107 protein-coding genes (2 of these 107 cut by a window edge) are annotated in these 115,343 nt (G+C 60.6%); 62 read left to right on the forward strand and 45 right to left on the reverse strand.

Annotation, left to right across the window (positions count from 1 at the left end):
* From miaB to lnt, 5 genes are all read left to right on the forward strand, one after another.
* Positions 1–276, forward strand: the 3' end of a protein-coding gene (gene miaB, locus GV819_RS13155) for a tRNA (N6-isopentenyl adenosine(37)-C2)-methylthiotransferase MiaB (RefSeq protein ID WP_178125994.1). It extends 1,053 nt beyond the left edge of the window; the window shows 276 of its 1,329 coding nt (coding positions 1,054–1,329); its start codon lies off the left edge, out of view; the stop codon is at positions 274–276.
* Between the two features lie 184 nt (positions 277–460).
* Positions 461–1,480, forward strand: coding sequence for a PhoH family protein (locus GV819_RS13160; protein WP_161756518.1), 1,020 nt, complete (start codon positions 461–463; stop codon positions 1,478–1,480).
* Positions 1,473–1,931: an rRNA maturation RNase YbeY gene (gene ybeY / locus GV819_RS13165; RefSeq protein ID WP_161756519.1), complete on the forward strand. Its 459-nt coding sequence runs from the start codon at positions 1,473–1,475 to the stop codon at positions 1,929–1,931. Before GV819_RS13160 ends, ybeY begins: the two co-directional genes overlap by 8 nt.
* A gap of 42 nt (positions 1,932–1,973) precedes the next feature.
* A complete protein-coding gene (locus tag GV819_RS13170) occupies positions 1,974–2,813 on the forward strand; it encodes an HlyC/CorC family transporter (RefSeq protein ID WP_161756520.1) in 840 nt (279 codons plus the stop codon).
* A 190-nt stretch (positions 2,814–3,003) separates the two neighbouring features.
* Positions 3,004–4,527: an apolipoprotein N-acyltransferase gene (gene lnt / locus GV819_RS13175; RefSeq protein WP_161756641.1), complete on the forward strand. Its 1,524-nt coding sequence runs from the start codon at positions 3,004–3,006 to the stop codon at positions 4,525–4,527.
* A gap of 48 nt (positions 4,528–4,575) precedes the next feature.
* Here the strand turns inward: lnt and GV819_RS13180 are convergent, their stop codons facing one another.
* Entirely contained in the window at positions 4,576–5,337 is a 762-nt protein-coding gene (locus tag GV819_RS13180; RefSeq protein ID WP_161756521.1) for a YdcF family protein, read from the reverse strand.
* Positions 5,338–5,461: 124 nt separating this feature from the next.
* Complete coding sequence (locus GV819_RS13185) at positions 5,462–5,782, reverse strand: hypothetical protein (RefSeq protein ID WP_161756522.1); 321 nt, start codon at positions 5,780–5,782, stop codon at positions 5,462–5,464.
* A gap of 259 nt (positions 5,783–6,041) precedes the next feature.
* On the opposite strand from GV819_RS13185, the gene leuS reads away from it, so the two are divergent.
* The 5 genes from leuS (at position 6,042) to GV819_RS13210 (ending at position 12,080) form a co-directional block, all read left to right on the forward strand.
* Complete coding sequence (leuS, locus tag GV819_RS13190) at positions 6,042–8,648, forward strand: leucine--tRNA ligase (protein ID WP_161756523.1); 2,607 nt, start codon at positions 6,042–6,044, stop codon at positions 8,646–8,648.
* An 89-nt stretch (positions 8,649–8,737) separates the two neighbouring features.
* Complete coding sequence (lptE, locus tag GV819_RS13195; protein WP_161756524.1) at positions 8,738–9,343, forward strand: LPS assembly lipoprotein LptE; 606 nt, start codon at positions 8,738–8,740, stop codon at positions 9,341–9,343.
* Positions 9,344–9,382: 39 nt separating this feature from the next.
* A complete protein-coding gene (holA, locus tag GV819_RS13200; protein WP_161756525.1) occupies positions 9,383–10,420 on the forward strand; it encodes a DNA polymerase III subunit delta in 1,038 nt (345 codons plus the stop codon).
* 112 nt (positions 10,421–10,532) lie between these two features.
* Complete coding sequence (gene arfA / locus GV819_RS13205; protein WP_161756526.1) at positions 10,533–10,694, forward strand: alternative ribosome rescue factor ArfA; 162 nt, start codon at positions 10,533–10,535, stop codon at positions 10,692–10,694.
* Between the two features lie 63 nt (positions 10,695–10,757).
* Positions 10,758–12,080, forward strand: a complete 1,323-nt coding sequence (locus GV819_RS13210; protein ID WP_161756527.1) for a lytic murein transglycosylase — start codon at positions 10,758–10,760, stop codon at positions 12,078–12,080.
* Positions 12,081–12,121: 41 nt separating this feature from the next.
* Here GV819_RS13210 and GV819_RS13215 read toward each other — a convergent pair whose 3' ends face one another.
* The 13 genes from GV819_RS13215 to GV819_RS13275 all read right to left on the reverse strand — a co-directional run bounded on the left by GV819_RS13215 (position 12,122) and on the right by GV819_RS13275 (position 24,635).
* Positions 12,122–13,069 (reverse strand): S66 peptidase family protein, encoded by a 948-nt coding sequence (locus GV819_RS13215; RefSeq protein WP_161756528.1) that lies wholly within the window; start codon positions 13,067–13,069, stop codon positions 12,122–12,124.
* 163 nt (positions 13,070–13,232) lie between these two features.
* Positions 13,233–14,255: a lipoyl synthase gene (gene lipA / locus GV819_RS13220; RefSeq protein WP_161756529.1), complete on the reverse strand. Its 1,023-nt coding sequence runs from the start codon at positions 14,253–14,255 to the stop codon at positions 13,233–13,235.
* Position 14,256: 1 nt separating this feature from the next.
* Complete coding sequence (lipB, locus tag GV819_RS13225) at positions 14,257–14,904, reverse strand: lipoyl(octanoyl) transferase LipB (RefSeq protein WP_161756530.1); 648 nt, start codon at positions 14,902–14,904, stop codon at positions 14,257–14,259.
* Positions 14,904–15,179 carry a DUF493 domain-containing protein gene (locus GV819_RS13230; protein WP_161756531.1) on the reverse strand — a complete coding sequence of 92 codons (276 nt, stop codon included), beginning with the start codon at positions 15,177–15,179 and terminating at the stop codon, positions 14,904–14,906. Before GV819_RS13230 ends, lipB begins: the two co-directional genes overlap by 1 nt.
* 81 nt (positions 15,180–15,260) lie before the next feature.
* Complete coding sequence (locus GV819_RS13235) at positions 15,261–16,418, reverse strand: D-alanyl-D-alanine carboxypeptidase family protein (protein ID WP_161756532.1); 1,158 nt, start codon at positions 16,416–16,418, stop codon at positions 15,261–15,263.
* 185 nt (positions 16,419–16,603) lie between these two features.
* Positions 16,604–17,614 (reverse strand): septal ring lytic transglycosylase RlpA family protein, encoded by a 1,011-nt coding sequence (locus tag GV819_RS13240; RefSeq protein ID WP_161756533.1) that lies wholly within the window; start codon positions 17,612–17,614, stop codon positions 16,604–16,606.
* A complete protein-coding gene (gene mltB, locus GV819_RS13245; RefSeq protein WP_161756534.1) occupies positions 17,614–18,624 on the reverse strand; it encodes a lytic murein transglycosylase B in 1,011 nt (336 codons plus the stop codon). Before mltB ends, GV819_RS13240 begins: the two co-directional genes overlap by 1 nt.
* Before the next feature lie 17 nt (positions 18,625–18,641).
* Positions 18,642–19,745 carry a rod shape-determining protein RodA gene (gene rodA / locus GV819_RS13250; RefSeq protein ID WP_178124873.1) on the reverse strand — a complete coding sequence of 368 codons (1,104 nt, stop codon included), beginning with the start codon at positions 19,743–19,745 and terminating at the stop codon, positions 18,642–18,644.
* Positions 19,746–19,776: 31 nt separating this feature from the next.
* Positions 19,777–21,672, reverse strand: coding sequence for a penicillin-binding protein 2 (mrdA, locus tag GV819_RS13255; RefSeq protein ID WP_161756536.1), 1,896 nt, complete (start codon positions 21,670–21,672; stop codon positions 19,777–19,779).
* Positions 21,673–21,683: 11 nt separating this feature from the next.
* The gene (rlmH, locus tag GV819_RS13260) at positions 21,684–22,151 is read right to left on the reverse strand and encodes a 23S rRNA (pseudouridine(1915)-N(3))-methyltransferase RlmH (RefSeq protein ID WP_111454206.1); all 468 of its coding nucleotides are present in this window, start codon (positions 22,149–22,151) and stop codon (positions 21,684–21,686) included.
* Positions 22,152–22,160: 9 nt separating this feature from the next.
* Positions 22,161–22,655 (reverse strand): ribosome silencing factor, encoded by a 495-nt coding sequence (rsfS, locus tag GV819_RS13265; protein ID WP_161756537.1) that lies wholly within the window; start codon positions 22,653–22,655, stop codon positions 22,161–22,163.
* Between the two features lie 70 nt (positions 22,656–22,725).
* Entirely contained in the window at positions 22,726–23,370 is a 645-nt protein-coding gene (gene nadD, locus GV819_RS13270; RefSeq protein WP_161756538.1) for a nicotinate-nucleotide adenylyltransferase, read from the reverse strand.
* A complete protein-coding gene (locus GV819_RS13275; protein WP_161756539.1) occupies positions 23,370–24,635 on the reverse strand; it encodes a glutamate-5-semialdehyde dehydrogenase in 1,266 nt (421 codons plus the stop codon). The genes nadD and GV819_RS13275 overlap by 1 nt, the downstream gene beginning before the upstream one ends.
* Before the next feature lie 176 nt (positions 24,636–24,811).
* Here GV819_RS13275 and GV819_RS13280 point away from each other — a divergent pair, with 176 nt between their 5' ends.
* Both GV819_RS13280 and GV819_RS13285 read left to right on the forward strand, forming a co-directional pair.
* Positions 24,812–25,498: a DNA-3-methyladenine glycosylase gene (locus GV819_RS13280; protein ID WP_161756642.1), complete on the forward strand. Its 687-nt coding sequence runs from the start codon at positions 24,812–24,814 to the stop codon at positions 25,496–25,498.
* 47 nt (positions 25,499–25,545) lie between these two features.
* Positions 25,546–26,862 (forward strand): bifunctional DedA family/phosphatase PAP2 family protein, encoded by a 1,317-nt coding sequence (locus tag GV819_RS13285; protein ID WP_161756540.1) that lies wholly within the window; start codon positions 25,546–25,548, stop codon positions 26,860–26,862.
* A gap of 30 nt (positions 26,863–26,892) precedes the next feature.
* On the opposite strand, the gene GV819_RS13290 is transcribed toward GV819_RS13285, so the two are convergent.
* From GV819_RS13290 to GV819_RS13300, 3 genes are read right to left on the reverse strand one after another with little or no spacing between them, the layout of a single operon-like run.
* Positions 26,893–27,483: an LON peptidase substrate-binding domain-containing protein gene (locus GV819_RS13290; protein WP_161756541.1), complete on the reverse strand. Its 591-nt coding sequence runs from the start codon at positions 27,481–27,483 to the stop codon at positions 26,893–26,895.
* Positions 27,484–27,493: 10 nt separating this feature from the next.
* Positions 27,494–28,210 carry an LrgB family protein gene (locus GV819_RS13295; protein WP_161756542.1) on the reverse strand — a complete coding sequence of 239 codons (717 nt, stop codon included), beginning with the start codon at positions 28,208–28,210 and terminating at the stop codon, positions 27,494–27,496.
* Positions 28,207–28,569: a CidA/LrgA family protein gene (locus tag GV819_RS13300; protein WP_161756543.1), complete on the reverse strand. Its 363-nt coding sequence runs from the start codon at positions 28,567–28,569 to the stop codon at positions 28,207–28,209. The genes GV819_RS13295 and GV819_RS13300 overlap by 4 nt, the downstream gene beginning before the upstream one ends.
* A gap of 177 nt (positions 28,570–28,746) precedes the next feature.
* Between GV819_RS13300 and GV819_RS13305 the strand changes: the two genes are divergently transcribed.
* The 3 genes from GV819_RS13305 to GV819_RS13315 all read left to right on the forward strand — a co-directional run bounded on the left by GV819_RS13305 (position 28,747) and on the right by GV819_RS13315 (position 31,693).
* Positions 28,747–29,202 carry a MaoC family dehydratase gene (locus GV819_RS13305; protein ID WP_161756544.1) on the forward strand — a complete coding sequence of 152 codons (456 nt, stop codon included), beginning with the start codon at positions 28,747–28,749 and terminating at the stop codon, positions 29,200–29,202.
* A gap of 102 nt (positions 29,203–29,304) precedes the next feature.
* Positions 29,305–31,023, forward strand: coding sequence for a C13 family peptidase (locus tag GV819_RS13310; RefSeq protein WP_161756545.1), 1,719 nt, complete (start codon positions 29,305–29,307; stop codon positions 31,021–31,023).
* A gap of 28 nt (positions 31,024–31,051) precedes the next feature.
* A complete protein-coding gene (locus GV819_RS13315) occupies positions 31,052–31,693 on the forward strand; it encodes an oxidoreductase (RefSeq protein ID WP_161756546.1) in 642 nt (213 codons plus the stop codon).
* Positions 31,694–31,750: 57 nt separating this feature from the next.
* Here the strand turns inward: GV819_RS13315 and GV819_RS13320 are convergent, their stop codons facing one another.
* The 4 genes from GV819_RS13320 to GV819_RS13335 all read right to left on the reverse strand — a co-directional run bounded on the left by GV819_RS13320 (position 31,751) and on the right by GV819_RS13335 (position 36,128).
* The gene (locus GV819_RS13320) at positions 31,751–32,038 is read right to left on the reverse strand and encodes a YceK/YidQ family lipoprotein (protein WP_161756547.1); all 288 of its coding nucleotides are present in this window, start codon (positions 32,036–32,038) and stop codon (positions 31,751–31,753) included.
* The gene (gene ubiX / locus GV819_RS13325; protein ID WP_161756548.1) at positions 32,031–32,663 is read right to left on the reverse strand and encodes a flavin prenyltransferase UbiX; all 633 of its coding nucleotides are present in this window, start codon (positions 32,661–32,663) and stop codon (positions 32,031–32,033) included. The genes GV819_RS13320 and ubiX overlap by 8 nt, the downstream gene beginning before the upstream one ends.
* Positions 32,660–34,009, reverse strand: a complete 1,350-nt coding sequence (gene mpl, locus GV819_RS13330) for a UDP-N-acetylmuramate:L-alanyl-gamma-D-glutamyl-meso-diaminopimelate ligase (protein WP_161756549.1) — start codon at positions 34,007–34,009, stop codon at positions 32,660–32,662. The genes ubiX and mpl overlap by 4 nt, the downstream gene beginning before the upstream one ends.
* Positions 34,010–34,208: 199 nt before the next feature.
* Positions 34,209–36,128: a sigma-54-dependent Fis family transcriptional regulator gene (locus GV819_RS13335; protein ID WP_161756550.1), complete on the reverse strand. Its 1,920-nt coding sequence runs from the start codon at positions 36,126–36,128 to the stop codon at positions 34,209–34,211.
* A gap of 435 nt (positions 36,129–36,563) precedes the next feature.
* On the opposite strand from GV819_RS13335, the gene exaC reads away from it, so the two are divergent.
* The 22 genes from exaC to GV819_RS13445 all read left to right on the forward strand — a co-directional run bounded on the left by exaC (position 36,564) and on the right by GV819_RS13445 (position 59,367).
* Entirely contained in the window at positions 36,564–38,084 is a 1,521-nt protein-coding gene (exaC, locus tag GV819_RS13340; protein WP_161756551.1) for an acetaldehyde dehydrogenase ExaC, read from the forward strand.
* Positions 38,085–38,271: 187 nt separating this feature from the next.
* Positions 38,272–39,552, forward strand: coding sequence for an ethanolamine utilization protein EutH (gene eutH / locus GV819_RS13345; protein WP_161756552.1), 1,281 nt, complete (start codon positions 38,272–38,274; stop codon positions 39,550–39,552).
* A gap of 25 nt (positions 39,553–39,577) precedes the next feature.
* A complete protein-coding gene (locus GV819_RS13350; RefSeq protein WP_161756553.1) occupies positions 39,578–41,014 on the forward strand; it encodes an ethanolamine ammonia-lyase reactivating factor EutA in 1,437 nt (478 codons plus the stop codon).
* A 28-nt stretch (positions 41,015–41,042) separates the two neighbouring features.
* Positions 41,043–43,238: an ethanolamine ammonia-lyase gene (locus GV819_RS13355; RefSeq protein ID WP_161756554.1), complete on the forward strand. Its 2,196-nt coding sequence runs from the start codon at positions 41,043–41,045 to the stop codon at positions 43,236–43,238.
* A 51-nt stretch (positions 43,239–43,289) separates the two neighbouring features.
* The gene (locus tag GV819_RS13360) at positions 43,290–44,684 is read left to right on the forward strand and encodes an ethanolamine ammonia-lyase subunit EutB (RefSeq protein WP_161756555.1); all 1,395 of its coding nucleotides are present in this window, start codon (positions 43,290–43,292) and stop codon (positions 44,682–44,684) included.
* Positions 44,685–44,695: 11 nt separating this feature from the next.
* Positions 44,696–45,520 carry an ethanolamine ammonia-lyase subunit EutC gene (gene eutC, locus GV819_RS13365; protein WP_161756556.1) on the forward strand — a complete coding sequence of 275 codons (825 nt, stop codon included), beginning with the start codon at positions 44,696–44,698 and terminating at the stop codon, positions 45,518–45,520.
* A 106-nt stretch (positions 45,521–45,626) separates the two neighbouring features.
* A complete protein-coding gene (locus GV819_RS13370; protein WP_161756557.1) occupies positions 45,627–46,085 on the forward strand; it encodes a GNAT family N-acetyltransferase in 459 nt (152 codons plus the stop codon).
* A gap of 244 nt (positions 46,086–46,329) precedes the next feature.
* A complete protein-coding gene (locus GV819_RS13375) occupies positions 46,330–46,986 on the forward strand; it encodes a DedA family protein (protein WP_161756558.1) in 657 nt (218 codons plus the stop codon).
* Positions 46,987–46,991: 5 nt separating this feature from the next.
* Entirely contained in the window at positions 46,992–47,804 is an 813-nt protein-coding gene (locus GV819_RS13380; protein ID WP_161756559.1) for a zinc-dependent peptidase, read from the forward strand.
* Positions 47,805–48,042: 238 nt separating this feature from the next.
* A complete protein-coding gene (gene ppa / locus GV819_RS13385; RefSeq protein ID WP_003219382.1) occupies positions 48,043–48,570 on the forward strand; it encodes an inorganic diphosphatase in 528 nt (175 codons plus the stop codon).
* 554 nt (positions 48,571–49,124) lie between these two features.
* Entirely contained in the window at positions 49,125–50,447 is a 1,323-nt protein-coding gene (locus GV819_RS13390; RefSeq protein WP_161756560.1) for a UDP-glucose dehydrogenase family protein, read from the forward strand.
* A gap of 106 nt (positions 50,448–50,553) precedes the next feature.
* Positions 50,554–51,894, forward strand: a complete 1,341-nt coding sequence (locus GV819_RS13395) for a flippase (protein WP_161756561.1) — start codon at positions 50,554–50,556, stop codon at positions 51,892–51,894.
* Entirely contained in the window at positions 51,895–52,545 is a 651-nt protein-coding gene (locus tag GV819_RS13400) for an FkbM family methyltransferase (protein WP_161756562.1), read from the forward strand. It begins immediately after the preceding gene.
* A 67-nt stretch (positions 52,546–52,612) separates the two neighbouring features.
* Positions 52,613–53,539 (forward strand): glycosyltransferase, encoded by a 927-nt coding sequence (locus GV819_RS13405; RefSeq protein ID WP_218579753.1) that lies wholly within the window; start codon positions 52,613–52,615, stop codon positions 53,537–53,539.
* Positions 53,536–54,342, forward strand: coding sequence for a methyltransferase, TIGR04325 family (locus GV819_RS13410; protein WP_161756563.1), 807 nt, complete (start codon positions 53,536–53,538; stop codon positions 54,340–54,342). The genes GV819_RS13405 and GV819_RS13410 overlap by 4 nt, the downstream gene beginning before the upstream one ends.
* A 95-nt stretch (positions 54,343–54,437) precedes the next feature.
* Positions 54,438–55,424: a glycosyl transferase gene (locus GV819_RS13415; protein WP_161756564.1), complete on the forward strand. Its 987-nt coding sequence runs from the start codon at positions 54,438–54,440 to the stop codon at positions 55,422–55,424.
* Positions 55,424–55,786 carry a sugar 3,4-ketoisomerase gene (locus tag GV819_RS13420; RefSeq protein WP_161756565.1) on the forward strand — a complete coding sequence of 121 codons (363 nt, stop codon included), beginning with the start codon at positions 55,424–55,426 and terminating at the stop codon, positions 55,784–55,786. Before GV819_RS13415 ends, GV819_RS13420 begins: the two co-directional genes overlap by 1 nt.
* Complete coding sequence (locus GV819_RS13425) at positions 55,783–56,880, forward strand: DegT/DnrJ/EryC1/StrS family aminotransferase (RefSeq protein ID WP_161756566.1); 1,098 nt, start codon at positions 55,783–55,785, stop codon at positions 56,878–56,880. The genes GV819_RS13420 and GV819_RS13425 overlap by 4 nt, the downstream gene beginning before the upstream one ends.
* Positions 56,881–56,928: 48 nt before the next feature.
* Positions 56,929–57,177: a diguanylate cyclase domain-containing protein gene (locus GV819_RS33185; protein WP_368668894.1), complete on the forward strand. Its 249-nt coding sequence runs from the start codon at positions 56,929–56,931 to the stop codon at positions 57,175–57,177.
* 172 nt (positions 57,178–57,349) lie between these two features.
* Positions 57,350–57,691 (forward strand): CHAP domain-containing protein, encoded by a 342-nt coding sequence (locus tag GV819_RS13435; protein ID WP_178125995.1) that lies wholly within the window; start codon positions 57,350–57,352, stop codon positions 57,689–57,691.
* Between the two features lie 10 nt (positions 57,692–57,701).
* Positions 57,702–58,151, forward strand: a complete 450-nt coding sequence (locus tag GV819_RS13440) for a DUF3828 domain-containing protein (RefSeq protein ID WP_161756567.1) — start codon at positions 57,702–57,704, stop codon at positions 58,149–58,151.
* A 136-nt stretch (positions 58,152–58,287) separates the two neighbouring features.
* On the forward strand, positions 58,288–59,367 hold the full coding sequence (locus GV819_RS13445) for a dienelactone hydrolase family protein (protein WP_161756568.1): 1,080 nt from the start codon (positions 58,288–58,290) through the stop codon (positions 59,365–59,367).
* 58 nt (positions 59,368–59,425) lie between these two features.
* Here the strand turns inward: GV819_RS13445 and nirK are convergent, their stop codons facing one another.
* From nirK to GV819_RS13480, 7 genes are all read right to left on the reverse strand, one after another.
* Complete coding sequence (gene nirK, locus GV819_RS13450; RefSeq protein ID WP_161756569.1) at positions 59,426–60,517, reverse strand: copper-containing nitrite reductase; 1,092 nt, start codon at positions 60,515–60,517, stop codon at positions 59,426–59,428.
* Positions 60,518–60,630: 113 nt separating this feature from the next.
* Positions 60,631–61,449 carry a YfaP family protein gene (locus GV819_RS13455; protein ID WP_161756570.1) on the reverse strand — a complete coding sequence of 273 codons (819 nt, stop codon included), beginning with the start codon at positions 61,447–61,449 and terminating at the stop codon, positions 60,631–60,633.
* A 3-nt stretch (positions 61,450–61,452) separates the two neighbouring features.
* Positions 61,453–63,096 (reverse strand): DUF2300 domain-containing protein, encoded by a 1,644-nt coding sequence (locus tag GV819_RS13460; RefSeq protein ID WP_161756571.1) that lies wholly within the window; start codon positions 63,094–63,096, stop codon positions 61,453–61,455.
* Between the two features lies 1 nt (position 63,097).
* A complete protein-coding gene (locus GV819_RS13465) occupies positions 63,098–67,678 on the reverse strand; it encodes an alpha-2-macroglobulin family protein (protein ID WP_161756572.1) in 4,581 nt (1,526 codons plus the stop codon).
* On the reverse strand, positions 67,675–68,334 hold the full coding sequence (locus GV819_RS13470) for a DUF1175 domain-containing protein (RefSeq protein WP_161756645.1): 660 nt from the start codon (positions 68,332–68,334) through the stop codon (positions 67,675–67,677). The genes GV819_RS13465 and GV819_RS13470 overlap by 4 nt, the downstream gene beginning before the upstream one ends.
* Positions 68,319–70,049 carry a DUF2138 domain-containing protein gene (locus tag GV819_RS13475; protein ID WP_161756573.1) on the reverse strand — a complete coding sequence of 577 codons (1,731 nt, stop codon included), beginning with the start codon at positions 70,047–70,049 and terminating at the stop codon, positions 68,319–68,321. The genes GV819_RS13470 and GV819_RS13475 overlap by 16 nt, the downstream gene beginning before the upstream one ends.
* A 37-nt stretch (positions 70,050–70,086) precedes the next feature.
* Positions 70,087–70,878: a YfaP family protein gene (locus tag GV819_RS13480; protein WP_161756574.1), complete on the reverse strand. Its 792-nt coding sequence runs from the start codon at positions 70,876–70,878 to the stop codon at positions 70,087–70,089.
* A 402-nt stretch (positions 70,879–71,280) separates the two neighbouring features.
* On the opposite strand from GV819_RS13480, the gene GV819_RS13485 reads away from it, so the two are divergent.
* From GV819_RS13485 to GV819_RS13500, 4 genes are all read left to right on the forward strand, one after another.
* Positions 71,281–71,523, forward strand: a complete 243-nt coding sequence (locus GV819_RS13485; protein ID WP_011063724.1) for an exodeoxyribonuclease VII small subunit — start codon at positions 71,281–71,283, stop codon at positions 71,521–71,523.
* On the forward strand, positions 71,520–72,407 hold the full coding sequence (gene ispA / locus GV819_RS13490; protein ID WP_161756575.1) for a (2E,6E)-farnesyl diphosphate synthase: 888 nt from the start codon (positions 71,520–71,522) through the stop codon (positions 72,405–72,407). The genes GV819_RS13485 and ispA overlap by 4 nt, the downstream gene beginning before the upstream one ends.
* Before the next feature lie 112 nt (positions 72,408–72,519).
* Positions 72,520–74,421 (forward strand): 1-deoxy-D-xylulose-5-phosphate synthase, encoded by a 1,902-nt coding sequence (dxs, locus tag GV819_RS13495; RefSeq protein WP_161756576.1) that lies wholly within the window; start codon positions 72,520–72,522, stop codon positions 74,419–74,421.
* A 129-nt stretch (positions 74,422–74,550) separates the two neighbouring features.
* Positions 74,551–76,434, forward strand: a complete 1,884-nt coding sequence (locus GV819_RS13500) for a TonB-dependent receptor domain-containing protein (protein WP_161756577.1) — start codon at positions 74,551–74,553, stop codon at positions 76,432–76,434.
* 63 nt (positions 76,435–76,497) lie between these two features.
* Here the strand turns inward: GV819_RS13500 and GV819_RS13505 are convergent, their stop codons facing one another.
* The 12 genes from GV819_RS13505 to nrdR form a co-directional block, all read right to left on the reverse strand.
* The gene (locus GV819_RS13505) at positions 76,498–77,295 is read right to left on the reverse strand and encodes a cobalamin-binding protein (protein ID WP_161756578.1); all 798 of its coding nucleotides are present in this window, start codon (positions 77,293–77,295) and stop codon (positions 76,498–76,500) included.
* Entirely contained in the window at positions 77,295–77,714 is a 420-nt protein-coding gene (locus GV819_RS13510) for an MFS transporter (RefSeq protein ID WP_161756579.1), read from the reverse strand. Before GV819_RS13510 ends, GV819_RS13505 begins: the two co-directional genes overlap by 1 nt.
* Positions 77,711–78,328: a GTP cyclohydrolase II gene (ribA, locus tag GV819_RS13515; protein ID WP_161756580.1), complete on the reverse strand. Its 618-nt coding sequence runs from the start codon at positions 78,326–78,328 to the stop codon at positions 77,711–77,713. Before ribA ends, GV819_RS13510 begins: the two co-directional genes overlap by 4 nt.
* Positions 78,329–78,441: 113 nt before the next feature.
* A complete protein-coding gene (locus GV819_RS13520; RefSeq protein WP_161756581.1) occupies positions 78,442–79,200 on the reverse strand; it encodes a substrate-binding periplasmic protein in 759 nt (252 codons plus the stop codon).
* Positions 79,201–79,211: 11 nt separating this feature from the next.
* The gene (locus tag GV819_RS13525) at positions 79,212–79,715 is read right to left on the reverse strand and encodes a phosphatidylglycerophosphatase A family protein (protein ID WP_161756582.1); all 504 of its coding nucleotides are present in this window, start codon (positions 79,713–79,715) and stop codon (positions 79,212–79,214) included.
* Entirely contained in the window at positions 79,712–80,677 is a 966-nt protein-coding gene (gene thiL / locus GV819_RS13530) for a thiamine-phosphate kinase (protein WP_161756583.1), read from the reverse strand. Before thiL ends, GV819_RS13525 begins: the two co-directional genes overlap by 4 nt.
* A gap of 18 nt (positions 80,678–80,695) precedes the next feature.
* On the reverse strand, positions 80,696–81,196 hold the full coding sequence (gene nusB / locus GV819_RS13535; protein ID WP_161756584.1) for a transcription antitermination factor NusB: 501 nt from the start codon (positions 81,194–81,196) through the stop codon (positions 80,696–80,698).
* A complete protein-coding gene (gene ribH / locus GV819_RS13540) occupies positions 81,193–81,669 on the reverse strand; it encodes a 6,7-dimethyl-8-ribityllumazine synthase (protein ID WP_161756585.1) in 477 nt (158 codons plus the stop codon). Before ribH ends, nusB begins: the two co-directional genes overlap by 4 nt.
* Positions 81,670–81,760: 91 nt before the next feature.
* Positions 81,761–82,852, reverse strand: coding sequence for a bifunctional 3,4-dihydroxy-2-butanone-4-phosphate synthase/GTP cyclohydrolase II (ribBA, locus tag GV819_RS13545; protein WP_161756586.1), 1,092 nt, complete (start codon positions 82,850–82,852; stop codon positions 81,761–81,763).
* A 16-nt stretch (positions 82,853–82,868) separates the two neighbouring features.
* Positions 82,869–83,531, reverse strand: coding sequence for a riboflavin synthase (locus tag GV819_RS13550; protein ID WP_161756587.1), 663 nt, complete (start codon positions 83,529–83,531; stop codon positions 82,869–82,871).
* Positions 83,532–83,578: 47 nt separating this feature from the next.
* A complete protein-coding gene (gene ribD / locus GV819_RS13555) occupies positions 83,579–84,712 on the reverse strand; it encodes a bifunctional diaminohydroxyphosphoribosylaminopyrimidine deaminase/5-amino-6-(5-phosphoribosylamino)uracil reductase RibD (protein WP_161756588.1) in 1,134 nt (377 codons plus the stop codon).
* A complete protein-coding gene (gene nrdR / locus GV819_RS13560) occupies positions 84,709–85,173 on the reverse strand; it encodes a transcriptional regulator NrdR (RefSeq protein WP_019095943.1) in 465 nt (154 codons plus the stop codon). Before nrdR ends, ribD begins: the two co-directional genes overlap by 4 nt.
* A 129-nt stretch (positions 85,174–85,302) precedes the next feature.
* Here nrdR and GV819_RS13565 point away from each other — a divergent pair, with 129 nt between their 5' ends.
* The 3 genes from GV819_RS13565 (at position 85,303) to trxA (ending at position 87,398) form a co-directional block, all read left to right on the forward strand.
* On the forward strand, positions 85,303–85,761 hold the full coding sequence (locus tag GV819_RS13565) for a hypothetical protein (protein ID WP_161756589.1): 459 nt from the start codon (positions 85,303–85,305) through the stop codon (positions 85,759–85,761).
* The gene (locus GV819_RS13570) at positions 85,758–86,447 is read left to right on the forward strand and encodes a class I SAM-dependent methyltransferase (RefSeq protein ID WP_161756590.1); all 690 of its coding nucleotides are present in this window, start codon (positions 85,758–85,760) and stop codon (positions 86,445–86,447) included. The genes GV819_RS13565 and GV819_RS13570 overlap by 4 nt, the downstream gene beginning before the upstream one ends.
* 78 nt (positions 86,448–86,525) lie before the next feature.
* Positions 86,526–87,398 carry a thioredoxin gene (gene trxA, locus GV819_RS13575; protein WP_161756591.1) on the forward strand — a complete coding sequence of 291 codons (873 nt, stop codon included), beginning with the start codon at positions 86,526–86,528 and terminating at the stop codon, positions 87,396–87,398.
* 92 nt (positions 87,399–87,490) lie between these two features.
* Here trxA and GV819_RS13580 read toward each other — a convergent pair whose 3' ends face one another.
* A complete protein-coding gene (locus GV819_RS13580) occupies positions 87,491–87,832 on the reverse strand; it encodes a hypothetical protein (protein WP_161756592.1) in 342 nt (113 codons plus the stop codon).
* Positions 87,833–87,967: 135 nt separating this feature from the next.
* Here GV819_RS13580 and GV819_RS13585 point away from each other — a divergent pair, with 135 nt between their 5' ends.
* The 5 genes from GV819_RS13585 to GV819_RS13605 all read left to right on the forward strand — a co-directional run bounded on the left by GV819_RS13585 (position 87,968) and on the right by GV819_RS13605 (position 92,090).
* The gene (locus GV819_RS13585) at positions 87,968–88,579 is read left to right on the forward strand and encodes a DUF2796 domain-containing protein (RefSeq protein WP_161756593.1); all 612 of its coding nucleotides are present in this window, start codon (positions 87,968–87,970) and stop codon (positions 88,577–88,579) included.
* Positions 88,580–88,643: 64 nt separating this feature from the next.
* Positions 88,644–89,354 carry an ABC transporter ATP-binding protein gene (locus GV819_RS13590; protein WP_161756594.1) on the forward strand — a complete coding sequence of 237 codons (711 nt, stop codon included), beginning with the start codon at positions 88,644–88,646 and terminating at the stop codon, positions 89,352–89,354.
* Position 89,355: 1 nt separating this feature from the next.
* Positions 89,356–90,621, forward strand: coding sequence for an ABC transporter permease (locus GV819_RS13595; RefSeq protein ID WP_161756595.1), 1,266 nt, complete (start codon positions 89,356–89,358; stop codon positions 90,619–90,621).
* Positions 90,622–90,646: 25 nt separating this feature from the next.
* A complete protein-coding gene (locus GV819_RS13600) occupies positions 90,647–91,168 on the forward strand; it encodes a DUF3299 domain-containing protein (protein ID WP_178124867.1) in 522 nt (173 codons plus the stop codon).
* Positions 91,169–91,391: 223 nt separating this feature from the next.
* Complete coding sequence (locus tag GV819_RS13605) at positions 91,392–92,090, forward strand: OmpW/AlkL family protein (protein ID WP_161756597.1); 699 nt, start codon at positions 91,392–91,394, stop codon at positions 92,088–92,090.
* 59 nt (positions 92,091–92,149) lie between these two features.
* On the opposite strand, the gene GV819_RS13610 is transcribed toward GV819_RS13605, so the two are convergent.
* Together GV819_RS13610 and GV819_RS13615 are read right to left on the reverse strand one after the other, a co-directional pair.
* Positions 92,150–93,079, reverse strand: coding sequence for an NAD-dependent epimerase/dehydratase family protein (locus GV819_RS13610; RefSeq protein WP_161756598.1), 930 nt, complete (start codon positions 93,077–93,079; stop codon positions 92,150–92,152).
* Positions 93,072–93,956, reverse strand: coding sequence for a sugar nucleotide-binding protein (locus tag GV819_RS13615; RefSeq protein WP_161756599.1), 885 nt, complete (start codon positions 93,954–93,956; stop codon positions 93,072–93,074). Before GV819_RS13615 ends, GV819_RS13610 begins: the two co-directional genes overlap by 8 nt.
* Before the next feature lie 307 nt (positions 93,957–94,263).
* Between GV819_RS13615 and GV819_RS13620 the strand changes: the two genes are divergently transcribed.
* Positions 94,264–98,547: a DEAD/DEAH box helicase gene (locus tag GV819_RS13620; RefSeq protein WP_161756600.1), complete on the forward strand. Its 4,284-nt coding sequence runs from the start codon at positions 94,264–94,266 to the stop codon at positions 98,545–98,547.
* Positions 98,548–98,597: 50 nt separating this feature from the next.
* On the opposite strand, the gene GV819_RS13625 is transcribed toward GV819_RS13620, so the two are convergent.
* On the reverse strand, positions 98,598–99,539 hold the full coding sequence (locus tag GV819_RS13625; protein WP_178125998.1) for a GlxA family transcriptional regulator: 942 nt from the start codon (positions 99,537–99,539) through the stop codon (positions 98,598–98,600).
* 158 nt (positions 99,540–99,697) lie between these two features.
* On the opposite strand from GV819_RS13625, the gene GV819_RS13630 reads away from it, so the two are divergent.
* From GV819_RS13630 to GV819_RS13685, 12 genes are all read left to right on the forward strand, one after another.
* Positions 99,698–100,264: a cysteine hydrolase family protein gene (locus GV819_RS13630; protein ID WP_161756602.1), complete on the forward strand. Its 567-nt coding sequence runs from the start codon at positions 99,698–99,700 to the stop codon at positions 100,262–100,264.
* 728 nt (positions 100,265–100,992) lie between these two features.
* A complete protein-coding gene (locus GV819_RS13635) occupies positions 100,993–102,876 on the forward strand; it encodes a 3-dehydroquinate synthase (RefSeq protein ID WP_161756603.1) in 1,884 nt (627 codons plus the stop codon).
* A complete protein-coding gene (locus tag GV819_RS13640) occupies positions 102,873–103,757 on the forward strand; it encodes a UbiA family prenyltransferase (RefSeq protein WP_161756604.1) in 885 nt (294 codons plus the stop codon). Before GV819_RS13635 ends, GV819_RS13640 begins: the two co-directional genes overlap by 4 nt.
* Entirely contained in the window at positions 103,754–104,521 is a 768-nt protein-coding gene (locus GV819_RS13645; RefSeq protein WP_161756605.1) for an EboA domain-containing protein, read from the forward strand. The genes GV819_RS13640 and GV819_RS13645 overlap by 4 nt, the downstream gene beginning before the upstream one ends.
* 56 nt (positions 104,522–104,577) lie before the next feature.
* Positions 104,578–105,462 carry a TatD family hydrolase gene (locus GV819_RS13650; RefSeq protein WP_161756606.1) on the forward strand — a complete coding sequence of 295 codons (885 nt, stop codon included), beginning with the start codon at positions 104,578–104,580 and terminating at the stop codon, positions 105,460–105,462.
* Entirely contained in the window at positions 105,459–106,697 is a 1,239-nt protein-coding gene (gene eboE / locus GV819_RS13655; protein ID WP_161756607.1) for a metabolite traffic protein EboE, read from the forward strand. Before GV819_RS13650 ends, eboE begins: the two co-directional genes overlap by 4 nt.
* On the forward strand, positions 106,687–108,132 hold the full coding sequence (locus tag GV819_RS13660) for an alkaline phosphatase family protein (protein WP_161756646.1): 1,446 nt from the start codon (positions 106,687–106,689) through the stop codon (positions 108,130–108,132). Before eboE ends, GV819_RS13660 begins: the two co-directional genes overlap by 11 nt.
* Positions 108,111–109,283: a hypothetical protein gene (locus GV819_RS13665; RefSeq protein ID WP_161756608.1), complete on the forward strand. Its 1,173-nt coding sequence runs from the start codon at positions 108,111–108,113 to the stop codon at positions 109,281–109,283. Before GV819_RS13660 ends, GV819_RS13665 begins: the two co-directional genes overlap by 22 nt.
* 10 nt (positions 109,284–109,293) lie before the next feature.
* Entirely contained in the window at positions 109,294–111,675 is a 2,382-nt protein-coding gene (locus tag GV819_RS13670; RefSeq protein WP_161756609.1) for a hypothetical protein, read from the forward strand.
* Positions 111,676–111,743: 68 nt separating this feature from the next.
* Positions 111,744–112,685 (forward strand): hypothetical protein, encoded by a 942-nt coding sequence (locus GV819_RS13675; RefSeq protein ID WP_161756610.1) that lies wholly within the window; start codon positions 111,744–111,746, stop codon positions 112,683–112,685.
* Positions 112,686–112,710: 25 nt separating this feature from the next.
* Positions 112,711–113,985, forward strand: a complete 1,275-nt coding sequence (locus GV819_RS13680) for a hypothetical protein (RefSeq protein ID WP_161756611.1) — start codon at positions 112,711–112,713, stop codon at positions 113,983–113,985.
* Between the two features lie 3 nt (positions 113,986–113,988).
* Positions 113,989–115,343, forward strand: partial view of a hypothetical protein gene (locus GV819_RS13685; protein WP_161756612.1) — the 5' portion only. It continues 487 nt past the right edge of the window; 1,355 of the gene's 1,842 nt are visible here — the first part of the coding sequence; it begins with the start codon at positions 113,989–113,991; its stop codon lies off the right edge, out of view.

Here is a 115,343-nt window from a genome sequence, read left to right on the forward strand (position 1 = left end):
GACACTTCGGAAGCGCTGAAGAAGGAACGCCTGAACGCCCTGCAACATCGCCTGAACCAGCAGGGCTTCGAAATCAGCCGACAAATGGTGGGCTCCATCCAGCGTATCCTGGTCACCGACTATTCCAAGAAAGACCCAGGTGAATTGCAGGGGCGAACCGAGAACAACCGAATCGTCAACTTTCGCTGCGACAATCCCACACTGATTGGCCAGTTCGCCGACGTGCACATCGACTCGGCACAGCCTCACTCGCTGCGCGGCTCGTTGCTATCGTGAGAGCAGGTTGACGTAGAGGCTGGGCTGGCCGGCGAAGGGCCTCGCAAGATCGCCTTCAGCGGCCAGCCTGCGGCAACAGAACAAGCACCAACAGCCATTGCTCCGCATAAGAGCTTTCGCACCCAGGCCACTGGCGTTATCCTTGAATTCATCTTAATTGCCGTTGGGCGGCTAAAAAACAACCTTGAACGCACCCATAGAACCTCATCGCTTCATCCTCGAGCCCTTTGAGGCTCGCCGCTTCGCCAATCTGTGCGGGCAATTCGACGAGCATTTGCGCTTGATCGAGCAGCGCCTGACTATCGAGATCCGCAACCGCGGCAATCAATTCGAATTGATCGGCGAACTCAAGCACACCACCTCTGCGGAAAATCTCCTGCGCCGTCTCTATCGGGAAACCAAGGGCACCGAGCTGTCGCCGGACCTGGTGCACCTGTTCCTCCAGGAGTCTGCCGTGGAGCAGCTGGAAAATCCTTCAGTGGCCGACGCCGCCGTAGCCCTGCGCACCAAGAAGGGCATGATTCGCCCTCGCGGCTTGAATCAGCAGCGCTATGTCAAAGAGATTCTCAGCAACGACATCAATTTCGGCATTGGCCCGGCCGGTACCGGAAAAACCTACCTGGCCGTAGCCTGCGCCGTGGATGCCCTGGAGCGCGAACAGGTGCGCCGCATCCTGTTGGTGCGTCCAGCAGTAGAGGCAGGCGAGAAGCTCGGCTTCCTGCCTGGCGACCTGGCACAGAAGATCGACCCGTACCTGCGCCCCCTGTATGACGCGCTGTACGAAATGCTCGGCTTCGAATATGTGGCCAAATTGATCGAGCGCCAAGTCATCGAGATCGCGCCCCTGGCCTACATGCGCGGCCGGACGCTGAACAACAGCTTCATCATTCTCGACGAAAGCCAGAACACCACCGTGGAACAGATGAAAATGTTCCTCACCCGGATCGGTTTCGGCTCCACTGCGGTGATCACCGGCGACATCACCCAGGTTGACCTGCCCAAGGGCACCAAGTCGGGCCTGGGCCAGGTGATCAACGTACTCAAGGATGTACCTGGTATTAGCTTCACGCACTTCATGCCCAAGGATGTGGTTCGCCACCCGCTGGTGCAACGCATCGTCGAAGCCTACGAGCGCTTCGAGCTGCAGGCCGATGACGAGGCCGCCAAGGCTTCTGCCAACAGGGGCAATCGTCACGATGCTTGAGCTTGACCTGCAGCGCGCCAGCCAACAGCCGGCCCCCAGCGATGAACAATTCCGCCAGTGGTGCGAGCTGGCCCTGCGCCAGCGCACAGCTGATTCGGAGTTGACCATCCGCCTGGTGGACGAGGACGAAGGCCGCGAGCTGAACCACACCTGGCGCCACAAAGATTACGCCACCAATGTGCTGTCATTTCCTGCGGACGTGCCGGATGAGCTGCTGGATATCCCACTGCTGGGAGACCTGGTGATCTGCATTCCCGTGGTCGAGCGCGAAGCGGCCGAACAAGGCAAGGAACTTCAGGCCCACTGGGCCCATCTGGTGATTCACGGCTGCTTGCATCTGTTGGGCTACGACCATATAGATGACGACGAAGCCGAAGAAATGGAAGCACTGGAACGAACGTTGCTTGCAGAACTGGGTCATCCAGACCCGTATGCAGACGACGAAAGCTGATCAACAACCACCTGTAACAACCAAGGATTCAGAGCAATCGCTATGAGCGAAGATCGATCGAGCAACGGGCAAAAGTCATGGCTGGGCAAACTGACCCAGGCTTTTGCCCATGAGCCGAAAAACCGTCAGGAGCTGCTGGAGCTGCTGCGCGAAGCCCATCAGAACAAGTTGCTGGACAGCGAAGCGCTGGCCATCGTCGAAGGCGCCATCCAGGTCGCTGACCTGCAAGTCCGGGACATCATGGTTCCGCGCTCGCAGATGATCAGCATCAAGGCGACCCAGACCCCACGGGAGTTCCTGCCCGCGGTCATCGATTCGGCGCACTCGCGCTACCCGGTGATCGGCGAAAGCCATGACGACGTGATGGGCGTCCTGCTGGCCAAGGATCTGCTGCCGCTGATCCTCAAGGAGAACGGCGACAGCTTCAACATCAAGGACCTGCTGCGCCCGGCGACTTTCGTCCCCGAGTCCAAGCGCCTGAACGTGTTGTTGCGCGAGTTCCGCGCCAATCACAACCATATGGCCATCGTCATCGACGAATACGGCGGAGTGGCGGGCCTGGTGACCATCGAGGACGTGCTGGAGCAGATTGTCGGCGACATCGAGGACGAGCACGACGTTGAGGAAGACAGCTACATCAAGCCTCTGCCCAGCGGCGACTTTTTGATCAAGGCGCTGACGCCGATCGAAAACTTCAACGAGTTTTTCGACAGCCATTTCTCCGATGACGAATTCGATACCGTCGGCGGCCTGGTAATGAGCGCCTTTGGCCACTTGCCAAAACGCAACGAAATCACCGAAATCGGCCCCTATCGCTTCCGCGTTCTCAACGCCGACAGCCGGCGGATTCACTTGCTGCGCCTGACCCCCATCGCCCGTTGAGGACCGGGGTCATCAGCCCTCTCCCGCACAGGATTATCGTTTTGAGGCCACCCACTCGGCCTCAGGCGATAAACCTCGGGGGCGAACTGAAGGTACGACGCTGCGTGACTCGACGCTCATCTGAAACACCCCAACCCATCTCCTCGCGCCTTGCCCGGCACGAAACAGGAAAGAGCTGATGAAACGCCTCTTGCAGCGCTCAACCCGACCCGGCTGGCCCGGCAACCTGCTGGCCGTTGCAGCCGGCGCCATCACGACCCTGGCCTTGGCTCCTTACAACATCTGGCTCTTGGCATTGCTGGCGGTAGGCCTGTTCTATGCCGGCCTGCGTGAGCTGACCCCTCGTCAGGCCCTGGGCCGTGGCTGGTGCTTCGGTTTCGGCCTGTTCGGTGCCGGTACCAGTTGGATCTACGTCAGCATCCACACCTATGGCGGTGCTTCGGCGCTGCTCGCCAGCCTGCTGATGCTGGCCTTCATTGCTGCCATCGCCTGGTTTTTTGCCTTGCCCGCCTGGCTTTGGGCTCGCTGGCTGCGCCGCAACGAAGCACCGCTGGCCGACGCGCTGGCGTTTGCTGCTCTATGGGTGGGCCAGGAAGCATTTCGCGGCTGGTTCCTCACCGGCTTCCCCTGGTTGTATTCCGGCTACAGTCAACTTGACGGCCCCTTGGCCGGGCTCGCACCAGTGGGCGGCATCTGGCTTATCTCCTTCTCCTTGGCCATGACCGCCGCGCTGCTTTACAACCTGCCACGCCTGATCAAGGCCGGACGCAAGGGCTTTATCGTTGCCGGCCTATTGCTGCTGGCTGCCCCTTGGGGAGTGGGCCTGGCACTGAAAGACCACGCCTGGACCAGCCCTGCAGGAGAGCCTCTTTCGGTCGCTGCCATTCAGGGCAATATCGAACAAAGCATGAAATGGGACCCAGCGGAGCTCAACGCTCAGCTGGCCCTGTACCGCGACATGAGTTTCAGCAGCAAGCGTGTGGACTTGCTGGTCTGGCCGGAAACCGCAGTCCCGGTGCTCAAGGAGTCCGCCGAGGGCTACCTGACGATGATGGGCAACTTCGCCGCTGATCGCCATTCCGCCTTGATTACCGGGGTTCCGGTACGCCAGTTGGTACACCATGAGAAACGTTACTTCAACGGCATCACCGTGACCGGCGAAGGTGACGGCACTTACCTGAAACAGAAACTGGTGCCCTTTGGCGAGTACGTGCCCCTGCAGGAGCTGCTGCGCGGGCTGATCGACTTCTTCAACCTGCCAATGTCGGACTTTGCCCGCGGCCCCGCCGATCAACCGCTGTTGCAGGCCAAGGGCTATCAGATCGCACCGTTCATTTGCTACGAAGTGGTCTACCCCGAATTCGCCGCCAGCCTCTCAGCCCGCAGCGACCTGCTACTGACCATCAGCAACGACACCTGGTTCGGCACCTCCATCGGCCCTCTTCAGCATTTGCAGATGGCACAGATGCGAGCCCTGGAAGCCGGGCGCTGGATGATCCGCGCCACCAACAATGGCGTCACCGGCCTGATCGACCCGTTCGGCAGGATCACCGTGCAGATCCCACAATTCGAGCGAGGCATTCTGTATGGCGAAGTGGTGCCCATGCATAACCTGACACCTTACTTGCAATGGCGCTCATGGCCACTGACGGTGCTGTGCTTGCTGCTGTTTGGCTGGGCACTGCTCGCCAGCCGCATTGCCAAGACCGTCTAAAAGCCTTCGTCGGCAAGCACGTTCCTGCAGGAGTGCGCTTGCCGGCGATCAGCGATAGAACAACCGATACCCCAACTGACCCACCGCCTCGTTCAACAACTGGCCGCTCTGCCAGATCGACTTGAACTCCGGCATCCAGCCTCCCAGCGGGCGGGCATTGTCCACCCCAAGAAATCCGACCGGCGCTGGCACCACGACAAACCCCGCATGCTCGAAACTCCAGACGGAACGGGGCATGTGCCAGGCTTGGGTGACTACCACCACACGCTTGATTCCCAGAGGCTGCAACACTTCAGCACTGAACTGTGCGTTCTCCCAAGTGGTGCGACTGCGACCCTCCTGCCAGCGCACCGCGACACCAAAGTCACTGAGCAGCGACTCGGCCATCAGCGCCGCCTCGGTAGGCGGCGTGCCGTAGTGCAAACCACCACTGGTCAATAGCGGCAGACCGGAGGCTTTGGCCAGTCGGGCAGCATAGCGCTCGCGCTCCAGCCCAACGCCTGTGGGCTGATCAAAGCCCCAGGCAGGATCGCCCCGCTCGCGGCCAGAGCCCAAAACCACAATCGCATCCGCCTGCTCAGCCAGGCTTGCCCATTGGCTTTGCGACAAAGGCGGTACCCGTTCGAGCCCGCGAGCACCCCACTCCACCATCACCGGCAGGCTCATCAACCAGAAACCACCCAGCCCGAGCGCGAAACACCAGCCCGCCAGCCGCGGCCTGGAACGACGCAGGCCCCAGGCAAGCAGAAGCAACAGCAAGAGAATGCCGGGAGGCAGCAACAATTGTTTGATGAAATAGCGAAAAGGCATCGAGCATCTCCAAAAGATGCCCGAAGCCTAAAGGGAACACCCACCCACTAACAACCAATGCCAAACACTTTGCCTTCGAGGCCCTCGGCAACGACCTCACTCACCCTGGAAAGGGTCCAGAAAGTTACTTGAATTGCTGGGATCGGACTTTTACCGAACCCCTGACGGGCGCCTGATCCTTCAGCCATATGATCTTGGCTGAGCGAGGCATTTCCTGGTGTTGCAGACTGCCCAATACACTGACCTGCAGCTCACGCTGACTTTGGGCCAGGTAGGCCCTGATCAATTCAAGCTCAGCGCAACTCAAACCCCGCAGCTCCAACTCGACAGCTCGCTCGTTGCGCAGTCGATCTGCGGTTTTTGCCGCATCCAGGGCTAGAGCCAGTCGATTCAGCAGCCTTTCATACACCTCCGGTTCTGTTACTTTTTGCTGCGACTCAAGCATCCGTTCACCTCATCGAAGATAAGACTCACTCCCCTTTTTGAGCTTAGTCGGGCAGTTGAATGCGTCGCGCCGCCGCGACCAACGGCCCGCCCGAGCAATCAGGGTTTCCCTCGGCAGAGCGCGGTCATGTATGCTACGGCGCTTCCTGTAACTCCACTTCCAGCTCCACCGGACACTGAAAACGCCGCATTTGGCGCCCTCAACGTCCGATGATGCATTGAAGAGGATTAGGCCACCCCTATTCAGTACAAAAGTAGCCATGCACGAACACTATCAGCCCCGTGAAATCGAAGCCGCCGCCCAGTCATTCTGGGACGAGCAAAAGTCCTTTGAAGTCAGTGAACAGCCAGGCAAGGAGACTTTCTATTGCCTATCCATGTTCCCTTACCCCAGCGGCAAGCTACACATGGGGCACGTGCGCAACTACACCATCGGCGACGTGATCTCCCGCTACCAGCGCATGCAAGGCAAGAACGTCCTGCAACCCATGGGTTGGGATGCCTTCGGCATGCCGGCAGAAAACGCCGCAATGAAGAACAACGTTGCACCGGCCAAGTGGACCTACGAAAACATCGCCTACATGAAAACCCAGCTGCGTAGCCTGGGCCTGGCGGTGGACTGGTCGCGCGAGGTCACTACCTGCAAACCGGATTACTACCGCTGGGAACAATGGCTGTTCACTCGCCTGTTCGAAAAGGGTGTGATCTACCGCAAGAACGGCACCGTGAACTGGGATCCGATCGACCAGACCGTCCTGGCCAATGAACAGGTGATCGATGGCCGTGGCTGGCGCTCCGGCGCGCTGATCGAAAAGCGCGAAATTCCGATGTACTACTTCAAGATCACCGCTTACGCGGATGAGCTGCTGGAGAGTCTCGACGAACTGAGCGGCTGGCCTGAACAAGTCAAAACCATGCAGCGCAACTGGATTGGCAAATCCCGTGGCATGGAAGTGCAGTTCCCGTACCACCAGGCATCCATTGGCGAAGCCGGCGCATTGAAGGTTTTCACCACCCGCCCGGACACTCTGATGGGCGCGACCTACGTCGCGGTGGCAGCCGAGCACCCGCTGGCAACCCTGGCAGCACAGAACAACCCCGAGCTGCAGGCGTTCATCGCTGAATGCAAAGGCGGCAGCGTGGCAGAAGCCGACGTTGCCACTCAAGAAAAGAAAGGCCTGCCAACCTCGCTGTTCGTCGAGCACCCACTGACGGGTGAAAAGCTGCCGGTCTGGGTCGCCAACTACGTGCTGATGCATTACGGCGACGGCGCGGTGATGGCAGTTCCTGCTCACGATGAGCGTGACTTCGAATTTGCCACCAAATACAGCCTGCCGATCAAATCGGTGGTGCGTACCAGCAGTGGCGACGAAAATCCGGCCCCGTGGCAAGACGCCTACGGCGAGCACGGTGTATTGATCAACTCCGGCGAATTCGACGGCCTGGATTTCGCAGGCGCATTCGACGCCATCGAAGTGGCACTGCTGAAGAAAAACCTTGGCACCTCGCGCACCCAGTTCCGCCTGCGCGACTGGGGCATCAGCCGTCAGCGCTACTGGGGCTGCCCGATCCCGATCATTCACTGCGACACCTGCGGTGATGTGCCGGTACCCGAAGACCAGTTGCCTGTTGTACTGCCAGAAGACGTAGTGCCGGATGGTGCTGGTTCGCCACTGGCTCGCATGCCCGAGTTCTACGAATGCAGCTGCCCGAAATGCGGCGCACCGGCCAAGCGTGAAACCGACACCATGGACACCTTCGTCGAGTCCTCGTGGTACTACGCCCGCTACGCTTCGCCACACTATGAAGGCGGCCTGGTGGAAAAATCCGCAGCCGACCACTGGCTGCCGGTGGATCAGTACATCGGCGGCATCGAACACGCCATTCTTCACCTGCTCTACGCACGCTTCTTCCATAAACTGATGCGTGACGAAGGCCTGGTGAGCTCCAACGAGCCGTTCAAGAACCTGCTGACCCAGGGCATGGTGATTGCCGAGACGTACTACCGTCGTGAAGCCAATGGTGCCTACACCTGGTTCAACCCAGCGGATGTCGAGCTGGAGCGTGACAGCAAGGCCAAGGTTATTAGCGCCAAGCTGATCGCCGACGGCCTGCCGGTGGAAATCGGTGGCACCGAGAAGATGGCCAAGTCGAAGAACAACGGTGTCGACCCACAGTCGATGATTGACCAGTTCGGTGCAGATACCTGCCGACTGTTCATGATGTTCGCCTCCCCGCCCGACATGAGCGCGGAATGGTCCGACTCCGGCGTAGAAGGTTCGCACCGGTTCCTCAAACGCGTCTGGCGCCTGGCACACACACACATCGTCCAGGGCTTGCCCGGCAAGCTGAACGTGGCCGACTTGAGCGATGAGCAAAAAGCCATTCGCCGCAGCACCCACCTGGCCATCAAGCAAGCCAGCCAGGACGTCGGCCAGCACCACAAATTCAACACCGCTATCGCTCAGGTGATGACGCTGATGAATGTGCTGGAAAAAGCGCCGCAAGTCACCGAACAGGATCGCGCACTGGTACAGGAAGGCCTGGAAACGGTCACCCTGCTACTGGCTCCAATCACACCGCATATCAGCCACAAATTGTGGAACCAATTGGGTCACAGCGACGCGGTAATCGATGCCAGCTGGCCGGTACAGGATGAAAGCGCCCTGGTACAGGACACGCTGCAATTGGTGATTCAGGTCAACGGTAAACTGCGTGGCCAGATCGACATGCCTGCCAGCGCCAGCCGCGAAGAAGTCGAAGCCGCCGCTCGTACCAACGAGAACGTACTGCGCTTCACCGAAGGCCTGAGCATCCGCAAGGTGATTGTGGTACCGGGCAAACTGGTCAATATCGTCGCCAGCTAATTGGATCAGGCGCCCGATCCGCGATCGGGCGCCGAATAAAACCTCCAGGGCCACAAGGTTGGCCCATCTGGTTTCAAGGGGAGCAATACATGATCAAACGTAACCTGCTGGTGATGGGCCTGGCTGTACTGCTGAGCGCCTGCGGCTTCCAGTTGCGCGGCACGGGCACCAATGAGCTGACCATCAAGGAACTCGACCTGAGTGCTCGAGATGTCTACGGCACCACCGTAAAACTGCTCCAGCAGCAGCTGGAAAATAGCGGTGTGCGGGTTCATGCCGGCGCGCCATACAAGCTGGTACTGCTGAGTGAACAGAACTCGCAGCGTACTCTTAGCTATACCGGGGGAGGCGCCTCCGCAGAGTACGAGATCGGCACCACGCTCAACTACGAGATTCTGACGCACGACAATCTGCACCTGTTCAGCGACAAGCTGGAAGTGCAGAAGGTCTTCCTGCACGACGGCAACAACATCACTGGTTCCGATCAGGAGTCGTCCGAAACTCGCAAGGAAATTCGTCGCGACCTGGTTCAGCGCATGTTGATCCGCCTACAGCTGCTGACCCCGGAACAACTCGCTCAGATGCAAGCCACTGCCGAAGCCAAAGCCAAGGCAGAAGCACTGGCCCTGGAAGCGGCACGCAAGGCTGAGGCGGAAACTCCGCAGCAGTCCCCTCTGGAACTACCGAACCAGTAAGCCTTGTGGGGCGCTCCCGCGCCCCGCAGGCACCCGCCTATGAAACTCGCTCCCGCCCAACTCGGCAAACACCTGCAAGGTTCTCTCGCTCCGATCTACGTGATCAGCGGCGATGACCCGTTGCTTTGCCAGGAAGCCGCCGACGCCGTCCGCTCTGCTGTACGCCAACAGGGTTTCGACGAGCGCCAAGTGTTCAGCGCCGATGCCAGCTTCGACTGGGGCACCCTGCTGCAAGCCGGTGCCAGCATGTCGCTGTTTGCTGAAAAACGCCTGCTGGAACTGCGCCTGCCCTCGGGCAAGCCCGGGGACAAAGGCGCAGCGGCGCTGATCGAGTACTGCTCGCGCCCAGCCGAAGATACAGTGCTGTTGATCAGCCTGCCCAAGCTCGATGGCAGTGCACAGAAGACCAAGTGGGGCAAGGCACTGGTTGAAGGGGCCCAGACCCAGTTTGTGCAGATCTGGCCAGTGGATGCCAACCAGCTCCCACAGTGGATTCGTCAACGCCTGTCCCAGGCCGGGCTTTCTGCCAGCCAGGATGCGGTGGAATTGATCGCCGCTCGCGTAGAAGGCAATCTGCTGGCTGCCGCCCAGGAAATCGAAAAGCTTAAGTTGATGGCTGAAGGTGGGCAAATTACCGTCGAAACGGTACAGGCGGCGGTGGCCGACAGCGCCCGCTTCGATGTTTTCGGGCTAGTGGATGCCATTCTTAACGGTGAAGCGGCCCATACCTTGCGCATGCTTGAAGGCCTGCGCGGCGAAGGCGTCGAACCACCCGTCATACTCTGGGCCCTGTCCCGGGAACTGCGACTGCTGGCCAACCTGGCCCTGCAATTCAGCCAGGGCATACCTCTGGACAAGGTTTTCAGCCAGGCTCGCCCGCCTGTCTGGGACAAACGCAAACCCCTGATGAGCAAAGCCTTGCAGCGCTATTCCGCGCAACGCTGGGGCCAACTGCTACTGGACGCCCAACGCATCGATGCACAAATCAAGGGACAGGCCAGCGGCTCGCCGTGGAGCAGCCTGAGCCGATTGTCATTGCTGATGGCCGGCCAACGCCTGGCCCTGCCAGCCGAGTAAGCCAGCCGACCAGCCCCCGCTTACAATCTTCTTACTCCAGGTGCTGGACAGCGGCCCCACTCTGGCCGATGATTTGCGCCGCAGTATCTCTCCCCAAAAGCGAGCACTCACAATGAGCAAGCCATCCAAGCATGGCCCCAACAAGGCCAAATCCATCATTGCCCAACCACTGTTCCGCAGTCACCAGGAACGCCCGGTCAAGGGCAAAGGCAGCTACCGCCGCGAAGCCTTCCAGTCTAAAAGCTGGGAGGCTTCTTACTTTCTGGCCGCCTGAAGCCCAGAACCCCATTGGCATGATAAGGTCTGCACCTGATTGTTATTCTCTCTGGACCCGTGCATGCCCTTTTGTCTTTCCCGTCGTTGGCACATGCGCCAACTGATCGCTGCCTCCAGCCTTGTTCTGCTAGTCGCCTGCGCGGAAAAACCCACCGCCGCCGACGCCCAGCCACTGCCCAACCTCCAGGCAGCCTCCCTAGCCGCACCTGTCACTGCCGCACCATTGGTGGCCGAAAATCTGGATATCCAACCCTCCCAGACCTTCGACGAATGGTTGAGCGCTTTCCGCGCCGAGGCCTTGAATGCCGGTATTCGTGCCGATGTGTTCGACCGCGCCTTCGCCGGAGTGACTCCGGACATGAGCGTGATCAAAGCCGATCGCAGCCAACCGGAATTCACCCGTCCAGTATGGGAATACCTGGATGGAGCACTGTCTCCGGTACGGGTACGCAAAGGCCAGGCACTGCTGAACCAGTACAGCGATATTCTGCAACGGATCGAACAGCGCTACGGTGTTGATCGCCAGGCCCTGGTGGCCGTCTGGGGCATGGAGAGTAATTTCGGTGATTTCCAGGGCAACAAATCGGTGATCCGTTCCCTGGCCACCTTGGCCTATGAAGGCCGACGCCCAGCCTTTGCCAACAGCCAACTGATTGCTGCATTGCAGATCATTCAACACGGTGACATTCAGCCAGAGAAGATGCTCGGCTCCTGGGCCGGCGCCATGGGCCAGACCCAGTTCATTCCCACGACCTATAACACCCATGCCGTGGACTTCGATGGCGATGGCCGCCGGGACATCTGGAACAGCCCAGGTGATGCACTGGCCTCGACCGCGCACTACCTGCAGAGCTCTGGCTGGCAGAAAGGTCAGCCCTGGGGTTTTGAAGTACAACTCAACAACGGCTTCGACTACGCCCTGGCCGATGCCTCCACCCGCAAGAGCGTGGCCGAATGGATGCGCCTGGGCATGATCCCGGCCAATGGCAAGGCGCTGCCCTATGACTCGGAACAACTGTCGGCTTCGCTGCTGCTGCCTGCGGGATACCAGGGACCAGCATTCCTGATCCTGGACAACTTCCGTGCAGTACTGAAGTACAACAACTCATCGTCCTATGCTCTGGCGGTGAACCTGTTGTCGGAACGCTTCAATGGCGCCGGATTGATCAACGGTAGCTGGCCCAAGGACGACTTGCCCCTGAGCCGCTCCGAACGCATCGAGTTGCAGACCCTGCTCAGCGCTCACAGCTACGATGCTGGCAACCCTGACGGCATTATCGGCGCCAACACCCGCAAGGCGATTCGCAGCGTCCAGCAATCTTTGGGCTGGCCTGCAGACGGCTACCCAACCCATAAGCTGCTAGAGAGCTTGCGTAGCCGCTAAGTTGAGTGCTGGCGAAGCACCTCCTCTTCGCCAGCACCTGCTTACTTGAACACCACGTCCTGAGCCAGGGTCAACTCCTTAGCCCCCGCATCCAGCCTGACCCGCGCGCCCATCGGCAGGCTCAGGTTCGGGTCGCAGTGACCGCTACGCCATCCTGCCAATACCGGAATCCGCAAAGGTTCGAACGTCTGCTTGAGCAAAGCACACAGTGCAGTGAAATCCACACCGGCCACATCTCCCACCAAGACGCCGCGCAATTTGTCGAACTTGCCGGCCAAGCGCAGGTGGTTGAGCAGGCGGTCGATGCGATACAGCGGCTCGTTGACGTCCTCAAAAAACAGGATGACGCCATCGGTATTGATTTCATACGGCGTGCCAAGGGTGCTGGCAATCATCGACAGATTGCCACCCAGCAATGCCCCTAGCGCGATACCCGGCTCTACCGTGATCAAAGGGAAAGCCACCGGATGGGGCAATAGGCTGCCGGCCTTTACCCGCCCCCGAAGAAGATTGAACAAGGACGCCTCGGTAGGGGGCTGTTTAGCGCCCAGCAAGTCTGCATTGAGCATCGGCCCATGAAAGCTCACAAAGCCTGCATAACGGTTGATCGCCAGATGCAAGGCGGTGATATCGCTGTAGCCGATGAAGGGCTTGGGGTTGCGTCTCAACAGATCGAAGTCGATCTTGTCCAGCAAACGTGGACTGCCATATCCCCCACGCAGGCATAGGATGGCGTCGATATCACTGTCGGCAAAAGCCTCATGCAGGTCCCGGAGGCGAACCTCGTCGCTGCCGGCCAGATAGCCATCCTTTTGCCCAACTCCGGGAAAGATCCGTAGGGTGTATCCGCGGGAGCGCATCCATTGAAAGGTTTTCTCGGTATCCAGCTCCGCGGGACCGGCAGGGGCGATAAGGCCAATGACGCCCTCTGCGGCCAGTGCCGGAACCGGCAGGTGAGCGTGAAGGGCAGCGGTCGGTTGGATGGGCATGCAAATTCTCCCTGTGTGAGTTCACTCAAGCACAGTAGCCATGAATGCCACTAAACAGAAGAGGGCAGTCACCTATAGGAGGGGAGAAAAAGTCGAAACGGCAAACGCGCTCGAAAGAGCTGGGGAATCGCCCGCAAGGCCTGAGCCTCACGGGCGTGGCAAATCAGGAAACCAAGCCTTCTCTGGCCAGCTTCGCTTGCTCGTCGGCATGGTACGAGGAACGCACCAACGGACCGGAAGCAACGTTCTTGAAGCCCATCTTGTAACCTTCCTCGGCAAACCAGGCAAAGATGTCCGGATGCACGAAACGCTGCACCGGCAAGTGATTGCGGGACGGCTGCAGATACTGGCCAAGGGTCAGCATGTCGATGTCATGCTCGCGCATGCGCTTCATGACTTCGATGACCTCATCATCGGTCTCGCCCAGCCCCAGCATCAAGCCGGACTTGGTCGGCACATGCGGCACCAGCTGCTTGAACTTCTGCAGCAAAGTCAGCGACCACTGGTAGTCCGACCCCGGACGCGCTGCCTTGTACAGCCGCGGCACGGTTTCCAGGTTGTGGTTGAACACATCCGGTGGAGTGGCAGCAGTGATTTCCAGGGCGACATCCATACGGCCACGGTAGTCGGGAACCAGGGTTTCCAGCTGTACATTCGGCGACAACTTACGGATTTCGCGGATGCAGTCGGCAAAATGCTGGGCACCGCCATCGCGCAAGTCATCGCGGTCTACCGAGGTGATCACCACGTACTTCAGACGCAGGTCAGCAATGGCCACCGCCAGGTTCATCGGCTCATCGGCATCCAGAGGCTTTGGTCGGCCATGGCCAACGTCGCAGAATGGGCAACGACGGGTGCAGATGTCGCCCATGATCATGAAGGTCGCGGTACCACCGGAGAAGCACTCACCCAGGTTAGGGCAGGAAGCCTCTTCGCAGACGCTGTGCAGCTTGTGCTTGCGCAGCAACTGCTTGATCCGATCGACTTCTGGCGAAACCGGAATACGCACACGAATCCAGTCGGGCTTCTTCGGCAGTTCGGTGGTCGGAATGATCTTCACCGGAATGCGCGCGACCTTTTCCGCACCGCGCAATTTGACGCCGGCTTCAACTTTCGGACGGGCCGCCCGCTCGGAAATATCCAGCGTCGGGATCAGGGTTTGAACAGCGTCTTGCGCAGTAGTCATATCAATCGATTCCGCCCGTTAGGGTCGTCTGCTCAGCATAGTCGAGGTGTTTGACGAGCTGCGCACGCAGCCGGGCACTTACCTCGGCAAATTCAATCGGCCCTGCATGGTCGCTCAGTTGGGTCATTGCCAACCCGGCATAACCACAGGGGTTGATCCGTCGGAACGGCTGCAAATCCATATCCACGTTCAAGGCCAGCCCGTGAAAGGAGCATCCACGACGGATACGCAGGCCCAGCGAGGCGATTTTTGCCCCATCGACGTAGACACCCGGCGCGTCGGACTTGGCGGCTGCCGGCACGCCATAGCTGGCCAGCAACTCGATCAGGCACAACTCCATTCGGCTCACCAGATCACGCACACCAAAACCCAGCCTGCGTACATCCAATAATAGATAGGCAACCAGTTGGCCGGGCCCGTGATAGGTCACCTGGCCGCCGCGGTCCACTTGCACCACCGGAATGTCCCCGGGAAGCAACAGATGCTCGGCCTTGCCCGCCTGGCCTTGGGTGAAGACCGGCGGATGCTGCACCAGCCAGACTTCGTCTGGTGCATGGGTGTCGCGTTCATTGGTAAAGCGCTGCATGGCCTGCCAGACCGGCTCGTAAGCCATCTGGCCAAGCTCGCGAAAGCCCAGCGTCTGTGGCATCACAGCACCATGTGGACGACACCGGTAGCGCGCAGGGCACTATTGATATCACGCAGTTGGTCTTCGCCGGTGGCCGTAATGTGCAGTTGTACCGTGGTGTACTTGCCGTTGCTGCTTTGACGCTCGGCCAGGGTCTTGATGTCCAGCGTGGCGTACTTGGCAAGGATCTCGATCACGGTGTCCTTGAAGCCGACAACCGTGTCACCGATCACCTTGATCGGATAGTCATCGACAGGGAATTCAATCTTGTGCGACTTAACGTCAGTGTCTGTCATGGCAGTAACGGCCTCGCAAGCCGTGGCAACGGACATGGCCCCCGCTCTGCTTGAGAGCGAGGGCCATGCGGGTCGACAATATCAGTTGAACAAGCCGTAGAAGAATAGACGGATGCTATCCCACATGCGGCGGAAGATACCACCTTCGTCGACTGCTTCCAGGGCGATCAGGTCGGCGCTGTGCACCACTTTATCGTCCAGTTTCACTTCGACTTTACCAATCACGTCGCCCTTGGCGATCGGCGCGACCAGGTGCGGGTTCATGGTCATGCTTGCAGCAAGTTTCTTAAGCTGGCCTTTAGGCATGGTCATGGTCAGATCTTCGGCCAGACCGGCCTTGACCTGATGCGTAGTGCCCTTCCACACCTGGGCCTGGGCCAACTCGGTGCCCTTTTGGTAGAAGGTCTGGGTTTCGAAGAAGCGGAAACCGTAGGTCAGCAGCTTCTGGGTTTCAGCGGCGCGAGCCTGTTCGCTGTTGGTACCGAAGACCACGGCGATCAGACGCATGCCATCACGTACTGCCGAAGACACCATGCAGTAGCCGGCTTCATCGGTGTGACCGGTTTTCAGACCGTCTACAGTCTTGTCACGCCACAGCAGCAGGTTGCGGTTAGGTTGCTTGATGCCGTTCCAGAAGAATTCTTTCTGCGAGTAGATCGCGTAGTGCGCCGGGTCTTCGTGAATGATCGCGCGAGCCAGTACCGCCATGTCGTGAGCCGACGAGTAGTGCTCGGGGTTCGGCAGGCCGGTCGGATTCATGAAGTGACTGTTGCTCATACCCAGATCGGTAGCAGTCTTGTTCATCATGTCGGCGAAGGCGTCTTCGCTGCCGGCGATGTGCTCGGAAATCGCAACGCTGGCATCGTTACCCGACTGAATGATGATGCCGTGCAACAGGTCGCTGACGGTGACTTGCGAACCTACCTTGATGAACATCCGCGAACCGCCGGTGCGCCAGGCATTCTCGCTGACGGTCACCGGGTCATTCTCACCGATCTGGCCGCGACGAATTTCCAGGGTCGCGATGTACGCGGTCATCAGCTTGGTCAGGCTGGCTGGCGGCAGACGTTGGTCGCCATTGTTCTCCACCAGCACATTACCGCTGCTGGCGTCCATGAGCACATAGGATTTGGCGGCCAGTTGCGGTGGCGACGGCATCGCTTCGACCGCCCAGGCGGCAGGCGTGATGATCAGCGGGACAAGCAGGCACAGGCGTTTGGCAAAGGTGGTGATGTTCATCCGTCTCTCGAAGTTGCTAATGGAAACTTGCCCCCAAGGGCAAAACTATTTCAGGCAGCCATCTAAGGGCTGCCGCGTATGCAGCTGTTCACTCACTGACCCTTGCCGGGCTTTTGTTGTTCGACGAGCCAACAACCAGGGCCCGCCTCCCAATACCGCAAGCGGACCTTCAATTCTCAGTGTTCCTACTCGGCAGTAACCACGCTCGGCTGGCCCAGATTGGCCAGGCGCACGCTGTTCTGCGCTTGCTGGGCCTCACCCGGCGAACCGAATGGCCCCAGGCGCACCCGATGCAGCGTCTGTTGATTGCGTACGATCGAGCTGATGAATACCGGGGCGCTCACCATCGAGCTCAGTTTCGACCTCAACAGCTCGGCAGCGTCCGGGTTGGCGAAGGCGCCCACCTGCAGATACTGGCCAGAGGCTGCTGCAGCGGTGTTTTTTTTTGCATCCACTTGCAGCGGAACCACAGCAGCGGCGTGTTGCTGGGGCGGCGGCGTCCATTGCTCAACGGTGCCGGCCGAGGCCGTGACCACCGGCGCGCTATTCTGCGCCACTTGCGGTTCGTTGAGCATCAGCGGCGCCGGCCGGCCACGCTGGGCCCACCATTGCTGTGGGTCGATACCCTCAACCTTGACCCGGGCAGTCCCGGTCTCGGCGTAACCGAGCTTCTTCGCCGCAGCGTAAGACAAATCGATGATCCGGTCGGAATAGAAGGGGCCACGATCGTTGACCCGCAGGATCACGCTACGGTTATTGTCCAGGTTGGTCACCCGCACATAGCTGGGCAGCGGCAGGGTCTTGTGCGCAGCACTCATGCCGTAGAGGTCATACACCTCGCCATTGGCGGTGTTCTGCCCATGAAACTTGGTCCCATACCAAGATGCCGTACCGGAAGCCACGTAGTTCTTGGAGTCCTGGATAGGAAAGTAATTCTTGCCCAGTACCGTATAGGGGTTGGCCTTGTAGGGTCCGGTGTGCAGGGTCGGGGTCGCGTCGGGAATACGCGAGACATCGACATCCCACCAGGGTGCGCCATCTTTGTGAGCACGGTTGACGTCCAGGCCTGGCATGGAACGCACGGCGCTCGAGGATTTTTGCTGAGGCGAGCGGCTCGTCGAGCAGCTGACCAGCAACAGGGACAACGCGGCAAAAGCCACCAGCTTCAGGGGGTTGCGGATTGGCATTGCCAGCATTACTTGACGCCCCGTGCTTGGACCAGCTGTTCAGACAACTGATGTACGGCCATGGCATACATCACGCTGCGATTATAGCGAGTGATCGCGTAAAAATTCTTCAGGCCCATCCAGTATTCCGGGCCATTGTCACCTTCCAGGCGGAAAGCAGTGACCGGCATATCATCGCGCAGCGCATCATGACTCGACCAGCCCAGGGCCCGCAACTCCCCGACAGTCTTGGTCGGCTCGATTCCCGTGGTCAAACCTTCGTCCACCCGATCGCCACGTACATCGGCACGACTGACCACCGGCCCGCCGGCGACCCAGCCATGACGCTTGAAGTAGCTGGCCACGCTGCCAATGGCATCGTCTGGATTGGTCCAGATATTGATGTGCCCATCACCGTCGAAGTCCACTGCATAGGCGCGAAAACTGCTCGGCATGAACTGCGGCAAGCCCATAGCACCCGCGTAAGAGCCCTTGAGGGTCAGCGGGTCGAGCTGCTCTTCACGGGCCAATAGCAAAAACTCACGCAGCTCTTTGCGGAAGAACTCGGCCCGAGGCGGGTAATCGAAACCTAGAGTCGATAATGCATCGATCACCCGATAATTCCCGGTATTACGACCGAAAAAGGTTTCGACACCAATAATCGCCACTATCACCTGGGCCGGCACCCCATATTCCTGCTCGGCACGGGCCAGTACCGCCTCGTGCTGGCGCCAGAAGTCCACACCGCGAGCAATGCGCGCGTCGGTAATGAACATCGGGCGATATTCCTTCCATTGCTTGACCCGCTCGGCGGGGCGCGAAATAGCATCAAGAATCGCCTGCTTGCGTTCGGCCTCGCGGAACACAGCCATTAGCTGCTCACCGGCGAAGCCATAGTCCCGAGTCATTTCACCGACGAATTCGGCCACTTGGGGCGAACCTTCGTAATCACCGGCAAGCGCAGGTTGCGCTGTACCCAGGATGCTTACCAGACCGACCCACGGCGCATGCCGAGCGGCCCAGCCACGCATTACTTGCATTGAATTCTTCACCTTAATCAAACCTGCGCGATCCACTTGCGATGGGTATGGATCGACATCAAAACCCCAAACGCTGACAGTAGTGTCACCAACGAAGTTCCTCCGTAGCTAATGAACGGCAACGGAACCCCCACCACCGGCAACAAGCCACTGACCATACCGATGTTGACGAAAACGTAAACAAAAAACGTCATGGTCAAGCTGCCCGCGAGCAACTTGCCAAACAGTGTCTGGGCCTGCGCGGTGATGACCAGTCCACGCCCAATCAGCAGCAGGTAGATCAGCAACAACGCACAAATACCCACCAGGCCGAACTCCTCGCCCATAACCGCGATGATGAAGTCGGTGTGGCTCTCTGGCAAAAAGTCCAGGTGCGACTGGGTGCCCAGCAGCCAACCCTTGCCGAAGACCCCGCCCGAACCAATCGCGGCCTTGGACTGGATAATGTTCCAGCCGGTACCCAGCGGATCGCTTTCCGGATCGAGGAAGGTCAGGATCCGCTGCTTCTGGTAGTCATGCATGATGAAAAACCACATGGCGATCGCCACCGGTACCGCGGCAGCCAGCACGCTGAGAATCCAGCGCCAGCGCAGCCCCCCCATGAACAGCACGAAGGTGCCGCCGGCCAGGATCAACAAGGCAGTGCCCAGGTCCGGCTGGCGCACGATCAGAATGAACGGAATACCGATCAGTACCAGGCTGACCCCCACATGCTTGAGATGAGGCGGCAAGGTGCGCTTGGACAAGTACCAGGCGATGGTCGCCGGCATGAGAATCTTCATGAACTCCGAAGGCTGGAAGCGGATCACCCCTGGTATGTTGATCCAGCGAGTTGCACCCATGGCGTTATGTCCCATGACGTCCACCACCACCAGTAACACCACGCCAACCACATAGCCCAGGGGTACCCAGCGAGCCATGAAGCGCGGCTCGAACTGGGCAATGACCATCATCGATACCAGACCGATGCCGAATGATGTGGCCTGTTTGGCCAGCAGGTCCCAGCTCTTGCCGCTGGCCGAATACAGTACGAACAGGCTACCAGCGGCCAGGGTCAGCAGCAGGATCAGCAAAGGACCGTCGATATGCAGGCGCTGCAACAGCGTCGCACGACGCCGCATCACATCCTCACTGGAGAGGATGCGATCAAAGTTACTCTTCACGGGCCGTGGCCTCCGTGCTGATAGGGCTGGCGAACTCAGGCTTGAGCTGGCCGTCCTGGCCGAGAAGCCAGGCATCCATCACCTGACGCACCACAGGCGCCGCGACGCCAGAACCCGACTCACCGTTCTCGACCATCACCGAGACCACGATTTTCGGGTTATCCGCCGGAGCGAAGCCGACAAACAAGGCGTGGTCGCGGTGCCGCTCCTGAACCTTGGAGCGGTCGTACTTCTCGCCCTGCTTGATTGCCACCACTTGCGCAGTACCGCTTTTGCCGGCAATGCGGTACTGCGAGCCGACCGCGGCCTTGCGCGCAGTACCACGGGCACCGTGCATCACCTGCTGCATGCCGTGATTGACCTTGGTCCAGTCCGACGGATCGCGCAGGACAATGTCCGGGATCGGGTTGTGATCCACCGGTTTCTCGCCCTCGATGCTCTTGGCCAGGTGTGGACGATTCCAGCGCCCCTTGCTGGCCACCAGCGCTGTGGCCTGGGCCAGTTGCAGCGGTGTCGATTGCATGTATCCCTGGCCGATCCCGAGAATCAGGGTTTCACCCGGGAACCACGCCTGACGCCGGGTCGTGCGCTTCCACTCACGGGTCGGCATCAGCCCGGGAGACTCTTCAAACATGTCCAGGGAGACCTTCTGGCCGATCCCGAACTTGCTCATGTAGGCCGAGAGCCGATCGATACCCAGCTTGTGGGCCAGGTCATAGAAGTAGGTGTCGTTGGACCGCATGATCGCCGTGTCCAGGTCGACATAACCGTCGCCAGTGCGGTTCCAGTTGCGATATTTGTGATCGTAGTTAGGCAGTTGGTAGTAACCCGGGTCATAGACTCGGGTGGAGGCTGTAACCACACCCGCGTCCAACCCGGCAATCGCCACTGCTGGCTTGATCGTCGAGCCCGGTGGATACAAACCACGCAGCACCCGATTGAACAGCGGCCGATCGATGGAGTCCCGCAACTCGGCATAAGCCTTGAAACTGATGCCGGTCACGAACGGGTTGGGATCGAAGCTCGGCTGGCTGACCATCGCCAGGACCTCGCCAGTGTTCGGATCCAGCGCCACCACCGCGCCACGGCGCCCACCCAGGGCCAGCTCGGCAGCTTCCTGCAACTTGATATCCAGGCTCAGGACAATGTCCTTGCCGGGAATCGGATCGGTACGCTTAAGTACTCGCAGCACCCGGCCACGGGCGTTGGTCTCAACTTCTTCGTACCCCACCTGGCCATGCAGCTCCGACTCGTAGAAACGTTCGATGCCGGTCTTGCCGATATGGTGAATACCCGCGTAGTTCACCGGGTCCAGAGACTTCTGTTCCTTTTCGTTGATCCGCCCCATGTACCCCACAGAGTGAGCAAAGTGCGCCCCCTGAGGGTAATGCCGGACCAACTGGGCAACCACTTCCACTCCGGGCAACCGGAATTGGTTCACCGCAATGCGGGCGATCTGCTCTTCCGTCAACTCGAACAGGATAGGCACCGGCTCGAACGGCCGGCGCCCCTGTTTCATGCGTTTTTCAAACAGCACACGGTCTTCCGGCGTCAGCTCCAACACCTCGACAATGGCATCAAGGACCTGCTGCCAGTCACCGGAACGCTCGCGGGTCATGCTCAGGCTGAAGCTGGGCCGGTTGTCGGCTACTACCACGCCATTGCGGTCGAAAATCAGCCCGCGAGTCGGAGGAATCGGCTGCACGTGAACCCGGTTGTTCTCCGACAGCGTGGAGTGATAGTCGTACTGGATCACCTGCAGGTAATACAGCCGGGCAATCAGCACGCCAATCAGGGAGATCACCATAATGGCGCCGAACACGACCCGGCCACGCACCAGACGGGCGTCTTTTTCGTGGTCCTTGATACGGATCGGCTGAGACATTAGGGCGCGGGCTACTTGTGGTAAGGGTGCCCGGACAGCACGGTCCAGGCGCGATACAGCTGTTCACCGATGAGAATCCGCACCAGCGGGTGCGGCAAGGTCAGCGGCGACAGCGACCAACGCTGATCCGCCCGCGCACAGACCTCCGGCGCCAGCCCTTCCGGGCCGCCGACCATGAAATTCACAGTGCGCGAATCGAGGCGCCAGCGATCCAGTTCCACCGCCAATTGCTCGGTGCTCCAGGGCTTGCCATGCACTTCGAGAGTCACAACCCGCTCATTGGAACCGACCTTAGCCAGCATGGCTTCGCCTTCCTGACGGATAAAGCGAGCCACGTCGGCGTTCTTGCCTCGGGTGTTAAGCGGTATTTCCACCAGTTCCAGCGCCAGCTCGGATGGCAGACGCTTGGCATATTCGTGCCAGCCTTCTTCCACCCACTTGGGCATGCGTGAACCGACAGCAATCAGACGCAGGCGCACAGCCGTTCCTTATTCCTGGTCTTTGTTGAGCTTGTTGAAGTGCTCGTGACCAACTTCAGGGCTGTGGTGCTTGCCATCAGCCGCGCGGCTCTGCTCAGCGCCTTTCCACAGACGCTCGAGGTCGTAGAACTGACGGGCATTGGAGGTCATCATGTGAACAATGACGTCGTCCATATCCAGCAGTACCCAGTCGCTGTCGCCCTTGCCTTCTTCACCCAGCGGCTTGACGCCCTGGGCTTTGACTGCCTCGCGAACCTTGTCCAGCATCGCGCCGATCTGGCGGTTGGAAGTACCGGTGGCGATGATCATGTAGTCCGTGATGCTCTGCTTGTCACGCACGTCGATGACCAGCACGTCCTGGGCCTTGACGTCTTCCAGGGCCGCTACCGCAACCTTGACCAGTTCGTCGCCCTTGAGGGGCTCGCCGATGAGGACTTTTTCCGGCAGCGGTGCACTTTTGAATGTGCCTTTGCGCTTTACTTTGTTTACGTCGTTGTTCGTCATATAAAACTCGTTTTGCTCGTATGTTCGGGCGCTTCAATACACGACTGTTCGTGCCTTCAAGCGCGCCGCTTTAGTTCGACGCACGGTAAAGTCCGTGCGCATCGATGTAGGCCAGGACCGCGTCAGGCACCAGGAAACGTACCGACTTACCGCTGGCCAGCAGTTGACGGATCTGGGTGGCGGATACCGCAAGCGGCGTCTGCCAGACGAATGCAATGTGTCCGCCCGGCCCTTGGAGGACCAGTGGATCGCTCACCGAGCGCGCCGCCAACAGGTTGCGCAAGGCATCCGGCGGTTCGCTGTCGGCATCCGGGCGTTGCAGCACCAGGATGTGGCAATGCTGGAGTAATTCTTCCCAACGATGCCAGGTGGGCAGGCCGCAAAACGCGTCCCAGCCCAGTAACAGAAACAACTGGTCATCTGCGGCCAACTCGGCCCGCATCTGTTCCAGGGTGTCGATAGTGTAGGACGGCTTGTCCCGCTTCAGTTCACGGTCGTCCACCACCAGAGGTTGGACACCCGCTACCGCGCACTCGACCATCGCCAGACGATCGAGCGCCGACACCTGCGGTGTATCCCGATGAGGCGGCCTGGCACTGGGTGTCAGGCGCAGCTCATCGAGTTGCATGGATTCAGCCACTTCCAGCGCGCCACGCAAGTGACCGATATGCACTGGATCGAAGGTGCCGCCCAGCAGACCGATACGTTTGCCCATCAAGTGCGCACGTGACCGTCGCCAAAGACCACGTACTTCTCACTGGTCAGCCCTTCCAGCCCAACCGGGCCACGGGCGTGCAGTTTGTCGGTGGAAATGCCGATCTCCGCGCCCAGGCCATATTCGAAGCCATCGGCAAAACGCGTCGAGGCATTGACCATGACCGAACTGGAATCCACTTCGTTGAGGAAGCGCCGGGCGTCACTGAAATTCTCGGTGACGATGGAGTCGGTATGGTGCGAACCGTAGGTATTGATGTGCTCGATGGCCTGCTCCAGGTTGTCCAGCACCCGGATCGAAAGGATCGGCGCGGTGTACTCGGTGCGCCAGTCTTCTTCGGTGGCTTCCAGCACCTCGGCGCCGAGGATCGAGCGGGTTTGTGCACAACCCCGCAACTCGACGCCCTTGTCGCGATAGATCGCAGCCAGTGGCGGCAGTACACGCTCAGCGATGGCGGCGTGTACCAGCAGGGTTTCCATGGTGTTGCACGGTGCGTAACGCTGGGTCTTGGAGTTGTCGGCAATGCGGATCGCCTTGTCCAGGTCCGCCGCCACGTCGATGAATACGTGGCACACGCCATCCAGGTGCTTGATCACCGGCACCTTGGCATCACGGCTGACCCGCTCGATCAGGCTCTTGCCACCACGGGGCACGATCACGTCGACGAACTCGGGCATGGTGATCAACGCACCCACCGCAGCACGGTCGGTGGTTTCCACCACCTGCACCACATGGGCCGGCAAGTCGGCCACCGCCAGCCCCTGCTGAATGCAGGTAGCGATGGCGCGGTTGGAGTTGATCGCCTCGGAACCGCCACGCAGGATAGTGGCATTACCCGACTTCAGGCACAGGCTGGCAGCATCGATGGTCACGTTCGGACGCGACTCATAGATGATTCCGATCACGCCCAGGGGCACACGCATCTTGCCGACTTGAATGCCCGAAGGCAGGTAGCGCATATCGCGGATTTCACCGATGGGATCAGGCAGCTTGGCCACCTGACGCAAACCTTCGATCATTTCATCGATACGCACAGGAGTCAGCGCCAGACGATCCAGTAGAGCCGGCTCCAGACCATTGGCCCGACCGTTTGCCAGATCCTGCTCGTTGGCTGCAGTCAGCTCCGGTCGCGCAGCGTCCAACGCATCGGCAGCAGCCAGCAGCGCGCGGTTCTTCTGCGCGGTGGTAGCACGAGCGATCACCCGGGAGGCTTGGCGGGCAGCGCGACCCAAGCGGGTCATGTAGTCAAGAACGGACTCAGTCATGGTCTGGTGTGGTCTTGGCAAAGAGGAAAGCGGCTGATTATAGCTGTCGCGTCGTTCCACGGACAGCGGTCACAGGCGGATGGTCGAAATGGAGTGCAAATACTCGCGGTTCAGCCTGAATTAAGCCCGGTGTTGTTATGATTCCGTCACATTTTCCATCACAACCCTTCACCACCATGTCCATCCTGACCTCTGCGAAACTGCCCAAGGCCCTGCCTGACAGCTTTTTCGACCGTGACGCCCAGCTTTTGGCCAGTGATCTGTTGGGCAAAGTCATTCGCCATAAAGTCGGCGAGCTGTGGCTATCCGCACGGATTATCGAAACCGAAGCCTATTACTGCGAAGAAAAAGGCAGCCATGCCTCCCTCGGCTACACGGAAAAGCGTAAGGCTTTGTTTCTGGATGGCGGGCATATCTACATGTATTACGCCCGCGGAGGTGACTCGCTGAACTTCAGTGCCCAGGGCCCTGGCAACGCGGTGCTGATCAAATCGGCCTATCCCTGGGTCGACGGAGTCTCCGGCCCTGCCAGCCTGGCGCAGATGCTACTGAACAACCCCGACGCCAGTGGACGGCCCAGGCCATCGCAAAAGCTCTGCGCCGGCCAGACCCTGCTGTGCAAGGCCCTGGGCCTGAAAGTTCCAGTCTGGGATGCTAAGCGCTTCGACCATGAGGCCCTCTTTGTCGAGGACGTCGGCGCTATAGTGCCGCACACCCTTCAGACCACTCGCCTGGGCATCCCCCAAGGGCGCGACGAGCACCTGATGTACCGTTTCGTCGATGCCGCCTACGCCCCCTACTGCACACGGAACCCGCTGCGGCGCGGCCAGGTCGAAGGGCGCGACTACCTCATCCTCGACTGACACCACACCTGCCGCATCCGCCAGACACTGACAATGGAGTTGAATTTATGGGCCCATGGCTCGATAGCGTAACAGCCTGGCTGACCAGCAACCCGCAATGGCTGGCCGCAGCTGTGTTTATCGTGGCCTGCGTGGAATGCCTGGCCATTGCCGGCCTGATTGTCCCCGGCACGGTATTGCTGTTCGCCATTGCCGTGCTGGCCGGCAATGGCGCGCTGTCACTGGGGGAAACCCTGCTGCTGGGCTTCTTCGGTGGCGTGCTGGGGGATGTGGTCTCCTACCTGCTGGGACGTCGTTTCCATCAAGGCATCCGCCGCCTGCCGGGGCTGCGCCATCACCCTGAATGGATCAGCGGCGCCGAAGCCTATTTCCAGCGATATGGCATTGCCAGCTTGCTGGTGGGACGCTTCATCGGCCCCCTGCGGCCGATGCTGCCAATGGTCGCGGGGATGTTCGACATGTCCTTTGTGCGCTTCTTCGCCGTCAGCCTGCTGGCTGCGGCGGGCTGGTCAGTGGCCTACCTGCTACCCGGCTGGGCTACTGGCGCGGCCATTCGCTTGCCACTCCCCGAAGGTTTCTGGCCACAAGCCGGTGTGGTCATGGGCAGCCTGGCGGTGCTGATCGGCTTAAGTGTCAACAGCAGCCTGCGCCGCCATCGCCGCGCGACCCTACTGATGTCCGGGCTAAGCCTGCTGATCCTGGCCGGGCTGTTTATCGGCTATCCCTACCTGGTTCAATTCGATCAAGGCCTGATCGCCCTGGTGCAGGAGCACCGCGACCCAGCCCTGGACAAGATCATGGTAATGATCACGCAGATCGGCGAATTTCGCGCCATGTTCATCATCAGCGCAGTACTGACCCTGTTGTTGCTAGCGCTGCGTCAATGGCGCCAGGCACTGTTCGCCGGCGCCACGCTGATGTGCACTGCGCTGGCCAATACCACCTGCAAATGGTTTTTCGCCCGGGTACGCCCCGAAGTCCTGACAGATCCCCTGACCAGCTACAGCATGCCCAGCGGCCATTCTTCAGGCTCCTTTGCGCTATTCCTGACCCTGGCAGTGCTGGCAGGTCGCGGCCAACCGCCCAGAATGCGCCTGACCTGGCTGCTGCTGGGATGCCTGCCGGCGGCGTCGATCGCCGTGTCACGGGTGTATCTGGGAGCACACTGGCCTACCGATATTCTTGCCGGCGCGATGCTCGCAGCTTGTGTCTGTGCGGCCAGCTTGACCTTGATCCAGTGGCAAACCCCGCTCAAGCCGATGCCAGCCAAAGCCTGGTGGCTGCTGCTCCCGGTGCTGCTGGTGCTGTGCGCCTTCATGTCCATGCGGCATTTGCCGCACGCTCTGCTGCGCTACGCCTACTGAGGTGTAGCAGAGCCGAAAGGCCCCGTTGGTTCAGGCGAAAAGCTCTCCCTGCAGCTCATCCAGCAGCTGCTGGATGGCATCCAGACGCTGTTGTGGGTCATCGAGTTGCAGCAGGTCGATCTTGTCCATCTCGGAAAAAGGCAGGAGATAGGCCAACTGGTTGGCCAAGGATAATTGCCCCTCAGCCTCAGCCCCCATGCTCAATGCCTCGACCATCGGGTGCTCGGCCAGGGCCTTGAGCAACGCAATCAGGTCGGCATCCTCATCCGCCAACGGCTGTTCGGGAGCCTCTTGCAGCCACGCAACTTGCGCCACCGTCAGTTGGTCCTTCTGCACTTCGCTGCTGAGCACACGGAAACGTCGGCCGCCCTTGACCCTGATTCCCAGGAGCCCATTGTCCTGCTGGTGAAAGTCAGTGATCAGCGCCTCGCAGCCCACCAGGGCATAGCCTGGCGCGGCAACACCGGCCTCTTCGCCCTCGAGGATGCATACCACCCCGAAACCGCAGCCCTGCTTCATGCAACGGCCGATCATGTCCAGGTAACGCGCTTCGAAAATCTGCAGATCGAGAATGCAGTCGGGGAACAGCACGGTATTCAGAGGAAAAAGCGCCAGGCTCATACACCCATCCTTAAACCAGCAAAGACACCGCCAGCGGCAGCAACACTGCCGTGGCAACGCCCATCAGACTCATCGCCAGCGCCGCGAAAGCGCCACATTCATCACTTTCCTGCAAGGCCACCGAAGTACCCACCGCATGGGCGGTCATGCCCAGGGCCATGCCCCGTGCTTCAGGACCATGCACCCCCAGGCGATTCAAGATGCCGGGACCAAAAATCGCCCCAATCACCCCGGTAATCAACACGAACACTGCTGCCAGCGCCGCAACTCCGCCGATCTGCTCGGCCACCAACATGGCAATCGGCGAGGTCACAGACTTGGGCGCCATGGTCATGAGGATCATGTGCTCGGCGCCGAACCACCATCCCAGCAACACTCCCAAGCTGGTAGCCAGCACTCCACCCACCACCAGCGTAGTAAATATCGGCCAGAACAATTGGCGAATGCGCCGCAGATTGAGATACAGCGGTACCGCCAGGGCCACCGTGGCCGGCCCCAGCAGAATACTCAGGATCTCGGTGCTTTTACGGTACTCGGTGTAACTCAGGCCACAACCGAGCAGTACGCCGATTACCAGCAACATCGACACCAGCACCGGTTGCAGGAACATCCAGCGAGTTTTTTCAAAGGCCGCCAGCACCAGCTGATAGGCACCGAGGGTGATGCCGATTCCGAACAATGGATGGTGTATCACCGCCGCCCAGGCGCCCTGCCAATCAACGCTCACTGACTGTCCTCCCGGCGAGCCTGGCGCTTGACCAGGCGCTGCATCAGCACCCCGACAAAAGCCATGGAGATCACCAACGACAGCACCAGCGCTCCGGTGATGGCCCAGAAATCCGCGGCGATATCCCGGGCATACACCATCACTCCGACGGCGGGCGGCACCAACAAAAGTGGCAGGTAACGCAGCAGGCTGCTGGCCGCCTGGCTCAACGGCTCCCCCACCTCACCGCGGATAACCAAGAAAACCAGCATCAGCAACAGGCCGATGATCGGCCCGGGAAGCACGGGTACCAGCAAGTGATTGAGCGCCGTCCCGAGCAATTGGAACAGCACCAGCCATGTCAAACCGCGTAACAACATACCGCCTCCCCAGCCAGATCCCGTGGCGCATTATAAGCACGCAGGCACTATGAACCGGCATTCGCCAAAAGCATGGATGTTTACCGAGCTGGATCACCATGATGATCTAGAGTGGAAGCTTCAGACCGCAAAACACTGGGTCGAATACTAAAAATCGTTGAACCAAGGAGAGTCTCAATGCCCTATGTTCCTGTTGCAGAGCTCAAAGATTATGTCGGGAAGGAACTCGGACGTTCCACATGGCTCACCATTGATCAAGAGCGTATCAACCTGTTTGCTGAAGCCACCGGCGACTTTCAATTCATTCACGTCGACCCGGTCAAGGCTGCGCAAACCCCGTTCGGCAGTACCATTGCCCACGGCTTCCTGACCCTGTCGCTGATCCCCAAATTGATGGAAGACATCCTCGTGCTCCCCCAGGGCCTGAAGATGGTGGTCAACTATGGCCTGGACAGCGTGCGTTTCATCCAGCCAGTGAAAGTCGATTCCAAGGTGCGACTCAAGGTCGAGCTGACTGAAGTCACCGAGAAAAAACCCGGCCAGTGGCTGCTCAAGGCCACCGCCACCCTGGAAATCGATGGCCAGGAAAAGCCCGCTTTTATCGCCGAACCCCTGTCGCTCTGCTTCGTCTGAAATGCCCCTGATGCGAAGCAGCTCACGCTGTTTCGCTCAACCTCTCTATATATAAGTCACGCAGCTACGGCATACTCGGCCCCTAATTATCCGGAACCCGTTATGCGCCCACTTGTACCCCTGGTTTTGACCCTCTTGCTCAGCGCCTGCGGAGACGGCGAGTCGCTGTTGCCGCCCGATGCTCGCCTGCCGGACGGTGGACGTTATCGCGGCGACCTGGTCAATGGCCTGCTACAGGGACAGGGACGCATCGACTACCCCAATGGCAGTTGGTATGCCGGTCAGTTCGATAAAGGGCAATGGCATGGCCAGGGCGAATGGCACGGCAGCAATGGCGAGGTCTATCGCGGCCAGTTCCAGCAAGGGCTGTTCCACGGGCAAGGCACCCTGACCACCAAGGGCAGCAGCTACAGCGGTGGCTTCAAGCTCGGCCGGCGGGATGGCGAAGGCACCCTCAAAGAAGATGGCATGACCTATCGTGGCGAGTTCAAGGCCGACCTGTACTCGGGCCTGGGTCGTCTCGAGCTGGACGACGGCAGCCAATATCAAGGCCAATTCGCCAAGGGCAAACCCAATGGCGAAGGCCAGCGCAGCGATGCCAGCGGCAACCAGTTCAGCGGGCACTTCGTCAACGGCCAACTGGAAGGCAACGGCACCTTCAACAGCGCCGAAGGCGACATCTACGTCGGCGGCTTCAAACACAATCAGCTGAATGGCAAAGGTCGCTACGAAAACTCCGACGGCGATGTCTGGATCGGCCAGTTCAAGGAAGGTGCCCTAGGCGGCAAAGGTGAGCTGGTCGGTGCCGACGGCAGCCACTATGTCGGCACATTCAGCGACTGGCGCTTCAGCGGCGAGGGCCGCCTCAACCTCAGCGATGGCAGCTTCTACGTCGGTGGTTTCGACAGCGACAACTATCAGGGCCATGGCGTGCTGGTACAGCGTGATGGCAGCGTGCAGAGCGGCGTGTGGAACAACGGCCTGCGGGTTCGCGATGCCGACGGCAAGCTGCTACCCGACCCACTGGAAACCGCCCTGCTGGTCCAGGGCCGCCTGCTCAAGGAAGCTCTCGATGCGGTGCCCGCCTCCACCCCAGCCATCGAACTCTACACGCTGACCCTGGCGGGCGATGGCAAGCAGAGCGTGTTCTTGCGCGAGGCCGACTACGTCAGCAACATGCTCGCCAGCCGCTTCGGTGCCTACGGCCAGATCCGCCTGGTCAACCACCGCGACCACTTGATGAACCGGCCCATGGCCACTCGGGAAAATCTGCGCCGCGCCGCCCAGACCCTGGCCGAACGTAGCGGCCCCGAAGACCTGGTGTTCATCTACCTGACCAGCCACGGCACCAGCGCGCATGAACTGGTACTCGATCAGCCGCGCCTGGAGCTGGCAGACCTACCCGCCGACGAGCTGGCCAGTGTCCTGGCACCGCTAAGGAACCGCGACAAGATCATCGTCATTTCGTCCTGCTACTCCGGCGGCTTCATCCCGGCACTCAAGGACGAGCGAACCCTGATCATGACCGCCTCCAAGGCGGACCGGGTGTCCTTCGGCTGCTCGGAAGAAGCCGACTTCACCTACTTTGGCGATGCCCTGTTCGCCCAGGCCCTGAACCAGACCGACGATCTTGAGCATGCATTCAAGCTGGCCCAGGCCACTGTGGCGGAACGCGAACAAGCGGACAATTTCGAAGCATCGGAGCCACAGATCTGGGCTCCCAAAGGGGTCATCGCGCACTGGCAACAATTGCGCAAACAACAGGCACGAAAGGCACTGCAAAGTGTCTCTATAGGCAGCAAGGAAGTACAGAGCAACTAAGCTGAAACTGTATCAAGGGGGAATGACCATGTACTTGACGCCTCAGCATATCCTGCTTGCCGGTGCCTCAGGGCTGACCGGCGAGCAACTGCTCGATCGCTTGCTCAACGAGCCCACCATCATCCGTGTCCTTGCTCCCAGCAGGCGTCCACTGAGCGACCATCCACGACTGGAAAACCCCGTCGGTGATCCAGCAGTGTTCCTGCCGCAGCTCAGCGGCAAAGTCGAAATCGCCTTCTGCTGCCTGGGCACCACCATCAAGCAAGCCGGCTCCGAAGCCGCCTTTCGCGCAGTGGACCTGGACATGGTGGTGGCCTTTGGCAAGCGTGCGCGGGAAATGGGCGCACGCCACCTGATCGTGATCAGCGCCCTGGGCGCCGATCCCAAGTCGTTGATCTTCTACAACCGGGTCAAAGGGGAAATGGAAGAAGCGCTCAAGCAACAGGGCTGGCCACAACTGACCATTTGCCGCCCTTCACTGCTGCTGGGAGACCGGATCGAACCGCGTCTGGGCGAACAATTGGCCGGCCCTTTGTCGCGACTGATTCCGGGCAAATATCGCGGTATCGAGGCCTGCCAACTGGCCCGAGCCATGTGGCGCCTGGCCCTGGAAGAGCAAAGCGGCACTCGGGTGGTGGAGTCCGATGAGCTGCGCAAGCTGGGCAAATGATCTCATCACGGGCAAGCCGGTCCCTGCGCCTGCAGGAACCGGCTTACCGGCAAAGCGCTACAACCCGCCAGTAGCCTGAAACCCCACTCCCAGAACAGTCAATACCGACAACGGTAGCAACAATGTATCGAGCAATGCGCTGGCCGGCAGATCCAGCCTCGGATAGCTGGGTGCCTGCGCGCCAAACCGGTCCATGGCGCAACAGCCACCCTGCATCGCATACAGGTCCAGGCGCGTCCCCGAATACACCACCGGTGCCCCAGGCTGTGCCGCATTCAGCGTACGCGCCGTGGCGCAGCCGCCCAGTTGCAAGGCGGCCAGCAACATCAGCAGGGACTTATTCATCGCTGCTCAAATGGTGCTCGCCCCAGCGCGGCAACATGTCCTGGGGAATATTCAACAGGTTGAGAATCCGCGCCACGACGAAATCCACCAGATCGTCGATGGTTTGCGGCTGGTGATAGAAGCCCGGCGAAGCCGGCAGAATGGTCACGCCCATATTCGACAACTTGAGCATGTGCTCCAGGTGAATGCTGGAGTACGGAGCCTCGCGAGGTACCAGTATCAACTGACGGCGCTCCTTGAGGGTTACGTCCGCAGCCCGCTCTATCAGGTTGTTGCAGGCGCCTGTGGCAATCGCCGACAAGGTACCGGTGGAACACGGCACCACCACCATCGCCGCGGGAGAGCCGGAACCCGAAGCCACCGGTGACATCCAGTCCTCCTTGCCATAGACACGGATCTGCCCCACCGCCGCACCGGTGTATTCGGTGAGGAAGGCCTGCATCATCTGCGGCTTGGGCGGCAGCGTTACGTCGGTTTCCGTGGCCATGACCAACTGCGCGGCCTTGGAAATCAGGAAGTGCACCTCTCGGTCCTCACGCACCAGGCAATCCAGCAGGCGCAACCCGTACTGGGCGCCGGAGGCACCGGTCATTGCCAGTGTGATGCGTTCCGGGCCGTTGCTCATTGCAGCGCCTCAGCCAGCTTGCCGTGCAGGCCACCGAATCCGCCGTTGCTCATGATCACCACCTGGGTACCAGGCTTGGCCTGGCTTTTCACCCGCTCGATGATTCCCTCCAGCGAGTCGCTGACAATCGACGGCACCGTACACAGCGCCGCCGTTGCCGCCAGGTCCCAACCCAGGTTGGCCGGCGCATACCAGATCACCTGATCGGCCTGATTGACACTTTCCGGCAGCCCATCACGGTGTGCGCCGAGCTTCATGGAGTTGGAGCGCGGTTCGATAATGGCAATCACCGGGGCATCGCCGACCCGCTTGCGCAGGCCGTCCAGCGTGGTGGCGATGGCGGTTGGGTGGTGGGCAAAGTCGTCGTAAATAGTCACGCCCTGCACTTCGGCGACTTTCTCCATACGCCGCTTCACACTCTTGAATGTGCTCAATCCCGCGATCCCCAGGGACGGCACAACCCCCACATGGCGTGCAGCAGCCAGGGTGGCCAGGGCGTTGGCGACGTTGTGCTGCCCGGTCAGCTCCCACTCCACCACACCCTGGCTCACGCCTTCGAACATCACTTCGAAAGCCGAACCGTCGGCGCTGAGCAACTTGACCTGCCACTGGCCACCAACGCCGGTGGTCTGCACCGGAGTCCAGCACCCCATTTCGATCACCCGCTGCAAGGCCGACTCGGTGGTGGGATGAATGACCAGGCCTTCGCTGGGGATGATGCGCACCAGATGGTGGAACTGCCGCTCGATGGCCGCCAGGTCAGGAAAAATATCCGCATGATCGAACTCAAGATTGTTGAGGATCGCGGTACGCGGGCGGTAATGGACGAACTTGGAGCGCTTGTCAAAGAAGGCGCTGTCGTACTCATCGGCCTCGATCACGAAGAACGGCGTGCCCCCCAGGCGTGCCGAGACGGCGAAATTTTGCGGCACACCGCCGATCAGGAAGCCCGGGCTCATGCCGGCATGTTCCAGGACCCAGGCCAGCATGCTGCTAGTAGTGGTCTTGCCGTGGGTGCCGGCCACTGCCAGCACCCAACGCCCCTGCAGCACATGGTCCGCCAGCCACTGCGGACCGGAGACATAGGGCAGGCCTTTATTCAGCACATATTCCACGGCCGGATTACCCCGAGACATGGCATTGCCGATCACCACCAGATCCGGCGCAGGGTCCAACTGAGCAGGGTCATAACCTTGCGTCAGCTCGATGCCCTGGGCTTGCAACTGGGTGCTCATCGGCGGATAGACGTTGGCGTCGGAACCGGTGACGTGATGGCCAAGTTCTTTGGCCAGAACCGCCATCGAGCCCATGAAAGTGCCGCAGATACCGAGAATATGGATGTGCATAGTCGACCTCATAAAACATCGGCGCAGGTTAGCCTAGAGGGCTGCAAATCGCACCCTTTAGCTGACGGGGAGGTACAGCCGCCTCCGCAGGCTCGGGCCGCGTCCAGAGGATAAATTTGCAGGACCTGCAGCGAGCCTTGAATCGCCGCCTACGACTCAAAGCACTCTGCACCAGCGGTTACCCGTGAGCCGCAGGGGCTCAGCGGGCGATACCGTGCTTGCGCAGCTTTCTATAGAGAGTGTTGCGACTGACCCCCAGTTGCTCAGCGGTATGGGTCATATGCCAGCGCTGTTGCTCCAGAGCCACCAGCAACGCCGCACGCTCGGCGTCTTCCAGGGGCCGCTCGGGGATTGCCTCGACTGGCCCGCTGACGGGCATCGGTCGGGCGTGCCGGATCAATGGCGGCAGATCCTCCAGGTCGATACGGCCGTGTTCACACAGGGCCGCCAAGGTCCGAAGCACGTTGCGCAACTGTCGTACGTTGCCCGGCCATGAGTGACTCAACAACGCCTGGCGCGCCGCTTCATCCAGCACCACCGGCTGCCCACCCGCCTCTTCAGCCAGGAGAAAGTCCAGCAACTGGGATTTATCACTGCGATCACGTAACGCCGGCAGCGCAATCTCCAGGCCATTGAGCCGGTAGTACAGATCCTCTCGGAAACTGCCGTCTCGCACCCGCTCCAGCAGATCGCGGTGGGTGGCACTGATGATGCGTACGTTGACCGCCTGGGGCTCACCACCGATAGGCACCACCAGGCGATCCTCCAACACCCGCAGCAAACGGGTCTGCAAAGCCAGGGGCATATCGCCGATTTCATCGAGGAACAAGGTACCGCCATCAGCCTGTTGCAACTTACCGCGCATGCCCTCCTTGCGCGCGCCGGTAAAGCTGCCGCCGCGATACCCGAACAGTTCGCTCTCGATCAGGCTCTCCGGAATTGCCGCGCAGTTGAGCGCGACAAAGGCTTTTTCCGCCCGGGCACTGCCCTGGTGCACAGCCTTGGCGAAGGCCTCCTTGCCAGAACCGGTTTCACCATTGATCAACAACGGCACGTCACGCTCGAACACGCGTGAGGCCCGGCGAAAATCATTCTGCAGCCCTTCATCCCCCAGGCAGATACCTGAGGTTCGCGGCTGCACAACATCTGTTGGCGCCCGCAGCAGCGGTTGCGTGACAGGTTGCGGCTGGCCACGCAGCAAGGCAAACAAGCGGCGTCCATCCCGGGTACGCAATGGCCAACTGGCACTGGCGTTGACACTGGCGCGACTGAGCAACTCATTCAGGGAACAGTCGAAAAAACTCTCCACCGGCTTGCCCAACAAACCGCCACGAACATGTCCCAGCAGGTTCAAGGCACTCTGGTTCACCGCACTGATCCGGCCCTCACCGTCAAACGCCAACAACCCCTCGCTGAACAGCCCCACAGACTCCGCCTGCAAATGAAAGCGCAGCAGCCACTGGTTTTCGAAATACCGCAGGAAATAACAGCTCTCGATCATCTTCGCCGAGAGGTTGACCAGGGCCATGGTGTGGAACTGGCTCTGGCGGGAGACATCCTGGCGCGCCGACGATACATCGAGCACTGCCAGCAGTTCGCCATGAGGATCGAACACCGGACTCGCGGAACAGGTCAGCCCAGTATGCCGACCACGAAAGTGCTCGCCCTGGTGAATGGTCAGCGACTGGCGCTCCACCAGACAGGTGCCGATGCCGTTAGTGCCCTCCCGGGCCTCGCTCCAGTCGGCGCCCAGCCAGAGGCCGGCATGCTCGAAGATCTTGCGCTCGCTGGGAGCGGTGATGCGGTTGAGGATCACGCCCCGGGCATCGGTCAACAGCACCGCGTGACCGGCGCCGGACAATTGCTGATGCAGGTTGCTCATCTCGGCCCCGGCGATTTGCAGCACATCCTGCAGGCGCTCGCGGCTCTCCAGCAGGCGACTGTGCTCAAGCACCGTAGGCGCCATGGCCTGGGTCGGATCGAGATGATAGTCCTCAAGGCAACGCAGCCAGGACCGGGCAATGGAGGGATCGCTGCCCGGGCCCTGCAAATGGGCTTTGCCCTGGGCCACGGTCAGCACCTGCTGGGCATGCCGACTCAAGTGATTACTACTGTGCATTTCTTATTATTCTCCTGCTGCGCTGTCACGCACGGACGGAGCCTGTAGCCGCTGCCAGAGGCTGCGATCGGCACCGAAGGGGACGCAAAATCTTGAGGCTGCCAAAGACGTCCGGGACGTTTCCCTTCCTGCAGAAACAGCAACAAACCATCAAATCTGTCCGACAAGATTCGGCATGCGGACCAGCATCCTCCAGCCGCCGTTTCATTGCAATGCTGGTTTGACCCATGAGTCACAGCTTGTGCCATTTGCGTTACAAACTGTCACTCACGACTGTGCCTGATCCGTTACAGCGCTTGCGCGAAGAGCCTTCGCAACATCCACAAACCCTTGATCCATAGGGTCCGCACCACCCTGGCCCGACCTTTGCTCTACGCTTTGCATGCGCTACAGCGCGTCCTCCCCCATAAGCATAAAAGCCAGGAGATACCCACCATGCGTTACGCACACCCCGGTACTGAAGGCGCTATCGTTTCGTTCAAGAGCAAGTACGGTAACTACATCGGTGGCGAATTCGTCGCCCCCGTCAAAGGCCAGTACTTCACCAACACCTCGCCGGTCAACGGCCAGCCCATTGCCGAATTCCCCCGCTCCACTGCCGAAGACATCGACAAGGCCCTGGACGCCGCTCATGCCGCCGCCGATGCCTGGGGCACTACCTCGGTGCAGGCTCGCTCGCTGATCCTGCTGAAGATCGCCGACCGCATCGAACAGAACCTTGAACTGCTGGCCATCACCGAAACCTGGGATAACGGCAAGGCCGTGCGCGAGACGCTGAACGCCGACATTCCACTGGCCGCCGACCACTTCCGCTACTTCGCCGGTTGCCTGCGGGCCCAGGAAGGCAGCGCCGCGGAAATCGACGGCAACACTGTCGCCTATCACATCCATGAACCCCTGGGCGTGGTCGGACAGATCATCCCGTGGAACTTCCCGATCCTGATGGCCGCCTGGAAACTCGCCCCGGCCCTGGCCGCCGGCAACTGCGTGGTACTCAAGCCCGCCGAGCAGACCCCACTGGGCATCACCGTGCTGATGGAAGTGATCGGCGACTTGCTGCCTCCAGGCGTACTCAACGTAGTGCAAGGTTTCGGCCGCGAAGCCGGCGAAGCCCTGGCCACCAGCAAGCGCATCGCCAAGATCGCCTTCACCGGCTCCACTCCAGTGGGCTCGCACATCATGAAGTGCGCCGCCGAGAACATCATTCCCTCTACCGTGGAGTTGGGCGGCAAGTCGCCGAACATCTTCTTCGCCGACATCATGCAGGCCGAACCGACCTTCATCGAAAAAGCCGCTGAAGGCCTGGTGCTGGCGTTCTTCAACCAGGGTGAAGTCTGCACCTGCCCGTCCCGCGCCCTGGTGCAGGAGTCGATCTACGACGAATTCATGCAAGTGGTGATGAAGAAGATCGAACAGATCAAGCGTGGCGACCCACTGGATACCGACACCATGGTCGGCGCCCAGGCCTCCGAGCAGCAGTTCGACAAGATCCTCTCCTACCTCGACATCGCCAAGAACGAAGGCGCGCAACTGCTCACTGGCGGCAAGGTAGAGAAACTCGAAGGCGACCTGGCGACCGGTTACTACATCCAGCCGACCCTGCTCAAGGGCACCAACAAGATGCGGGTGTTCCAGGAAGAAATCTTCGGCCCGGTGGTCAGCGTCACCACCTTCAAGGACGAAGCCGAAGCCCTGGCCATTGCCAACGACACCGAGTTCGGCCTGGGTGCCGGGGTCTGGACCCGCGACATCAACCGCGCCTACCGCATGGGCCGCGGGATCAAGGCCGGCCGCGTCTGGACCAACTGCTACCACCTGTACCCGGCGCACGCCGCGTTCGGCGGCTACAAGAAGTCCGGCGTCGGTCGTGAAACCCACAAGATGATGCTCGACCACTACCAGCAGACCAAGAACCTGCTGGTGAGCTACGACATCAACCCACTGGGCTTCTTCTGATCGCCCCTCCCGGCGACCCAGGTCGCCGGGAGGTCTTTTTTGCGGCCTCGCCGCGCCCGCTTGACCTGCTCCGATCCGTCGCCAAAGGCTTGCCGGACGGGACACTGCTGTCGGAAGTTCTGCGCCAAAACAGTCGTGCACAAGGCCCAAAGAGGCTGCTGAAAAACAATAACAAGGGACACACCCAATGGATCAGATCGGCAACTACGTGCTCTACCTCATCATGCTCTGCGCCGTACTCGGCGCCTTCGCCGCTATCTACGACAGTGAGCGCGGGCTGGGCAAAGAATTCATGGAAGGCATCCATGCCACCGGCTATATCTTCGTGCCGGCTGCCGGGATCATGGCTTCCATCCCCTACCTGACGGTGGTCATCGAGACCGTCTTCGGTCCGTTCTTCAACTCCCTGGGGGCCGACCCGGCCCTGGCGGCAACCATGATCATCGCCTCGGACATGGGCGGCTATCAACTGGCCTCGGCCCTGGCCGCCAGCAAGGAAGCGCTGGTGATGGCGCTGATCACCGGCTTCATGGGCGGTGCCACCATCGTCTTCTCGATTCCCATGGGCCTGGCGATGCTCGACAAGCGCGACCACAAGTACATGGCCCTGGGGATCATGTCCGGCATCCTGACCATCCCGGTAGGCGTGATGATCGCCAGCCTGATCCTGGCCTTCAGCAACCCGCTGGTGCGTGAACTGGTGACCACCAACGGTGAAGCCAGCTATCAACTGGCCCTGGGCCTGGGGAGCATCTTCGCCAATCTGCTGCCGATCCTGATCTTCGTCGTGGCCCTGGCCCTGGGCCTGCGGTTTTTGCCCGACATGATGATCAAGGGTTTCATCATCTTCGGCCGGGCCATGGACGCGGCGATCAAGCTGGTGCTGGTGTTCTCCATCGTCGAATACTTCACCGGGGTCTTCTCCGTGGTGTTCGGCAGCTGGGGTTTCCACCCGATCATCGCCGATGCCCAGGACCAGACCCGCGCCCTGGAAACCGCCGGCTACATCGGCATCATGCTGGCCGGGGCCTTCCCCATGGTCTATCTGCTGCGCAAATACCTGGGCAAACCGCTGGAAAACCTCGGCGGCAAGATCGGCCTAAGTGCCGTGGGCAGCGCCGGCATGCTGGCAACCATCGCCAACATCCTCGCCATGTTCCGCCTGGTGCGCTTCATGCCGCCCAAGGACAAAGTGATCAACATCGCTTTCGGCGTGTGCGCAGCCTTCCTGCTGGGGGACCACCTGTCCTTCACCGCCAACTTCCAGCCGACCATCATCCTGCCGGTCCTGATCGGCAAGATCAGCGCCGGCTTTGTCGCGGTGGGCCTGGCCTACTGGCTGTCGGTGCCCAAGGCCCTGCAACTGGAAGCCGAGGACCGGGCGGCGGGGATCATCGCCGAAGGCGAGTACCTGGGCGGCAAGGCAGTAGAAACCCCAGAACCGGCGGGCCAGAAGGCCACGGCCTGATTCCGGCGCGGCGAGGATCGCCTGCATGCAAGCCACCATTGGTGGCGCACCGGTACTGCTGCTGGGGCTGGACTTCGGGTCCACCACCAGCAGCGTGCTGATCGCCCAAGCCAGCCTCAGCAGCCACTGCGTTACCGGACGCATGGCCCTCAACGAACCCCGAGTGCTGTTTCGCGGCGACCCGGTGTTCACGCCGTTCAAGGACAAGGTCATCGATGAAGCCGCGATCCAGGGTTTGATCGAAACCTGGCTTGAACAGGCCGGGGTACGCCCGGAGCAGCTGTTTTCCGGTGGGGTGATCATCACCGGCCTGGCGGCCCGGCGGCACAACGCCCAGGCCCTGGCGCAACTGGTGGGGCAACTGATCGGCAACGCATTGGTCACCCGCGCCGATGACGGTGGCCTGGAGTCCTGGCTGGCGTTCATGGGCAGTTGCTCGGCCCTCAGCCGTTTTCACCGCGAGCAACCAATGCTCAACCTGGATATTGGCGGCGGCACCACTAACGCGGCCTTGGGCCTGGACGGCAATGTGCTGGCCAGCGGCTGCCACTTCATCGGTGCCCGGCACCTGCAGTTTGAGCCGGGCAGCTACAGCCTCAGAGGTGTTTCAGAGTTCGGGCGGGCACTGCTCGATCACCTGGGTATCGACAAAATGCCCGGGCAGCGCCTCGATACCCCGGAACTGGACGCCGTGCTCAGTTGGTACATCGATGCCCTGGTGGCGATCGTCGAGGGCGATCGGGCGTTCTTTGCCGACCAACTCGGCCAGTTGACCGAGCAACTTCCGTTGATCCTCCCGCCCCACGCAGCGCCCCTGGCCCTGACCTTTTCCGGGGGCGTTGGCGAGCTGCTCTATCGGCACCTGCAAGGGGAGTCTTTGCCCGGCACCACCTATTACGGCGACCTGGGCATCGACCTCGCCCTGGCGATCTCTCGTCACCCGCGATTGGTGCGGGATGCCACCCGGCTGGTGCCGGAAAACCGCGGCCGGGCCACGGTCTACGGCCTGACCCTGCATAACACCGAAATCTCCGGCAGTACGCTGTTCTTGCCTCATCCCGAGGCGCTACCGCTCAAGGACCTGCCCATCGTCGCCCGCCTGTCCATTCGCGCCTCCCAGCAACAGCTGGAGAATGCCCTGGCCCTGGCCTTGAGCAGCCAAGACGGTGCCTGCCTGCAATTGCTCGACGGCGGGCAGGCCCCACGCCTGGAAGAAATCCGCCAACTGGGAGCCCGTTTGTCCCAGACCCTGGCCGAAGCCTCACCAGGCCGCCAATGGCCGCTGGTGCTGCTGCTGGAAAGCAACGTCGGCAAGGTCCTGGGCAACTACGCCACGGATTGGGGGCGCAGTTCTTGCAACCTGATCGTCATCGATGAAGTGCGCGAGCGTTCAGCGCATTTCATCAATCTGGGAAAACCCCACCAGCACATCGTGCCCGTCGCCTTCTACGGCGTGCACTGAGCCGATGCCGGCCAAGGAGAGTCTTGCCATGTCACTTACCCCACTGCCGCAGATCCGCCTACCTGCCACAACTGGCGAACGCCCCTACAGCACCCGGGTGCTGGACCGCGAGATCACGTTCGCCAGCCTCAAGGCGGTGCTCGGCGCCGCCGACATCAGCAAGGCCGGCGACCGCGTGGGGGGGCTTGCAGCCGTGGATGAAATCACCCGCGAGGGCGCGCGCAAGGTGCTCTCAGAACTGACCCTGGCCCACTATTTCGAGCACCCGCTGACTGACCGCCACGGCCAGATCGACAGCGTCATGCAGGTCAACTATGACATCGACCACGAGGTCTTCAGAGAGATCGCCGAACTGCCCCTGGGCGGCCTGAAAGATCGCCTGCTGCGCAGCCACGGCACTGAAATACGCCGCATCGGCACGGCGCTGACCGGGGTGATGGTGGCGGCCCTGGCCAAGCTGCTGGATGTGCATGAACTGATCCTGCTGTCGAAAAAGCTCAAGAGCGGCGCCGCAGCCAAGGCCCGGACCCTGGTAGGCCTGCCCGGAACCCTATCGTCGCGACTGCAGCCCAACCACCCCACCGACAACCTCAGCGGCATCACCCTGCTGGTCTACACCGGCCTGAGCATGGGCTCGGGCGACGCCTTGATCGGGCTCAACCCGGCCATCGACACCGTGGACAACATCAGCGCCACCCTGCGCCACCTGGACAAACTGCGCCGGGAAACCGGAGCGCCGACGCAGATCTGCGTGCTCTCCCACATCAAGACCCAACTGGCCTGCCTCGACCAGGGAGCGCCGGTGGAAATCATGTTCCAGAGCCTGGCGGGCACCGAACGCACCCTGACCGACGAATTCGACGTCACCGTGCAACTGCTGGACCTGGCCTGGCAGGCCATGGCCGAACGCGGTCCATTGCGGGACGTGGCGGAAAACTTCATGTACTTCGAGACCGGCCAGGGCAGCGAGCTGACCTATGGCAAGCACGAAGGCATCGACATGACCACCTGTGAAGCCCTGTGCTATGGGCTGGCGCGGCGCTACCGGCCGTACATGGTGAACAACGTCACCGGTTTCATCGGTCCGGAAACCCACCTCGACAACTTCGAGATGACCTATTCCTGCCTGCAGGACCAGTTCATGGGCAAGCTGCTGGGGTTGCCCATGGGCATGGCGCCCTGCTACACCCTGCACTCGCAAGTGACCCTCGAAGGCCAGCAGATGGCCACCGAGTTGCTGACTGCCGCCGGGGCCAACTTCTTCATGGACGTGTACCTGAGCACCGACCGCATGCTCGCCTACTTCGACACCAGCGCCCACGACAACCAGACCCTGCGCGAGGTCCACGACCTGGCCCCGGCCCCGGAGTACCTGCGCTGGGCGCTGGGCAAGGGAATTTTCCAGGAAGACGCCCACGGCAACGTGGAGCGCGGGCCGAACTGGGGCAACCCGCGGATCTTCTGCGAATCGGAGATCGACTTCCAGCGCCTGCTGGAGTCCACTCCGGCCACCTATGGCTTCGACAACGCCGGGCCGCGCCCGGCCAACAGCGTGTCGCGCACGGTACGGGCCAACCTGGCGGTGGCCCGGGAGGCGATCTACGTCGACCTGCGCCCCACCGAGATCGGCGCCATCCCCCTGCGCGAGCTGCGCACTGCTGCCCCGGACAAGCTGGCCCACCTGCAGGACCCGGAACTGGGGGCACGGCTCACCGAAGAAGTGCTGCGTCACCTGCAACCGGAATACAACGACGTGCAGATCGTGATCTCCGACGGCCTCAGCGCCGAGGCCATCCATCACAACATTCCCGAATTGCTACCGGTGCTGCTGGACGGCCTGCACAGCCGCGAACTGCGTATCGGCCAGCCGATCCTCGCGCCCTACGGCCGGGTCAAGCTGGCAGAGTCAGTGGGTGAGGCCCTGCAACCGCAATTGATCATCGTACTGATTGGCGAACGGCCCGGCGGCGATGCCCTGGCCTCACGGAGCATGTCCGCCTACCTGGGCTACCGCCTGCCGGACGACAAGGCGCGCCAGGCCGCCGCGCAGTTCAGCGGCAACCCACAGATCCGCTACGAATACACAGTGATCTCGAACATCTACAGCGGTGGCCTGCCACCGTTGGAAGGCGGCAGTGTGGTGGCGGAAAAGGCCTTTGCCATCCTTCACCACCGGGCCGCCGGCAATCGTCTGGAAAATCTGCTGAAGAAGGTGGCATCCTGATGATCCGCCAGCATTCGGCAACGCCCCTAAATCGTTGAAACGGAGACTGAGATGGCCCAATTTTCCCACAGCGTAGGTTCTCAGACCTATCGCTTCGACAGCCTCAAGGAAGTCATGGCCAAGGCCAGTCCGGCCCGTTCCGGAGACTTCCTGGCCGGGGTCGCCGCCCTCAACGACGGCGAGCGAGTCGCTGCGCAGATGACTCTGGCGGATATCCCCCTCAAGCACTTTCTCGAGGAAGTGCTGATCCCCTACGAGTCCGACGAAGTCACCCGGCTGATCATCGACAGCCATGACAAAAGTGCCTTCGCGACCGTCAGCCATCTCACGGTTGGCGGCTTTCGCGACTGGTTGCTCAGCGACGCGGCCGACGAGCAGAGCCTACGGGAGCTGGCCCCGGGCCTGACGCCGGAAATGGCCGCTGCGGTATCGAAGATCATGCGGGTGCAGGACTTGGTGCTGGTGGCGCAAAAGATCCGCGTGGTGACCCAGTTCCGCGGCACCATGGGCCTGCGCGGGCGGCTCTCCACCCGCCTGCAGCCCAACCATCCCACCGACGAACCGGCGGGCATCGCCGCGAGCATTCTCGACGGCCTGCTGTACGGCAACGGCGACGCCATGATCGGCATCAACCCGGCCACCGACAGCATCGCCTCGATCTGCGCCATGCTGGAAATGCTCGACGCCATTATCCAGCGCTACGAGATCCCGACCCAGGCCTGCGTGCTGACCCACGTCACCACCTCGATCGAGGCGATCAACCGTGGCGTGCCTCTGGACCTGGTGTTCCAGTCGATTGCCGGCACCGAAGCGGCCAACGCCAGCTTCGGCATCAACCTCAACGTGCTCAAGGAAGGTTACGAAGCGGGCCTGAGCCTGAACCGCGGCACCCTGGGCAACAACCTGATGTACTTCGAAACCGGCCAAGGCAGTGCCCTGTCGGCCAACGCGCACTTCGGCATCGACCAACAGACCTGTGAAACCCGCGCCTATGCGGTGGCTCGGCACTTCAAGCCTTTTCTGGTGAACACCGTGGTCGGCTTCATCGGCCCCGAGTATCTGTACAACGGCAAGCAGATCATCCGCGCCGGCCTGGAAGACCACTTCTGCGGCAAGCTGCTGGGCGTACCCATGGGCTGCGACATCTGCTACACCAACCACGCCGAGGCCGACCAGGACGACATGGATACCTTGCTGACCCTGCTGGGGGTGGCCGGGATCAACTTCATCATGGGCATCCCGGGTTCCGACGACATCATGCTCAACTACCAGACCACCTCCTTCCACGACGCGCTCTACGCTCGCCAGACCCTTGGCCTGAAACCTGCTCCCGAATTCGAGCAATGGCTGGCCAGGACCGGGATCTTCACCCAGGCCGACGGCAAGGTGCATTTCGGCAACAATCTGCCGCCGGCTTTCCGCCAGGCACTGGCACAGCTGGGATAAGGAGCAGGCTCATGCAAAAACACCCGACCGATTCGCAAAACCCCTGGCTGGAACTGCGCCGCCTGACCCCAGCGCGCATTGCCCTGGGCCGCACCGGCACCAGCCTGCCGACCGGCGCCCAACTGGACTTCCAGTACGCCCACGCCCAAGCCCGGGACGCCGTGCACCTGCCCTTCGACCATGCCGGACTTAGCACGCAATTGGCGGAACGCGGCCGTGACAGCCTGCTGCTGCACAGCGCCGCCAGCGATCGCCACAGCTACCTGCAACGCCCTGATCTGGGGCGCCGGCTCAGTGACACGTCGGCACAGGCTCTGCGTGACTACGCCAGCGCCCATCCCGGCGGCGTGGACCTGGCAGTGGTGGTGGCCGACGGCCTTTCGGCCCTGGCGGTGCATCGCCATACCTTGCCGTTTCTGGCGCGCATGGAAGAGCAGACCGCCGCTGAAGGCTGGTCGTTGTCGCCAGTAGTCCTGGTGGAGCAAGGCCGAGTAGCGGTGGCCGACGAGGTAGGCCAACTGCTGGGCGCAAAAATGACCGTGATCCTGATCGGCGAACGCCCTGGCCTCAGTTCCCCTGACAGCCTGGGGCTGTACTTCACCTACCAGCCCAAAGTCGGACTTACCGACGCCTATCGCAACTGCATCTCCAATGTGCGCCTGGAAGGTCTGAGCTACGGCATGGCCGCCCACCGCCTGCTGTACCTCATGCGCGAAGCCTGCCGCCGGCAATTATCGGGGGTGAACCTCAAGGACGAAGCACAAATCCAGACACTGGACAGCGACTCGCCTGCGGATATGAAGGGCAACTTCCTCCTGGGTCCACCTCAAACGTGATTTTGCGAGACGATTGCGCTTTTTCGCCGCTTTGGGCAGCATCGGAACACGGCTGCCCGAGTCATCCACCCCGCGCCGTCACATCCACTTGAAGTTGAGAGCCACCATGCGGATTACTCAAGCAACCCTCGAGCACCTGGATCTGTTGACCCCGCTATTCGTCAAATACCGCGAATTCTATGGCGCCCTGCCCTATCCGGACTCATCCCGGAGCTTTCTGGAAAAGCGTTTGCGCCGCAAGGAATCGGTGATTTACCTGGCCCTGGCCGATGATGACAACAACAAACTGCTGGGATTTTGCCAGCTGTACCCAAGCTTCTCTTCCCTGTCCCTCAAGCGCGTATGGATTCTCAACGACATCTATGTCGCCGAAGACGCTCGCCGCCAGTTGGTGGCCGACAACCTGATGCGCACCGCGAAGAAGATGGCCAAGGACACCAACGCCGTTCGTTTGCGAGTGTCCACTAGTAGCAACAACGAAGTGGCGCGAAAAACCTATGAGTCCATCGGTTTTCGCGAAGACACCGAGTTCAAGAACTACGTCTTGCCCCTCAGCGACGACTGACCCGACAGACCGCGGCCTCAGGGCCGCTTTGTCATTTCCGGCCTCTCTGTGACGGCCCTCTGTACCATCTATCGGCGATCTCTCAAGCCGAAATGCCCCGCTACAATCTGAACACGCATTTCACCTACCAGCCTTTATAATGCCGACCTTTTCGGATCGTAAGAGAAGCTACATATCCCTGTAGTCCCTTGCCCCGAGCCATCGCACAGGCCTGTCGAGCCAGGCTGTCACCACAGGTGCCCCAATGGATTTCAACCCGATCGACTTAATCCTTCATCTCGACGTTTATCTCGACATGTTGGTGAACAATTACGGGCCATGGATCTACGCCATCCTGTTTCTGGTGATTTTCTGTGAAACCGGCCTGGTGGTGACACCGTTTCTTCCCGGCGACTCCTTGCTGTTCATTGCCGGTGCGGTAGCGGCAGGTGGCGGCATGGATCCGGTGCTACTGGGCGGCTTGCTGATGCTGGCGGCGATCCTTGGCGACAGCACCAACTACGTGATTGGGCGAACGGCAGGAGAACGCCTGTTCAGCAACCCCAATTCGAAGATCTTCCGCCGCGACTACCTGGAAAAAACCCACGAATTCTATGAAAAGCACGGTGGCAAGACCGTGACCCTGGCGCGCTTCCTGCCAATCATCCGTACCTTCGCACCCTTCGTCGCCGGTGTGGCCCGAATGCCCTATCCGCGCTTCTTCACCTTCAGTGTGGTTGGCACCATCCTCTGGGTCGGCGGCCTGGTGACCCTGGGTTACTTCTTCGGTAACGTCCCCTTCATCAAGAAGAACCTCTCGCTGCTGGTGGTGGCCATCATCCTGCTGTCCCTGGTACCGATGATCATCGGCGTATTGCGCAGCCGCTTCGGTCGCAGCGCTGAAAAAGCCGAAAACCGCTAAACGGCATGTGGCCCCTCAGCAATTGGCGCCGCAAGCGCCGGCTGGCCAAGCATCCGGTCAGCGATGAAACCTGGCAGCGGGTGCGCCAGCACCTGCCCTTCCTCGACGGCATCAGCGCTGCCGAGGACCAGTGGCTGCGGGAAGCCAGCGTGCTGTTTCTCGATGACAAGCACCTCACCGCCTTGCCCGGGGTCGAACTGCATCAGGAACAACGCCTGCTGCTGGCGGCCCAGGCGCAATTGCCACTGCTGCACCTGGGAGACCTGAACTGGTATCAGGGCTTTCACGAAATCATCCTCTACCCCGACGACTTCCTCAGCCCCCAGCGCCATCGCGATGCCAGTGGTATCGAGCACGAATGGGATGGCGAGCACAGCGGCGAAGCCTGGCAACAAGGCCCGATCATCCTCGCCTGGCCTGGAGTCCTGGCCAGCGGCGGCTGGGAAGCCTACAACCTGGTGATCCACGAACTGGCCCACAAACTGGACATGCTCAACGGCGACGCTAATGGCCTGCCGCCATTACACAGTGACATGCGCGTCAGCGACTGGGCCCAGGTAATGCAGAGCGCCTACGACGACCTCAATCGTCAGCTCGACCATGACCCGGATGCAGAAACCGCCATAGATCCCTACGCAGCAGAAAACCCGGCCGAATTCTTCGCCGTCACCAGCGAATACTTCTTCAGCGCCCCGGATTTGCTGGTAGCGGCTTATCCGAAAGTCTATGCACAGCTGCGGCTGTTTTATCGGCAGAATCCATTGGCCCGATTGCAGCAACTTCAAACTGAAGATCCGGTCTATCAAACGCACCACTAATGTCCTGTCGCGCGATTACGTTGTTCTTCTGAAGGTGGGTTACACGACAACTACCCGCCTGCCGACCGATGGCAAAACCGCCGGTCGCGCAGCCAGGCCGAACACGCCTGCAAGACAGTACAACCAAGGTCCTACGACCCTTGGCACGTAGCATCGGTAGCGGAGTGTGTCTATAATCGCCGCCACTTTTTGGTCAATCCGGCCAAGTCATTTGGTCAACTAACGGGGGCAACGCCCAATGAGCTACAGCAAGATTCCGGCGGGCAAAGACCTGCCGAACGACATCTACGTCGCTATCGAAATCCCGGCCAACCACGCGCCGATCAAGTACGAAATCGACAAAGACAGCGATTGCCTGTTCGTTGACCGTTTCATGGCCACCCCAATGTTCTACCCGGCCAACTACGGCTTCATCCCCAACACCCTGGCTGACGACGGCGACCCCCTCGACGTGCTGGTCGTGACCCCTTACCCAGTGACTCCAGGCTCGGTAATCCGCGCCCGTCCAGTGGGTATCCTGAACATGACCGACGACGGCGGCGGCGATGCCAAAGTGATCGCGGTACCACACGACAAGCTGTCCCAGCTGTACGTCGACGTGAAGGAATACACCGACCTGCCGCCACTGCTGCTGGAACAGATCAAGCACTTCTTCGAGAACTACAAAGACCTCGAAAAAGGCAAGTGGGTGAAGATCGACGGTTGGGGCAATGCCGATGCAGCCCGCGCCGAGATCCTGAAGTCGGTTGCCGCCTATAAAGGCTAAGCAGCAGCGGTAAGCTTCGAGCAACAAGCTTCAAGAAAAAGCCCCGAGTGATCGGGGCTTTTTTGTTCCTGCAGCTTTCACCCTTTACCGTAGGAGCCGGCTTGCCAGCGAACCTCACGCATCCAGCAACAAATTCCCCGCACTTTCTGCCGCTTAAAAGCCTCTGGATCGCGCTTCGCACTGGGAATTCCCGACAAAAATGCGTATGCTGCGCCCCACATTTGCGCATCGACCCTCCCTGCGGTCAGATCGCCCGACGAAGCGGATGATTTTCTCGCCCAGTCCCACAGCCAGCCGCAAGAGCTGGGTGTACGTTTTGAAGGCTGGTGCGGTTTACCAAAAATGAACCAAGCCAGTCCCCGAGAAGCCGGCCACAAGCCGGCTTTTTAATTGCTAGAAATAATCCTACCCGCTTTTAAAACCGCCCTGATAGCCTATGCACAACAAGGCCTAGCCCTCTCAATGAGAGGGTCGAAATAGCAACGAACACCACTCAGAAATTAAAGTTCTCTTCAAATACGTCAAACATACAGCTTGTCTAAAAAGGATTATTTATGAAGGTCACCGTATTCGGTACAGGCTATGTTGGACTGGTCCAAGGAGCAGTGCTATCTGAGGTGGGACATCATGTGGTGTGCGTCGATATTGACCGGCAACGAATTGATAGCCTGAAAAAAGGGCAGATACCGATCTACGAGCCCGGGTTAGAGGCTCTTGTCATCGATAACTACAAGTCTGGCCGTCTGCAATTTACAACCAATGCAACTGAAGGCGTTGAGCATGGTGAGGTCCTGTTCATCGCCGTGGGAACACCTCCCGATGAAGATGGCTCGGCGGACCTGAAGTACGTTTTGTCTGTTGCTGAAACTATCGCGACGACCATGCAAGACGCCAAAATCATTATCGATAAATCCACCGTACCGGTGGGTACTGCCGATAAAGTCAGTGCTCGGATGAACGAAACCCTGGCAGCCAGAGGTAGAGCAGACCTGACCTTCGACGTCGTGTCCAATCCTGAATTCCTAAAGGAAGGCTCTGCTGTCGCAGATTGCATGCGACCTGATCGGATAGTGATAGGAACCTCCAGCATGCACGCTGAAGGTGTCATGCGCGAACTCTATGCACCGTTCAACCGTAATCATGAAAAGATGATCGTAATGGACGTCCGTAGCGCTGAGCTCACCAAATATGCCGCCAACTGCATGCTCGCCACAAAAATCAGCTTCATGAATGAAATGGCCAACCTCGCAGAAAAGCTGGGAGCTGATATCGAGATGGTTCGCCAGGGAATCGGTTCCGACCCACGCATCGGCTATCAGTTTATTTACCCAGGAGTCGGCTACGGAGGCTCCTGCTTCCCAAAAGATGTTCAGGCACTGGTACGCACCGCGGACTCAATCAACTTTGACGCCCGAGTTCTTAAAGCCGTCGAGCATCGTAACAACGAACAAAAAACAGTTCTCTTTGAGAAAATATCCAAACACTTTAATGGTGAACTGAAAGGCAAGGTTTTTGCACTTTGGGGGCTCAGCTTCAAGCCAAATACTGATGACATGCGCGATGCACCTAGTAGAGTGCTGATGGAAGCCCTTTGGACGGCGGGCGCTAATGTCCAAGCATTCGATCCTGAGGCCATGAACGAAGCCCGGCGTCTCTATCCCAACAACGCTAGCCTGCGCCTTTACTCAAATAAAGAAGACACTCTGAAAAGAGCTGATGCATTAGTCATTATTACAGAGTGGCAAGAGTTCAAAGCACCAGACTTTGATCAGATAGCAATTAGCCTTAATCAACCCGTTATTTTCGATGGTCGAAATTTGTTTGATACTGATCGTATGAAAAGCAAAAAAATCACATACTATTCGATCGGTCGCTAGCGCCTAGCCCTTGGCAACTCAGGCAGGTTGATCATTGACAGCCACACTCAGCTACCGGGCAAACTTAGGGAAGGCATAATGTATAATATATTCACTGAATACAAACATGAGTCAGACTGATCACCCTGTATGGCTACGCCTCCTTCCGCTGGCGCTACGCAAGCGACTGGCTGGGAGAGTCAACATACTGTCAATCATTCACAATAGTGGCTGGCTGCTTCTAGATAAGTTCACCCGAATGTTTTTAGGGTTGCTAGTTGGGGCTTGGGTTGCACGCTATCTCGGGCCTAGCGAGTATGGGGAGCTAGCATATGTAATTGCCTACATTGCTTTCTTTCAGGCTGTAGCAACCTTGGGATTGGACGGCATTGTAATTCGCGAAATATCACGCGATAAAGAAATTTCAAAAGAGGTCCTCGGAACCAGTTTTACCCTGAGAATGTACGCCGGCATAGCCTGCTGGCTAGTTGCAGTGGGTAGCTTGGTGATTATAGACGGATGGAACAGCCCTACTGTTCTAATAGCAGCACTTGCGGGCGGGACATTAATTTTTCAAGCGGCCGACACAATAGACCTATGGTTTCAAAGCCAAGGACAAAATCGGCGCACGGTAATAGCAAAGTTAATAGCGTATCTAGCCTCCAACATACTAAAAGTTGTTCTGATCCTGCTCAAGGCACCATTAGTTGCTTTTGCGCTAGCCATATCTCTGGATATCGCCATTTCAGCTGCCGGACTCTTTTTTGCCTACAAAAAATTTCCCTGTGACGGCCATTGGTGCACGGTAAAGAGCAAGGCACTGGAACTTCTTAGAGAATGCTGGCCTTTTATTCTCAGTGGTTTAGCAGTCATTATCTACATGAGAATAGACCAAGTCATGATAAAAGAGATTCTAGGAGCGAAATCCCTAGGTATCTACTCCGCAATTTTGCCTATCGCAATGGCACCAAACTTCATCCCCACTATCATGTCCGTCGTGCTAATGCCAATCATTAGCAGACTATATAATGAAGACAGAAAAAAATACCACTCCCTGCTGATTTTTATATTTAGAGTTAACTTTTACGCAGCATTATTTATTGCTCTGTGTGTAGCAGCGCTCTCCGACCTCATTGTCTCGATCTTGTTCGGACCTGATTTCATGGAGTCCTCCACGGTACTCAGAATCTATATTTTCTCAAACTGTTTTACATGGTTAGGGATTGCACACAGCTTATGGCTGGTCAATGAAAAACGCGGCATGGTTAGACTGTATGGAACAGTGCTAGGCGCTCTTTCCTGCGTGATTTTAAACTTTCTCCTGATCCCTCTATACGGATTGAAAGGCGCGGCCTTCGTAGCTATCATCGCCCAGTTCATATCAGCGGTCGGGGTGAATTTGTTTTTTGCAAAAGAGTCCTTTATTCTGCAAGCAAAAGGCATTTTATTTCTTAAGAGAGAACTATAAGTGAGCATTAAAAACTACTTGAGACCGGCAGTTGAGGCAATACTGAAAAAGGCCGGGCTACTCTATATTTTCAGATTGAGAAGAGATGCAATTAAAGCTTACGGCTGGGAGCGTAGTGCAACGGCCTATGCGTCCATAGACGCAGAGTCCAACCCGATACCCTGGATCACCTACCCGGCGATAGATTTCTTGGCTTCCCGGGTAAATCGAAACATGAAAGTATTCGAATACGGCAGCGGTAACAGTACCCTTTGGTGGGCAAAGCGTGTAGGAATGGTCAGCTCTGTAGAACATGACTTCAGCTGGCATGAAAAGGTTAAGGCAGAACTCCCAGAAAATGCCAATCTCAAATACATCGAACTTTCATACGATGGTGACTACTGCCGGGCGCTGGCGTGCGGGCAAGATTGGAATATCATTGTCGTCGATGGACGAGATCGTGTTAACTGCCTGAAACAGAGCATCGAAAAAATAGCCAATGATGGCGTAATACTTCTCGACAACTCGGACAGGGACGAATACAAAGAAGGCATCGACTTTCTACTGAACCACGGATATCGCAAGTTAGAGTTCAGAGGGCTGGCCCCTATTGTTACTTACATTTCAGAAACCTCAATTTTTTACAAACCAGATAACTGCCTGGGTTTGTAAATTGAATTCTAGGCTGACGACAATCGAAAGCAATCCTGATTATTGTCTGTCCTTCATATGAACATGTGTGTCCGTCGCTCAGTTTGGAGAGATCACTTTGTACGCGCCAGTTGTTATTTTTGTATATGACCGCCTTGACCACTTGAGGCAGACCATAAACGCTTTGAAACTGAATATACTGGCGCGTGAAACCGATATTTTTATTTATTCAGACGCAGCAAAAACGCCAGAAAATGAAAAAGCCATTTCAGAGGTTCGATCTTATCTCTCCTCAATCTCCGGTTTCCATTCGGTTTCCATCATCCACCGCGAATCAAATTTTGGACTCGCCAAATCCATAATAAGTGGAATTACTGAAACACTGGAGAGTCATGATCGGATTATCGTAATGGAAGATGACCTGGTGACCAGCCCATACTTCTTGAGTTATATGAATGACGGACTCGATATGTATCAAGACCACCCGGAGGTCGCCAGCATACATGGCTATATATATCCTATCGAACACCACGGCCTACCTGACTATTTTTTTCTGAAAGGTGCGGACTGTTGGGGCTGGGCGACCTGGAGAAGAGCCTGGCAACATTTTGTGGCTGATGGCCGCTCACTGCTTGAGCAAATCCAAAAGGCCCCTGACAGGGACGACTTTGACTTCTCCGGCGGTTATAAATATACAAAAATGTTGCAAGATCAAGTAGCAGGCCGAAACAACTCATGGGCAATTCGCTGGTACGCCTCAGCCTTTTTGCGCGGGATGGTTACTCTTTATCCGTCTCGTTCCTTTGTCCATAATATTGGAAATGATGGATCAGGTACTCACTCGGAAATCACCGATCATTTTGACTCCAATATTTCTACGACCTACCCGAAGTTGTCATTGATCAAGACTGAGGATCACGCCTCAGCCCGGGCCCGTATCATCAAGTATTTCAACTCGACCAAGCCCAACTTGATCCGTCGGGTCATTCGCGCCATCAAGCGGAGGCTGTCATGAAGAGAATTATAAAACAACTAATACCCCCCATTTTTCTCAATCTCTATAGAGTCATCAACGGTGCACGCTTTGGCTTCAGAGGAGACTATTCCTCATGGCAGGAAGCTGAAAACGAGTGCCACAACGGCTATGCTGCAGAACCCATTTTTGCCAACGTCAAACAGGCAGCACTCAAGGTGAAAGCCGGTGAGTTTTTCTGCGAACGCGATTCCGTGCTTTTTGAGGCCCCCCAGTATTCGTGGGAGTCATTGGCTTGCCTGATGCACGTCGCCGCTCGCTCCTCAGGCCGGTTGAATGTACTCGACTTTGGAGGAAGCCTAGGTAGCAGCTATTTTAACAATCGACGCTTTCTTTCAGGCCTGAGAGTAAACTGGTCGATTGTCGAACAGGAGCATTTTGTAAGCTTTGGCTCAGAGCAGCTCGAGGACCAGGTACTGCACTTTCACAAGACCGTCGATGACAGCGTCGCAGACAATCAACCCGATGTGATATTACTGTCGAGCGTCCTCCACTACCTGCCCGAGCCATATGAGTGGCTTGACCGCCTTCTCGCCGTTGGAAGCCCATTCATTCTGATTGATCGCACTCCTGTAGGATGGGCTGGAAGGGATGTGATAAAAGTTCAGAAAGTTCACCCTTCAATATACACAGCCAGTTATGCCTGTCGCATACTCGACATGAAAAAACTGTTAAGCACTCTAGAAAAGCACAACTATAAAGTTTTGGAAAAATTCCAAACAAGCATTGATGGAGATATTAAAGACGGGAAATACATGGGTATATTTTCCGAACGATGCGCATAGCCAGGCAACAGCACACAATAATTCAAACAAATGAAACGCGCCACTGAATGGATGGCAGAAAAACAGGTACGACATGAGACCTTGGAGAAAACAAGATGTATAATTTCTGCACACTATTTGATTCGCGCTACATGTCGCGCGGCTTGGCCATGTATGAATCCTTGATAGCCAACTGCCCATCCTTCCATCTGTTCATATTTGCATTTGACAACACATCATTCGAGTATCTTTCCAACGCCAGACTGGCAAACACCACGATTATTTCACTCAAGGAATTTGAAACTGCAGAATTACTAATAATTAAACCCGGAAGAACCCCGGGTGAGTATTGCTGGACATGCACACCCTTCACCATATTGCATGTTCTCGAGAAGTTTCAGCTGGAAAACTGTACCTACCTAGATGCCGACCTATACTTTTATTCCGACCCATCGGCCCTGATAAAAGAACTACAGGATAACTCAATCCTGATTACTGAACATCGATATACGGACAGGTATAACCAGGAAGCAACCAGCGGAAAATACTGCGTTCAATTCATGACATTCAAGGCCACTGAAGCAGGCATGAAGGCCCTGCGCTGGTGGGCCGATGCATGTCAGGAATGGTGCTTCGACAGGTTTGAAGATGGGCGTTTTGGTGACCAGAAGTATTTGGACGACTGGACAGAGCGCTTCCAAGAGGTCCATGTACTCTCCAATCTTGGAGGCGGGGTGGCACCATGGAACGTGCAACAATATCAATTCTCTTCGACAGGGAAAGATACTACCGGCATAGAGATCTCGACACAGCAACCATTTACTCTGATCTTTTACCACTTTCATGGTTTGAAACTACTACAAGACAAAAAAATTGATTTGGGCACCTACATACTGCCTCGCAGAACCAAGGAATTCGTATACAAGCCTTACGTCAACCACCTGATGCGGATCGAGCAATCCATTCAGACAAACACCTCCAGCCCTGAAAAATTCTCCAGTATCACTGCAAAACCCAAAGGATTGAGAGCTTTTGCTCGAGAGTTGCGACGCAAAATAAACGGGTGTTACAATATTCATTTAATCAAGTGGTTTAGTAAATAATGGCTACGTTGATAGATCTTCCTACCTTTACTGATGCCCGAGGATCTCTATCCGTAATCGAGAAGCAGATGCCGTTTACGGTAAAACGCATCTACTACATCTACAATGTAGTGGGCCAGCGAGGCGGGCATTGCCATAAAATCACCAAACAGGCATTAATCTGCTTGGGCGGCAGTTGCAGCATTTTTGTAAATGATGGCCTCTCCGAAACAACCTACACGCTGAGCAATCCTGATCAGTGTTTGCTTTTAGATGCCAAAGACTGGCACACCATGCAAGACTTCTCAGCTTCAGCGACTTTACTAGTCTTAGCCTCTGAGCCTTATGACTCCTCAGATTATATTGACGAGAAATATCCATGATTGAATATGAGAACTTAGGCCGATTGAATACTCCGTTCTTTAAAGAGTTCGAAGTCGCATTCAAGCAAGTACTCGAAAGTGGATGGTATGTACTCGGAAAGAATGTAGCTAAATTTGAGTCTTCATTTGCTAAATATTTACAAGCCGATTACTGCACTGGGGTTGCGAACGGCCTTGACGCATTGGTATTGGCACTTGACGCACTACGTCTCAACGTTGGAGATGAAGTAATTGTTCCCGCTAACACCTACATTGCCAGCATCCTTGCGATAGTGCGTTTAGGTTTGAAGCCGGTGCTGGTTGAGCCTTGCATCCGATCCTACAATATTGATCCGGACAAAATTGCTGCCAGCATCACTCCGCGTACCAAAGCCATTCTAGTGGTGCACTTGTATGGTAAATCCTGCGATATGGATCCCATACTCGATATCTGTTCAAAGCATGACCTGCGTCTGGTGGAAGATTGTGCCCAATCCCATGGAGCAACCTACAAAGGCAAGATGACCGGAACCTTCGGTGATTTCGGCTGTTTCAGCTTTTACCCGACCAAGAACCTTGGCGCTCTAGGGGATGCGGGAGCGGTTATCAGCTCCAACCAGGCTCTGGATAATACAATCAGAAAACTACGTAACTATGGCTCAGTACAAAAATATCACAACGAATTGGCGGGCTATAACTCTAGGCTTGACGAAGTACAGGCTGCGTTTCTGAATATCAAACTCCAATCCCTGGACGCGATCAACACGCATAAGAAAGCACTGGCACAGATATACTTCTCCCTGTTGGACGATGCTTTCATAAAGCCTATTCGTTCTGCCGGGTACGAAGATGTTTTCCATATTTTCAATATCCGACACGCTCAACGTGATCAGCTCAAAGCTTATCTTTTTGAAAACGGTGTTGGCACTGAGATCCACTACCCAATTCCACCAGTTGATCAAGTAGCGATGAAGGGCATAATTCACGGCAACTTCCCTATCTCAGAAGAGATACACAAGACCACTTTGAGCTTGCCTATCTCGTTCTTCCATACAGTAGAAGACATTCGTTTTGTCTGCGAAGTGGCAAATCGTTTTGTTGCTGAGAACCGATGAGATAGCTCAGTCCTCCAAGCTATTGACCTGTCATGCGGAGCCCTCTATGTGATCGGGATCGCCTACGTGCCCCTAGCGATGGTCAAGGAACGGACTGAGCTGAGCTTCAAGTCGACCGCCATGGGATGTTTGCGCAAGCAGGACGTACTCGGCCGTATCGGCGGCGAAGAATTCTCCTGCCTCTTGGTAGCTACCGATGAGGCCGATGCGGTTCAGATGGCAGAGCGTATTCGCCAGGGGTTCTCCGAGTTGACCATGCTGATGAGTCCGGGCGGCTCAGTGCAAGCATCGGCGTAGTGACCACCTGAGAGTTGGGCTACAGTCTGCCGCGTTTGCTGTCAGAAGCGGATGCGACGCTCTACAGCGTCAAAAGCGCAGGGCGAAACAAGGTACAAGCGCCTCAGAGAAAACCCTTCAGCTTCAGCCCGATTAAATTGATAAGGACTTCGAAGCCGCTCTATTCAGTCACTTGAACACTCACGCTTACACTGCCAGGACAGAACACTGCGCGGCCTATACGCGCCAGGCGATCGAGGCCGGCGGCGGTGGTGTGATTCTGCACAGGAAGCACTCGGCCAAGGACTTCGGCTCATCCCTGACCTCCGCCGGATTTGTCGAGCAGCCCGCCGGCCAGGCCCCTCAGGCTGGCGACGTGGTGATCATCCAGCCGATTCCCGGCCATCCCCACGGGCATATGGCGATGTTCAACGGCACACTTTGGGTGTCAGACTTCAAGCAGTTGCATGGTTTCTACCCGGGGCACTCCTACCGGGTGAAGAAGCCCGACTACAAAATCTATCGCCATCCATAAGGGGTCCCCCATGAGAATGCTTTTCTGCTCGTTGCTGGCAGCCGTCGCGTTGCATCAATCAGTCGCCCTGGCCGACTGCGCCAGTTCGCCGAAACCCGCTACCCAGGCGTTTTACAGCTGGTACCTGCAGACCTTCAGCGAAGACAAGGATCCGCTGACTGACAACCTGCCGCAGATGAAGCAGTACGTCTCGGAATCGCTGATTGCCAAGATCAAAACGCAGATGGCCAGTCCCGATGGCCTGGAAGAGGATTACTTCATCAAGGCCCAGGACTACATGGAGGAGTGGCTGACCCAGATCAAGGTCAGCGATCCGCAAGTTCAGGGTTCTACTGCCAAGGAGCAAGTGACTCTGGGCAATACCCCGGACACCACGCAAGTTGTCGATGTGCGGATGATCAAGGACAAGGGCTGCTGGAAGATCGACCAGGTGACTTCCACTGCGGATCAGAGCGACTGATCCGCTGTCCTGCCCTAGCACAACGCTGAAGCGGACTGGCGTGCAGGTCGTCGAATCGAGCGACCTGCCATGCTAAGCTGCGCGCCGTTTCGGGCAAGGGTCCGGGGCATCCTTCACTGGAAAAGGACTCTCAGTCATGTCGTTGCCGGCCGCAGTACGCCTGCCCCTAGCCTTTCTCTCCCTGTGCACGGCCTTCCTCGGCAGCACCTGCGTCCATGCCGACGAACAGCAGGACATCGCCAAGGGCCGTTGGCAGGGCATGGCCGCCATGGCCAATCTGTACCTGGACGACGCCACACCCGAGGACTTCATCGAAGCCGGGGACAATGAAAAGAGCCAGCACGACAACTATGCCGGCGCCCTCACCTACTACCTGACTGCCGCCCGCCTGGACCCGAAGAACGCCTTTGCCTCCTACCAGGCTGCCGGCAGCCTGGCAGCTATGGACAAAAACAAACGGGCGGCCGAGTACCTTGATCAAGCCCGCGAACGTGGTTTCTGGCAACTGGTGCTGCTCAAGGAAGATGACGAACTGGAATCCCTGCATCAGGCCCCTGCCTACAAGAAGCTGCTACAAGCCGCCGAGAAGAACTACCCGGCCATGGCCAAGGATGCGGGCCTGGCGGCCTTCAGCATTCCTCAGGGCAAGGCGCCGGCCGAGGGCTGGCCGGTAGTGGTCTGGCTATCGGGGTTCGGCACCGAAGGCAGCGACGGCATTGATATGCGTGCCGACCTGCTGGGAGATAAAGCCGTGCTGGTTGGTATCAACGGCACCCTCAAGCGCGACGAGCACCGCTTCATGTGGCAGCAGGACTCGGTGGCCAGCACCGAAGCCGCTGTCAGCGCGGCACTGAAAAAACTCGAGAAACAAACCCGTATTGATCGCTCGCGCATCGCTTTGATGGGTTTCTCACAAGGCGCCGAGCACGCCGCTCACTTGATTGCCGACTACCCGCAGCAGTACAGCGGCGCGTTGCTGCTGTCACCCGGCGGCTACCGGATTCCGTTCGGCGAAAACAAGGCCCGGGACAAACGCATTGTCATCGTCCACGGCGCCCAGGAACATGAGAGCAACCAGAAACTGACCGCCACCACGCAGCAGGCCCTGGAATCCGGCAATCAGCTACAGAGCCATGAACACAGCGAAGGCCACACCTTCCAGGCCGACTGGCGCAAGGTGTATCCGGACTACCTGAAGCTTGCCCTGAACCTCTAACCCCGATCAGCAGCGCCTGAGCTTTTCCCAGAAGACCCGGCGCTACGCCTGCTGCCGCCTATTGCTTGGCCGGCACTATAGGCCCCGGGGCCTTTACCTGAGTCATCAGGTCATCGTCCCACTGTCCCTCGACCTTGACCTGAGCCAGGGCTCCCAACTCCATCGCCTCGATCAGGTTGTGGTTGAGGTACACATAAGTGCCCGGCTGTTTGAAGGTATAGAGCGCCGCCAACGCCGAGCCGCCGGGAATGAACCAGGTTTCAAGGTTGCGCTGCGGGGCGTTGGCGAACTTGCCGGTGGTCCAGACCCAGTCGCCGTGGCCGCCGATCAGGTGCGGACGGCTGTCGCGATTGGCCTGGGAGTGAATGAACAGCACGCTTTCACCGACCTTGGCGGTCAGCGCGTTGGCCCCGGTCAGGGCGCCAACCCGCCCGTTGAACACCACATGGCTCGGTGTCAGCGTACGCATCACCTCGCGGGTGTCCTGGTAGCTGGAGGCCAGATCCGGGTAGGACTTGTAGTGCCCGTCCTTGTCCTTGGGAATGTACAGGTCGAACTCGCCGATGGTGTAGGCGCGGTCATAGTGCAAGGGCTTGCCGGCAGGGTCTTTCAAGCCTTCGCGCGGCAGCACCATCAAGGTCCCGCTCATGCCCGAGACCACATGCCAGGGCACCATGCCCGGCGGCGCGCAGTGGTAGACGAAGGTTCCGCTGCGGTCGGCCTTGAAGCGCAGCACCACTTCCTGCCCCGGCAGTACCTGGGTCAGGGCCGCCCCGCCCAGGGCCCCGGTGGCCGCATGAAAGTCGATGTTATGGGGCATGCTGTTGCTGGCCGGATTGCTCAAGGTCAGCTCGACGTAGTCGCCCTCGTGCACCACCAGAGTAGGGCCGGGCATGGAGCCGTTGAAGGTCATGGCCTGCAAGGTGGTGCCCTGGTCATCCACCACCATCTTTTTCTCTTCCACATTCATGCGGAACTGCACGACCTTCGGTGGCCCGTTGACGGCCTGCTCATGGACATGCACCTGGGGCGGCGCCACCAGGTCAATCTTGACCCTCTGCAAGCCATCGGCCCCGGCGGCCAACACCAGGCTGGAGGCACAGCTGCCGGCCACCACACAGCACTTCAACCACGCTTGAAACGTACCCATGCTCTGCATTTCCCTGCCAATGAATGGTGATTCATTGCAAGGCAAATACCGGGCAATCGTATTGTCTCAGGGCAATAAACGAATGCCCGAACCGCCGGATAGGTTGAGCTCGATCATGGATAGCTGAAACTACGCACCAGGGTCAGTTCCCCGGGGGCACGCATCGGCACGATGAACGACTCGCTCTTTTCATTCACCGTGCCTTCCTCGGTGATTACCGTGACTTGGGCGGTGGTCAGCGGCTGTACGGCATTTTCCTGGCCGCCGTCTTCGTCATCATCGCTGCGCAATCCACCACCGTAGTAGTTCACATAAACCAGGTACTGCCCCTTGAGCGGCGCCGGCATGGAGAAGATTTCCGGGCCATAGCCGGTGGTCACGTCCACATCAAGGGCCGCGCCGTTGTGAGCCACACGGTCGCCATACCAGATGTGCGCGCCGTCGGGAGTCACCAGGTGCAGGTCGAGGTCGGTGTTGTCACTGTCCCAGGACAGCAGCACCCGCAGTTTCGGCGGGGTGACGCCACCACCGGCATTGAGGAACTGCACGCGTTTGCGCTGCTGGCCATCGGGGCTGCGTACCTCAACGCTGTTGCTGCCGTTGGGGAAGGAATAAGGCCGGTCGAAGCCGCCCTGATCATCGAACTTGAGCGGCATGCTGACGCCGTTGACGATCAGCTTGCCTGGCTGGTTGGCGACCTTGGGCGCGCCTTTGATCTGACCGCGAATACGCGCGGTATCGGCCTGGCCCTGGGGAGTGTTCACCGAGGAAGCCGGGTAGTTGACGGTCTGGCGGTATTGCTCTCCGTCATCGGCGCGGGTACGCCAGCCGCCTTTTGGCGTATCAAGCTGGATGCCGCTGTCGGCCATGGCCATAGGCAGGCTGAATATTCCGCAAAGGAACAGGAGGACCGGGGGAGCAGGAAGTTTCATGGCCTATTCCAACAAAAGGTGACGGGCGAGCCCTTCAATATAGGTTTCATCCTGGCCGTTGGGATGGGCTTCAAAGGCCAGGTGCAAGTATTCGTGGGTCAGGTCGAGGCGGTCCTGCAGCGACAGCACACCGCGCACGTAGATGCGCTGCCGCTCGCGGTCGACGTAAGGGCGACCGAAGCCCAGGCGGCAGACGGCAAACTGGCTGACTTCGTTGTAGCCAACCTCCTGTTCCAGGGGCTGACGCCAGCGTCGCCGCTGGCTCAGCAACCAGTCCTGGGCAGCGGGCAAGGGTTCACAGGAGGCCACCGGGTTGTCCCAGCGGCTGAGGCTGGCCCTGGGGTAGGCATGCAGCAGGATGGCGTCGTAGCGCTGGCCGGATCTAGCCTGCTCCACGGCCTGCTGCCAGGACAGTTTGTCTGGCGCTCGCAGGTCCGAGTGATAAGTAACCTGCGTACCGGCCAGGACCAGGTCGTCGGTCCAGGCTGCAATGGCCCGGGCTTCGGCAGTGGCCGGACGTGGCGCGACCCGTTGCCGGCTGCTGCTGTCGTCGATGCTCAGGCATTCGCCGCTGCGGCCGGCGTTCTGCAGCAGGTAGGTGCGGATCGCCACGGCCAGGGCCTTGGCTGCTTCCGGCGGTTCACTTGACGCTTCCCGCTGCAGCACCCGGGCCACATATTCCTCACGATCCAGGCGCGCCACCAATCGCTGGGCAGAAACGTCACGTTGCAGGAACAACTCGCCAGTGCTGTGGATATCCAGCTGATTGCCATTGGTGAACTCCACCCGGTAATCCCCCTGCAGGGCACCCGGCTTGGCGAGCTGACCGCTCTGGCTGACACTTTTCAACGGGTAGCGTGAAAACAGGCTGACTTCCACGCAACGCTGCTTATCCACAGGCATGCTGTCCGGCAGTACCTGGTTCAGGGCTGAAGCGTAGTCCTTCAAGACTCGCTGGCTGGTGCCTCGACCACCGACCCACAAGGGCGTGCCGTCCACCAACCAGCCGGCAAAACCGCCCTGGCGCGACTGCGGGTCCTGATCCGCCAGCCAACTCCAGGTCTTGACCCGCAGACGTGCGCCCAAGGCGCCGACCACAGCACCGTCGCCGGCCTTGAGCAGTACATCCAGCAATACCCGACGCGCCGTGTCCCGAGCCGGCAACAGCGCCAGCACCTGCAACAGCTCCGCCACCGGAACCCGTGTCTGCGGTTGCAGTTGATTCAGGTCCTGCAACCAGTCCGGGGCGTTGTGCGCTTGCCAGTACTGGCGCCATTGAGCCGCGGACAGCTGCAGGCGCTGGGGCTCGAAGTACAAACCACAGGAACGCACCAGCGCCTGGTCCCGGGCGATGCTGCCACCCACCGTGCAGCAATAGACTTCTTCCTTGGATTTGCCCTGGCAGGCATAGACCGGCTCCTGGGCGCCAGTATCCACCAGCCAGGCATAGACGAAGAGTTTCCAGACACTGCCAAGCGGCGCCTGCAGGTCCTTCGGCAACGACTCGCGCGCCAGTACCTGGGTCTTGCTCAGGCTCACCAGCTCGCTGTCCGGGGCAGTCTTCCAGGCCAGGCGCAGGGGCTCTTCCTGGGCCGTTACCAGCCCAGGGAGCAAACACAGGTACAACCAGGCCCAACGCCGCGTCATGTTATTTGACCGTGACCTGACCCAAGGCCGGCGTACGCTCCTGAGCCTGACGCTCTGGTGCATACACCTGGTAGAAACGTGCGGGAGGCAGGTTGAACTGGCCTTTCTGGGAGAAGCGGATCAGGTGGCGCAGACGCACTTCACTGCTGTCATTCAGCGCATCCAGCGGCACCGCGTAGCTCATTTGCCCAGGCTCGAAACGGGCCTTTTCCAGGGACGCCGCTTCGGTACCGGCAGGACCGGCCAGCTTGATCCCCCAGGTGGTGCGCTCAACGTCAGCGCCCGGCGGCAGCGGTACTTCCAGCATGCCGTACAGCAGCGGCCGGCTGCCCTGATTGGCGATGATCACTTCATCCAGGTACAGACCGTCGCTGGCGATTGGCTTGTTGCCCACAGGCTCCAGCTTGAAGGTAAAGGCCTCGTCGCCCGGTACCAGGCGCAGCAGGCGGCGAGTGATATTCACCGGCGATGGCGTGGTGCCCAGGTCCAGTTTGCTCAGGTAACTCACCGAGGCCCGCAGCGGACGTTCCGGCACAGCGTTCAAGGTCAGCACCGTAGGCACCTGAGGTCCCTGCCACAGCCAGTAGTTTTCACCGCTGGCGCCCTGCTGCTGTTGCCAGCCCTGCCCCGGGTTCAAGGCCACGGCAGGTGCCGACTGGGCCACGCTGCGTTGCAGCCAGGTCAGGGCCAGGGCCCGTTCCAGGGTCGACTGCGACGGCAACAGGCGTTGCAGCAAGGCTCGCGCCGCTGCTTGATCGAACGGTTTCAACGACAGGCTCAGGGCCTGGATGAACGGTTTGGAGCTGATCTCGACCTGCTGCTGCGCCGCTTCCAGTTGCGCCACAAACGCCGGCGGCGGCGTGACCTTGGCATCCCGCGCCAGGGTCGCAGCCAGCACGCGAGCGCTGGCCAGGCCAAGGGCCGAATCCGGATCATCCATCACCAGACTGTCACTGCTGTCGTCCTGCATGCTGGCAGCCGGACCGGCACCGGCCTTGGCCAGATCATCCATCAGCCCACTGACCAGGGTAGCGATCGGCAGCTTCATTTCACGGGCGAAGGAGAGGATCAACGCCCGCTGCAGCAGCGGCGTATTACCAGCCTGCTTGGCGTAGACATCCAGCACCCGCTGCCAGTGTTCCGGCGGCAGGTTCAGGTCGAGCACCTTGCTCGCGTTCCAGTCGGCGTAATACGCATAGGCGGTGAGGAAGGCATCTGGATCAACGTCTTCGCCCCACCAGGTGAACGCAGCTTCCGGCCCGGCCATGTGCACCAGGCGCAGGCGACTGTTCTGCATCATCAGGCGCAGCCGGTCGCGGACCTGCGGGTTGCTGGCCAGCGCCGGGTAGGCAACGCTCAGCGGCAGCAACTGGCTAGCGGTCTGCTCGACGCCGCCATAGGGGTATTCCAGCAAGTCATCCAGGGCTGAACGAAACAGCGCTTGCGGGCTGTCGTCCAGGCGCAGGCGGATCTCGGCGGCATCGGCCGGCAACCCCAATGGGGTGCTGGTGGTGACTACATCCAGGCTCTGGGTTTGCACCGTCTGCCAGCCCGCGGCACTGCTCACCAGGCGCACTGCCAGAGCATCCACGGTCTTGCCGCCCTGCACCAACTCAGCGCTCCACTCACCGTTACCCGGGACAATGGCCGGCAGCGCCACGTAGTTGATCCCACTGTTCAGGGTCAATGGCAGGCGCTGGGACTCCCCGGCGTAATGGATGACCAACTCGGCCTTGGCCGGTTGCTCGGACTGGCTGAAGGCGAACACCCCAAGCTCTGGTTTGTCGCCGCTGCGGAAACGGGTTGGGCCGCTCCACTTCAGGTACAGAGCCTTGTCGGAGCGGACGAACTGCTTCTTCTGCCCCACTTGGCCGTCATCGGCGATGGCCCGAGCGGTGATGCGCCAGCGCGTCAAGGAATCCGGCATGCGGAAGGTGAACCGCGCCTTGCCGCTGCCATCGCTCACCAGCTCCGGCTGCCAGGCTGCGGTGTCGACGTCTTCACGGCGAGGGCGCTCCAGCACCTTGACCCCGCGCTCGCTGCGGTTGGCCTTGCCTGGAGCCGTTGGGCTGCCTGGCAGGGCCACGTCGTAGCTGATGAACGACAGGCTGGCGCTGGTACGTACGTTGTTGCGCCGCGGATGGTAGAAGAACTGATCGATGCTCGGAGCCACTTCCGGTTGCAGGGCATAGACCATTTCGTCCACCACGCTGACCGTCAGGTGCGCCGGTACCGGCTTGCCAGCGAACTGGGTGGACAGGTCCACGGTGACCATGTCACCCGGCTGGTACTTCTCCTTGTCGGTATGGATGGCGACGTCGATCTGCGGTGTCAGCACCTTGATCCCGGCGTTCTGGAAGCTGTACTCACCACCCTTGGTGTAGAGCACGGAGAAGGTCAGGTTTGGCGCAAAGTTGTCCTTCACCGGCACTCGGGCGCGGTATTGGGTGGGGCTGAGTTTTTCCACTTTCAGCCAATCGCCGCCCTTGGACAGGAGCGCGGTGGCCTCGACCTTGTCGCGCTCCAGGGACAGCAGCGCATCGTTGATCGGCTCCGGGAAGGTGATCAGCGCCAGGGCCTCTTCACCAGCCTTGTACTCGGCTTTGTCGAGGACGATTTCAACGGTGCCTGGCACGGCCTTGATGCCTTCGCCGGTAACCGCGTGGCTGGTACCACCCAGTACCCGATCATGCTCGTCGCGCACGGTCAGGTTGTAGGTGCCAGGACGCTCGAAGGCCAGGGAAAAACCGCTGTCGGCGGCAGCCAGCTTGCCGTCGCCGGTGGACTGGTCTTCCAGGCGAACCCAGCTGTAGCGGCTCGGTTTGACGCTCTTGCTCTGCTCGCTGGTGTTCTGGTTGGCGTAGCTGAACTGCACCTTGTCACCGGCGGCGCTGAAACGCTGCGGCGCGCCGAGGCTGAAGCTCGCGGCGCCACGCTCGATGAGGATTTCCTTGGTGGTCTTGACCCGGTACGCGGCGCCATCGCTGGCGAACACGGTGAGCATGTAGCGGCTCGGTTTGTCCGCAGCCGGCAAGTCCAGAGTGGCGCTGCCTTTGGCGTCAGTGGTCAGTTCGGCGCTGGTCAGCTCCACCGGGAACTGCCCCATGTACTGCAGTTCGTTGTCCACCATGGACAGCTGCTGGGCCCGCAGGCTCAGTTGCAGGCGGGCGTTGGCCACCGGCTTGCCATCCGGGTAGAGCAGCACCAAGTTGCCCTTCACGGCCTCGCCGGTCTTGAAGTCCGGCTTGGCCAGGCTCAAGGAAATCTCGAAGTGCGGCTTGATGTACTCGGCGACACGGAAGGCACTGCTGTAGACCTGATCCTTGTAGCTGAAACGCAATTCATAACCACCGGCCACGGCATTTTCCGGCAGTTGGAAACGGCTCTGGGTGCCGGACTTGGAATCGAGGCTCAGGGTCAGGTTCTGCAGCGCGGTACCGGCCGCATCGAGCACACTGACATTTACCGCGCCGGCTCCCGGCTGCACCGAATCCCGGGCGTTCTTGAACTCACGGCCGACAATCTTCAACGACACCCAGTCTCCCGGGCGGTACAGCGGCCGGTCGGTAAAGGCATAGAGCTTGGTGTCGTAGATTTCACTGTCGTAGTAGAAGTTCTCGGAGACGAAAACCCCGCCTTCCTGGTCTTCACCGATCACATAGGAACGTTCGGGGCTGGCGTGTTTCAGGCGCACCAGGCCCTGCTCATCGGTGGCGCCACTGTTCATCACGCCGAGGCCGTCGGTCCACAGCACGTTGACCTTGGGCACCGAGTTGCCTTCGTGTTTACCCGCGGCCCAGACCAGCAGTTCGTCGCCAGCAATCTTGCTCACTGCCACGGTATTGGAAACAAACACCATGGTGGTGGCGCGGTACTTGCCCACCAGGGCCTCCACCAGGTACAGCCCCGGCTTGAGTTGCCCCAGCGGGATATAGACGTTGCCCGGCGCGACGTTGATGAACTGGCTGGAGGAACCGGACAGGTCAACCCCGGCCGGCGGCTGGATCGGCTTGGCCTGCCACAGCGGATAGCGGAACTGGGTCACCAGGGGCAGCCCCGGGATCAGGGCGAATTGCGGCTGGACGTCATACGGCGTCGGCGCCAGCATCGAGTTGCCCACCTTCAGCTCCGGCACCTCTTCGGTAACCTGCTTGCGCGACTCGTAGGAGAAGGCGCGCTGCATCACCCGCCGGGATTTGCGGTACCAGTTGTCCCACAGGTAAGCCAGGGTGTTGGAAAGCCCCTCGCCCTTGAACTGACCGTCACTGACCACCCGGTGCAGGTTTTTCTGGCGCTTGAGGAAATCCAGCGGCTGGTCGATCCGGTACACCCGAATGTCCGCTCCACCATAGGGCTCCATGCGGAAACGCCGGTAGTCACGGCCCGGGGCCTCGAGGCGCACCATGGCCTGCTCGTCACTGGCGAAGCTGCTATCGGCCAGGAGGAAGAAACTCTCGCCGGAGACCGCCGCGTAATCGCTGGACGGCACCGAATCTTCGGCATTGACCAGCGCCACGGGGGCCAGCAGGGTCAAGGCCAGGGTCAGGCGAAACAGAAAACGGGACATACGCGATTCGCTCATTGGGTGAGGAAGTTCAGTCGATAGATGCCGATGAAGTTGGGGTTGGCTGAGTCGGGTATCCATCGAGTGTCCTTCCATGTCATCAGTTGCTGCACGCTAGCCGAGCGCATGCCGTTGTCGGTGGGAGTGGTGGTACCGGTGTGATAGGCAATGTTGCGGCCCATCCAGATCATCAGGTGCTGGTCATCGCCCTGATCGAAGAACAGCAGGTCTCCGGGGCGCGCCTGACCCAGGTCACGGCTCACCAGATGGCTGTTGAACTGGATCAGCTTGATCGCGTTGACGTAAGGCCCGACCTGGCCCCCGCCCTGCTGCCATTGCTGAGCCAAGCCGCGCTGGCCCTCGCTCAATTGCAGCTCCGGTGGCAGGTAGCGATTGGACAGGCCGTTGGCCCGCAACCATTTGTTGTCGTGGACCTTGAGCGCCTCGTTGGCGGCAAAGCGCACCAGCCCGGCGCAATCCTGCTGATACCAGCGCGGGCTCGGCCCCTGGCTCAGTTGCTCCTGGGCGATGCGCACGAACCAGGCGCGGAACACCTGGGACTGCGGCACGTCCAGCGGCGGGACCGGCGTCGCGCCCACGGCAGTGCTCAGCAACAAAGCGAGCAGGCCGAGGCTGCTCAGGCGCTTGCGCAATGCGCTCACAGCGCACGCCATTGCAGGGGCAGCCATTGCCAGTGCCCCTTGGGTTCACTGCCTTCGGGCAGGGTCAGGACGTATGTGCCATAACCGCCGAGGGTGCGCAGCTTGGGCACCAGATAGGTCTGCGCAGCGTTGTTGAACACCGGCTCCATGTCCTGGGGCACACTGTCGAAGGTTTCCTGCTGGATCAGTTGGGCCAGGGACTGCGGGCCCAGGTACACCGGCATCAGCGCGTCCTTGGGGAGCACGTCGGCCAGTGGCGGGAAGCGTTTGTCGAGCGTGCCCAGGGCCTTGCCCACCAGTTTGTCATCCAGGGAGAACACCAGGGTCGAGCCGTGGCGAGCCAGGCTGACCTGCATGAAGGCACGCCCGGTAATGGTGTTCGGGTCCTTGGCGTCCTTGGCCGGGTACTGGCCGAAGTTGGAACTGACCTGGCGCTGCCACTGGTGCACGTCGCCATTCTGCTGCTCCAGCACCGGGAAGATCCGCTCCTCGACCTTGCTCTCCCGGGAGCCCACCATCGAACCAAACAGCTTACCCAGGTCGGCATCGAGCTTGGCACTGTCCTGGTCCTTGAGGCTCGCCACCAGCAGCGGTGTATACAGCCGCGAATCAGCGTACCAGCACAATCCGGCGGTGCCGGCCATGTGCTCGGTCAGCGTTGCCGCCACCGACTCTTCGGCACCGAGCTTGACCAGCAACGGCTTCTGCTGCTCTACCGCCAACGGCAGTGCGACGCAGGCACTGGCCCCCATGGGCATGGCTTGCCAGATCGGCTTGAAGTCGAAGTCCGGCTGGTTGTCCTGCTCCTCCATGGCCAGGTAGCTGTGCCAGCCCTTGTCATCCATCTCGAAGCGCAGGCCGGCGAAGTTGGGGATAAAGCGCTGGTAACCCATGGCCAGGACACTGGCGTTAACCGTCAGGCGTTGCTGCACTTCAGGCTTGCGCGCCTCCAGGCCGAAGGCCTCGGGGAACAGCTTGTCGCCATTGAGCAGCGCTTCCAGTGCCGTGGTGGAGACGTCGCCGTGCTGATCATCGGTGCCCTCCTCCTCATCGCTGCTGGCATTCGGGTCATAGAGTTTTGCCGGGTTGGACAGCACCACCAGCTTGTCGCCGTGGGAAGCGAACGCCAGGGATTTACCGGCGTTGTAGTTCAACTGGTAGAGCGTCACCGCATCGCCGCCGACCTTCAGATCCGCCAGCTGGCTCAACTGGCTGTCATCCAGGGCAACCTTGGCCAAAGGCTCCAGCAATTTCGCCAGCCCGCCACGGTCCATCACCAGCAAAAAGTCCTTGAGACGTCCATCAGCGCCGCGCCACAGCGCCACATCCGCCGGCTGGTCGAACAGTTGCTCGATCAGGTTGTCCTGCAGCTTCAGGTCATGCTCGTAGATGATCCGCCGCAGGCCACCGATCAACCCCAGGCGGTCGGCGTGAGTCTGATAGTAGAAGACGAAATCCTCGGTCAGGGTTTCCTTGAGGAACGGCACCGCCAGCAAGTCCTTGGGCAACTGGGACAGCGAATGCGTCTCCAGCAACCCGTCCGGACGGCTCAGGCCAAGCTTGTCGCCGGCCAGCTCCGCCACCGGCGTCTTGGGCTTGCAGCCCACGCCCGTGATCGCCGCCGCCACCAGGCACAAGCCCACGACCAGGGCCGGCCAGCGCCGCTTGCCAGCGAGTTGATCTGTAGCGGGGATACCGACTGCCGGGGATGCTGTGTTTTCGCTCATGATTCACAAAGCCCAATTCATCCGTGGTGCGGGATGTTCAATAGTTGAAAGACTTGACCAGCAACAGGTCGCCGATGGCCCGCATGGGCACGATAAAGGTCTCGCGTTTCTCATCGACGGTGTTTTCGTTAAGGATCAGGTTGATCTGCGAGGTGATCACCTCGTTCTGATTGCTGCCTTCGTCGAAGTTGTACCCGCCACTGCCGAAGTTGCCCCAGTAGTTGACGTAGATCAGATAGGTGCCCCGCAGCGGCGCGGTCATGGTGAACATTTCCGGGCCCGGACCATCGACCCCATCCGGGTCCAGGCCACCGCCGTTGGTCAAGCCGGGATGGCCGAAGAACGCATGCTGACCATCCGGGGTGATGATGTGCATGTCGAGCTCGGCCTTGGGGTCGTCCCAGCCGAGCACCACGCGAATGCGCGGCGGTGTCTTGTTCTGATTGGCTTCATAGAACTGCACGCGCTTGAGGGACTTGCCCTCGGAACTGCGTACTTCGACGCTATTGGAGCCGGCACCGAACGCATAGGGCCGGCCGAAGCGACCTTGCTCGTCGGTGTAGAGGTTCAGCGGGTTACCGTTGACCGACAGGCTGTGGGGCTGGCGCAAATGGCCAATGGCCTTGAGCTGGCCTTCAATCATGGTGCGGTTGCGTTGAATGCCGCGATCGATGGGCGGCGTCGGATAGGCCACCCGGTCCTGCTCGGTCCGGTCCAGCAACCCGGAATAACGCCAGCCGGCCAGGGGTTCCTGAAGCTCGGCGGAAGGCTCGGCGAACGCCGTCCCGGCCAACACCAGGGTCAGCAGAAGGGAGGATAGAGCGCGCATGTACTGCGTCCTGCCATGCATGGGAAAACCCTGGCGCCAGATCCTCGGCGCAGCTGCAAACATTCAGAAAGTCAGCCCGACGAAAGAGGGCATAGAAGAGGCCGCAGATTAGCGACTTGGTGCCTGTTACACAATTGGAGAAAGGGGATTTTGCGAAGAAGTCGGCACACCCCTGAAACCCGCGCAGCAAGTGCCATTAGAGCGATATCAGAAACGCCCACTCCACACTCATCACCGGTGATGCTCGAGCGTTGCCAATCCCCATGAAACATCCTCGATTCAGGTATGAGTCCGCCCCAGACCGATCTCGGTAAATAGAGTGCCAGCGAGCCCTTCTCATTTGCCCGAAACCCCGGTGTCTGCTAGTGTCGCGCCGGTTTAACGTCAACCGGGATAGCCGCCATGGCCCGCAAAAAAGCTGCCTTAGATTTCGAACAATCCCTCGCCGACCTGCAAACCCTGGTCGAGCGTCTGGAGAACGGCGAGCTGTCGCTGGAAGACTCATTGACCGCTTTCGAGCAAGGCATCGGCCTGACCCGTGACTGCCAGGCCGCCCTGGCCCAGGCCGAGCAGAAAGTACAGATCCTGCTGGAGCGCGATGGCGAGCTGGCGGAACAGCCCTTCGATGCGGAACAGCCAGAATGATTTCCGCCTATCAGGCCACCAGTCAGGCCCGCGTCGACGCTGCAATGCAAACCCTGTTCATTGCTCCAAGCCCCGAACTTGCCCGCCTCTATGAAGCCATGCGCTACAGCGTGATGAATGGTGGCAAACGAGTGCGCCCACTGTTGGCCTATGCCGCCTGCGAGGCTCTGGGCGGCAAGCCCGAGCAAGCCAACGGCGCAGCCTGTGCGGTGGAACTGATTCACGCTTACTCGCTGGTGCACGACGACCTGCCGGCGATGGACGACGACGACCTGCGTCGCGGCCAGCCCACCACTCACAAGGCCTTCGACGAAGCCTGCGCGATCCTTGCCGGTGACGGCCTGCAGAGCCTGGCCTTCAGTGCCCTGCTGGACCCGCAGTTGAGCGACGCCAGCGCCGAGATCCGCCTGCGCATGGTCACCACCCTGGCCCTGGCCGCAGGCCCTGCGGGGATGGTCGGCGGCCAGGCCATCGACCTCGGCTCGGTGGGCCTCAAGCTCGATCAGCAGGCTCTGGAGTACATGCACCGGCACAAGACCGGCGCCCTGATCGAGGCCAGCGTGATCCTCGGCGCCCTGGCCAGCGGCATGGCGGAGAAAGACGAACTGAAGTCCTTGCAGACCTATGCCCGAGCCATCGGCCTGGCGTTCCAGGTGCAGGACGACATCCTCGACGTCGAAAGCGATACCGCGACCCTGGGCAAACGCCAGGGCGCCGACATTGCCCGGGACAAGCCAACCTACCCGGCGTTGCTGGGCCTGGCCGCCGCCAAGGAATACGCCCTGGAACTGCGCGACCAGGCGCTGCACGCCCTGCGTCCGTTTGACGCAGCGGCCGAGCCCCTGCGCGAGCTGGCGCGGTATATCGTCGAGCGCCGCAGCTGATCGGCGGCCCGCACCCGGACCGCATATCGGCCAAGTTCGGTGCTCTGCGTGGGCAGCTTGCGATGCATAAGGTAAACTGCCGCCTCTTTCTATACCTATAACGATTCGCCTGATGCCCACGACGTTTCATGAGATTCCCCGCAAACGCCCGACCACGCCGCTGCTCGACCGTGCCAAGACGCCGGACGGCCTGCGCCGGTTAGGTGAAGCCGAGCTGGAAACCCTGGCCGATGAATTGCGCCTGGAATTGCTCTACACGGTCGGCCAGACCGGTGGGCACTTCGGTGCCGGCCTCGGGGTCATCGAGCTGACCATCGCGTTGCATTACGTATTCGACACCCCGGACGACCGGCTGGTGTGGGACGTGGGTCATCAGGCCTATCCGCACAAGATCCTCACCGGTCGCCGCGAACAAATGGCCACCCTGCGCCAGAAAGACGGCCTGGCCGCTTTCCCCCGGCGCTCCGAGAGCGAGTACGACACCTTTGGCGTCGGCCACTCCAGCACCTCCATCAGTGCCGCGCTGGGCATGGCCATTGCCGCCCGCCTGCAGAACAGCGAGCGCAAGGCTATCGCGGTGATCGGCGACGGCGCCCTTACTGCTGGCATGGCCTTCGAGGCCCTGAACCACGCGCCGGAAGTGGACGCCAACATGCTGGTGATCCTCAACGACAACGACATGTCGATCTCGCGCAATGTCGGCGGCCTGTCCAACTACCTGGCCAAGATCCTCTCCAGCCGCACCTACGCCAGCATGCGCGAGGGCAGCAAGAAGGTCCTGTCGCGCCTGCCAGGCGCCTGGGAAATCGCCCGCCGTACTGAAGAGTACGCCAAGGGCATGCTGGTACCCGGCACCCTGTTCGAAGAGCTGGGCTGGAACTACATCGGCCCCATCGATGGCCACGACCTGCCGACCCTGATCGCCACTCTGCGCAACATGCGCGATCTCAAGGGGCCGCAGTTCCTGCATGTGGTGACCAAGAAGGGCAAGGGCTTCGCCCCGGCGGAAGTCGACCCGATCGGCTACCACGCCATCACCAAGCTGGAACCTCTGGACGCTCCGGCCGCTGCGCCGAAAAAGGCCGGCGGACCGAAGTACTCCGGCGTGTTCGGCGAGTGGCTGTGTGACATGGCCGCCGCCGACCCGCGGCTGGTGGGCATTACCCCTGCGATGAAGGAAGGCTCCGACCTGGTGGCTTTCAGCGAGCGTTTCCCGCTGCGCTACTTCGACGTGGCAATTGCCGAACAGCACGCGGTGACCCTGGCGGCCGGCATGGCCTGCGAAGGTGCCAAGCCGGTGGTGGCGATCTACTCCACTTTCCTCCAGCGCGGCTACGACCAACTGATCCACGACGTGGCGGTGCAGAACCTCGACGTGCTGTTCGCCATCGACCGCGCAGGCCTGGTGGGCGAAGACGGCCCGACCCACGCCGGCAGCTTTGACCTGTCCTACTTGCGCTGCATCCCCGGCATGCTGGTGATGACCCCAAGCGACGAGAATGAACTGCGCAAGATGCTCAGCACCGGCCACCTGTACAACGGCCCGGCGGCCGTGCGTTACCCACGCGGTACTGGCCCCAATGCGCCGATCGACAAGGACCTGGAGCCGATCGAGATCGGCAAGGGCCTGATCCGTCGCCAAGGTCGACAAGTCGCTCTGCTGGTGTTCGGCGTGCAACTGGCCGAAGCCCTGCTAGTGGCCGAGAAACTCGACGCCACCGTGGTCGACATGCGCTTCGTCAAGCCTCTGGATGAAGCCCTGGTCCGCGAAATTGCCGCCAGCCACGAACTGCTGGTGACTATCGAAGAAAACGCCATCATGGGCGGCGCCGGTGGCGCGGTCAGTGAATTCATGGCCCGCGAAAGCATCCTCAAGCCGATTCTGCACCTGGGTCTGCCGGACGCTTATGTCGAGCACGCCAAGCCGGCGCAGATGCTTGCCGAATGTGGCCTCGACGAGGCCGGCATCGAGGCCGCGGTGCGCCAGCGCCTGCAACTGCTGGGCCTGTCGTAAACTCTCTAGCGAATGCAGGGCCTGCCCTCCGGGCCCTGTAGCCCTGCGCGACTCGCCCGCATCGGCAACCTGGGTGCCGCATTCCCCGATTCTTGCGGCCAAGGCCCCCGCCGCGCTAATGGAATAGCCATGAAACTCTCTCGCCTTGCCCTGCCCCTGTGCCTCCTGCCCTGTGCCGATTTGCTCGCAGACACTTTTGAACGCGATCAAGCCCTGAAACTTCCGGAGACGCTGATCAGTGCCAATCGCCAGGTACAGGCGCGCAACGACAGCAGCGCCGCCAACAGCGTATTCACCCGAGAAGAAATCGATCGCCTGCAACCCAGCAGCCTGATCGACCTGCTGCAACGGGTACCGGGGGTGCAGGTCGCCCAGAGTGGCGGGCGTGGTAGCCCGCCGAACATTTTCATCCGCGGCACCAACTCGGCCCAGAGCCTGGTATTGGTAGACGGCCAACGCATCAGCAGCTCCTCGTCCGGCGACAGCAACCTGCAATTCATCAGCGTCGACCAGATCGAGCGCGTGGAAGTACTGCGCGGCTCACGCTCGGCCCTCTACGGCAGTGATGCCTTGGGTGGCGTGATCCAGATATTTACTCGGCGCGGCGCCGAGTCTGGGCTGCACGGGCGCATGCGCGTTGGAGTCGGCAGCAACCAGACCTGGGAGCGCAGCCTGGGGCTGTCCGGCGGTGATCAACAGACGCGCTTCAGCCTGGGCGCCAGCCTGGATGAAACTGCCGGGATCGACTGGACTCGTGAGTCATTCCCCAGCGACGCCGACCACGATGGTTATCGCAACAAATCGTTGAGCTTCACCCTCAGCCACGCGCTGAGTGATGACCTGGAGGTGGGGTTCAACCTGCTGGATAACCGTGGTCGTACGCGCTATGACAACCCTTTTGGTCGCTACGACTCAAACTACAACGTCTTCGAGCAGGACCCCTACACCGACTTCAGCGTCAGTAGCGCCAGCGGGTATCTCGACGCAACCATCAACGACCGCTGGCAGTCGCGGATAGAACTGGGGCACAGCGAGAACCGCGATCTCAAACGCGACAAGCTCAGTGACGAGCGCAGTGTATTCAATACCTATCGGGACTCACTGAACTGGCAGAACGATCTGCGCCTGAACGACCAGAACAGCCTGATCGTCGGAGCCGACTGGTATGAAGACCGGCTCAATACCAGCCCGGCCCGATTTGCCGAGGACAGCCGCTGGAACCGCGCCGCCTTTATCCAGCACCGCTTTCGCGGGGACAGCTTCTCCACCGAGCTGGGCCTGCGTCGCGACCAGAATCAGCAATATGGCGGGCAAAACACCTGGAGCGGCACCTTCACCCTGCCGTTGAACCCGGACAACGACCTGCTGCTGTCCTACAGCGAAGGCTTTCGGGCACCGAACTTCAGTGATCTGTACTACCCGGGATACGACAATCCCAACCTCAAGCCAGAACACTCAAAGAGCTATGAACTGCAATGGCGCAGCCAACTAAGCGAAAGCAGTCGCCTGGAGGCCTCGCTTTATCGCACAGACATCAAGGATGCTATTACCCCTGATGCCAGGTACCGCCCACAGAACATTGGCTCCGCGCGCATTAACGGTTTCGAGGCAAGTCTCAAACAAGAGATATTGGGTTGGCAGAGCAACCTTGGGTTGGCGATCATCGACCCCAGGGATCGTGACACCGGACACACCCTGAACCGACGGGCACGGCGCACGTTGAGCCTGGATCTGGATCGGCAATTTGATCGATTGGGACTCGGTGCCAGCTGGCAGGCAATTAGCAGTAGTTACAACGACATGGGGAATCGATTCTCGATCCCCGGCTATAGCCTGTTCGGCCTGCGCAGCAGCTGGGCGGTCAACAATGAAATCAAGCTGGACCTGAAGCTCGACAATCTTTTCGACAAGTCCTACACGCGCGCGCTCTACAGCTACCAGGGCAGCGACTATGGCTACCGCACCGAAGGCCGCACCTGGATGCTCGGCGTGACCTGGACGCCGGAGCTGTAAGATCCGCCGCCTTCGCCGGCAAGCCGGCTCCTACAGTGATGGCGTAGGGCCGGCGAACAGGGCTCAGCGCTCAGGCGCGATCAATGCACAGAGCTTGGCAGTCGCGGCAATCATTTGCCCGCTGGGCCGTTCCAGTCCTTTATCAGTCACCAGCAACAAGCGTCCTTGCTTGACCGCAGCAATCTGCGGCCAGGCCTTCCAGGCATCCAACTGCCCCTGAGCAGTGGCCAGGATCACCTGCGGGTTGCGCTGCAACACCGCTTCGACGCTGACTTGAGGCGCCGGTAACTGCTGGTCGGCAAATACATTGCGGGCACCGCAGACGCTCAGCGCTTCACTGATGATCTGCCCGCCACCCACGGTGTACAGCGGCTGATCCCAGACTTGATAGAACACCGCCAAGGGGGGCTCGCGATGATAGCGCGCGCGCAACCGACTCAATTGCCGACTCAACTGCGCCGCTAGTTGCTGGCCAGCCGCAGGCCGCCCCAGGCGCTCGCCGATCTCGGCGATCTGCGCAATCAGTTGCTGAAGGTCATGGGGTTCGGCGACGTAGATGGCAATCCCCAGGCGCGACAGCTGTTCGCGCTGGGCCGGGCCCACACTGCCCGGCCAGAGCAGCAGCAAGTCGGGTTTGAGACTGAGCAGCCGCTCCATATCCAGTTGACCATAGCGCCCCACCGAAGGCAGACCCGCGATCTGTGGCGGACGCTCGCCGGCATCCAACACGCCGACCAGCAGCTCGGCGGCGCCTAATTCGACAACGATTTCCGAGAGCGAAGGCGCCAAGCTAACGACCCGCGGCGCCGCCAGTGCGGGAACGCTGGCCAGCAGGCACAGAAGCGCCAGCCAACGCAGCATCAGGCGAGTTGACGCGGGATACGGTAAAGGTAGAACAGCACTGCGCTGGACAGCGCCAGCAGCATTAGCGGCACTGCTTCCAGGCCGACGAATACCGCCAGGGCACCAATCCAGGCCGGCAACGAGGCTGCCAGGAAGGCCGCGCGACGCCGAGCTGCCAGGGTGATCCAGGCAGCCGGCTCATCAGGGGTGTCGAGGGCTTTACCGGCGGCGATCAAGGCATGCTTGTAGCCGTTGAAGAAACGCAGGCTGACGAACATCGAGGCCGTGCCGGCGATAAAGAACGGCATCGCCAGCACCGGCATGATCGCTTCGCCCTTGCCGAACACCGCATTGATCACGAACAAAGGCAACAAGGCCAACGCCAGGTACTGCCACCAACTGACGGTCAGCCGTCGGCGCACTTGACCCCGAGTCACAGGCGGTCGACCTCACCCTGGTGCTCGTTGCCCATCATGTGGTCGAGCTTGCTGGCCTTGGTCGCCAGGTACAACTTGTTGTGGGGGTTGTGACCGGTGTGCAGAGGAACGCGCTCGGCGACCTGGATGCCCATCTCGGTCAATGCCTTGACCTTGCGCGGATTGTTGGTCATCAGCCGCAGCGACTTGACCCCCAGGTGCTCGAGCATCGGCAGGCACATGGCGTAGTCACGCTGGTCGGCAGCAAACCCCAGGCGCTCGTTGGCTTCAACGGTGTCCGCGCCGCCATCTTGCAGCTCATAGGCGCGGATCTTGTTCAGCAGACCAATGCCGCGGCCTTCCTGGCGCAGGTACAAAATGACGCCACGACCTTCACGAGCAACGGCCTGCATGGCGGCTTCCAGTTGCGAACCACAGTCGCAGCGCTGGCTGAACAAGGCATCGCCGGTCAGGCATTCGGAGTGCAAGCGACCGAGCACCGGCGCGCCATCGGCGATGTCGCCAAGGCTGAGCACTACATGTTCACGGCCGGTGGCTTGATCGAGAAAACCATGCATGGTGAATTGCGCAAAAGGGGTTGGCAGCTTGCAAGCGGCAACAAAAACGACGGGCACTGTTGTGCTCCTGATCTGTATGAGGACTCAAGATTCGCAGAGGCGGCATTGTAACAGCAGCCTCCACTGGGTGCTTAGGCTGAATTATCGGAGATAAAGATCGATAAGTTTGATCAACGGGCTGCCGGGCGCCGCTCCCCGTCAAAGGGATAAGGCTGCTTCCAACGCGCGAATATCGGCCGCAATTGGCCCGTGCTCACCAACTGCTCCATGCGCCGGTCATACAGCGCCAGCAGCTCGCGCCCTCGCGGGTTACTGGCAAAACCCAGGTAAAGCGGCAGCTCGGTCAGGTGGGTGCGTTTGAACTGGCCGGGGTTCTGGGCCTGCCCCAGCACGTAGTCGATCTCGGTCTGGGAATCGATGTAGTAGTCAGCCCGGCTGTACAGCAGCATCGGCAGGATGCCGATCCGCCGGCGAATCTCGTTGTAACGGTGAACGTTGGGCAGGTAGTCCTGGTACTTGTAGCCACGCACCCAGACCAGCCGATAGCTGCCCAGGCTCGCCAGGTTCAACTCGGGATTGCTGGCCAGCCCCAGAGCATAGATGTGGTCGGTGTCGTAGTTGCGCTCCGGGTAGAGCACCCCGGGCGACTCATCACGGTAACCCCCCACTTGGGCATCCACTTCACCCCGCTGCACCAGCCCCACCGAACGGGTATAGGGCACGCTGCAGCGTTCAATGCGGATTCCCAGGGGCTCGAAGACTTCCCGCAGGATCTCCCAGGCCAAGCCCTGGCCGTTGGCTTCGGTGTACTGGCTCCACTCCTCGCTGGCAATGCGGATGGACTGGGGCGGCGCCTGCAACTCACTGGCCCGGACGCTACTGCAGCTCCAGACGACCAGCAACAGCAGCAGCGCGCGACAGACACCCATTGCCTTGCCCCTCAGCTAAAACACCACACCAGCCCTTGCATCGCCAGCCAGGCAAACACACCAGCCAGGACGTCGTCGAGCATGATGCCGACGCCACCATGAACATGCCGGTCGATCCAGCGAATCGGCCAGGGCTTGAGAATGTCGAAGAAGCGGAATGCCAGGAATCCCGCCAGCAACCAGTACCAGCCTTCAGGCACCAGCCACAGGGTGATCCACATACCGACCATTTCGTCCCAGACGATGCCTTCGTGGTCATGTACTCGCAGATCATCGGCAACCTTGCCGCACAGCCAGAAGCCGAACAGCATGGTGACGCCGAGCATCAACCAATAACCCCAATCCGGCAGCATCTGCCACAACGGGATAAAGGGTAGCGCAACCAGCGAACCCCAGGTGCCCGGAGCCTTGGGCAAGGTGCCGGAGCCAAAGCCGAAAGCCAGGAAATGCCAGGGATTGCGCCAGACCGATGGCGGCACGAACTCCGCAGGGAGCTGTTTTGGATGATCTGTCACGGTGTCTCCGGAAAATGTTGATAACCCCGGATGCCCGGGGTGATGTCCTGTCCGCCGGCATCCAGCAGAGTCACCCCTTGCCCGGCCACCACCCGTCCAACCACATGCACCGGCCAACCTGCAGCCAACAGCGGCGCAAGCTCGGCAGGCGGCAGAGTGAAGGCCAGCACGTAGTCGTCGCCGCCACTCAAAGCGGCAGCACGAGCGCCCCGCTCGCCAAGAAAGCTCAGCAGCGCCGCAGACAAGGGCAGCCTTTCGACCTCCACCTGCAGACCGACTGCCGACGCTGCGGCAATGTGCCCACAATCGGCCAACAGACCATCTGAGATGTCCAGGGCGGAGCTGGCCTTGCCACGCAAGGCCTGGCCCAGGGCTAACTGTGGTTGCGGCGACCAGTAATGAGCCAGCAGCGGATCGGCCACTGCCGGTTCGGCGCGACGCTGTCCCAACACCAGGGGCAAGGCGCCAGCGGCATTACCCAGCTCACCGCCGACACATAGAAGGTCACCCTCGCGGGCGCCGCTGCGGGTCAGGGCAAGGCCTGCGGGCACACGTCCGAACACCGTCAAGGTCAAGGTCAGGGGGCCGCGTGTGGTGTCGCCACCGACCAAGCGCACACCGCAGTTCTGGGCCATGGCGTTCAAACCGCGGGCATAGGCCTGCAACCAATCGGTGCTTACCGTCGGCAGGGTCAGGGCAAGGGTAAAGGCCAGCGGGGTGGCGCCCATGGCAGCCAGGTCGCTGACAGCCACCGCCAAGGAGCGTTGGCCTAAAAGAAACGGTTCGCAGGGATCGGCGAAATGCACACCGGCCACCAGGGTGTCGGTGGAAATCGCCAACTGCTCGCCAGGAGCAACTGCCAGCAAGGCGCAGTCATCACCGATCCCTAGAACAACACCTTCGCCGCCCTGCGCACAGGGCGCGGCAGCGAAGAAATTACGGATCAGCTCAAACTCGCCCATGGCAGCTGCAAGCGCGGATCAGCGCTTGAACGCCTTCACTTCAGCTTCACGCAGGCGCGGGGCCAGCTTGTCGAGAACACCGTTGACGAACTTGTGGCCGTCGGTGGAACCGAAAACCTTGGCCAGTTCGATACCCTCGTTGATCACCACGCGGTACGGCACGTCGACGCGCTTGAGCAGCTCCCAGGTCGACAGGCGCAGGACCGCCAGTTCAACCGGGTCCAACTCGTCAATGGCCAGGTCCAGGCAAGGCACGAGAGCAGTATCGATCTCGTTCTTGTGGGCCGGAACCCCGTGCAGGATCTCGCGGAAGTAGGCACCGTCGATGTCAGTGAAATCGTTGTCGACCCGAAACTGAGCTTCGATCTCGTTCAGCGAATGCTTGGCCATGTGCCATTGATACAGCGCCTGGGTCGCGAGCTGACGAGCTTCACGACGCTTGACGCTCTTGGATGGCTTGCCAGCACTGGCAGGCTTGGGATCGCGTGGGTTGAAACGATCGCTATCGTCGCTAATCACTTGGCCTCCAACTGCGCCAGCAGGCTGACCATTTCCAGGGCGGACAAGGCGGCTTCAGCGCCTTTGTTACCGGCCTTGGTGCCGGAACGTTCAATGGCTTGTTCGATCGAGTCAACGGTCAACACGCCAAAGGCCACCGGCACGCCGAACTCCATGGACACCTGGGCCAGGCCCTTGGTGCATTCACCTGCCACGTATTCGAAGTGCGGAGTACCGCCACGAATGACCGCGCCCAGGGCGATGATCGCCGCGTAATCACCCTTCTGTGCGACTTTTTGCGCAACCAACGGAATTTCGAAGGCGCCAGGAGCACGGATGATGGTGATGTCGCTTTCGCTCACGCCGTGGCGAACCAGGGCGTCAACCGCGCCGCTGACCAGGCTCTCGACGACGAAGCTGTTGAAACGGCCGACCACCAGGGCATAGCGGCCTTTAGGGGCGATGAAGGTACCTTCGATGGTCTTCAGGGTCATTCGACAAATCTCTTAAAGAGCCAGGGCGTGTCTAGCACACGCCCTTTAGTGATATTTGAACCGCGAATTTCAAGCCAGAAACGACCGGCTTTTATTCGGAGGGCACGTATTCTACAACTTCCAGGTCGAAACCGGATATCGCATTAAACTTCATCGGTGCACTCATCAGGCGCATTTTGCGCACGCCCAGGTCCCGGAGGATCTGCGAACCGGCACCCACGATGCTGTAGGTGGTCGGTTTCTTCGGCGGCTGGTGATCGGCCGTTTCACGAATGTGCGCCAACAGTACGTCACCGTCCAATGGGTGACCCAGCAGCAGTACCACGCCACTGCCCGCCTCGGCCACTGTGGCCATGGCCGCCCGCAGGCTCCAGCGGCCCGGTTGCTTGACCATCAGCAGGTCGCGCAGCGGGTCCATGTTGTGCACCCGCACCAGGGTCGGTTCTTCAGCGCAGATCTCGCCCAGGGTCAGCGCCATGTGCACATCGCCTTCCACGGAATCACGATAGGTCACCAGGTTGAACTGGCCCAGTTCGCTGTCCAGGGGCTGCTCGGCAATCCGCTGAACGGTACGTTCGTGGATCATCCGGTAGTGGATCAGGTCGGCAATGGTGCCGATCTTGATCTTGTGTTCGGCGGCGAAGGCTTCCAGCTCGGTGCGACGGGACATGGTGCCGTCGTCGTTCATCACCTCGCAGATCACCCCACTCGGCTCGAAACCGGCCATGCGCGCCAGATCGCAGGCGGCCTCGGTGTGGCCGGCACGGGCCAGGGTACCGCCGGGCTGGGCCATCAGCGGGAAGATGTGGCCCGGGCTGACGATGTCCTCGGCCTTGGCGTCCTTGGCAGCGGCTGCCTGCACGGTACGCGCACGGTCAGCGGCGGAGATGCCGGTGGTGACGCCTTCGGTGGCCTCGATGGAGACAGTGAACTTGGTGCCGAAACCGGAGCCGTTGCGCGGCGCCATCAGCGGCAGCTTGAGCAGCTCGCAGCGCTCGCGGCTCATGGGCATGCAGATCAGGCCACGGGCGTGCTTGGCCATGAAGTTGATGTGTTCGGCCTTGCAGCACTCGGCGGCCATGATCAGGTCGCCTTCGTTCTCACGGTCTTCGTCATCCATGAGGATGACCATCTTGCCTTGGCGGATGTCTTCAACCAGTTCTTCGATGCTGTTGAGCGCCACTCGGCACCCCCTTGAGTCAGGATTTGAGATAGCCGTTAGCGGCCAGAAAACTTTCGGTAATGCTGCCGCCCGTGGCCTCGGCCGCCTTGTCACCCAGCAGCAGGCGCTCCAGGTAACGCGCCAGCAGATCCACCTCAAGGTTGACCTGCCGACCCGGCCGGTAGTCGGCCATGATGGTTTCCGCCAGGGTGTGGGGCACGATGGTCAACTCGAACTCGGCGCCATTCACCGCGTTGACCGTCAGGCTGGTGCCGTCGACGGTGATCGAGCCTTTATGGGCGATGTACTTGGCCAGCTCTTTCGGTGCGCGGATGCGGAACTGGATGGCCCGGGCATTTTCTTCCCGCGCCACCACTTCACCGACGCCGTCGACATGGCCGCTGACCAGGTGACCGCCCAGGCGGGTGGTCGGGGTCAGGGCTTTCTCCAGGTTGACCCGGCTACCGGCCTTCAATTGATGAAAGGCGGTGCAGTCCAGGGTTTCACGGCTGACATCGGCCCAGAAACCATCGCCCGGCAGCTCAACAGCGGTCAGGCAGACGCCGTTCACCGCGATGCTGTCGCCCAGTTTGACGTCGGCCAGATCAAGCTTGCCGGTTTCTACATAGACCCGCACATCTCCGCCTTTTGGGGTCAATGCGCGAATGCTGCCGATGGATTCGATGATGCCGGTGAACATGGAGTCCTCCTCGAGAACAGGGCCGCCGGGTAGGCGAAAGTCGGGAATTATACGCTCGCTGGCGGGGCCGGGATGGCAGTGACTCGCCAGTCATCGCCCACCGCACGCATTTCAATGATCTTGAGCAACGGCGCCTCACGCATTTGCGCCAATGGCCAGTCCAGCAGCGGACGCGCCGAGGAACCGAGGAACTTGCCGGCGATGAAGATCTGGTACTCGTCCACCAGGCCCTGTTGGGCAAAGGCTCCCGCCAGCCGCGGGCCGGCTTCCACCAGCACCTCGTTGACGCCACGGGCGGCCAGTTCCAACAGCAAACGGCGCAGGTCGACCTGGCCATCGGGGCCAGGCACGATCAGGCACTCCGGACCGTTGGCATATTGCTCCTCCACCGCTGCGCAGGTGGCCACCAGGGCCGGGCCGGCCTTGAAGAACGGCGCGTCGAGGGGCACCCGCAAGCGGCCATCGATCAACACTCGCAACGGCGGCCGGCTCATGGCCAGAGCCGTTTGCTCAGGGTCCAGGCCCAGCTCGGCAGCGCGCACGTTCAGCCGAGCGCCATCCGCCAGCACCGTGTCGGCACCGGTCAACACCACGGAAGACTCCGCCCGCAGGCGCTGCACCGCGGAACGCGCGGCAGGTCCGGTGATCCATTGGCTCTCGCCACTGGCCATGGCGGTACGACCGTCGAGACTCATCGCCAGCTTGACCCGCACATAAGGCAGGCCGTGCTCCATGCGCTTCAGGAAGCCCTGGTTGATCGCCCGGGCCTCACCTTCCAGCACGCCACTGTGGGTCGCGATGCCAGCCTGGGCCAGGCGCTGCAAACCGCGGCCGGCAACTTCCGGGTTCGGGTCCTGCATGGCCGCGACCACCCGCGCCACCCCGGCATTGACCAAGGCATCGGCGCAAGGCGGGGTACGCCCGTGATGACTGCAGGGCTCCAGCGTCACATAGGCCGTGGCGCCACGGGCCTGCTCCCCCGCGGCTCGCAGGGCATGCACTTCGGCGTGGGGCTCACCGGCCCGCACATGCCAGCCTTCGCCTACCACCTGGCCGTCGCGCACGATGACGCAACCGACACGGGGATTGGGATGGGTGCTGTACCGCCCCTTGCGCGCCAGTTCCAGGGCACGGGCCATGTAGTGCGCGTCGAGTACCGCTTGCTCCGGGGACAGGCTCATTGCTTGGCCGGCTCGCGGGCGAGACGGTCGATCTCTTCGCGGAATTCGTTGAGGTCCTGGAAACGTCGATAGACCGAAGCGAAACGGATATAGGCGACTTCATCGAGCTTCTGCAGCTCGGTCATCACCAGCTCACCCACGACCAGGGATTTGACTTCGCGCTCGCCGGTGGCCCGCAGCTTGTGCTTGATGTGCACCAGCGCCGCCTCCAGACGCTCGACACTCACCGGGCGTTTTTCCAGGGCGCGCTGCATACCGGCGCGCAATTTTTCTTCGTCGAAGGGCTGACGGCTGCCGTCAGTCTTGATCAGGCGCGGCATCACCAGTTCGGCAGTTTCGAAGGTGGTGAAACGTTCACCACAGGCCAGGCATTCACGCCGGCGGCGCACCTGTTCGCCCTCGGCGACCAGACGCGAGTCGATGACCTTGGTGTCGTTGGCACCGCAGAAGGGACAGTGCATGGTGGCAGGCAACAAAAAAAGGGAGGGCCATGGTAGCGCATCCCACTGGCAAGACAAGCCATAGCCTTTACGGTATACAGACCGACTATTATGTTTCGCACATGGAATTTCGCCTTGTTGGAGCTTCAGATGCCGCTCAGACCGCTCGTTTTGCTCAGTCTTGTCAGCCTGCTGGTCGCTTGCAGCAGCGATGCCCCGAAACCTGCGGCACCTTCCCCCTCCTCGCAACAAACGCAGAAAAAAAACCAGGAACCCGCCGACCTTGGCCCTTTGCCGGCCTACCAGCGCGAGCTGAGCGGCACCCTCGATGGCGTTCCGGCCGGCGCTGACGTCGAACTGGCGCTGCTGGTGATTGATGAACGTGGTCGCCCGCAGCGCCTGTTGGCCAGCAGCAACCTGACCGGCACCAACCAGGCCCTGCCCTTTCGTCTGCGCTTTGCCCCCGAGGCCTTCCCTGAGGGCGCCCGGGTCGAGTTGCGTGGCCGTGCCAGCCAGTCAGGCCAGTTGATCCTGCATCTGCCGGCACAGCGTATCGGCCAGCCCACCACCCAGGCCCTGGGGCAACTGCAATTCGTCAAAGCCCCATGAAGGTACCGTTCGACCTGCAAGATGCCCTCAGCGAGCTGCTGGGGGACGCGCAACTGGTGGCCTGCGAGCTGCCGGATACCACGCTCAAACTCTGGCTGATCGATGCCGAGAATATGGACCGCGCCTTCACCCCGGAAGAAACCCGACGCATCCTTCACGAGCCGCCCTACTGGAGTTTTTGCTGGGCCAGCGGCCTGGCTCTGGCTCGCTACCTGGCCGAGCACCCGCTGTGGGTGCAAGGCAAGCGGGTGCTGGACTTCGGTGCCGGCTCCGGAGTAGCGGCGATTGCCGCGGCCAAGGCCGGCGCTCTGGAAGTCGTGGCCTGCGACCTCGATCCCCTGGCCATTGCCGCCTGCCGGGCCAATGCCGAACTCAATGGCGTGGAACTGAGCTATTCCACGGACTTCTTCGCCGAGGCCGATCGCTTCGACCTGATCCTGGTGGCGGACGTGCTGTATGACCGAGCCAACCTGCCGCTGCTGGACCAATTCCTCAGCCGTGGCCACGCCGCCCTGGTCGCAGACTCCCGAGTCAGGGACTTCAGGCACCCGCTGTATCAGCGCCTGGAAATGCTCAAGGCCTTTACCCTGCCGGACCTGGCCGAGCCCTGGGAGTTTCGCAACGTAAGCCTGTATCACGCGCAGCGACCGAATGACTACCAACCGGCGTCGGTAGAAACCCTGTAGGCGCTAGCTTGCCGACGATGGCGATTGCCCCCGCACACCCTTTATAGTGGCCCCATTCCCGCTTATTCGAGATACCCCATGAGTCAGGACACGCCGTACATCTTCGACGCCCGCACCGCTGATTTCGACCAGTCGGTCATCGAGAACTCCTTCCACAAGCCGGTCCTGGTGGACTTCTGGGCCGAGTGGTGTGCGCCCTGCAAAGCCTTGATGCCGATGCTGCAACAGATTGCCGAGAGCTATCAGGGTGAGTTGCTGCTGGCCAAGGTCAACTGCGACATCGAGCCGGACATCGTCGCCCGCTTCGGTATCCGCAGCCTGCCTACCGTGGTGCTGTTCAAGGACGGCCAACCGGTGGACGGCTTTGCCGGTGCACAACCGGAATCCGCAGTGCGCGCCATGCTCGAACCCCATGTGCAGATGCCGCCACCACCCGCCGCCGATCCGCTGGAGCAGGCCGAAGCCTTGTTCAACGACGGACGTATCAGTGACGCAGAAACGCTCCTCAAAGTGCTGCTGGGCGAAGACAACAGCAACGCCAAGGCGCTGATCCTCTATGCTCGCTGCCTGGCCGAACGCGGCGAACTGGATGAAGCTCAGACCGTGCTCGACGCCGTCAAGAGCGATGAACACAAAGCCGCGCTGGCCGGTGCCAAGGCGCAGATCACTTTCCTCAAGCAGGCCGCCGACTTACCGGATGCCGCTGATCTCAAGACCCGCCTGGCCAAGGATCCGCTGGACGACGAAGCGGCGTATCAATTGGCAATCCAGCAACTGGCCCGCCAGCAGTACGAAGCGGCGCTGGAAGCCCTGCTCAAGCTGTTCATGCGCAACCGCAGCTATAACGAAGGGGTCGCCCACAAGACCCTGCTGCAAGTCTTCGACTTGCTGGGCAACGATCACCCGCTGGTGACCGCGTATCGCCGTAAACTGTTCGCCGCGCTGTACTGAGCCGGATGTGCTGGCTTGTGTAGGAGCTGGCTTGCCAGCGAATGCGTTCTGACAGACAGAGCCCTTTCGCCAGCAAGCTGGCTCCTACAGGGTCATTGCACCCAGCTGTAGATCGGCGTATCGGCGCCACTCACCACCTTGACCTCAGCGCAGTGGCGCAGGCGCACCAGCAGGCGCTTACCCGCCGCCGCGCTGCCGGTCAGCCCTTCCAATTGTTCCAGCAGTTCCGGCCCGCTGAGCTGCCCAGCCTTGCGCAGCAGGTCCTTGGTGATCTGCCACAGGGCATCGTCCTGATTCACCGGCTTGGCCGCCGCCACAACGCTTTCAGGCTTCGCCGCCTGCAATTGCGCACCCAGCTGTGCCCAATCGCCCTCATCCAGTTCCAGGGTCAAGTCCACCGGCCAGTCACCGATGCTTCCACGAATCCGCAACATCGCTATGCTCCTGAATATTTCTGACGAGCATGCTCCCACGCGTCTTGCACAACGCCAAGCGGAGGGGCAAACTCCGCAACCGATTGTTATAAGATCACATAACATTTATTTCATCTTCGCCCCTGGAGACTTGCCATGCGTCGTCTGCTACTCGCCTTGCCGTTTGCCCTGCTGCCGCTGGCCATTGCCCAGGCGGCCGAGGTCCATGATCACGAACATGAGCACGGCAGCCTCGGCGCTCACGAACATGGTGTCGGACGCTTGAACGCAGTGCTCGATGGCCAGGCTCTGGAGCTGGAGCTGGAAAGCCCGGCGATGAACCTGGTGGGCTTCGAGCACGCCCCCAGCACCGATACCGACAAGGCCAAGGTCGCAGCGGCCCGCGCTCAGCTGGAGCAACCCCTGGTACTGTTCAGCCTGCCCAAGGCGGCCGGTTGCGTAGTCGCCAAGCAGGAACTGCAAAGCCCGCTGTTCGGCGACAAGCCTGATGCCGATGAGCACGACGACGATGATGACCACGGCGAAGATGCCAAAGCCGCCGACGGCCATGAACATCACCACGAACACAGTGAGATCCACGCCCACTACCAGTTCACCTGCGCCAAGCCGGACGTTCTGAAAACCCTCGACCTGAGCCAGATCTTCAAGACCTTCCCCGCCACCGTGAAAATTCAGGTACAACTTATTTCGCCAAGTGGCCAGCAAGGCGTCGAGGCCACGGCCCAGGCCGCTACTCTGAAGTTCTGACCGCTGCCCCTGTAGCTGCCGCCTTCGGCCGCAGCTGCAAAACTCATTTCATGATCGGCCCAACATGACCCAAGCACTTATCGAACTGTCCGAACTGGGCTTCAGCTGGCCCGGTCATCCACAGTTGCTGGACATCCCGGCCTTCCGTCTGGAAGCCGGCGAAACACTATTTCTCAAAGGCCCCAGCGGCAGCGGCAAGACCACCCTGCTGGGCCTGTTGGGCGGCGTGCAAAAGCCCAACCACGGCAGCATCCGCCTGCTGGGCCAGGAGCTGACCGAACTGTCCGCAGGGGCCCGTGACCGCTTTCGTGTGGATCACACCGGCTACATCTTCCAGCAGTTCAATCTGCTGCCATTTCTCTCGGTACGGGAAAACGTCGAGCTGCCCTGCCACTTCTCCAAGTTGCGGGCCAGCCGCGCAGCTCAGCGCCACGGCAGCGTCGACCAGGCCGCCGCCACCTTGCTGGCTCACCTGGGCCTGAAAGATCCGGACCTGCTCAGCCGTCGCGCTGATTCGCTGTCCATCGGCCAGCAGCAACGAGTCGCTGCGGCCAGGGCCTTGATCGGTCAACCCGAGTTGGTGATCGCCGACGAACCCACCTCGGCGCTGGACTACGACGCTCGGGAAGCCTTCCTCCAGTTGCTCTTCGCCGAATGCCGCGAAGCCGGGGCCAGCCTGCTGTTCGTCAGTCACGACCAGAGCCTGGCACCGCTGTTCGATCGCAACCTGTCGCTGGCCGAACTCAATCGCGCCGCCATGCCCGCAGAGGTCTGAGATGTATCTGTTCCGTCTAGCCATGGCCAGCCTGGCTAACCGCCGCTTCACCGCCATTCTCACGGCCTTCGCCATCGCCCTCTCGGTCTGCCTGCTGCTGGCGGTGGAGCGGGTGCGCACCGAGGCCCGGGCCAGTTTCGCCAGTACCATCAGCGGTACCGACCTGATCGTCGGTGCCCGCTCCGGCTCGGTAAACCTGCTGCTGTACTCGGTGTTTCGGATTGGCAACGCCACCAACAACATTCGCTGGGACAGCTTCGAACACTTCGCCAACAACCCGAAAGTGAAGTGGGCAATCCCGATTTCCCTGGGCGACTCCCATCGCGGCTACCGGGTCATGGGCACCACCGACGCTTACTTCCAGCACTACCAGTACGGCCATCAGCAGAATCTGCAACTGGCCGTAGGTCGGGCTTTTGCCACAGACCCTTTTGAAGTGGTGCTGGGGGCCGAAGTCGCCGACGCCTTGCATTACAAACTGGGAGACCAGTTGGTGCTGGCCCATGGCGTAGCGGCCATCAGCCTGGTCAAGCACGACGACAAACCCTTCACCGTGGTCGGCATCCTCAAGCGTACCGGCACGCCGGTGGACCGCACCCTGCACATCAGCCTCGGCGGCATGGAGGCGATCCACATCGACTGGCACAACGGCGTGCCGGCCCGTGGCGATGGGCGCATCAGCGCCGACCAGGCACGCAACATGGACCTGACGCCCCAGGCGATCACCGCGTTCATGCTCGGTCTCAACAGCAAGATCTCGACCTTTGCCCTGCAACGGGAGATCAACGAGTTCCGTGGCGAACCAATGCTCGCGATCCTTCCCGGAGTCGCCCTGCAGGAACTCTGGAGCCTGATGGGTACCGCCGAGAAAGCCTTGTTCGTGGTCTCGTTGTTTGTGGTCCTGACCGGCCTGATCGGCATGCTCACCGCGATCCTCACCAGCCTCAACGAACGCCGCCGGGAGATGGCCATCCTGCGCTCGGTGGGGGCACGCCCCTGGCATATCGCAACCCTGCTGGTGCTGGAGGCATTTGCCCTGGCGTTGTTCGGGGTCCTGGCCGGGCTGGGCCTCCTGTACCTGGGCATCGCCCTGGCCCAGGGCTACGTGCAGTCGGCTTATGGCCTGTACCTGCCACTGTCCTGGCCCAGCCAGTATGAGTGGACGCTGCTGGGCGGTATCCTGATCGCCGCGCTGCTGATGGGCAGCGTGCCGGCCTGGCGCGCCTACCGGCAATCCCTGGCCGATGGCCTGTCGATTCGTTTATGAGCAACGGTTTATGAAGACCCAACGCCTGCTGCGCTCCCTGCTTGCCCTGTCGCTGCTGATCGCCACACCGCTGTGGGCGGCTGGGCCCCCCAAGGACCTGACCTGGTCGGAAATGATCCCGGCGGATGCGCCACCGGAAGTACCGGACATGAAGCCCCTGCACGACCTGTCGCAAATGAGCAACGCGTTGTCCGCGGAATCGGCACCTGCTGCCAAGCAGGATCTGCCCAATGCACCGGTGGTGAAGAGTCTCGACGGCAAGTCGGTGCGCCTCCCGGGCTACATCGTGCCCCTTGAGGTGAATGAGGAAGGCCGCACCACGGACTTCCTGCTGGTGCCTTACTTCGGCGCCTGCATTCACGTGCCGCCACCACCGTCGAACCAGATCGTCCATGTCACCAGCAAAGTCGGAGTGAAACTCGATGAGCTGTACCAGCCCTACTGGATCGAGGGCGACATGCAGGTCAAACCCTCCAGCAGTGAACTGGCGGATGCCGGTTACCAGATGACGGCGCAGAAGATCTACGTCTACGAATTGCAGGAATAAGCGCGGACCACATCGATCTTTTCAGCGGCAAGCCGGTACTGAGCAAGGCATGTGTAGGAGCCGGCTTGCCAGCGAAGGAAACGAACAGCAAAAGAGTGCGGGGCAAAAGAATAGTTCAGCACTGCATCCGGGGTTTGCCATTTCATTGAGCTGAGTCAAGGCAGTCAACTTGACGATCCTTACCATTGGACATAGCCAATCTGAATCGTCCTTTGGAGCTCCCATGCACAAGTCTCTGCTTAGCGCCTCCCTGATCGCGCTCGCACTCGCCGCCCCGCTTGCCAACGCCCACGAAGCCGGTGACATCATCGTTCGCGCCGGTGCGATCACCGTCAATCCGAAAGCCAACAGCTCCGACGTCAAGGTCGACAGCGGCCCGCTGGCCGGCGCCAACCTGGGCGGCAAGGCGACCATGAGCAGCGACACCCAGCTGGGTTTGAACTTTGCTTACATGGTGACCAACAACATCGGTATCGAACTGCTGGCCGCGACCCCGTTCGAACATGACGTGAAGATCCGCGACACTTCCCTGGCTCCGGCCAACGGCAAGCTCGGTACCCTCAAGCACCTGCCACCGACCCTGAGCGTGGTGTACTACCCGCTGGATCACAAGTCGGCGTTCCAACCCTATGTCGGTGCCGGTATCAACTACACCTGGATCTACGACGAGCACGTCGGCAGCCGCGCCCAATCCGAAGGTTTCGACAACTTCCGCGCCAAGAACTCCTGGGGCCTGGCCTGGCAGATCGGTGCCGACTACATGCTGACCGACAACATCATGATCAACGCCCAGGCACGCTACATCGATATCGATACCCGTGCTTATGTGGACAACAACGCACTGGCCGCCGGCACTCGTGCCAAGGTCAATGTCGACGTCGATCCGATGGTCTACATGGTTGGCCTGGGCTACAAGTTCTAAGTCCGCCAGCGACAAAAAAGGCGCCTCTCAAGGCGCCTTTTGCATGTCCGCGATAAACCTCAACGCCCGAGCAAACGGCCCAGCCCGATGCTCATCGGCGTGGGCTTGGGGAAGGTAAAGCGCTGCAGCAGCCGCTGGTTGGCAGCCCGCGAATGGCGAATATCACCGGCACGGGCCGGACCGTAGCTGATAGGCGGCAGCTCACCGACCACCTCGGCCAGCGCCGCGAGCATCTGCTTGAGCGTGGTGGCCTGGTTCAGGCCGACGTTGACCGCCCCGACTTCCAGTTGCGGCGCTTCAAGAGCCTGCACCAACACCTCCACCAGATCGCCGACATAGACGAAATCCCGGGTCTGCTCGCCATCGCCGAATACGGTAATGGGCAGACCTTGCAGAGCCCGCTCGCTGAAGATACTGATGACCCCGGAATACGGCGAAGACGGATCCTGGCGCGGGCCGAAGATGTTGAAGAAACGAAAAATCGCCGGTTCCAATCCATGCTGGCGCCGGTAGAAATCAAAATAATACTCACTCGCCAACTTGTCCGACGCGTAAGGCGTCAACGGTGCCTTGGGGGTGTCCTCGTCGATGGACTCGCCTTCACCGTTGTTGCCATAGACCGCTGCGCTGGAGGCGAACAATACCCGCTTGATGCCGTGCTCGCGCATGGCCTCGCAGACATTGAGGGTGCCGATGAAGTTGCTCTGGTGAGTCTGTACAGGATCGTCCACCGAAGCCTGCACCGAAGCCACCGCCGCCAGGTGCGCCACAGCCTGACAACCCTGCATGGCTCGGCTCACCAGGGCCGCGTCGGCAACATTGCCCTCGATCAACTCCACCCGTGGATTATCCTGTGGCAGGTTGCTCGGTTTGCCGGTGGACAAATCGTCCAGCACCCGCACCGTATATCCCTTGGCAAGCAAGGCATCAGTCAGGTGCGAACCAATAAAACCGGCACCACCGGTGATCAATACAGGGCCATCAGCCATGACGATAAAACCTATCCAGTAAGGCCGGGAGCGCAGCGCGCCAGGCGCGCGGCTTGATCCCGAAGGTGTGAAGGATCTTCTTGCAGGCCAGCACCGCGTGCTGTGGTTCTTCGGCGGCATCGGCGCAGGCCGCATGGGCCTGGGCGGTAGGTGCCTCGATGGCCAGCGGGTGCAATTGCCGCGCCTCAGTGAGCACCGCCTGCCCCAGGGCCAGTGGCGTGGTCGCCTCCTGACCTGCGTAGTGGTAAGTACCCCACAATGGCGCCGCGCAATCGAGTTGCTTGAGCACCGAGATAATCACCCGCGCGGCGTCATCCACCGGGGTCGGATTGCCCCGACGGTCATCCGCCATGAGCAATTCCCCCGGGGATTCGGCGCGTGTCAGGAAGCGCCCGAGAATACCTTCGGCACTGTCATCCAGCAGCCAGCCGAAACGCAGCAACACATGCTGCGGGCAGGTCGCGCGAACGCTCTGCTCGATCCGCCACAGCGCCTGGCCGCGCAGCCCCAGGGGCACCGGCTCGTCTTTCTCGCTGTAGGCAGTAGCCCGAGAGCCGTCGAATACCCGATAGCTCGAAGGCTGCAGCAGAATGATGTTGTGATGCTGGCAAAGCTCTGCCAGACGCTCGACGGCCCGCTCCTGACCGCTCAGGCGCTCCTCGCTCACCGTCTCCGCCTGAAACCAGTCGAAGTAGTAAGCCAGGTTGATCACGGCATCCGGGCGGGTGTCATCAAGCAGTTGCGTGAGGCTCGCAGCGTCCCAGCCGTCTTGCGGCGGACGCGGGGCGAGGAAACCGATGTCTTCCTCCGCACCCAGGCGAATCAGCGCCTGCCCAAGGGCATTTCCGCCGCCCAGTAACATAAGGCGCATTCGCATAAAGTCAGCAGGCCCAATCTGTTCAGAACGATGGTTTGGATCGGTCGATCCCGTGGGGTCGACCGTCGAGAATTGCCAGAATCGTTGCATTTTGCGGGTTTGTCGCGCAACCGTCACTGAGAAAGTACCGCTGCGACCTTGTGCCATCCCCGCCGATTGTAGCCTCTGCCGCAAGCGGCAATAAGGACCGCTGGGCCTTCAAGGGCCTCAGAGCGCCTATCAGGCCGAACGGCCCATCGCAGACTGCAGCGGCGGCTACCGGGTGCGGTGCTTGCAAGTTGTTGTGCTCGGCCGCATAAATTCATCCATGAACCTTGCCAAATCCACGAACCCGGTACTGGACGGTTTTCATCCCGCTGTCAGCGCCTGGTTCAAACACACCTTTGCCTCCGTGACCACGGCCCAGGCTCGCGCCTGGCCGTTGATCGCCCAGCGCCACTCGACCCTGATCGCCGCGCCCACCGGTTCGGGCAAGACCCTGACCGCCTTTCTTGCGGTGATCGACGACCTGGTACGCCAGGGCCTGGCCGAAGGCGGCCAACTGCCGGACGCAACCCTGGTGGTGTACGTCTCGCCGCTCAAGGCCCTGAGCAACGATATCCAGATCAACCTGCAAGACCCGTTGGCCGGCATCACCGAGCAGTTGCGCCTGATGGGTTTGCCGCAGCTGTGCATCCGCACCGCAGTGCGCACCGGCGATACCCCGCAGAAAGACCGCAACGCCATGCGCAAGTGCGCGCCGCAGATCCTCGTCACCACCCCGGAATCTCTCTATGTGCTGCTGGGTTCGGATTCCGGCCGCAAGATGCTGTCCAGCACACGCAGTGTGATCGTCGACGAGATCCACGCGCTGGCCGGGAGCAAGCGCGGCAGCCACCTGGCCCTGAGCCTGGAGCGTTTGCAAGCCTTATGTTCAGAGCCCTTGCTGCGCATCGGCCTGTCGGCCACGCAGAAACCCATCGATGCCGTGTCGCGCTTTCTGGTGGGTCAGGGACGCCCCTGCGAAATCATCGATATCGGCCATGCCCGGCCCCGCGACCTGGACATCGAGGTGCCGCCGGTGCCGCTGTCGGCAGTGATGGCCAATGACGTCTGGGAGCGGGTGTATGAACGCCTTGCCACTCTCGCCCAGGAACACCGCACTACGCTGATATTCGTCAACACCCGACGCTTGGCCGAACGGCTGGCCCGGCACCTGAGCGAGCGCCTGGGCAAGCAGGCCGTGGCCGCGCACCACGGCAGCCTGGCCAAGGAGCAGCGCCTGGAGGCCGAACAACGGCTCAAGGCCGGGGACCTGCAAGTACTGATCGCCACCGCCTCCCTGGAGCTGGGGATCGATATCGGCGATGTCGACCTGGTGTGCCAGATCGGTTCGCCACGCTCGATCTCGGCCTTTTTGCAACGCGTCGGCCGCTCCGGCCACCAGGTCGGCGGCACGCCGAAAGGCCGCTTGTTCGCACTGACCCGCGACGACCTGATCGAATGCGCGGCCCTGCTGGACTGCGTGCGCCGGGGAGAGCTCGACAGCCTGCTGATCCCGCACGCACCACTGGATGTACTGGCCCAGCAGATCGTCGCCGAAGTCAGCTGTCAGGAATGGCCAGAAGCGGCATTGCTGGAAATGCTGCGCCGAGCCACGCCTTATGCCGACCTGGACCAGGGGCAGTATCAGGCCCTGCTGCACATGCTCGCCGAAGGTTTCAATGGCCGCCAGGGACTGCGCAGCGCCTATCTGCACCGTGATGCCCTGACCCGCATCCTACGCGGGCGCCGGGGCGCAAAGCTGACCGCGGTCACCAGCGGCGGGACCATTCCCGACAACGCCGACTACAGCGTTTTGCTGGAACCCCAGGGCCTGAACATCGGCAGCGTCAACGAAGACTTCGCCGTCGAGAGCATCGCCGGCGACGTGTTCCAGTTGGGCAACACCTCCTATCGCATCCTGCAGGTGGAGACTGGCAAGGTGCGGGTCGAGGACGCCCAGGGCCAGCCGCCGAACATTCCCTTCTGGCTCGGCGAGGCCCCGGGGCGCAGCGCCGAATTGTCCAGCGCCGTGGCGCGTCTGCTGGCCCAACTGGACGCCCTGCTCGGCGCGACCCCGGGCCAACTGCAAGGCGCCATCGACTGGTTGCACAGGGAGCTTGGCCTGAACCGCTCCAGCGCCGAACAACTGGTGGATTACCTGGCCCCAGCGCGCCTGGCCCTGGGCGCACTGCCGTCCCAGGACACGCTGATCATGGAGCGTTTCTTCGACGAGTCCGGCGGCACCCAACTGGTGCTCCACAGCCCCTTCGGCAGCCGTATCAACCGCGCTTGGGGCCTGGCCCTGCGCAAGCGTTTCTGCCGCACCTTCAATTTCGAATTGCAGGCCGCCGCCAGCGAAGACGCGATTGTCCTGTCGCTGTCCACCAGCCACAGCTTTGCTCTGGACGACGTCTGGCACTACCTGCACAGCAACAGCGCCGAACACATCCTTATCCAAGCCCTGCTGGATGCCCCGTTGTTCGGCGTGCGCTGGCGCTGGAACGCCGGCGTTGCCCTGGCCCTGCCGCGCTACAGCAGCGGACGCAAAGTGGCACCGCAGATCCAGCGGATGAAAAGCCAGGACCTGATCGCCAGCGTGTTCCCTGACCAGATCGCCTGCCTGGAAAACCTCGCCGGCGAGCGCGAGATCCCCGACCACCCGCTGGTGCAGCAAACCCTCGATGACTGCTTGCACGAGGCCATGGACAGCGACGGCTGGTTGAACCTGCTGCGGCGCATGGAACAGGGCCAGGTGCGCCTGCTCAGCTGCGACCTGCCGGCCCCCTCGCCGCTGGCGGCGGAGATTCTCAGCGCCAAGCCCTACACCTTTCTCGACGATGCGCCCCTGGAGGAACGTCGTACCCAGGCGGTACTGGCCCGACGCTGGAGCGACCCGCAAGCCACGGACAACCTCGGTGCCCTGGATGCCGGCGCCATTGCTGCAGTGGCCGAAGAGGCCTGGCCCAGCCCAGCCAATAGCGATGAGATGCACGAGGCGTTGATGAGCCTGGCCTGTATCAGCGAGGTGGAAGCCCAGGCCAATGCCCATTGGCCGCAGTGGCTGCAAACCCTGGCAGCAAATGGCCGTGCCTGCCGCTTGCAGACCGGGACCGAGGGTGGCTTGTGGCTGGCGCTGGAGCGCATCAACTGCCTGTGCGCGCTGTACCCCCAGGCCTCCTTGCAGCCTGCACTGCAAGCGGTGCCCGGTTTCGATCAAGCCTGGGACACGGAGCCTGCGCTGGTGGAGGTGATTCGCGCCCGACTCAGTGGTTTTGCGCCCCTGACCCTAGCCCAGATCGCCGCGCCCCTGGCGCTGCCTCACGGACAGGTCAGCCAGGCCCTGGTCCAGCTTGAGACTGAGGGCTATGTGCTGCGCGGCCGTTTCAGCCCGGGCAGCCTGGAGGAACAATGGTGCGAACGACACCTGCTGGCGCGGATTCATCGCTACACGGTAAAACGCCTGCGTCGGGAGATCGAGCCCGTGGCGCTGCAGGACTTCATGCGGTTTCTGTTCGACTGGCAGCACCTGTCCCCACGCACCCAAGGTCAGGGCAGCGCCATGCTGGCCGAAGTGGTCCAGCAGTTTGAAGGCTATCCGGCCGCCGCTGCAGCCTGGGACAGCGACTTGCTGCCGTCACGGTTGAAGGACTACTCGGCAAATTGGCTGGACGAGTTGTGCCGCAGCGGCAAAGTGGCCTGGAGCCGCATCAACAGCGGCAAGACCACCAGCAATGCTTTGCGCAGTACCCCGATCGTATTGCTGCCACGCGCCCAAATAGCACTCTGGAGTGGCTTGCCCTGCCCCACCGCCAGCCATGAGCGGTCACCCAAGGCACAGAAAGTCCACGCGGTGCTGAGCCAGCAGGGCGCGCTGTTTTTCGATGAGCTGCTGCATGAGACTCATCTGCTGCGCAGCGAACTGGAGAGCGTGCTGCAAGAGTTGGTGGGCGCTGGACAGGTGAACGCTGACAGCTTCGCCGGGCTGCGGGCCTTGATCACCCCGGCGAGCAAACGCCAGAACCGCAGCAGCCGACGGGGACGCGGAGCCTTTGTCGGCGGCATGGACGATGCCGGCCGCTGGGCTTTACTGCGTCGTTCATCGAACCAGGACTCGGCGGCCACTCTGGAGCATGTGGCCAGGACGCTGCTGCGGCGCTACGGCGTGGTCTTCTGGCGCTTGCTGGAACGCGAGGCAGATTGGCTGCCCAGCTGGCGCGAACTGCTACGCACTTTCCATCGCCTGGAAGCGCGCGGCGAGATCCGTGGCGGACGTTTTGTCAGCGGCCTGGCCGGTGAGCAATTCGCCTTGCCGGAAGCCATCCCAGTGCTGCGCGAAGTCCGTCGCCGCCCCCATGACGGCAGCCTGATCGCAGTCTGCGGCGTGGACCCGCTGAACCTGGCGGGCACCCTGTTGCCCGGCCCCAAGGTGCCGGCGCTGAGTGGCAACCGCCTGGTGTATCGCGACGGTCTACCGGCCGCCGCCGATATCGCCGGCGCCCAACACTTCTGGGTCGAGCTGGAAGCACAGGACGCCCAGGCCCTGCGCAACAAGCTGGTACAGCGCTAAGCCCATGCATTGATTCCTGGCTCTCGCCACCGCCCAAGGACGGGACGGGACTACTGCGCCCGGCCGGCAGCCGCCGGAGAAACGCCGAAACGGTTGCGGTATTCACTGGGGACCAGGCCGGTGATTTTCTTGAACAGGCTGCGAAAGGTCGCCGGGTCCTGGTAACCCACCGTCCAGGCAATGTGATCGATGGTGCCGTTGGTGAACTCGAGCATTTCCCGAGCCTTGCCCACCCGCAGGTGCTGGCAGTACTGGGTTGGCTTGAGGCCAGTGGCTGCGCGAAAACGCCGCAACAGGGTGCGCTCTTCAAGCCCCGCCTGTTGCGCCATCACCGGCAGTGATACATCCACTGCGCCATTGGCCTGCAGCCAGTGCTGCAGCTTGAGAATCGCACCATCGCCGTGATTGAGGATCGGGGCGAAGTTGCTGCCGCACTGGCTGGCGCTGTCGCTGTGTTCCATCACCAGAAAACGTGCGGTGGCACTGGCGATGCTTGGCCCCAGCAAGCGGTCCACCAGGCGCAGGCCCAACTCGGCCCACGCCATCAGCCCGGCCGTGGTGATCAGGTCACCGTCATCGACGATGGGTTGATCGGCCGCAAGCCGCACCTGTGGATAACGCGCGGCGAAGGCCTTCGCAGAGGTCCAATGGGTGGTAGCACTGCGGCCATCAAGCAGGCCGCTTTCGGCCAACAGGATCGAGCCCACGCAGACACCGCCCAGGGTGGCGCCGGCCGCATGTTGCTGGCGCAACCAATTCATCAGGGCGGTGGATGACTGACTGCTGGAGAAACCGGCCAGTGACGGCGGGATCACCACCGCCAGCAAGCCCTCGGAGGCGTCTGCCAGACTGTCATAGATTCGCGTCGGGGCTTGCTCGCCGGACGCCTGCCAATGGCTGACGCGTAACCGCGGCAACTGCGCCAGAGGCTGTTCACTGGCAACACGATTGGCCACTTCGAACAGGTCAGTCAGACCATGTACCGCGGCCATCTGTACCCCGGGATACAGCAGTACGCCCAGTTCGGCGACGGTGCCTTGAATGCCCACTGTCAGTTTTCCCCCTGTTAATGTCGATGCGGCCAATCCTCGAAGAGACCTGGGATAACGATACTGAGCCCCACGTCAACCACTCCCTAGGAGGCAATACCATGGCCAAACAGGCGCTCATCGTAATCGATATCCAGAATGACTACTTCGCCAACGGCAAGTGGCCGCTGGTCGGGGTCGATGCCGCGGCAGACAACGCCGCCAGGCTGATTCAGGCCTTTCGCCAACAGGCGCAACCCGTGGTGCACATTCGTCACGAATTCACCTCCGACAGCGCCCCCTTCTTCACCCCAGGCTCCGAGGGGGCTCGCTTGCACTCCAAGGTGCTGAATCGCGCCGACGAACCCGTGGTGCTCAAGCACTTCGTCAATTCGTTCCGGGAAACCGAACTGCAGGCGATCCTCCAGCAACAGGGCATCGATGAACTGGTGATCGTCGGCAACATGAGCCACATGTGCGTGGAAGGCACCGCCCGGGCCGCTGCTGACCTGGGCTATCCGGTGAAGGTGATCCACGATGCCTGTGCCACCCTCGACCTGGAGTTCAATGGCCAGCGAGTGCCGGCTGCACAGGTTCATAGCACAGTGATGGCGGCCCTGGCGTTCGCCTACGCCAGCGTCCTGTCCAGCGAGGAATTCCTCGCCGCGCAGCGAGCCACTTCGATCTGAGTCTAGGGCTGCACCCATGGGTTGCCTGACACGTGCAGGCAACCTGCCTGAAACTTGCCTGCGGCATGAAACTGACAATGCTGAGGGTTGGATAAAGAACAACTTAGCCAGCAAATACACGAATGATTCTTATTATTGAATGTCGACACCTCCAGCTACTTCCTGGATCTAACAACTCTGTTGAAACGAGCAAATAAATGAGCGGATTAACAAATCGCCTACTCAATAGCTGACTAATAGCCATCAACGGTAGATTTATTATTTAAAATTCTGATTTGAAATATAAGAACACCCACCTCCGACCTCATAACTTCGCCTCTTATCAATCCCCACGCTTACTTCCTATGGTTACTGAAATTTAATATACCAAAAGCTCATACCATCTATAGCGAATCCAAGAAAACCCCTGAATCCTCCGTATTCATTAGCCATTAACGCCTCCAATCCAGGCGCTACCAACCCAATCTACAAGGGGGCTTGCAAGGCAATGAGTACGCACCTCCTGCACTTTTTCACCCCGTCACAAAAACACCTCGCACGCCAGCTTATTCGGCTTACTTGCAAAACCCTCGGCCTTGGCTAAGTTGATAGCTACTCGCCACTGAAGTGCTCTTCAGCCGCTAGAAAACCAATAAGAACAGTTGAGGAACTCAATAACCGAACGCCATCCCTGCCTTACCAGCTGACACTGACACGGAATTAGTCATATCAATCAAGAGGGACGCTTGATGAAGCGCAGCTCGTTGCCTCGTGCCTTCTCGTTGAAAGGTACAGCTGAAAACTACTGGCTCTCGTTATTGCTGTTTTCGACCCTGGTGGTCGCCAGCTTCCTGCTGTTTGAACAGCAGATCCAACAGATGCTGCATCACTTGGGCAGTTTCCTTCCTACCGACCCACTGCAACGTACCAGCCTGGCCCTGTTACTGGTGGCCTTGCTAGCGCTGGATGTGCTGTTGCCGGTGCCCTCCAGCCTGGTGGCCCTGCTGGCCGTGGCGGCCCTGGGCGCGATCGGCGGCTATCTAGTGATCTTCATCGGCCTGTGCCTGGGGGCCTGCCTGGGCTATTGGCTGGGAGCTGGCTACTTTCGCCTGCTGTCCAGTTGGCTGGGGCTCAGGACCTGGCAACCCGGGCAGATGGCCTACCGCCTCAGTACCTTGTCGCTGATTTGCCTGCGTGGCGTTCCGGTGCTGGCAGAAACCTCAGTGCTGGCCGCCGGCATGCAGCGCTATCCATTGCGCCAGTTCCTGCTGGTCACCACCCTGGCCAACGCCGGGCTGGCCCTGGCCTACGCCGCCATCGGCAGTTTACTGGTGGAACAGGATGCCCTGCTGGCAACCATTCTCGCCAGCATGGTCCTGCCGGGGCTGTTCCTGGGAGCCCGCAGCCTGCTGAGAACCCGCACCGCGCAGCCTGAGATCGACCAGGCACGCCCTCTGGAGGGCCGCTTCGAGGTCAGCTACCACTACCCGGTGCTGTTCACCGACCACATCTTCCAGGCGGACAATCCTTGCCTGCATCAACAACTCACCCAGCAGCACCAGGGACGAACCACGGTTCTGGTGTTTGTCGATGAACAAATGCTGCAGTGCTCACCACAGTTACCGCAACAGATCGGCGACTATTTCAGCACCCATGCCACCGACCTGCACCTGCAAGCCGCACCCATTGCGGTACCGGCGGGAGAGTTGAGCAAAACCCCGGCCGTCCTCCAACGCTTGTATACGCACATGCTCGAGCATGGCCTGGACCGCCATTGCTATGTACTGGCCGTGGGTGGCGGTGCGGTGCTGGACGCCGTGGGCTACGCCTGCGCCACTTTCCACCGAGGCATGCGCCTGATCCGTATCCCGACTACGGTACTGGCCCAGAACGATGCCGGTATCGGGGTGAAAAACGGCATCAACGCCTTCGGCCAGAAGAACCTGCTGGGAGCCTTCTACCCGGCTACGGCGGTGATCAATGACTTCCAGTTGCTGCTCAGCCTGTCGCATCGGGACCAGATAGCCGGCCTGGCCGAGGCGGTGAAAGTCGCGGTGATCAAGGACGCGGCTTTCTTCCTGTGGATGGAGCAGCAGGCCGAGGCCCTGGGCAGCTTCGAACACGGCGCCAGCCGCTACGCTATCCGGCGCTGCGCCGAGCTGCATCTGGGCCATATCACCGGGGCCGGCGACCCCTTCGAGCGAGGCAACGGCCGGCCCCTGGACTACGGGCACTGGGCCGCCCACAAGTTGGAAAACCTCAGCCAGCATCGCTTGCGCCATGGCGAGGCGGTGGCGGTGGGCATGGCTTTGGATGCGCTCTATGCCAACGCCATCGGCCTGCTCTCCAACACCGAAACCCAGCGCCTGCTGCAACTGCTGGACAAGCTCGGCTTCAACCTCTGCCCCGCGGAACTGAGCTTGAAGGATAACCAGGGACGCTCCCTGGTCCTGCTGGGGCTGGAAGAGTTCCGCCAGCATCTTGGAGGGCAGCTGTCGATTCCGATGCTCAACCGCGTGGGCCAGTCCATCGATGTGCACCACATTGACCTGTCGCTGATGGAGCAGGCACTGCTGCGCCTGGCCAGTTTCGGCGGACCGGACTTCGCCTGGAGCGAGGGCTGTGCGCAATGAGCCATTCCTCACTGACCACCTGGCTAACCCTGGGACGGGTCTCCAACCTGCCGACGGTGTGGACCAATGCCCTGGCCGCCGCACTGCTGGCCAGCAGCGCCACCACCCTGGCGCCGCCCTCACCGCTGGTCTGGACCTTGTTGCTGGTGGCGCTGTCGGCGCTGTACCTGGCAGGCATGCTGCTCAACGACCTGCTGGATGCCGACTGGGACCAGCAGCACCACAACCCGCGCCCGATTGTCCTCGGCCTGGTCAGTCGCACCCAGGTGAGCCTAGCCACCGCCGCACTGTTGCTGCTGGCGATGCTCTCGGTGCTGGGGCTCAGTCACTTGATCGCCCAGCCGCACTGGCTGCTGGCCAGCGCCGGCTTGTTGCTGCTGTTTATCCTGGCCTACAACCTGCTGCACAAAAACTACCCACACAGCGTCTGGCTGATGGGCGGCTGCCGCTCGGCCCTGTACCTGACCGCCGCCGCCAGCCTCGCCATGCCGCCGCAGCCCCTGTGGCTGTGCGCCGCGCTGCTGGGTACCTACATCGCCGGCCTGACCTATCTGGCCCGACTGGAACATCGCAACCAACTGCTCAGCCGCCTGCCGCTGCTGCTCATGCTCAGCCCCCTGGCCCTGGCAGCCTATGCCGACAACAGCGTGTTCTGGCTGGTCCTGTTGCTGTGGCTCGGCTGGTTGGGCTGGCACTACCGGCGCCACCTGGCCAACCCGCAACAACGGCAGATCCGCGCCTTCATCGGTGCCGGCCTGGCCGCCCTGCCGCTGTTCGATGCCTTGGTACTGGCCCTGGCCAATCAACCCCTGGGCAGCCTGCTGTGCGTGCTGGTGTTTTTCCTGCTTCCCCACCTTCAACGCTGGATCAAGCCGACATGACCATGGACGTCATTTCCCCCACCGCGCCCCCGCTAGCCATCCGTCATGAAGCCTTTGCCCAGCGGCGCCGGCTACTCGATGGGCAACTCGACGACAACCGCCGCCACTGGTGGCTGGAGGCCCTTGAGCAATTGGCCCGGCAGCCGTCGGCCAATACCCTGGTGCTGCTCAGCAGTCAGTGCAAGCGCCACCTCGGCGACGAACCGGTGCCCAATAGCCAAGGCTGGACCCGCACCCAACTGGCTCGTGCGCTGCTCTTGGCGCAACTCCTCGAACAGCAGGCTGGCGCCGATCAGCTGGGCCTGCTGCGCCAGCTGTTTCTCTGGGGCGACGATCAGGAGAAAAGCGTGCTGCTCAAGGTCCTGGATGACCTGGATACAACCGGCCTCAATCTGGATCTCGCGCTCCAGGCAGGACGCACCAACAACCGCGAAGTGTTCGCGGCCATCGCCCTGGACAACCCCTTCCCCGCTCAGCATTACCACGACCGGGCATTCCATCAGTTAGTGCTCAAGAGCTTGGGCATGGGCCTGGACAGCCGCCGGATCAACGGCCTGGCCCAGCGTCGCAGTGTCGACCTCAACCAGCTGGCGCTGGACCTGATGGAAGAACAATTGGCCGCCGAACGCGCCGTCTCCGACGGGCTGCCCCAGGCCATCGCCTTCGAACTCTTGAGCCAGGCCCAGCGCCAGCGTCTGCGCGGGCTGTGCCAGCAGCGACGACTGCCACCGCACTGGCTCGAACATCTTGCGAGCGACACCTGAACCACCTCAGGCCGGACCTCATCACTGTTTTTCTACCGCCACATCAGGGACTCACCATGCCGAAGTACTTCGACCCGCATATCCATATGGTCAGCCGCACCACCGACGACTACCAGAACATGGCCGCCGCCGGGATCACCGGGGTGATCGAGCCAGCCTTCTGGCAGGGCCAGGCGCGCACCAGCGTCGGCAGCTTCATCGACTATTTCGACACCCTGCTGGGCTGGGAGCGCTTTCGCGCCAGCATGTTCGGCATCCATCACTTCTGCACCATTGGCCTCAATCCCAAGGAAGCCAACGACCTGTCGGTGGCCAACGAAGTACTGGAGATCCTGCCGCGCTACCTGGTCAAGGACGGCGTGGTGGCAGTAGGTGAAATCGGCTATGACGACATCACGCCGGAGGAGGACCGGTTTCTCGCCGCGCAACTGGAACTGGCCAAACAGTTCAACTTGCCGGTGCTGGTGCACACCCCGCACCGGGACAAGATCGGTGGCACCAAGCGCACCCTGGCAGTGATCCGCGAAGTGGCCATCGCCGAGCACCTGGTGATCATCGATCACCTCAACGAACTGACCCTGCCGCTGGTACTCGATAGCGACTGCTGGCGTGGGCACTCCATCTACCCCAATACCAAGATGTCGGAACAGCGCATGGTGGCCCTGCTCAAGGAGTACGGCACCGAGAAAATGGTGGTCAACAGCGCTGCCGACTGGGGCATCAGCGATCCGCTCAAGGTGCCCAAGACCGGCCAGGCCATGCTCGCCGCCGGGTTCACCGAGGCCCAGGTGGAACAGGTGCTGTTCCACAACCCGGTGGATTTTTTCGCCCAGAGCGGGCAGTTGGACAAACAACTGGTGAGCACCCCACTGCCTATCGACCAACGCCGCCAATGGCAGGAAAACTCCGCCCTGCGGGGCCAGGACCCGGTGGTCAAATGAGCACACGGGCCGGCTGGAGCGCCGCGCAGATCGGTTACTGCAGCAACGTGCACCCGGCCCGGGACGTGGCCGGCCTGCGGCTATCAATTCAGGAGCACTTCCAGGAAGTACGCCGTCAGCGTGGGCTGGCGGTGCAGGACAGCGGCCTGTGGATCAGCGCCCAGGCCGCCGCCGAACTGCAGCAACCAGAAGTGTGTGCGGCATTCCTCGACCAGTTGCGTGACTGCGGGTTGCGCCTGACATCCCTCAACGGTTTTCCCTACGGCCAGTTTCATCAGGGTGCTGTGAAGGCCGAGGTCTATCGGCCGACCTGGGCCGAGCCGCAGCGCCTGGAATACAGCCTGCAACTGGCCAGGTTCCTCGCCATCGCCTTGCCTCTGGACTGCCATCAAGGGGTGATTTCCAGCGTGCCCCTCGGCTATGCCGCCACCTGGGACGACGAGCAGCAGCAACGGGCCGAAGACCATTTGCGGCAACTGACCGCCGAGCTGGCCAGCCTGCATCGGCACAGCGGCAAGAAAATCGTGGTGTGCCTGGAGATGGAGCCGGACTGCGTGCTGGAAAACACAGAGCAGGCCATCGCCTTTTTCAAACGCTGGCAAGCCACCGATCCCCATCACAGCTATCTCGCCCTGTGCTTCGATGTCTGCCACCAGGCGGTGCTCTTCGAGGACTGCTACCAGTCGCTGCAACGGCTGCTGCAGGCGCGCATACCGGTGGGCAAGATCCAACTGTCCAACGCGCTGATCTGCCACCTGCCGTTCGCTGACCGTCAACGCCGCGAGCAGGTGCTGCAGGCCCTGGGCAACTTCGCCGAAGCCACCTACCTGCATCAGGTGAAAGCCCGGGACATCGAGGGACAATTGCTGGCCTGGGCCGATCTGCCAGCGGCACTGCAAGCCGTGGAGGCGACGCAGGGGCAATGCCCTGAGTTGCGGATTCACTTCCACGTGCCCTTGTTCAGCGAGCAGTTCCTGCTGACGGAGCTCAGTGGCAGTCAACAGGCCCTGATGCAGACCTTCGACTTCCTGGCCGCGCATCCGCATTTCCAGCCGGTACTGGAGGTGGAAACCTACAGCTGGAATGTTTTGCCCGGTGCCCTGCGCCCGGACACTCAGCACGCCCTGCTGCAAGGCATAGCGGCGGAGTTGCAATGGGTCGAAGGCCAGTTGCGCCAACGGCATTTGCTGCGTGCGCAGTCCACCTCTCAGGAGGCGCATGCCCATGCCCACTGAGCGCCTGCGCCAACCCTTGCTGCTGATCAACGTGGTTGGGCTCACGCCGAGCTTGTTGGGACCGGCCACACCACGGATCAACGCCCTGCTGCGACGCGCGAAAATGGCCAAGCTGCAACCGGTGTTCCCCGCCGTGACCTCGACTGTACAGGCCTCGATCCTCACCGGGCTGGCGCCGTCGGAGCACGGTATCGTCGGCAACGGTTGGTATTTTCGTGATCAGGCCGAAGTGCGTTTCTGGCTGCAGCCCAATGCGCTGATCCAGGGTGAAAAGGTCTGGCAGACCCTGCAACGGGAAATCCCCGGCCTGCGCTGCAGCCAGCTGTTCTGGTGGTTCAACATGTACGCCCAGGTGGACGCGGCCATTACCCCGCGGCCGCACTACCCGGCCGACGGGCGCAAGATGTTCGGCCTCTATTCGTCGCCGCCGGGCCTGCATGAACGCATCGAACAGCAGATCGGCGAGTTCCCTTTTCCGAGCTTCTGGGGCCCGGCCGCGGGGATCGCCTCCAGCCGCTGGATCGTCGACTGCGCCATCGCCGAGTTCCAGATCAGCCGCCCCGACCTGCAGCTGATCTACCTGCCGCACCTGGATTACAGCCTGCAACGCCTAGGGCCAGAGCACCCGTCCATCAGTGACGAAGTGCAGGCCATCGACCATGAAGTCGGACGCCTGCTGGACTTTGCCGAGCAGCAAGGCGCGGCGGTGATGCTGCTCTCCGAATACGGCATCGAGCCGGTACAGCAGTCCATTTCCATCAACCGCCTACTGCGTGAACAAGGCTTGCTTGAGGTACGCCGTTCCTTGAGCTGGGAGTTGCTCGACCCCGGCGCCAGCGCCGCCTTTGCCGTGGCCGACCACCAGATCGCCCACGTTTACGTGCGCCAGCCTGCGGATGTCGCCCGGGTCAAGGCGCTGTTGCAGAGCCACCCCGGCATCGAGCAGGTGCTGGATAAAACCGAGCAGCGGGCCTGGCAGCTCGATCATCCGCGCAGTGGTGAATTGGTGGCGGTGGCCGCTCCGGGCTCCTGGTTCGATTACTACTACTGGTTCGACGACCGCCTGGCCCCGGATTTCGCCCGCACCGTGGATATCCACCGTAAACCGGGCTACGACCCGCTGGAATTGTTCATCGACCCGGCGATCCGCTTTCCCAAACTGCGGGTCGCCCGCCGCCTGCTACAGAAAAAGCTCGGCTTTCGCTACTACATGGACCTGATTCCCCTGGACACCCGACTGATTCGCGGCAGCCATGGACGCTTGCCGAGCAACGACCAGGTCGGGCCCCTGCTGATCACCGATTGTGATTTACCACTGCCGGAGTACCTGCCGGCCACTGCGGTAAAGCAACTGCTCCTAGAGCATTTCCTAGGGCGCCCCTATGACGACACGGCTCAGGCCAAGGAGATTCCATGCGGCGAACCATCCCTATAGCAGTGCTCAGCCTGTTGAGCGGTTTCGCTCAAGCTCAGAGCACCTTTGATTGCAGCACCTTCCTCAACTTCGCAGGTAATCCGGCCGGCACCCTGACGACCTTCAAGCAGAGTCCAGAAACCATGGCCTGGAACTGGTTCGTCTGCCTCAACCAGCCGGTCAGCGCCGGTAATACACAGCGGGTCTGGGAAGCCTTCAAGCCTTCCGAGCAGGTTTATCAGAGCGAGGGCCAGCCGCCCCTGCCCTACGCCCAGCGCGAACCAGTACCAGCCCAGGTGCTGCAACTGGCGCAAAGCCAGGGCATGGACCCCAAGGGTGCGTTCCAGAACCTGGGCAGCGACAACGATGGCAGCACCGACAACGGCACCCAGCAAGTCGATGGCCTGGTCCTGCAAATGGGCAACCAGGTGCCCGAGGCGCAACGCGGCCAGTCGGTACGCTTCCACCTGATGATGGGCCAGGACACTTTCAACCTCATCGTCGACAAAGAGCTTTACAACCGCAACGGCATTGCCGCACTGACCAGCGACCTGGACTTCCCCGCCACCGCCTGGGAGTTGAAAACCGCTTGGCTGTGGATCGCCCTCGACCAGGCGTTCAAGACCACGCTGAGCCGGGACGGCTACTACATCACCCAGGCCTACTACGTCGACAAGAAAGGCCAGTATCAGGTCGGCTATGCCGCCCTCAGCGGCATGCACGTGATCAACAAACTGACCCCGGACTGGGTCTGGACCACCTTCGAGAACGTCAACAACAGCAAATACACGGTCACCAACGATATGCCGGCCAAGCCGATGACCAACATCACCGGCCCCACCCCATTGGCCCAACCAGTCAATGCCAGCTTCCAGCAGCAGTACCCGGCGCTGGGGCAGTACGAACTGATCGGCGTGCAATTCGACCAGCACCAGCCACAACCCAAACTACTGGCCAACTCGCAAATGGAGTCGGCGTTCCAGAGTCATTCATCGTGCCTGGCCTGCCACAACACCGCGGCCTACTCGAAGCAGAACAGCTTCTTCAATTTCGCCCTGCCCGAGAATGACGGCATCGTCTATCCCACCAGCGTGCTGCCGGCCTCCGACTTTGTCGGTTATCAGAAACTGGATTACGTCTGGTCGCTCAAACGCGCCCAGTGGAAACGCTAAGGAGCAGCCCATGAGCGTCTTGAACTTTCCCCGGATCTACCTCAACGGCCATATGTTCTGGAACCCGCCAACAGCCAACAACAACGACGTGTATCCACTGTATGACGCCGTGAAGATGCAGATGAACTGGCCGTTCCTGTCCTACTACGACATCAACGACAAGAACGCCAACACCGAGCTTATGCCCTGGAGCATCGCCCCACTGGCTTATGCAAACGTCCCCGATTATGTGCTCCAGGTACCAGGTAACGGCGACCCCACCCACTATCCGATGATTCCCGCGGAGTGGGACCTGTTCGGCGACAACGCCTGTGGCACGGTCGACTACAACCCCACCCATTCGGTGATCATCGGCGGCGAGTTCCAGGCCAACAGCTACATCGACCAGGACTCGCTGATCCGGAAGAACTTCCAACTGCTGGGCAACCCCTTTGGCAGTAGCGCACCCACTCCGGCACGCTTTGTCGATGTCAGCCCCTGGCAAAACACCTTCACCGCCTTGTACTTCGACAAGCTGGTGCTGGGGGACGAAAACTGCGGCCTGACCCTGAACCGGCAATACCGCATGCTCGATCGCTTCCTCAACTTCAATTGGGGAGCTTTTGGCGGCCTCAACTACGTCACCACCACCTGGCAGACCTGTTTCTCGAGAGAGAATCTGCAATGGGTGGTGAGCGATTCAAAGCTGCTGCAGACCCTGCAACAGGAAATGATCAAGCAGAACGCCAAGGGGCTGATGTTCAGGTTCAGCACCTACCTGACCTTTTACGACAAGAACCAGATCTTCAATAATTATCCCAAGGTGGACACTCGCACCCAGAGTGGCCAGGCTGATCTGCAGGCGATGTATCAGAAGGGCCTGGACAACGTCGCCGACATTTTCTTCAACCCCGCTTATAGCCGCACCGCGGGCACCTTGGGCTTGTGGTTCGAAGACGAGTTTCCCACGGCGCCGGCCGGCCGGCGCTTGGTGGCCAAGAATCCGGTTCCGCTCCAGCCTCACATCAACCCCAAAGCCCCAACCAGCATGACCCTGGGAGTGATCAGCGCCGAAGTCCACGACAGCACGCTGTCTCTGGACCTGGGCAATACCTTTCCGTTTTATCCCCTCACGGACAGCGTTAAGACTATCCCGGTGGCAGAGAAATTTACCGCGGGCAGCTATCAAGTTGGGGTCAGGGAGAACAATGGTCCCTTCCAGTCCGTGGCCAGCTTCGGCTTCGAGCAGTATCAGCAGGCGGCCTTCGACAAGCGTGCCGGGCTGCTGGATCTACCTCTCAGCACCGATGCCCAGAACCTGTTGCAAAAAGGTCGCCTGGAGTTGCAGTTGCAGGCCAGCCCCAGCGTAACGGCCGCCACCCAGCAGCAATGGACCGCAGAGGTCATCGAAAGCGGCAGCTTCATCGATGTCGGCGACAACCGCACCCTGAACATCATGGTGCAAGAAAATGGCCTGCCCGCGAAGGCCGGTGTCGGGCTGTGGGTCGCTGAATATGACAACGCCTTCATGCTGACCACCAGCAACTACTACATGGCGTTCAGCAACCAGGCCAACTTCAAACTCTTCGATGACTTTCCGTCACATCGCGAGGATAACCAGGCCGCATTGCCACAGTTCATCGACAGCGAGGCGGTCGCCAGTTTCCGGACTATCGGCAGTGGCCGCAAACTCAAAGCGATCCTGAAACCTGCCAGCGTCCAGGAACTGGAGCAGGGAATCCCGGTGAACTATCAGGATTACCTGCAGACCCCGGCCGCGGTGAACTTGCGACCCTGCCTGCAGTTCAGCAACGCCACCGCCATGAGCGGCACCCTCAACGACAACCTGAGCGACACGGTGAACTACAGCTTGGTGCGTATCCAGACCAACGACCAGGGCATCGCTCAACTGACGGTCAAAGCCGTGGCCCCTGGTTTCCCGACCCTGCGTTTCTTTATCGAGGAAAACGGCAAACGTCCGACGATCCCCTTCAGTTTCAGCTTCTTCGACGCCTACGCCGACTTCCTCTCGCCGTTACGCGTACTGCCCCAGGAGCCGCTACTGCAGGGGGAGTTCATCAGTTACTGGAACGAGATCTACAAGGATAAGAATGCCGGCGTGCGAATCTGGAACGAATTCATCTTCCCGCGCATCTTGCAGCCCTTCTATTACCTCTACCCGATCATGAACAAGTTCATGCCGCTCAATTCGCTGCAGCGCATCGAAGGGGCAGTGGACCAGTTGATCAGGCTGATCAGCAAGCCGTACCAGGAGGAAAGCACCCTGGCGATGCCCATTACCCGGGACATGCCCCAGAGCCGGCGCAACGTACTGGAGATCTGGGCCAGGGACCTGGTGAAACAGGGCTATCCGCCAATGCCACTGAACCCGGCTGACTACCCGCAGACCTGATCCCTCAACGTCACGCAAAGGAGCTCCGGGTGGCCTGTAGGGCACCCGGTTTTTCAAAGGAGTGTCAGATGAAATCCCGAATCCTGAATCGCCTGCTGATGGCTGCCGTGCTGTTGTGTGGCAGCCAGACACTGTGGGCCCAGAAATACCCCGACAATGTCTACTTCAACATGGGCGTGCACAACACCAAGGGTTGCAACGCCCTAACCAATAACTGCATCGCCAAGCGCCAGGCCGGTGAGCCGGCTGACCCTCTCTTTCCGGCGACCTGGGTCAGCAACTGGACCATGTACCGGGTCACCGCCAACTATGAAAAGAACCCGCCGCCCTACAGCAACCCGCCCAGTACCCTGCAACCTTCCGACTACACCGTGTCTCAAGGCACCAGCTACTACGACAACAATTATGTCCCGGCCGACAAAGACGGCACTGGGGCGATGATGGAACACTACGAGAAGTACTGCCTGCCGATCTTCCCGATCAAGGACAACAACTACACCTGCTCCTTCATTTCCCTGGGCAACAAGGCCTACTTTCTCACCTACCCCGAGGATCGGCCCAAGGACATGCCAGCCTGCTGCATGTTCTCGCCGATGAATCACCCGCCGCGCCAGGATTTCATCAAGCACCTGCCCTATAGCGCCGCCCGCAGCCAGCATCTCGATGCCAGCGTGCAGGCCTACGCGTTGGAGATCCCGGTCAAACCTAGCCCGATCCTGTTCGGCTATGCCTTCAACAAACAGGCCACCAGCGACGGGCCTGGACAACCGAGCTACAAGCACCCGCAGTCGTTCTACTTCTCCGGCGATACCAGCATCGCCAACGCGCCTATCGTCAGCCAGAACTACGTCAACTTCCTGATCGCCAAACCGGACCCGGCAAAGACCTGGGACCTGGTGGCGAAGATGTGCCCAGCCAGCCCACCCGACTGCCAGCTGTTCGTACCGCCGCCATCGCTGGACAACGGCGCCCGGCCACAGTGGAACCAGCTTCTGCAATCCCAACCCTGAACCCTGATCATGATGAGGGATAGCCATGAACAGACTATTGCACTTCACCTTGCTGTTTCTCGGCCTGGCGAGTCTGCCGGCGCTGGCCCAGGCGGCCCAGGACATCGACCTGAACTGCCATCCGCCAAGCGCCGCCCCTGACGCCAGTGCTGGTCAGGAGGCGTTCGATCGCTACAGCTGGCAGATGTTCGTCGCCCTGAACTGGCCCGCTCAGACGGGGCAGCGCGGACAGCCCGACTGTTCGGCGGCCCTGGGCAGTCGCGGTCAGACGGTCTGGCAAACCTACAAGGGGGTGCATGAGATCTTCCTGCCTGAAGGGCGGTCTCCCGGCCCCTGGAACTCGCCACTGCTGGCCAAGAAACTGAGCCTGATCAACATCGCCGGGCGAAAGAACATGGCGACCGCAAACTCCGACAACCAGGCCGTCGGCGGCTGGCTGATCGACCAGAACGGCAAACCCACTTACTACGAGATTGCCGCCAACGAGCTCTCCTACAACTACATCGTTGCCAACCAGTTCTACAACGCCGATGTCGTGGCCAAGGCCGGCAACATTACATTTCCCAACGCAACCAGCGAGATCAAGTCCAGTTGGCGGGTGCTCACCCAGCAGGATGACAGCAGCCGTTACCTGCAAATGCCGGCCAAGATCACCACCTACAACGACAAGGGCGTAGCCAATGGCACAGAGCAAGCCACGCTGGGCCTGGTAGGGCTGCATATCGTCAACAAGGCCGAAGGTTACCCCCAGTGGATCTGGTCGACCTTCGAGCAGGTCGACAACGTACCGCCCAAAGTCCAGTCAGGAAACCAGTGGGTCAATCAACCGGTGCCGGGGGTGAAATACTCCTATTTCAACGTCAGCGCCCCCGCCAACACCCTCAACCAGTCCCCCTGTGACTGGACCCTGCAGAATGGCCAGATGACCTGCGTGCCCAAGGCGGGGATGAGCTTCACCACGCCCAATCCGCTGGACCGTTTTACCCCGCTGACCAAGGCCACGACGAAGCTCAACAGTCAGTTTCAGTCGGCCCCGCAGGTACAGGCTTCGGTGTTCAAGTACTACCAGTTGATCACCACCCAATGGAGCAGCCCACCCAATCCTGGCTCGCCCTCGGGCCAATTGACTCCAGAGCTCTCGGCCAACGTAACCATGGAAAGCTACATCCAGCCCAGTAGCAGCTGTACAAACTGCCACTCCATGGCAACGCCGATCAACAATCCGCACAAGTCCGACTTTTCCTACCTGTTCAAATTCGCCAAGTCACCCAGCAGCCTTTCCATCCAGAACAAGGAGTGAATCATGAGTATTCTCAACGGCCCGCGGCTGAATTTCTGGGGCGGGATTGAATCCAATGTGAGCTTGCCGAACAACTCCCCCAGCATTCCCGTTGGCAAGGAAACGCTTCAGCTCTTCAACCTGACCACCTCGACCGTGGCACCGCAGGCCCAGCCCTACAGCGACGACGAGCTGAACAATCTGATGAACTCCCCCAATGGGGACTACTACACCGCAGGCGGCTGGAACCACTACGGCCAGCATGTTGTCACCCTGGACAAAGTCGCCATCAGCTCCCAGGGAACGCCCGGCGATATCAGTACCGAAGGTGACCTTGTAGGCGAACCTATCTATCTGCTGGGCTCGGTGGACCCAGTCACCGGCGCGGCGCCAGTGACCGGCCCAATGATGGTCGACCTGGATCCGACTGGCAGCACTACTAGCCAGATTTTCATCGGTGGCCTACAGATCGGCCTCGGCACGCCTCCGCAATTGCTGATTCGAGGCAACACGGTGTGCAGCAGCTATGACCTGGCCTTGCGGATCATCGATCCGGAACAGGATGCCCCGGGCTCCAACCGTATCAGCGGCAGTTTCCAGGTGACCTTTCCTCGCGAGCAGATCATCAGCTACAACAAGGACAACAGGCTTCTGCGCTCGATCATCGAGGCCCCCGGCGCGACAGGCGTAGTCGTGCGCTTCGTCATGTTCGAAATGTGTCCGAAAATGACCACGCCTCAGCTGGACGCCGATTACGCCGCCCACCAATACACCTCCAATCCAAGTATTGGTCGTGTGGTCGGGACGCTGGCCCCGGCCTTTGCAGGAGAACCACTGATCGTTACCGCCGGGCGCCAGCTGCTCAATCCATCCACAGGCAGCGCAGGCTACGCAAGCGTGCTGAAGAACAATCTGCTGAGCATCGACATGCTCAACATCATTCCCAAGCAGGCCTTCCGCAGCGTTCGAACCGACAACACCTCCCCCATCGGTCCCAATGCGAACTTTGGCCCGGTCGCCATTGCCGTTGGCTCCACGACGCTGAGTACCCTGGACCCCCTCGACCCACCGCTGTCGAATTACTACGTGTATGGAGGCATCGTTGACCTGCCGTTGACTGGCGAACAACAGCAACTGGCGAGCCTGGAACCGCTCTCCATCAGCGCACCACTGACGCACTACGACACCTCCGGCGACACTCCCATCCCTATCAATGTGGCCGCGACCGAGCAGCTCTATCGCCTGAGTTCGGATCAACGTAACGTCTATCTGGATGATCACCCCCAGGGCATCGAGATCACTCTGAACTTGAGCCAGCTGGGACGCCCCGTGACCAAGGACACGGTGATCACAATCAGCCCCGGGCCCTCGAACCGCTC

It is taken from the genome of Pseudomonas sp. Fl5BN2, from assembly GCF_009908205.1.
Classification (GTDB): domain Bacteria; phylum Pseudomonadota; class Gammaproteobacteria; order Pseudomonadales; family Pseudomonadaceae; genus Aquipseudomonas.

Coding starts and splice junctions, on each gene's coding strand:
- ybeY (WP_161756519.1), top strand. CDS start 1,473: ATGCTTGAGCTTGACCTGCAGCGCGCCAGCCAACAGCCGGCCCCCAGC.
- GV819_RS13170 (WP_161756520.1), top strand. CDS start 1,974: ATGAGCGAAGATCGATCGAGCAACGGGCAAAAGTCATGGCTGGGCAAA.
- GV819_RS13180 (WP_161756521.1), bottom strand. CDS start 5,337: ATGCCTTTTCGCTATTTCATCAAACAATTGTTGCTGCCTCCCGGCATT.
- GV819_RS13185 (WP_161756522.1), bottom strand. CDS start 5,782: ATGCTTGAGTCGCAGCAAAAAGTAACAGAACCGGAGGTGTATGAAAGG.
- leuS (WP_161756523.1), top strand. CDS start 6,042: ATGCACGAACACTATCAGCCCCGTGAAATCGAAGCCGCCGCCCAGTCA.
- lptE (WP_161756524.1), top strand. CDS start 8,738: ATGATCAAACGTAACCTGCTGGTGATGGGCCTGGCTGTACTGCTGAGC.
- holA (WP_161756525.1), top strand. CDS start 9,383: ATGAAACTCGCTCCCGCCCAACTCGGCAAACACCTGCAAGGTTCTCTC.
- arfA (WP_161756526.1), top strand. CDS start 10,533: ATGAGCAAGCCATCCAAGCATGGCCCCAACAAGGCCAAATCCATCATT.
- GV819_RS13210 (WP_161756527.1), top strand. CDS start 10,758: ATGCCCTTTTGTCTTTCCCGTCGTTGGCACATGCGCCAACTGATCGCT.
- GV819_RS13215 (WP_161756528.1), bottom strand. CDS start 13,069: ATGCCCATCCAACCGACCGCTGCCCTTCACGCTCACCTGCCGGTTCCG.
- lipA (WP_161756529.1), bottom strand. CDS start 14,255: ATGACTACTGCGCAAGACGCTGTTCAAACCCTGATCCCGACGCTGGAT.
- lipB (WP_161756530.1), bottom strand. CDS start 14,904: ATGCCACAGACGCTGGGCTTTCGCGAGCTTGGCCAGATGGCTTACGAG.
- GV819_RS13230 (WP_161756531.1), bottom strand. CDS start 15,179: ATGACAGACACTGACGTTAAGTCGCACAAGATTGAATTCCCTGTCGAT.
- GV819_RS13235 (WP_161756532.1), bottom strand. CDS start 16,418: ATGAACATCACCACCTTTGCCAAACGCCTGTGCCTGCTTGTCCCGCTG.
- GV819_RS13240 (WP_161756533.1), bottom strand. CDS start 17,614: ATGCTGGCAATGCCAATCCGCAACCCCCTGAAGCTGGTGGCTTTTGCC.
- mltB (WP_161756534.1), bottom strand. CDS start 18,624: ATGCAAGTAATGCGTGGCTGGGCCGCTCGGCATGCGCCGTGGGTCGGT.
- rodA (WP_178124873.1), bottom strand. CDS start 19,745: ATGCGGCGTCGTGCGACGCTGTTGCAGCGCCTGCATATCGACGGTCCT.
- mrdA (WP_161756536.1), bottom strand. CDS start 21,672: ATGTCTCAGCCGATCCGTATCAAGGACCACGAAAAAGACGCCCGTCTG.
- rsfS (WP_161756537.1), bottom strand. CDS start 22,655: ATGACGAACAACGACGTAAACAAAGTAAAGCGCAAAGGCACATTCAAA.
- nadD (WP_161756538.1), bottom strand. CDS start 23,370: ATGGGCAAACGTATCGGTCTGCTGGGCGGCACCTTCGATCCAGTGCAT.
- GV819_RS13275 (WP_161756539.1), bottom strand. CDS start 24,635: ATGACTGAGTCCGTTCTTGACTACATGACCCGCTTGGGTCGCGCTGCC.
- GV819_RS13280 (WP_161756642.1), top strand. CDS start 24,812: ATGTCCATCCTGACCTCTGCGAAACTGCCCAAGGCCCTGCCTGACAGC.
- GV819_RS13285 (WP_161756540.1), top strand. CDS start 25,546: ATGGGCCCATGGCTCGATAGCGTAACAGCCTGGCTGACCAGCAACCCG.
- GV819_RS13290 (WP_161756541.1), bottom strand. CDS start 27,483: ATGAGCCTGGCGCTTTTTCCTCTGAATACCGTGCTGTTCCCCGACTGC.
- GV819_RS13300 (WP_161756543.1), bottom strand. CDS start 28,569: ATGTTGTTACGCGGTTTGACATGGCTGGTGCTGTTCCAATTGCTCGGG.
- GV819_RS13305 (WP_161756544.1), top strand. CDS start 28,747: ATGCCCTATGTTCCTGTTGCAGAGCTCAAAGATTATGTCGGGAAGGAA.
- GV819_RS13310 (WP_161756545.1), top strand. CDS start 29,305: ATGCGCCCACTTGTACCCCTGGTTTTGACCCTCTTGCTCAGCGCCTGC.
- GV819_RS13315 (WP_161756546.1), top strand. CDS start 31,052: ATGTACTTGACGCCTCAGCATATCCTGCTTGCCGGTGCCTCAGGGCTG.
- GV819_RS13320 (WP_161756547.1), bottom strand. CDS start 32,038: ATGAATAAGTCCCTGCTGATGTTGCTGGCCGCCTTGCAACTGGGCGGC.
- ubiX (WP_161756548.1), bottom strand. CDS start 32,663: ATGAGCAACGGCCCGGAACGCATCACACTGGCAATGACCGGTGCCTCC.
- mpl (WP_161756549.1), bottom strand. CDS start 34,009: ATGCACATCCATATTCTCGGTATCTGCGGCACTTTCATGGGCTCGATG.
- GV819_RS13335 (WP_161756550.1), bottom strand. CDS start 36,128: ATGCACAGTAGTAATCACTTGAGTCGGCATGCCCAGCAGGTGCTGACC.
- exaC (WP_161756551.1), top strand. CDS start 36,564: ATGCGTTACGCACACCCCGGTACTGAAGGCGCTATCGTTTCGTTCAAG.
- eutH (WP_161756552.1), top strand. CDS start 38,272: ATGGATCAGATCGGCAACTACGTGCTCTACCTCATCATGCTCTGCGCC.
- GV819_RS13350 (WP_161756553.1), top strand. CDS start 39,578: ATGCAAGCCACCATTGGTGGCGCACCGGTACTGCTGCTGGGGCTGGAC.
- GV819_RS13355 (WP_161756554.1), top strand. CDS start 41,043: ATGTCACTTACCCCACTGCCGCAGATCCGCCTACCTGCCACAACTGGC.
- GV819_RS13360 (WP_161756555.1), top strand. CDS start 43,290: ATGGCCCAATTTTCCCACAGCGTAGGTTCTCAGACCTATCGCTTCGAC.
- eutC (WP_161756556.1), top strand. CDS start 44,696: ATGCAAAAACACCCGACCGATTCGCAAAACCCCTGGCTGGAACTGCGC.
- GV819_RS13370 (WP_161756557.1), top strand. CDS start 45,627: ATGCGGATTACTCAAGCAACCCTCGAGCACCTGGATCTGTTGACCCCG.
- GV819_RS13375 (WP_161756558.1), top strand. CDS start 46,330: ATGGATTTCAACCCGATCGACTTAATCCTTCATCTCGACGTTTATCTC.
- GV819_RS13380 (WP_161756559.1), top strand. CDS start 46,992: ATGTGGCCCCTCAGCAATTGGCGCCGCAAGCGCCGGCTGGCCAAGCAT.
- ppa (WP_003219382.1), top strand. CDS start 48,043: ATGAGCTACAGCAAGATTCCGGCGGGCAAAGACCTGCCGAACGACATC.
- GV819_RS13390 (WP_161756560.1), top strand. CDS start 49,125: ATGAAGGTCACCGTATTCGGTACAGGCTATGTTGGACTGGTCCAAGGA.
- GV819_RS13395 (WP_161756561.1), top strand. CDS start 50,554: ATGAGTCAGACTGATCACCCTGTATGGCTACGCCTCCTTCCGCTGGCG.
- GV819_RS13410 (WP_161756563.1), top strand. CDS start 53,536: ATGAAGAGAATTATAAAACAACTAATACCCCCCATTTTTCTCAATCTC.
- GV819_RS13415 (WP_161756564.1), top strand. CDS start 54,438: ATGTATAATTTCTGCACACTATTTGATTCGCGCTACATGTCGCGCGGC.
- GV819_RS13420 (WP_161756565.1), top strand. CDS start 55,424: ATGGCTACGTTGATAGATCTTCCTACCTTTACTGATGCCCGAGGATCT.
- GV819_RS13425 (WP_161756566.1), top strand. CDS start 55,783: ATGATTGAATATGAGAACTTAGGCCGATTGAATACTCCGTTCTTTAAA.
- GV819_RS13440 (WP_161756567.1), top strand. CDS start 57,702: ATGAGAATGCTTTTCTGCTCGTTGCTGGCAGCCGTCGCGTTGCATCAA.
- GV819_RS13445 (WP_161756568.1), top strand. CDS start 58,288: ATGTCGTTGCCGGCCGCAGTACGCCTGCCCCTAGCCTTTCTCTCCCTG.
- nirK (WP_161756569.1), bottom strand. CDS start 60,517: ATGGGTACGTTTCAAGCGTGGTTGAAGTGCTGTGTGGTGGCCGGCAGC.
- GV819_RS13455 (WP_161756570.1), bottom strand. CDS start 61,449: ATGAAACTTCCTGCTCCCCCGGTCCTCCTGTTCCTTTGCGGAATATTC.
- GV819_RS13460 (WP_161756571.1), bottom strand. CDS start 63,096: ATGACGCGGCGTTGGGCCTGGTTGTACCTGTGTTTGCTCCCTGGGCTG.
- GV819_RS13465 (WP_161756572.1), bottom strand. CDS start 67,678: ATGAGCGAATCGCGTATGTCCCGTTTTCTGTTTCGCCTGACCCTGGCC.
- GV819_RS13470 (WP_161756645.1), bottom strand. CDS start 68,334: ATGGCGTGCGCTGTGAGCGCATTGCGCAAGCGCCTGAGCAGCCTCGGC.
- GV819_RS13475 (WP_161756573.1), bottom strand. CDS start 70,049: ATGAGCGAAAACACAGCATCCCCGGCAGTCGGTATCCCCGCTACAGAT.
- GV819_RS13480 (WP_161756574.1), bottom strand. CDS start 70,878: ATGCGCGCTCTATCCTCCCTTCTGCTGACCCTGGTGTTGGCCGGGACG.
- GV819_RS13485 (WP_011063724.1), top strand. CDS start 71,281: ATGGCCCGCAAAAAAGCTGCCTTAGATTTCGAACAATCCCTCGCCGAC.
- ispA (WP_161756575.1), top strand. CDS start 71,520: ATGATTTCCGCCTATCAGGCCACCAGTCAGGCCCGCGTCGACGCTGCA.
- dxs (WP_161756576.1), top strand. CDS start 72,520: ATGCCCACGACGTTTCATGAGATTCCCCGCAAACGCCCGACCACGCCG.
- GV819_RS13500 (WP_161756577.1), top strand. CDS start 74,551: ATGAAACTCTCTCGCCTTGCCCTGCCCCTGTGCCTCCTGCCCTGTGCC.
- GV819_RS13505 (WP_161756578.1), bottom strand. CDS start 77,295: ATGCTGCGTTGGCTGGCGCTTCTGTGCCTGCTGGCCAGCGTTCCCGCA.
- GV819_RS13520 (WP_161756581.1), bottom strand. CDS start 79,200: ATGGGTGTCTGTCGCGCGCTGCTGCTGTTGCTGGTCGTCTGGAGCTGC.
- thiL (WP_161756583.1), bottom strand. CDS start 80,677: ATGGGCGAGTTTGAGCTGATCCGTAATTTCTTCGCTGCCGCGCCCTGT.
- ribH (WP_161756585.1), bottom strand. CDS start 81,669: ATGACCCTGAAGACCATCGAAGGTACCTTCATCGCCCCTAAAGGCCGC.
- GV819_RS13550 (WP_161756587.1), bottom strand. CDS start 83,531: ATGTTCACCGGCATCATCGAATCCATCGGCAGCATTCGCGCATTGACC.
- ribD (WP_161756588.1), bottom strand. CDS start 84,712: ATGAGCCTGTCCCCGGAGCAAGCGGTACTCGACGCGCACTACATGGCC.
- nrdR (WP_019095943.1), bottom strand. CDS start 85,173: ATGCACTGTCCCTTCTGCGGTGCCAACGACACCAAGGTCATCGACTCG.
- GV819_RS13565 (WP_161756589.1), top strand. CDS start 85,303: ATGCCGCTCAGACCGCTCGTTTTGCTCAGTCTTGTCAGCCTGCTGGTC.
- GV819_RS13570 (WP_161756590.1), top strand. CDS start 85,758: ATGAAGGTACCGTTCGACCTGCAAGATGCCCTCAGCGAGCTGCTGGGG.
- trxA (WP_161756591.1), top strand. CDS start 86,526: ATGAGTCAGGACACGCCGTACATCTTCGACGCCCGCACCGCTGATTTC.
- GV819_RS13580 (WP_161756592.1), bottom strand. CDS start 87,832: ATGTTGCGGATTCGTGGAAGCATCGGTGACTGGCCGGTGGACTTGACC.
- GV819_RS13585 (WP_161756593.1), top strand. CDS start 87,968: ATGCGTCGTCTGCTACTCGCCTTGCCGTTTGCCCTGCTGCCGCTGGCC.
- GV819_RS13590 (WP_161756594.1), top strand. CDS start 88,644: ATGACCCAAGCACTTATCGAACTGTCCGAACTGGGCTTCAGCTGGCCC.
- GV819_RS13595 (WP_161756595.1), top strand. CDS start 89,356: ATGTATCTGTTCCGTCTAGCCATGGCCAGCCTGGCTAACCGCCGCTTC.
- GV819_RS13605 (WP_161756597.1), top strand. CDS start 91,392: ATGCACAAGTCTCTGCTTAGCGCCTCCCTGATCGCGCTCGCACTCGCC.
- GV819_RS13610 (WP_161756598.1), bottom strand. CDS start 93,079: ATGGCTGATGGCCCTGTATTGATCACCGGTGGTGCCGGTTTTATTGGT.
- GV819_RS13615 (WP_161756599.1), bottom strand. CDS start 93,956: ATGCGAATGCGCCTTATGTTACTGGGCGGCGGAAATGCCCTTGGGCAG.
- GV819_RS13620 (WP_161756600.1), top strand. CDS start 94,264: ATGAACCTTGCCAAATCCACGAACCCGGTACTGGACGGTTTTCATCCC.
- GV819_RS13625 (WP_178125998.1), bottom strand. CDS start 99,539: ATGGCCGCGGTACATGGTCTGACTGACCTGTTCGAAGTGGCCAATCGT.
- GV819_RS13630 (WP_161756602.1), top strand. CDS start 99,698: ATGGCCAAACAGGCGCTCATCGTAATCGATATCCAGAATGACTACTTC.
- GV819_RS13635 (WP_161756603.1), top strand. CDS start 100,993: ATGAAGCGCAGCTCGTTGCCTCGTGCCTTCTCGTTGAAAGGTACAGCT.
- GV819_RS13640 (WP_161756604.1), top strand. CDS start 102,873: ATGAGCCATTCCTCACTGACCACCTGGCTAACCCTGGGACGGGTCTCC.
- GV819_RS13645 (WP_161756605.1), top strand. CDS start 103,754: ATGACCATGGACGTCATTTCCCCCACCGCGCCCCCGCTAGCCATCCGT.
- GV819_RS13650 (WP_161756606.1), top strand. CDS start 104,578: ATGCCGAAGTACTTCGACCCGCATATCCATATGGTCAGCCGCACCACC.
- eboE (WP_161756607.1), top strand. CDS start 105,459: ATGAGCACACGGGCCGGCTGGAGCGCCGCGCAGATCGGTTACTGCAGC.
- GV819_RS13660 (WP_161756646.1), top strand. CDS start 106,687: ATGCCCACTGAGCGCCTGCGCCAACCCTTGCTGCTGATCAACGTGGTT.
- GV819_RS13665 (WP_161756608.1), top strand. CDS start 108,111: ATGCGGCGAACCATCCCTATAGCAGTGCTCAGCCTGTTGAGCGGTTTC.
- GV819_RS13670 (WP_161756609.1), top strand. CDS start 109,294: ATGAGCGTCTTGAACTTTCCCCGGATCTACCTCAACGGCCATATGTTC.
- GV819_RS13675 (WP_161756610.1), top strand. CDS start 111,744: ATGAAATCCCGAATCCTGAATCGCCTGCTGATGGCTGCCGTGCTGTTG.
- GV819_RS13680 (WP_161756611.1), top strand. CDS start 112,711: ATGAACAGACTATTGCACTTCACCTTGCTGTTTCTCGGCCTGGCGAGT.